This is a genomic window from Aeromonas sp. RU39B (genome assembly GCF_900156095.1).
GTDB lineage: Bacteria > Pseudomonadota > Gammaproteobacteria > Enterobacterales > Aeromonadaceae > Aeromonas.
The window spans coordinates 281,254-392,371 of the sequence record NZ_FTMJ01000003.1 but is presented as its reverse complement, the minus strand read 5'-3'; the positions used below and the strand labels follow the sequence as shown (position 1 = coordinate 392,371).

Annotated in this window: 114 protein-coding genes, 7 tRNA genes, 1 other RNA gene and 1 pseudogene (2 of these 123 running past the window's edge); 84 read left to right on the top strand and 39 right to left on the bottom strand. The window is 58.0% G+C overall.

The genetic code is table 11. The features are described 5' to 3' along the window. Nucleotides 1–428: the 5' portion of a GGDEF domain-containing protein gene (locus BW958_RS07230; RefSeq protein ID WP_076575048.1), read on the bottom strand. 595 nt of this gene lie to the left of the window's left edge; only the first 428 of its 1,023 coding nucleotides appear in the window; it begins with the start codon at nucleotides 426–428; the stop codon falls past the left edge of the window. A 126-nt stretch (nucleotides 429–554) separates the two neighbouring features. Between BW958_RS07230 and rnr the strand changes: the two genes are divergently transcribed. Next, nucleotides 555–2,945, top strand: a complete 2,391-nt coding sequence (gene rnr, locus BW958_RS07225; protein ID WP_076575047.1) for a ribonuclease R — start codon at nucleotides 555–557, stop codon at nucleotides 2,943–2,945. Between the two features lie 59 nt (nucleotides 2,946–3,004). Here the strand turns inward: rnr and BW958_RS07220 are convergent, their stop codons facing one another. Then, entirely contained in the window at nucleotides 3,005–5,221 is a 2,217-nt protein-coding gene (locus BW958_RS07220; RefSeq protein ID WP_076575046.1) for a FepA family TonB-dependent siderophore receptor, read from the bottom strand. Nucleotides 5,222–5,636: 415 nt separating this feature from the next. Between BW958_RS07220 and BW958_RS07215 the strand changes: the two genes are divergently transcribed. The 5 genes from BW958_RS07215 to BW958_RS07195 are packed head-to-tail and all read left to right on the top strand — an operon-like array spanning nucleotide 5,637 to nucleotide 10,173. Then, nucleotides 5,637–6,671, top strand: coding sequence for a siderophore ABC transporter substrate-binding protein (locus tag BW958_RS07215; RefSeq protein WP_076575045.1), 1,035 nt, complete (start codon nucleotides 5,637–5,639; stop codon nucleotides 6,669–6,671). After that, nucleotides 6,671–7,630, top strand: coding sequence for an ABC transporter permease (locus BW958_RS07210; protein ID WP_076575044.1), 960 nt, complete (start codon nucleotides 6,671–6,673; stop codon nucleotides 7,628–7,630). Before BW958_RS07215 ends, BW958_RS07210 begins: the two co-directional genes overlap by 1 nt. Before the next feature lie 9 nt (nucleotides 7,631–7,639). Continuing rightward, entirely contained in the window at nucleotides 7,640–8,608 is a 969-nt protein-coding gene (locus tag BW958_RS07205; RefSeq protein ID WP_076575043.1) for an iron chelate uptake ABC transporter family permease subunit, read from the top strand. Further along, nucleotides 8,605–9,360: an iron ABC transporter ATP-binding protein gene (locus tag BW958_RS07200; protein WP_076575042.1), complete on the top strand. Its 756-nt coding sequence runs from the start codon at nucleotides 8,605–8,607 to the stop codon at nucleotides 9,358–9,360. Before BW958_RS07205 ends, BW958_RS07200 begins: the two co-directional genes overlap by 4 nt. 6 nt (nucleotides 9,361–9,366) lie before the next feature. Next, on the top strand, nucleotides 9,367–10,173 hold the full coding sequence (locus BW958_RS07195; RefSeq protein WP_083687263.1) for a MerR family transcriptional regulator: 807 nt from the start codon (nucleotides 9,367–9,369) through the stop codon (nucleotides 10,171–10,173). 18 nt (nucleotides 10,174–10,191) lie between these two features. On the opposite strand, the gene BW958_RS07190 is transcribed toward BW958_RS07195, so the two are convergent. Beyond that, on the bottom strand, nucleotides 10,192–11,193 hold the full coding sequence (locus tag BW958_RS07190) for an alpha/beta hydrolase (protein ID WP_076575040.1): 1,002 nt from the start codon (nucleotides 11,191–11,193) through the stop codon (nucleotides 10,192–10,194). 350 nt (nucleotides 11,194–11,543) lie between these two features. Here BW958_RS07190 and rlmB point away from each other — a divergent pair, with 350 nt between their 5' ends. From rlmB to BW958_RS07155, 7 genes are all read left to right on the top strand, one after another. Beyond that, a complete protein-coding gene (gene rlmB / locus BW958_RS07185) occupies nucleotides 11,544–12,293 on the top strand; it encodes a 23S rRNA (guanosine(2251)-2'-O)-methyltransferase RlmB (RefSeq protein WP_076575039.1) in 750 nt (249 codons plus the stop codon). Beyond that, nucleotides 12,286–12,858, top strand: a complete 573-nt coding sequence (locus tag BW958_RS07180) for a Crp/Fnr family transcriptional regulator (RefSeq protein ID WP_256701891.1) — start codon at nucleotides 12,286–12,288, stop codon at nucleotides 12,856–12,858. The genes rlmB and BW958_RS07180 overlap by 8 nt, the downstream gene beginning before the upstream one ends. A gap of 57 nt (nucleotides 12,859–12,915) precedes the next feature. Beyond that, a complete protein-coding gene (locus tag BW958_RS07175; protein WP_076575038.1) occupies nucleotides 12,916–13,371 on the top strand; it encodes a GNAT family N-acetyltransferase in 456 nt (151 codons plus the stop codon). A 460-nt stretch (nucleotides 13,372–13,831) separates the two neighbouring features. After that, nucleotides 13,832–14,716: a carbohydrate ABC transporter permease gene (locus BW958_RS07170; protein ID WP_076575037.1), complete on the top strand. Its 885-nt coding sequence runs from the start codon at nucleotides 13,832–13,834 to the stop codon at nucleotides 14,714–14,716. Nucleotides 14,717–14,718: 2 nt separating this feature from the next. Next, on the top strand, nucleotides 14,719–15,636 hold the full coding sequence (locus BW958_RS07165) for a carbohydrate ABC transporter permease (RefSeq protein WP_076575036.1): 918 nt from the start codon (nucleotides 14,719–14,721) through the stop codon (nucleotides 15,634–15,636). Nucleotides 15,637–15,654: 18 nt separating this feature from the next. Next, a complete protein-coding gene (locus tag BW958_RS07160; protein ID WP_076575035.1) occupies nucleotides 15,655–16,785 on the top strand; it encodes an ABC transporter ATP-binding protein in 1,131 nt (376 codons plus the stop codon). 31 nt (nucleotides 16,786–16,816) lie between these two features. Beyond that, nucleotides 16,817–18,100: an ABC transporter substrate-binding protein gene (locus BW958_RS07155; RefSeq protein WP_076575034.1), complete on the top strand. Its 1,284-nt coding sequence runs from the start codon at nucleotides 16,817–16,819 to the stop codon at nucleotides 18,098–18,100. A 76-nt stretch (nucleotides 18,101–18,176) separates the two neighbouring features. Here BW958_RS07155 and BW958_RS07150 read toward each other — a convergent pair whose 3' ends face one another. Both BW958_RS07150 and BW958_RS07145 read right to left on the bottom strand, forming a co-directional pair. Next, a complete protein-coding gene (locus BW958_RS07150; RefSeq protein ID WP_076575033.1) occupies nucleotides 18,177–19,031 on the bottom strand; it encodes an alanyl-tRNA editing protein in 855 nt (284 codons plus the stop codon). Nucleotides 19,032–19,102: 71 nt separating this feature from the next. Further along, nucleotides 19,103–20,323 carry an Nramp family divalent metal transporter gene (locus BW958_RS07145; protein WP_076575032.1) on the bottom strand — a complete coding sequence of 407 codons (1,221 nt, stop codon included), beginning with the start codon at nucleotides 20,321–20,323 and terminating at the stop codon, nucleotides 19,103–19,105. A gap of 228 nt (nucleotides 20,324–20,551) precedes the next feature. On the opposite strand from BW958_RS07145, the gene rpsF reads away from it, so the two are divergent. The 4 genes from rpsF (at nucleotide 20,552) to BW958_RS07125 (ending at nucleotide 22,549) form a co-directional block, all read left to right on the top strand. Then, nucleotides 20,552–20,950, top strand: coding sequence for a 30S ribosomal protein S6 (gene rpsF, locus BW958_RS07140; protein ID WP_076575031.1), 399 nt, complete (start codon nucleotides 20,552–20,554; stop codon nucleotides 20,948–20,950). A gap of 30 nt (nucleotides 20,951–20,980) precedes the next feature. Then, on the top strand, nucleotides 20,981–21,211 hold the full coding sequence (rpsR, locus tag BW958_RS07135; protein ID WP_005308890.1) for a 30S ribosomal protein S18: 231 nt from the start codon (nucleotides 20,981–20,983) through the stop codon (nucleotides 21,209–21,211). 49 nt (nucleotides 21,212–21,260) lie between these two features. After that, complete coding sequence (gene rplI, locus BW958_RS07130; protein WP_076575030.1) at nucleotides 21,261–21,707, top strand: 50S ribosomal protein L9; 447 nt, start codon at nucleotides 21,261–21,263, stop codon at nucleotides 21,705–21,707. Nucleotides 21,708–21,805: 98 nt separating this feature from the next. Continuing rightward, nucleotides 21,806–22,549 carry a ferredoxin--NADP reductase gene (locus tag BW958_RS07125; RefSeq protein ID WP_076575029.1) on the top strand — a complete coding sequence of 248 codons (744 nt, stop codon included), beginning with the start codon at nucleotides 21,806–21,808 and terminating at the stop codon, nucleotides 22,547–22,549. Nucleotides 22,550–22,611: 62 nt separating this feature from the next. Here BW958_RS07125 and BW958_RS07120 read toward each other — a convergent pair whose 3' ends face one another. Next, nucleotides 22,612–23,172 carry a gamma carbonic anhydrase family protein gene (locus BW958_RS07120; protein ID WP_076575028.1) on the bottom strand — a complete coding sequence of 187 codons (561 nt, stop codon included), beginning with the start codon at nucleotides 23,170–23,172 and terminating at the stop codon, nucleotides 22,612–22,614. Nucleotides 23,173–23,290: 118 nt separating this feature from the next. Continuing rightward, the gene (locus BW958_RS07115) at nucleotides 23,291–24,595 is read right to left on the bottom strand and encodes an MFS transporter (RefSeq protein ID WP_076575027.1); all 1,305 of its coding nucleotides are present in this window, start codon (nucleotides 24,593–24,595) and stop codon (nucleotides 23,291–23,293) included. Nucleotides 24,596–24,846: 251 nt separating this feature from the next. Here BW958_RS07115 and aphA point away from each other — a divergent pair, with 251 nt between their 5' ends. Continuing rightward, the gene (gene aphA, locus BW958_RS07110; RefSeq protein WP_083687262.1) at nucleotides 24,847–25,548 is read left to right on the top strand and encodes an acid phosphatase AphA; all 702 of its coding nucleotides are present in this window, start codon (nucleotides 24,847–24,849) and stop codon (nucleotides 25,546–25,548) included. A gap of 57 nt (nucleotides 25,549–25,605) precedes the next feature. Here the strand turns inward: aphA and yjgA are convergent, their stop codons facing one another. Beyond that, nucleotides 25,606–26,136, bottom strand: a complete 531-nt coding sequence (gene yjgA, locus BW958_RS07105; protein WP_076575025.1) for a ribosome biogenesis factor YjgA — start codon at nucleotides 26,134–26,136, stop codon at nucleotides 25,606–25,608. Nucleotides 26,137–26,250: 114 nt separating this feature from the next. Here yjgA and pmbA point away from each other — a divergent pair, with 114 nt between their 5' ends. Further along, nucleotides 26,251–27,594, top strand: coding sequence for a metalloprotease PmbA (gene pmbA, locus BW958_RS07100; RefSeq protein WP_076575024.1), 1,344 nt, complete (start codon nucleotides 26,251–26,253; stop codon nucleotides 27,592–27,594). Nucleotides 27,595–27,649: 55 nt separating this feature from the next. On the opposite strand, the gene murA is transcribed toward pmbA, so the two are convergent. Genes murA through mlaF form a run of 7 tightly spaced genes read right to left on the bottom strand, consistent with a single transcriptional unit; the run spans nucleotide 27,650 to nucleotide 32,149 of the window. Next, nucleotides 27,650–28,906, bottom strand: a complete 1,257-nt coding sequence (murA, locus tag BW958_RS07095) for a UDP-N-acetylglucosamine 1-carboxyvinyltransferase (RefSeq protein ID WP_076575023.1) — start codon at nucleotides 28,904–28,906, stop codon at nucleotides 27,650–27,652. 15 nt (nucleotides 28,907–28,921) lie between these two features. Beyond that, entirely contained in the window at nucleotides 28,922–29,179 is a 258-nt protein-coding gene (gene ibaG / locus BW958_RS07090; protein WP_076575022.1) for a BolA family iron metabolism protein IbaG, read from the bottom strand. Nucleotides 29,180–29,187: 8 nt separating this feature from the next. Then, nucleotides 29,188–29,442: an STAS domain-containing protein gene (locus tag BW958_RS07085; RefSeq protein ID WP_076575021.1), complete on the bottom strand. Its 255-nt coding sequence runs from the start codon at nucleotides 29,440–29,442 to the stop codon at nucleotides 29,188–29,190. Beyond that, the gene (gene mlaC, locus BW958_RS07080; RefSeq protein WP_076575020.1) at nucleotides 29,439–30,071 is read right to left on the bottom strand and encodes a phospholipid-binding protein MlaC; all 633 of its coding nucleotides are present in this window, start codon (nucleotides 30,069–30,071) and stop codon (nucleotides 29,439–29,441) included. Before mlaC ends, BW958_RS07085 begins: the two co-directional genes overlap by 4 nt. Before the next feature lie 4 nt (nucleotides 30,072–30,075). Then, entirely contained in the window at nucleotides 30,076–30,558 is a 483-nt protein-coding gene (mlaD, locus tag BW958_RS07075) for an outer membrane lipid asymmetry maintenance protein MlaD (protein ID WP_076575019.1), read from the bottom strand. Nucleotides 30,559–30,566: 8 nt separating this feature from the next. Further along, a complete protein-coding gene (mlaE, locus tag BW958_RS07070) occupies nucleotides 30,567–31,346 on the bottom strand; it encodes a lipid asymmetry maintenance ABC transporter permease subunit MlaE (protein ID WP_076575018.1) in 780 nt (259 codons plus the stop codon). After that, nucleotides 31,346–32,149, bottom strand: coding sequence for a phospholipid ABC transporter ATP-binding protein MlaF (gene mlaF / locus BW958_RS07065; protein ID WP_143233038.1), 804 nt, complete (start codon nucleotides 32,147–32,149; stop codon nucleotides 31,346–31,348). The genes mlaE and mlaF overlap by 1 nt, the downstream gene beginning before the upstream one ends. Nucleotides 32,150–32,353: 204 nt before the next feature. Between mlaF and BW958_RS07060 the strand changes: the two genes are divergently transcribed. From BW958_RS07060 to npr, 10 genes are read left to right on the top strand one after another with little or no spacing between them, the layout of a single operon-like run. Next, complete coding sequence (locus BW958_RS07060) at nucleotides 32,354–33,349, top strand: KpsF/GutQ family sugar-phosphate isomerase (RefSeq protein ID WP_083687261.1); 996 nt, start codon at nucleotides 32,354–32,356, stop codon at nucleotides 33,347–33,349. Continuing rightward, nucleotides 33,349–33,903, top strand: coding sequence for a 3-deoxy-manno-octulosonate-8-phosphatase KdsC (gene kdsC / locus BW958_RS07055; protein WP_076575016.1), 555 nt, complete (start codon nucleotides 33,349–33,351; stop codon nucleotides 33,901–33,903). The genes BW958_RS07060 and kdsC overlap by 1 nt, the downstream gene beginning before the upstream one ends. Beyond that, on the top strand, nucleotides 33,900–34,460 hold the full coding sequence (gene lptC / locus BW958_RS07050; protein WP_076575015.1) for an LPS export ABC transporter periplasmic protein LptC: 561 nt from the start codon (nucleotides 33,900–33,902) through the stop codon (nucleotides 34,458–34,460). The genes kdsC and lptC overlap by 4 nt, the downstream gene beginning before the upstream one ends. Continuing rightward, nucleotides 34,432–34,983 (top strand): lipopolysaccharide transport periplasmic protein LptA, encoded by a 552-nt coding sequence (gene lptA, locus BW958_RS07045; RefSeq protein WP_179078826.1) that lies wholly within the window; start codon nucleotides 34,432–34,434, stop codon nucleotides 34,981–34,983. Before lptC ends, lptA begins: the two co-directional genes overlap by 29 nt. Before the next feature lie 4 nt (nucleotides 34,984–34,987). After that, the gene (gene lptB, locus BW958_RS07040) at nucleotides 34,988–35,710 is read left to right on the top strand and encodes an LPS export ABC transporter ATP-binding protein (RefSeq protein ID WP_076575014.1); all 723 of its coding nucleotides are present in this window, start codon (nucleotides 34,988–34,990) and stop codon (nucleotides 35,708–35,710) included. Between the two features lie 52 nt (nucleotides 35,711–35,762). Then, entirely contained in the window at nucleotides 35,763–37,202 is a 1,440-nt protein-coding gene (locus tag BW958_RS07035) for an RNA polymerase factor sigma-54 (RefSeq protein WP_076575013.1), read from the top strand. A gap of 21 nt (nucleotides 37,203–37,223) precedes the next feature. After that, nucleotides 37,224–37,511 (top strand): ribosome hibernation promoting factor, encoded by a 288-nt coding sequence (gene hpf / locus BW958_RS07030; RefSeq protein ID WP_076575012.1) that lies wholly within the window; start codon nucleotides 37,224–37,226, stop codon nucleotides 37,509–37,511. Between the two features lies 1 nt (nucleotide 37,512). After that, nucleotides 37,513–37,959 carry a PTS IIA-like nitrogen regulatory protein PtsN gene (ptsN, locus tag BW958_RS07025; RefSeq protein WP_076575011.1) on the top strand — a complete coding sequence of 149 codons (447 nt, stop codon included), beginning with the start codon at nucleotides 37,513–37,515 and terminating at the stop codon, nucleotides 37,957–37,959. Nucleotides 37,960–37,988: 29 nt separating this feature from the next. Then, a complete protein-coding gene (gene rapZ, locus BW958_RS07020; RefSeq protein WP_076575010.1) occupies nucleotides 37,989–38,849 on the top strand; it encodes an RNase adapter RapZ in 861 nt (286 codons plus the stop codon). Nucleotides 38,850–38,859: 10 nt separating this feature from the next. Next, nucleotides 38,860–39,132 carry a PTS phosphocarrier protein NPr gene (gene npr, locus BW958_RS07015; protein WP_076575009.1) on the top strand — a complete coding sequence of 91 codons (273 nt, stop codon included), beginning with the start codon at nucleotides 38,860–38,862 and terminating at the stop codon, nucleotides 39,130–39,132. 65 nt (nucleotides 39,133–39,197) lie between these two features. Here the strand turns inward: npr and degS are convergent, their stop codons facing one another. From degS to BW958_RS07000, 3 genes are all read right to left on the bottom strand, one after another. Continuing rightward, entirely contained in the window at nucleotides 39,198–40,286 is a 1,089-nt protein-coding gene (degS, locus tag BW958_RS07010) for an outer membrane-stress sensor serine endopeptidase DegS (RefSeq protein ID WP_076575008.1), read from the bottom strand. A 111-nt stretch (nucleotides 40,287–40,397) separates the two neighbouring features. Next, nucleotides 40,398–41,765: a Do family serine endopeptidase gene (locus BW958_RS07005; protein WP_076575007.1), complete on the bottom strand. Its 1,368-nt coding sequence runs from the start codon at nucleotides 41,763–41,765 to the stop codon at nucleotides 40,398–40,400. 74 nt (nucleotides 41,766–41,839) lie between these two features. Then, complete coding sequence (locus tag BW958_RS07000) at nucleotides 41,840–42,217, bottom strand: Z-ring associated ZapG family protein (RefSeq protein WP_076575006.1); 378 nt, start codon at nucleotides 42,215–42,217, stop codon at nucleotides 41,840–41,842. 128 nt (nucleotides 42,218–42,345) lie between these two features. On the opposite strand from BW958_RS07000, the gene zapE reads away from it, so the two are divergent. The 8 genes from zapE to BW958_RS06960 all read left to right on the top strand — a co-directional run bounded on the left by zapE (nucleotide 42,346) and on the right by BW958_RS06960 (nucleotide 48,503). Further along, entirely contained in the window at nucleotides 42,346–43,431 is a 1,086-nt protein-coding gene (gene zapE, locus BW958_RS06995) for a cell division protein ZapE (protein ID WP_076575005.1), read from the top strand. Between the two features lie 268 nt (nucleotides 43,432–43,699). Further along, on the top strand, nucleotides 43,700–44,128 hold the full coding sequence (gene rplM / locus BW958_RS06990; RefSeq protein ID WP_076575004.1) for a 50S ribosomal protein L13: 429 nt from the start codon (nucleotides 43,700–43,702) through the stop codon (nucleotides 44,126–44,128). Between the two features lie 15 nt (nucleotides 44,129–44,143). Then, nucleotides 44,144–44,536 (top strand): 30S ribosomal protein S9, encoded by a 393-nt coding sequence (rpsI, locus tag BW958_RS06985; protein ID WP_076575003.1) that lies wholly within the window; start codon nucleotides 44,144–44,146, stop codon nucleotides 44,534–44,536. Nucleotides 44,537–44,815: 279 nt separating this feature from the next. Next, the gene (petA, locus tag BW958_RS06980) at nucleotides 44,816–45,406 is read left to right on the top strand and encodes a ubiquinol-cytochrome c reductase iron-sulfur subunit (RefSeq protein WP_076575002.1); all 591 of its coding nucleotides are present in this window, start codon (nucleotides 44,816–44,818) and stop codon (nucleotides 45,404–45,406) included. Nucleotides 45,407–45,408: 2 nt separating this feature from the next. Next, nucleotides 45,409–46,626 carry a cytochrome b gene (locus tag BW958_RS06975; protein WP_076575001.1) on the top strand — a complete coding sequence of 406 codons (1,218 nt, stop codon included), beginning with the start codon at nucleotides 45,409–45,411 and terminating at the stop codon, nucleotides 46,624–46,626. Beyond that, nucleotides 46,623–47,357: a cytochrome c1 gene (locus BW958_RS06970; RefSeq protein WP_076575000.1), complete on the top strand. Its 735-nt coding sequence runs from the start codon at nucleotides 46,623–46,625 to the stop codon at nucleotides 47,355–47,357. Before BW958_RS06975 ends, BW958_RS06970 begins: the two co-directional genes overlap by 4 nt. Nucleotides 47,358–47,442: 85 nt before the next feature. Then, the gene (gene sspA, locus BW958_RS06965; RefSeq protein WP_076574999.1) at nucleotides 47,443–48,072 is read left to right on the top strand and encodes a stringent starvation protein SspA; all 630 of its coding nucleotides are present in this window, start codon (nucleotides 47,443–47,445) and stop codon (nucleotides 48,070–48,072) included. Between the two features lie 14 nt (nucleotides 48,073–48,086). Further along, complete coding sequence (locus tag BW958_RS06960; RefSeq protein ID WP_179078829.1) at nucleotides 48,087–48,503, top strand: ClpXP protease specificity-enhancing factor; 417 nt, start codon at nucleotides 48,087–48,089, stop codon at nucleotides 48,501–48,503. Between the two features lie 60 nt (nucleotides 48,504–48,563). Here the strand turns inward: BW958_RS06960 and dolP are convergent, their stop codons facing one another. Genes dolP through BW958_RS06940 form a run of 4 tightly spaced genes read right to left on the bottom strand, consistent with a single transcriptional unit; the run spans nucleotide 48,564 to nucleotide 52,005 of the window. Continuing rightward, the gene (gene dolP, locus BW958_RS06955; protein WP_076574997.1) at nucleotides 48,564–49,142 is read right to left on the bottom strand and encodes a division/outer membrane stress-associated lipid-binding lipoprotein; all 579 of its coding nucleotides are present in this window, start codon (nucleotides 49,140–49,142) and stop codon (nucleotides 48,564–48,566) included. A 3-nt stretch (nucleotides 49,143–49,145) separates the two neighbouring features. Continuing rightward, nucleotides 49,146–49,736 (bottom strand): D-sedoheptulose-7-phosphate isomerase, encoded by a 591-nt coding sequence (locus BW958_RS06950; RefSeq protein ID WP_076574996.1) that lies wholly within the window; start codon nucleotides 49,734–49,736, stop codon nucleotides 49,146–49,148. Between the two features lie 9 nt (nucleotides 49,737–49,745). After that, on the bottom strand, nucleotides 49,746–50,126 hold the full coding sequence (locus BW958_RS06945; protein ID WP_076574995.1) for a YraN family protein: 381 nt from the start codon (nucleotides 50,124–50,126) through the stop codon (nucleotides 49,746–49,748). Continuing rightward, nucleotides 50,059–52,005, bottom strand: coding sequence for a penicillin-binding protein activator (locus tag BW958_RS06940; protein ID WP_083687260.1), 1,947 nt, complete (start codon nucleotides 52,003–52,005; stop codon nucleotides 50,059–50,061). The genes BW958_RS06945 and BW958_RS06940 overlap by 68 nt, the downstream gene beginning before the upstream one ends. Before the next feature lie 81 nt (nucleotides 52,006–52,086). Between BW958_RS06940 and rsmI the strand changes: the two genes are divergently transcribed. Both rsmI and rnpB read left to right on the top strand, forming a co-directional pair. Continuing rightward, complete coding sequence (gene rsmI / locus BW958_RS06935) at nucleotides 52,087–52,920, top strand: 16S rRNA (cytidine(1402)-2'-O)-methyltransferase (protein WP_076574994.1); 834 nt, start codon at nucleotides 52,087–52,089, stop codon at nucleotides 52,918–52,920. 57 nt (nucleotides 52,921–52,977) lie between these two features. Continuing rightward, nucleotides 52,978–53,363, top strand: an RNA gene (gene rnpB / locus BW958_RS06930) — RNase P RNA component class A. Nucleotides 53,364–53,408: 45 nt separating this feature from the next. Here rnpB and BW958_RS06925 read toward each other — a convergent pair. Next, nucleotides 53,409–54,353 carry a D-2-hydroxyacid dehydrogenase gene (locus BW958_RS06925; RefSeq protein WP_076574993.1) on the bottom strand — a complete coding sequence of 315 codons (945 nt, stop codon included), beginning with the start codon at nucleotides 54,351–54,353 and terminating at the stop codon, nucleotides 53,409–53,411. Nucleotides 54,354–54,497: 144 nt separating this feature from the next. Between BW958_RS06925 and BW958_RS06920 the strand changes: the two genes are divergently transcribed. After that, nucleotides 54,498–55,079: a YjaG family protein gene (locus BW958_RS06920; protein ID WP_076574992.1), complete on the top strand. Its 582-nt coding sequence runs from the start codon at nucleotides 54,498–54,500 to the stop codon at nucleotides 55,077–55,079. Nucleotides 55,080–55,129: 50 nt separating this feature from the next. On the opposite strand, the gene BW958_RS06915 is transcribed toward BW958_RS06920, so the two are convergent. After that, a complete protein-coding gene (locus tag BW958_RS06915; RefSeq protein ID WP_076575096.1) occupies nucleotides 55,130–55,609 on the bottom strand; it encodes a MarR family winged helix-turn-helix transcriptional regulator in 480 nt (159 codons plus the stop codon). A gap of 158 nt (nucleotides 55,610–55,767) precedes the next feature. Here BW958_RS06915 and BW958_RS06910 point away from each other — a divergent pair, with 158 nt between their 5' ends. Next, nucleotides 55,768–56,292 carry a hypothetical protein gene (locus tag BW958_RS06910; RefSeq protein WP_076574991.1) on the top strand — a complete coding sequence of 175 codons (525 nt, stop codon included), beginning with the start codon at nucleotides 55,768–55,770 and terminating at the stop codon, nucleotides 56,290–56,292. Between the two features lie 9 nt (nucleotides 56,293–56,301). Next, nucleotides 56,302–57,900, top strand: a complete 1,599-nt coding sequence (locus BW958_RS06905) for a BCCT family transporter (RefSeq protein ID WP_076574990.1) — start codon at nucleotides 56,302–56,304, stop codon at nucleotides 57,898–57,900. A gap of 48 nt (nucleotides 57,901–57,948) precedes the next feature. Here the strand turns inward: BW958_RS06905 and mutS are convergent, their stop codons facing one another. Next, nucleotides 57,949–60,525, bottom strand: a complete 2,577-nt coding sequence (gene mutS, locus BW958_RS06900) for a DNA mismatch repair protein MutS (RefSeq protein ID WP_143233035.1) — start codon at nucleotides 60,523–60,525, stop codon at nucleotides 57,949–57,951. 124 nt (nucleotides 60,526–60,649) lie between these two features. On the opposite strand from mutS, the gene pncC reads away from it, so the two are divergent. The 13 genes and pseudogenes from pncC to BW958_RS06835 all read left to right on the top strand — a co-directional run bounded on the left by pncC (nucleotide 60,650) and on the right by BW958_RS06835 (nucleotide 68,159). Then, nucleotides 60,650–61,162, top strand: a complete 513-nt coding sequence (gene pncC, locus BW958_RS06895; protein ID WP_076574989.1) for a nicotinamide-nucleotide amidase — start codon at nucleotides 60,650–60,652, stop codon at nucleotides 61,160–61,162. A gap of 58 nt (nucleotides 61,163–61,220) precedes the next feature. Next, on the top strand, nucleotides 61,221–62,288 hold the full coding sequence (gene recA / locus BW958_RS06890; protein WP_076574988.1) for a recombinase RecA: 1,068 nt from the start codon (nucleotides 61,221–61,223) through the stop codon (nucleotides 62,286–62,288). A 37-nt stretch (nucleotides 62,289–62,325) separates the two neighbouring features. Then, nucleotides 62,326–62,805 carry a regulatory protein RecX gene (locus tag BW958_RS06885; protein WP_076574987.1) on the top strand — a complete coding sequence of 160 codons (480 nt, stop codon included), beginning with the start codon at nucleotides 62,326–62,328 and terminating at the stop codon, nucleotides 62,803–62,805. Between the two features lie 140 nt (nucleotides 62,806–62,945). Next, entirely contained in the window at nucleotides 62,946–65,570 is a 2,625-nt protein-coding gene (alaS, locus tag BW958_RS06880) for an alanine--tRNA ligase (protein ID WP_076574986.1), read from the top strand. A 13-nt stretch (nucleotides 65,571–65,583) separates the two neighbouring features. After that, nucleotides 65,584–66,826: pseudogene (locus BW958_RS06875) on the top strand (aspartate kinase); the annotation flags it as partial. 96 nt (nucleotides 66,827–66,922) lie between these two features. Next, nucleotides 66,923–67,111 (top strand): carbon storage regulator CsrA, encoded by a 189-nt coding sequence (csrA, locus tag BW958_RS06870; protein WP_076574984.1) that lies wholly within the window; start codon nucleotides 66,923–66,925, stop codon nucleotides 67,109–67,111. Between the two features lie 191 nt (nucleotides 67,112–67,302). Then, nucleotides 67,303–67,395: transfer RNA gene (locus tag BW958_RS06865), tRNA-Ser, on the top strand. A gap of 4 nt (nucleotides 67,396–67,399) precedes the next feature. Beyond that, nucleotides 67,400–67,476: transfer RNA gene (locus tag BW958_RS06860), tRNA-Arg, on the top strand. 86 nt (nucleotides 67,477–67,562) lie between these two features. Then, nucleotides 67,563–67,639, top strand: a tRNA-Arg gene (locus tag BW958_RS06855). Between the two features lie 40 nt (nucleotides 67,640–67,679). Continuing rightward, nucleotides 67,680–67,756, top strand: a tRNA-Arg gene (locus BW958_RS06850). Between the two features lie 57 nt (nucleotides 67,757–67,813). Next, a tRNA-Arg gene (locus BW958_RS06845) sits at nucleotides 67,814–67,890 on the top strand. A 57-nt stretch (nucleotides 67,891–67,947) separates the two neighbouring features. Beyond that, nucleotides 67,948–68,024, top strand: a tRNA-Arg gene (locus BW958_RS06840). Nucleotides 68,025–68,066: 42 nt separating this feature from the next. Further along, nucleotides 68,067–68,159, top strand: a tRNA-Ser gene (locus tag BW958_RS06835). A gap of 267 nt (nucleotides 68,160–68,426) precedes the next feature. Here BW958_RS06835 and BW958_RS06830 read toward each other — a convergent pair. Beyond that, nucleotides 68,427–69,368, bottom strand: a complete 942-nt coding sequence (locus tag BW958_RS06830) for a L,D-transpeptidase family protein (protein ID WP_076574983.1) — start codon at nucleotides 69,366–69,368, stop codon at nucleotides 68,427–68,429. Nucleotides 69,369–69,700: 332 nt separating this feature from the next. Between BW958_RS06830 and BW958_RS06820 the strand changes: the two genes are divergently transcribed. Continuing rightward, nucleotides 69,701–70,657, top strand: coding sequence for a L,D-transpeptidase family protein (locus BW958_RS06820; protein WP_076574981.1), 957 nt, complete (start codon nucleotides 69,701–69,703; stop codon nucleotides 70,655–70,657). A gap of 56 nt (nucleotides 70,658–70,713) precedes the next feature. Here the strand turns inward: BW958_RS06820 and BW958_RS06815 are convergent, their stop codons facing one another. The 3 genes from BW958_RS06815 to fldB all read right to left on the bottom strand — a co-directional run bounded on the left by BW958_RS06815 (nucleotide 70,714) and on the right by fldB (nucleotide 74,138). Then, nucleotides 70,714–72,048: a TldD/PmbA family protein gene (locus BW958_RS06815; protein WP_076574980.1), complete on the bottom strand. Its 1,335-nt coding sequence runs from the start codon at nucleotides 72,046–72,048 to the stop codon at nucleotides 70,714–70,716. Then, complete coding sequence (locus tag BW958_RS06810; protein WP_083687258.1) at nucleotides 72,048–73,448, bottom strand: TldD/PmbA family protein; 1,401 nt, start codon at nucleotides 73,446–73,448, stop codon at nucleotides 72,048–72,050. Before BW958_RS06810 ends, BW958_RS06815 begins: the two co-directional genes overlap by 1 nt. A 171-nt stretch (nucleotides 73,449–73,619) precedes the next feature. Next, nucleotides 73,620–74,138 (bottom strand): flavodoxin FldB, encoded by a 519-nt coding sequence (gene fldB / locus BW958_RS06805; RefSeq protein WP_076574979.1) that lies wholly within the window; start codon nucleotides 74,136–74,138, stop codon nucleotides 73,620–73,622. A gap of 94 nt (nucleotides 74,139–74,232) precedes the next feature. Here fldB and xerD point away from each other — a divergent pair, with 94 nt between their 5' ends. Further along, nucleotides 74,233–75,120, top strand: coding sequence for a site-specific tyrosine recombinase XerD (gene xerD / locus BW958_RS06800; protein ID WP_076574978.1), 888 nt, complete (start codon nucleotides 74,233–74,235; stop codon nucleotides 75,118–75,120). Between the two features lie 58 nt (nucleotides 75,121–75,178). On the opposite strand, the gene mscL is transcribed toward xerD, so the two are convergent. Then, nucleotides 75,179–75,589, bottom strand: a complete 411-nt coding sequence (gene mscL / locus BW958_RS06795) for a large-conductance mechanosensitive channel protein MscL (RefSeq protein WP_076574977.1) — start codon at nucleotides 75,587–75,589, stop codon at nucleotides 75,179–75,181. A gap of 210 nt (nucleotides 75,590–75,799) precedes the next feature. On the opposite strand from mscL, the gene recJ reads away from it, so the two are divergent. Further along, complete coding sequence (gene recJ, locus BW958_RS06790; RefSeq protein ID WP_076574976.1) at nucleotides 75,800–77,524, top strand: single-stranded-DNA-specific exonuclease RecJ; 1,725 nt, start codon at nucleotides 75,800–75,802, stop codon at nucleotides 77,522–77,524. A 63-nt stretch (nucleotides 77,525–77,587) separates the two neighbouring features. On the opposite strand, the gene BW958_RS06785 is transcribed toward recJ, so the two are convergent. Then, nucleotides 77,588–79,459: a methyl-accepting chemotaxis protein gene (locus tag BW958_RS06785; protein ID WP_076574975.1), complete on the bottom strand. Its 1,872-nt coding sequence runs from the start codon at nucleotides 79,457–79,459 to the stop codon at nucleotides 77,588–77,590. A gap of 263 nt (nucleotides 79,460–79,722) precedes the next feature. Between BW958_RS06785 and prfB the strand changes: the two genes are divergently transcribed. The 3 genes from prfB (at nucleotide 79,723) to BW958_RS06770 (ending at nucleotide 82,929) form a co-directional block, all read left to right on the top strand. Next, nucleotides 79,723–80,821 (top strand): peptide chain release factor 2 gene (prfB, locus tag BW958_RS06780; protein WP_143233034.1). Its coding sequence is split into 2 segments (ribosomal slippage): nucleotides 79,723–79,797 and nucleotides 79,799–80,821, totalling 1,098 coding nucleotides; the frame shifts between segments, so codons are not numbered across the junction. 22 nt (nucleotides 80,822–80,843) lie between these two features. Then, nucleotides 80,844–82,379, top strand: coding sequence for a lysine--tRNA ligase (gene lysS / locus BW958_RS06775; RefSeq protein ID WP_076574974.1), 1,536 nt, complete (start codon nucleotides 80,844–80,846; stop codon nucleotides 82,377–82,379). Nucleotides 82,380–82,512: 133 nt separating this feature from the next. Next, the gene (locus BW958_RS06770; protein ID WP_076574973.1) at nucleotides 82,513–82,929 is read left to right on the top strand and encodes a hypothetical protein; all 417 of its coding nucleotides are present in this window, start codon (nucleotides 82,513–82,515) and stop codon (nucleotides 82,927–82,929) included. Here BW958_RS06770 and BW958_RS06765 read toward each other — a convergent pair whose 3' ends face one another. From BW958_RS06765 to BW958_RS06745, 5 genes are read right to left on the bottom strand one after another with little or no spacing between them, the layout of a single operon-like run. Then, nucleotides 82,930–83,367 carry a DUF4426 domain-containing protein gene (locus tag BW958_RS06765; RefSeq protein WP_076574972.1) on the bottom strand — a complete coding sequence of 146 codons (438 nt, stop codon included), beginning with the start codon at nucleotides 83,365–83,367 and terminating at the stop codon, nucleotides 82,930–82,932. Further along, nucleotides 83,364–83,666: a DUF167 family protein YggU gene (gene yggU, locus BW958_RS06760; protein ID WP_076574971.1), complete on the bottom strand. Its 303-nt coding sequence runs from the start codon at nucleotides 83,664–83,666 to the stop codon at nucleotides 83,364–83,366. Before yggU ends, BW958_RS06765 begins: the two co-directional genes overlap by 4 nt. Beyond that, a complete protein-coding gene (locus tag BW958_RS06755; RefSeq protein ID WP_076574970.1) occupies nucleotides 83,666–84,217 on the bottom strand; it encodes a YggT family protein in 552 nt (183 codons plus the stop codon). The genes yggU and BW958_RS06755 overlap by 1 nt, the downstream gene beginning before the upstream one ends. 9 nt (nucleotides 84,218–84,226) lie before the next feature. Then, on the bottom strand, nucleotides 84,227–85,051 hold the full coding sequence (gene proC / locus BW958_RS06750) for a pyrroline-5-carboxylate reductase (protein WP_076574969.1): 825 nt from the start codon (nucleotides 85,049–85,051) through the stop codon (nucleotides 84,227–84,229). A gap of 11 nt (nucleotides 85,052–85,062) precedes the next feature. Next, entirely contained in the window at nucleotides 85,063–85,764 is a 702-nt protein-coding gene (locus BW958_RS06745) for a YggS family pyridoxal phosphate-dependent enzyme (RefSeq protein ID WP_076574968.1), read from the bottom strand. Between the two features lie 39 nt (nucleotides 85,765–85,803). Between BW958_RS06745 and tapT the strand changes: the two genes are divergently transcribed. The 3 genes from tapT to oxyR all read left to right on the top strand — a co-directional run bounded on the left by tapT (nucleotide 85,804) and on the right by oxyR (nucleotide 88,805). Further along, the gene (gene tapT, locus BW958_RS06740; protein WP_076574967.1) at nucleotides 85,804–86,838 is read left to right on the top strand and encodes a type IVa pilus ATPase TapT; all 1,035 of its coding nucleotides are present in this window, start codon (nucleotides 85,804–85,806) and stop codon (nucleotides 86,836–86,838) included. Between the two features lie 82 nt (nucleotides 86,839–86,920). Next, complete coding sequence (gene yaaA, locus BW958_RS06735; RefSeq protein WP_076574966.1) at nucleotides 86,921–87,697, top strand: peroxide stress protein YaaA; 777 nt, start codon at nucleotides 86,921–86,923, stop codon at nucleotides 87,695–87,697. 211 nt (nucleotides 87,698–87,908) lie between these two features. Then, nucleotides 87,909–88,805 (top strand): DNA-binding transcriptional regulator OxyR, encoded by an 897-nt coding sequence (oxyR, locus tag BW958_RS06730; RefSeq protein ID WP_076575093.1) that lies wholly within the window; start codon nucleotides 87,909–87,911, stop codon nucleotides 88,803–88,805. A gap of 28 nt (nucleotides 88,806–88,833) precedes the next feature. Here oxyR and BW958_RS06725 read toward each other — a convergent pair whose 3' ends face one another. Next, nucleotides 88,834–91,317, bottom strand: coding sequence for a penicillin-binding protein 1A (locus tag BW958_RS06725; protein WP_076574965.1), 2,484 nt, complete (start codon nucleotides 91,315–91,317; stop codon nucleotides 88,834–88,836). Between the two features lie 216 nt (nucleotides 91,318–91,533). On the opposite strand from BW958_RS06725, the gene pilM reads away from it, so the two are divergent. The 18 genes from pilM to BW958_RS06635 all read left to right on the top strand — a co-directional run bounded on the left by pilM (nucleotide 91,534) and on the right by BW958_RS06635 (nucleotide 108,849). After that, entirely contained in the window at nucleotides 91,534–92,595 is a 1,062-nt protein-coding gene (gene pilM, locus BW958_RS06720; protein WP_076574964.1) for a type IV pilus assembly protein PilM, read from the top strand. Next, nucleotides 92,583–93,164, top strand: coding sequence for a PilN domain-containing protein (locus BW958_RS06715; protein WP_076574963.1), 582 nt, complete (start codon nucleotides 92,583–92,585; stop codon nucleotides 93,162–93,164). The genes pilM and BW958_RS06715 overlap by 13 nt, the downstream gene beginning before the upstream one ends. Then, nucleotides 93,142–93,753 carry a type IV pilus inner membrane component PilO gene (locus BW958_RS06710; RefSeq protein ID WP_076574962.1) on the top strand — a complete coding sequence of 204 codons (612 nt, stop codon included), beginning with the start codon at nucleotides 93,142–93,144 and terminating at the stop codon, nucleotides 93,751–93,753. Before BW958_RS06715 ends, BW958_RS06710 begins: the two co-directional genes overlap by 23 nt. Continuing rightward, nucleotides 93,750–94,265: a pilus assembly protein PilP gene (locus BW958_RS06705; RefSeq protein WP_076574961.1), complete on the top strand. Its 516-nt coding sequence runs from the start codon at nucleotides 93,750–93,752 to the stop codon at nucleotides 94,263–94,265. Before BW958_RS06710 ends, BW958_RS06705 begins: the two co-directional genes overlap by 4 nt. Before the next feature lie 13 nt (nucleotides 94,266–94,278). Beyond that, nucleotides 94,279–96,300, top strand: coding sequence for a type IV pilus secretin PilQ (locus BW958_RS06700; protein WP_083687257.1), 2,022 nt, complete (start codon nucleotides 94,279–94,281; stop codon nucleotides 96,298–96,300). Nucleotides 96,301–96,474: 174 nt separating this feature from the next. After that, entirely contained in the window at nucleotides 96,475–96,990 is a 516-nt protein-coding gene (gene aroK / locus BW958_RS06695) for a shikimate kinase AroK (RefSeq protein ID WP_076574960.1), read from the top strand. A gap of 13 nt (nucleotides 96,991–97,003) precedes the next feature. Beyond that, nucleotides 97,004–98,083, top strand: a complete 1,080-nt coding sequence (aroB, locus tag BW958_RS06690) for a 3-dehydroquinate synthase (RefSeq protein ID WP_076574959.1) — start codon at nucleotides 97,004–97,006, stop codon at nucleotides 98,081–98,083. 1 nt (nucleotide 98,084) lies between these two features. Beyond that, entirely contained in the window at nucleotides 98,085–99,611 is a 1,527-nt protein-coding gene (locus tag BW958_RS06685; RefSeq protein WP_076574958.1) for an SPOR domain-containing protein, read from the top strand. A 58-nt stretch (nucleotides 99,612–99,669) separates the two neighbouring features. Then, nucleotides 99,670–100,548 (top strand): Dam family site-specific DNA-(adenine-N6)-methyltransferase, encoded by an 879-nt coding sequence (locus BW958_RS06680; protein WP_076574957.1) that lies wholly within the window; start codon nucleotides 99,670–99,672, stop codon nucleotides 100,546–100,548. Between the two features lie 75 nt (nucleotides 100,549–100,623). Beyond that, entirely contained in the window at nucleotides 100,624–101,298 is a 675-nt protein-coding gene (gene rpe / locus BW958_RS06675; RefSeq protein ID WP_076574956.1) for a ribulose-phosphate 3-epimerase, read from the top strand. Then, a complete protein-coding gene (locus tag BW958_RS06670; RefSeq protein WP_076574955.1) occupies nucleotides 101,285–101,953 on the top strand; it encodes a phosphoglycolate phosphatase in 669 nt (222 codons plus the stop codon). The genes rpe and BW958_RS06670 overlap by 14 nt, the downstream gene beginning before the upstream one ends. A 14-nt stretch (nucleotides 101,954–101,967) precedes the next feature. Continuing rightward, nucleotides 101,968–102,972 (top strand): tryptophan--tRNA ligase, encoded by a 1,005-nt coding sequence (gene trpS, locus BW958_RS06665; protein WP_076574954.1) that lies wholly within the window; start codon nucleotides 101,968–101,970, stop codon nucleotides 102,970–102,972. A 131-nt stretch (nucleotides 102,973–103,103) separates the two neighbouring features. After that, entirely contained in the window at nucleotides 103,104–103,319 is a 216-nt protein-coding gene (locus BW958_RS06660; protein WP_076574953.1) for a hypothetical protein, read from the top strand. After that, complete coding sequence (locus BW958_RS06655; RefSeq protein WP_076574952.1) at nucleotides 103,319–103,900, top strand: anthranilate synthase component II; 582 nt, start codon at nucleotides 103,319–103,321, stop codon at nucleotides 103,898–103,900. Before BW958_RS06660 ends, BW958_RS06655 begins: the two co-directional genes overlap by 1 nt. A gap of 278 nt (nucleotides 103,901–104,178) precedes the next feature. Next, on the top strand, nucleotides 104,179–105,390 hold the full coding sequence (locus BW958_RS06650) for an aspartate aminotransferase family protein (RefSeq protein ID WP_076574951.1): 1,212 nt from the start codon (nucleotides 104,179–104,181) through the stop codon (nucleotides 105,388–105,390). Between the two features lie 75 nt (nucleotides 105,391–105,465). Then, nucleotides 105,466–106,488 carry an arginine N-succinyltransferase gene (gene astA, locus BW958_RS06645; protein WP_076574950.1) on the top strand — a complete coding sequence of 341 codons (1,023 nt, stop codon included), beginning with the start codon at nucleotides 105,466–105,468 and terminating at the stop codon, nucleotides 106,486–106,488. A gap of 41 nt (nucleotides 106,489–106,529) precedes the next feature. Next, entirely contained in the window at nucleotides 106,530–107,993 is a 1,464-nt protein-coding gene (gene astD / locus BW958_RS06640) for a succinylglutamate-semialdehyde dehydrogenase (protein ID WP_076574949.1), read from the top strand. A gap of 55 nt (nucleotides 107,994–108,048) precedes the next feature. Next, nucleotides 108,049–108,849, top strand: a complete 801-nt coding sequence (locus tag BW958_RS06635) for a DUF1338 domain-containing protein (RefSeq protein ID WP_076574948.1) — start codon at nucleotides 108,049–108,051, stop codon at nucleotides 108,847–108,849. A gap of 66 nt (nucleotides 108,850–108,915) precedes the next feature. Here BW958_RS06635 and BW958_RS06630 read toward each other — a convergent pair whose 3' ends face one another. Next, entirely contained in the window at nucleotides 108,916–109,401 is a 486-nt protein-coding gene (locus tag BW958_RS06630; protein WP_179078824.1) for an acyloxyacyl hydrolase, read from the bottom strand. A gap of 400 nt (nucleotides 109,402–109,801) precedes the next feature. Here BW958_RS06630 and BW958_RS06625 point away from each other — a divergent pair, with 400 nt between their 5' ends. Beyond that, nucleotides 109,802–110,053 (top strand): hypothetical protein, encoded by a 252-nt coding sequence (locus BW958_RS06625; RefSeq protein ID WP_076574947.1) that lies wholly within the window; start codon nucleotides 109,802–109,804, stop codon nucleotides 110,051–110,053. Between the two features lie 119 nt (nucleotides 110,054–110,172). Here the strand turns inward: BW958_RS06625 and BW958_RS06620 are convergent, their stop codons facing one another. After that, complete coding sequence (locus BW958_RS06620) at nucleotides 110,173–110,754, bottom strand: HAD family hydrolase (RefSeq protein ID WP_076574946.1); 582 nt, start codon at nucleotides 110,752–110,754, stop codon at nucleotides 110,173–110,175. 194 nt (nucleotides 110,755–110,948) lie between these two features. Here BW958_RS06620 and BW958_RS06615 point away from each other — a divergent pair, with 194 nt between their 5' ends. After that, a protein-coding gene (locus BW958_RS06615) for an assimilatory sulfite reductase (NADPH) flavoprotein subunit (protein WP_076574945.1) crosses the window boundary here: on the top strand, nucleotides 110,949–111,118 show its 5' end (the start). The gene runs 1,612 nt beyond the window's last position; 170 of the gene's 1,782 nt are visible here — the first part of the coding sequence; the start codon lies at nucleotides 110,949–110,951; the stop codon falls past the right edge of the window.

Sequence of the window (111,118 nt, the reverse complement as noted above, 5' to 3'; positions counted from 1 at the left end):
TCGCGCACCAACTCGCGCAACACACCCATGGTGTCTTCGAGACTCAGCCCCTCTTCATCAATCTGGTTGAGCTTGCCGAAGCTTTTATCCAGCACATCCTGAAACAGGCCGGTGTCGGCCAGCGCATCCTGCATGGTCTGGGCAATCTGGGTGGTCATGGTGGCGAGGTTGAGCTTGACCGCTTCCAGCTCTTTCTCCTGCTGGCTGGCCAGATGCTGGTGATAGAGCCGTTCGCTGGTCACCTGGGAGCAGGTGCCCTGCTGGCGCAGCGCCGTATTGATGGCGCTGGTCAGCTCCGGAATGGCGGCTGCCACATAGTTGTACCAGACCGCGTAATGGGTCGGATTGGTGGGAATCTGATATTTGATCATCAGCGGCAGCGCTTGCTTAAAGTAGGCGGCCGACTGGGCGAACGAATCCTTGCTCATGGAGACCTGGGCTCATCATGCTCTCAACCTTTCTAGTATACAGAGCTCTGCGCGAAACAGCAGGCTGCCATTGTGTCCCGAGCTGTGGATATAATGGTTAGGAATTCTCCCTCTTAAGGCCCTGCCATGTCCCAACAAGATCCCTTCCTCCAACGCGAGGCCGAAAAATACGACAATCCGATTGCCAGCCGCGAACTGCTGCTGCAAATCATCGAGGCCCATGTCCGGCCCATCTCCCGTGACGAAATCGCGCGCGAGCTGAAGCTGACCGACGAAGATCATCTGGAGGCGCTGCGCCGCCGTCTGCGTGCCATGGAGCGCGATGGACAGCTGGTGTTTACCCGCAACCAGTGTTACGCGCTGCCGGAGCGGATCAACCTCATCAAGGGGTATGTGCTGGGCCACAAAGACGGCTTTGGTTTTGTCCGCCCTGATGGCGGCGGGCAGGATCTCTATTTGAACAACCGCGAAATGCAGCGGTTGATGCACGGCGACTATGTGTTGGTGCAACCGACCGAAGTGGATCGCAAAGGCCGACAGGAAGCCCGTCTGGTACGGGTACTCAAGGCGCGTGAGATGGATATCGTCGGCCGTTATTTCGTCGAAAACGGCGTCGGCTTTGTGGTGCCGGACGATACCCGTATTGGTCAGGACATCCTGATCCCGGCCGGCGAGAACAAGGGGGCGCGCCAGAGCCAGGTGGTGGTGGTGCGTCTGACCCAGCGTCCGACCGGTCGTCTCAATGCCGTCGGCAGTGTGCTTGAAGTGCTGGGTGAGAACATGGCGCCGGGCATGGAGATCGAGATTGCTCTGCGCAACCACGGTATTCCGCACACCTGGCCGGAGGCGGTGACCAAAGAGATCGCCAGCCTGACCGAAGAGGTGCCGGAGAAAGCCAAGGCGGGTCGTATCGACCTGCGCGCCCTGCCGCTTATCACCATCGATGGTGAAGATGCCCGCGATTTTGACGATGCGGTATTTTGCGAGAAGAAAAAGGGTGGTGGCTGGCGCCTGTGGGTGGCGATCGCCGATGTGTCGGCCTATGTCAAACCGGGAACGGCACTCGACACCGAAGCCTATCAGCGCGGTAATTCGGTCTACTTCCCCGAGTTCGTGGTGCCGATGCTGCCGGAGGTGCTCTCCAACGGACTCTGCTCGCTCAACCCGCAGGTTGATCGCCTCTGCATGGTGTGTGAGATGACCATCGCTGCCAGTGGCCGTATGTCCGGCTTTAGCTTCTATGAGGCGGTGATGAACTCCCACGCTCGGATGACCTACTCCAAGGTGGCGGCGATTCTGGAAGGGGACCCCAAGCTGCGCCAGCAATATGAACCGCTGGTGGGTCATATCGAAGAGCTCAACAATCTCTACAAGGCACTGAAAACGGCCCGTCACCAGCGTGGTGCGGTGGAGTTCGAAAGCGAAGAGACCCGCTTTATTTTCAACGCCGAGCGCAAAATTGACCGCATCGTGCCGCTGGTGCGTAACGATGCCCACAAGATCATCGAAGAGTGCATGATCCAGGCAAACGTGGCTGCCGCCCGTTTTGTGGAAAAGAACGAAGCCGCTGCCCTGTTCCGGGTACATGACCGTCCGGGCGAAGAGCGTCTGACCGGTTTCCGCCAGTTCCTCGGTGAACTGGGTCTGGAGCTCAAAGGTGGGCTGGAGCCGGAGCCGAAAGATTTTGCCGAGCTGGCCGCCCAGTTTGAGGGGCGTCCGGATGCTGAGCTACTGGCTACCATGCTGCTGCGCTCCATGCGTCAGGCCATCTATCAGGCCGACAACATCGGTCACTTCGGGCTGGCGCTCAAGTCGTATGCCCACTTCACCTCGCCGATCCGTCGTTATCCGGACTTGATTCTGCACCGGGCCATCAAGTATCAACTGGCCAAGGAGCAGGGTACCCCGCGCCACAAGTGGACGCCGAGCGGCGGTTATCACTACAGCCTGGAAGAAGTCGATCCGATGGGTGAGCACTGCTCCATGACCGAGCGCCGTGCCGATGACGCCACCCGTGACGTGGCCGACTGGCTCAAGTGCGAGTACATGCAAGATCACGTCGGCGACGAGTTTGACGGGGTGATTGCCAGTGTGACCGGCTTTGGCTTCTTCGTACGCCTTGATGAGCTGCATATCGACGGGCTGGTGCACGTGAGCACCCTCACCAACGACTACTACCAGTTCGACCCGATTCACCAGCAGTTGATTGGTGAGAACTTCCGCCGTCGTTATCGCCTCGGTGACAAGGTGCGGGTCAAGGTGATGGGAGTGAACCTGGATGATCGCAAGATTGACTTTGTGATGGTGGAAGAGCCGCTTAAGGTCACCGGCAAGGGTGCCAAACAGGCTGTCCGCAAGATGGCGGATATCAAAAAAGAGAAGGCCAAGAGCGAGCGGCGCCGTGAAAAGCGCAAAGCCGATGGCAAGGACAAGAAGGCGGCTGCGGCCAAGCCAGCCAACAAACGGCCAGGCAAGAAAGCCCGTGACAAGATCAAGTCACGCGCTGCCAAGGTTTGATAACGCCTTGATATGAAAAAGCCTTGCCCATCGGGCAAGGCTTTTTTGTCTGCACGTGATTAGAAATCGACGTGCAGGTTAGCGTTCCAGGCCACGCCCGGTTGGTTATAGGTGTTGGCCCCTTCGCTGGAGCGCAGGATCACCTTGTCAAACACGTTGCTGACACCGGTACCAACCCGGACCGTCTTGGTCAACTGGTACTGGGTGCCAAATCCGAGTAAGCCATAAGAGCCGATCTCGGAGGTATCCAGACCGGACGACTCCTTGCGGTTTTCGGCGCTGGTACGCGGCTTCTGGCGACCATAGAAGGTGTAGGTGGTGTTGAGTGACCACTTGTCAGTAACTTGCCAGTCGAGCATGGTGTTGATGGTGTATTTGGGAATGACCGAGAGCGGGTTGCCGGTTTCTTTGGACTTGTTCTCAATCATGTAGGTGCCGTTGGTGGTCCAGCTCAGGCTGGTCGCAAGCGGTACCGTCAGGTTGCCTTCAAAGCCACGGATGATCGCCGGACCACTGTTTTCCCAGCGATAGACGTTCCAGCCACTGTAAGTACCGAGCAGACTTTCACCTGCCACGATCTTGTTGTCGTAGTCGTTCTGGAAGTAGGTCACACCGCTGACCCAGCCGTTGTGCTTGAACTGCAGACCCAGCTCAGAGTTGATGCTGTGTTCCGCTTCCAGATCATCGTTACCCACCAGATAGCAGCCGACTGAGGTACCGATCGGGCAGCCATTACCGCTGGAGAGCAGCAGGTAGTTGGGGTTGACCTGATAGAGGTTAGGCGCCTTGAAGACGCGGGCTACCCCGGCCTTGGCGGTGAACATCTCACCCAGCTCCTGGGAGGCGTTGAGGCTCCAGGTCAGGTTGCTACCAAAGTCGCTGTTCTGATCGACCCGCACACCCGGAATCACCACCGTGGTACCGGTGGCCTGGATACTGTCTTGGACAAAGACGCCGACATCACCCTGGCTGCTCTGTGAAGCACGGTCGTCGCCCAGAGAGTAACTGGTACTGCCGCTGCCATAGGTCTTTGAGCTCAATACCTGGCTGGTGGAGAAGGGATCGTCGAGCTTGGAGTAGGTCCAGTCCATGCCAGTGGTCAGAGTTTGGTCTACCCCCAACATGACGGGAATATCCGCCTTGGTCGATGCGCGGTAGTCGTTGAGCGTGCTGGTGGTGTAACTCTCGGCACTGGTGATCTGACCGTTGATACCGCCGGTCAGCCCTTCATCCATCCGGTTGTTGCGGGTGTTGGTCCACGAAAGGGTGTTTTGGGTATCGCCCCAGGACCAGTTGCCGGTGTGGTTAAGGGAGGTATCAAAACGGTACATCCGGTTGGTTTCGGCACCGCTATTGGCCAGAGTTTGGGTCGTGGTCGAGGCGCTACTGAGCGAGGTGTCACCGGCATAGATGTTGCCTTGACGGCTAAAACCGGTCTTGAAGTCGAGCTTTTGGGCCGGATCGATCTTCCACGAGAGCAGCAAGTTGGCGTCTTTGTTACGCACCCCTTCCCGGCCAGCGGCTGTGGTGCCGCTGCTGACGGCAGAGTCATTGATATTCGGGCTGTCGGCTTCGGTTTTGTTGATGTTGCCATAGAGCCGCATGCTCAGGGTGTCATCAATCAGCGGCCCGCTGACGCTGAAGTTGGCGCGGCGTGTTGCGCCTTCCGCGCTGCGACCCGGTTGATTGGTATAAAGATCGGCGCTGCCTTTCCACTTGTCAGTGGGTTGCTTGGTGATGATGTTGACCACCCCGCCCTGGGCGCCAGAGCCATACATGGCGGCGGCCGGTCCACGCAGCACTTCGATGCTCTCGATCTCTTCAACCGGCACCCAGTTACTGTCGCCACGGGTATCACGTTCACCGGTCCGGTCATAGCGCACCGAATTGCGCGAGGTGGTGGGAATACCATCGATCAGGATCAGGGTGTTTTCCGGACCCATGCCGCGAATATCAATCTGGCGGTTGTTGCCGCGCGCCCCGGAGGCGCTGTTGCCGGTCAGGTTAACGCCGGGCATTTTGCGGATGATGTCAGAGGCATCGTTGACGGGGGGATCCTTGCTTAGATCCTTGGCGGTAATCACCGATACGCCGGGCTGCTGCTTGAGCAGCTCCTCGGCTTTGGCGGTCACCAGAACGGTGCTTTGTGAGGTCGCCTCTTCTTCTTGAGAGGTCTGGCTGCTAGTTGTGCTGTCGGCGGCGCCAGCCTGGAAGGCCAGCAAAGTGCCGATCAGCACAGTCAGAGGACGAAGTTGGAAAGGGCCACTGCTGTGCACGTCTCGCTCCTTGGTAGAGGATGACTATTTAATAATTAAGTTACAAATGATAACTGTTATCATTTTCGGCGTTAGAAATACCATATCCCCACGTCAGCAGCAACGTGACAGCTTGTGCTCAAATGTGACCATATTTGCCAGCTAATCACATGTAATTAGTAGGGGATTGGTAAAGCTAATGCGACGTGAACGCGGCTTATCAATATGATTTAGATATGTTTTTTAGGTTCTTTCTGAAACCTTGACGTGCTGCTGACATGTGCCAGACATGACGTATTGATGATTCAGTTGACACACTTTGTCACAAAATAAAGACATGTCTTTACTATGTCTTGTGATCTCGCCCCTTGTCGCTACAGGGCAAAACATGAAAGCATGGTAATGTTTCTCATTTACATAGGCGATGGATCTCTTCATGTCCCGTAACCGTTTTGTTCGCTGGCCACTGGCGCTGGCGACCCTGCTCTCCCTGACCTCACTTGCGCAGCCGGCACTGGCTGCCACTCGCACCATCAGTGATAACCAAGGGGAGAAGCAGATCCCGACCGAGGCGCAGCGGCTGGTCGTGTTCAACCCCACTATTCTCGATACCCTTGATGCCCTTGGCGTTTCGGTTGCGGCGGTTCCCAAAGTCGAAACGGCGCTGCCCGAGTTTCTCAAGAAGTATCAAACCAACAGTGCGCTCAACGCGGGCTCCATGTTCGAGCCTGACTTCGAGGCATTGAGCCAATATCAACCCGATCTGATTATTGCGGGCGGACGGACCACCAACGCCGGCACTGAACTGGCCAAGCTGGCGCCGACCCTGAATTTTGATCGCGATGATCGCCACTTCCCTGATTCCCTGCGCCAGCAGACCCTCAAACTGGGTGAGGTGTTTGGCAAGAGTGAGCAGGCCAAGGCGCTGGTGGCCAAGTTTGATGCCAAGCTCTCCAGCATGAAGCCCAAGGTTGAAAAAGCCGGGACGGCTGTGGTGGTGATGGTGACCGGCGGCAAGATGTCGGCCTTTGGTCCGGGCACCCGCATGGGCTTTGTCTATGATGCACTGGGCTTTAAACCGGCGCTGACGCCGGAGCAGTTCGCAGCGGCCGGTGGTGGTGCACGCAAGCCGGGTGAAGGCGGCAAGCGTCCGCCAGAAGGTCAAAAGCCGGATGGTCAGAAGGGCCCGCAAGCCGGCTCTGTCAAGTTCCAGCATGGCAAGGGACTGAGCGCCGAGCTGCTGCACAAGGCCAACCCGGACTGGATTTTTGTTATCGATCGTGATGCTGCGATTGGCCGTGCCGATGCCCAGCCGGCAGCCAAGGTGCTCGACAATGCACTGGTTAACCAAACCAGCGCCGCCAAGAATAAGCACATTGTCTATCTGAACTCCGCTGAGCTCTATGTTGCTGGCGGGATCACCACCTTCCTGCATGCTCTGGATGACGTGGATCAGGCGCTGACTCGCTGATGATTGGAAAAGTAACCTGGTCGGCAGCAGGCTTGGTCCTGCTGCTACCTTTAGTGGCTACCTTAAGTCTGCTAATCGGTCCGAGCATGTGGGATGACCATGTGCGCTGGCAGTTGCAGATCGACCCGCTGCTGATTTTCACCAGCCGCCTGCCACGCACAGTGGCGCTGTTTTTATGTGGCGGCAGCGTCAGTGTTGCCGGCCTTATCATGCAGATGATGACCCGCAACCGCTACGTTGAACCCGGCACCACCGGTTCGATGCAGGGCGCGGCGCTCGGCATTCTGCTGGCCGCTATTTTCTGGCCGGATACCTCCATCATGGTGCGCATTCTGCTCGCCAGCGGCGGCGCATTGATCACGACAATGCTGTTCCTGTTGCTGCTGCGCCCGGTGCAGCAAGAGAACTCGGCCCTGCTGGTGCCGGTTATCGGCCTGATGTACTGCGCGGTGCTGGCAGCGTTTACCACCTTTCTGGCGCTTCACTATGACCTGCTACAGTCGCTTATCAGCTGGCAGTCGGGGGATTTCTCCTCGGTTCTCGCCGGGCGTTATGAACTGATTTGGCTGGCGGTGCCGCTGATAGCCCTGCTCTGGTGGCTGGCGGACAGTTTCACCGTACTGGCTCTGGGTCAGGCGCAGGCGACCACGCTTGGGCTCGATTATCGTGCCTTGATGCTGCTGGGTGTGGTGGCGGTGGCGCTGCTCAGCGGTATGACGGCGGCGCTGATCGGGGCGCTACCTTTTATCGGTCTGGTCATTCCCAATCTGGTACGGGTGGTGGTGGGGGACAATACCCGCCGTGCCCTGCCTTGGACCTTCCTGGGCGGCAGCTTGCTCGCGCTGCTCTGCGATGTGCTTGGGCGCCTGCTGGTGTTTCCCTATGAGATCCCGGCCGGGGCGCTGCTTAGCGTCGTGGGGGCGTTGTTGTTTCTCTATCTGCTGTCGCGCCATCGCTAGGGGAGTGTGATGTTTCCATCTATCGTGTCCAGCCGCAGACGGCTATGGCTCCTGCTGCTGCTCGCATGTGCGGCGGCGGCTCTGTTGGTGGTGGGACCACAACCATCGCGGCTTAATGACTATATCCTGCGTCACCGTCTGGTGATGGTCTCCACCATGGCGGTGGTGGCGGTGGCGAGCGCGCTGGCAACCCTGGTGTTTCAGACGCTGACTAACAACCGTATCCTGTCGCCCTCCATGATGGGATTTGAATCGCTGTTCGTACTGATCCAGACCTCACTGATGTTCTTTTTGCCGTTGGTGCACGTGGCTGCGCTGCCGCCTCTCTTGCTGTTCTTTTTGCAAGTGGCGCTGATGATGACGCTGACCACGCTGCTCTATCGCAAGATCCTGTTTGGCCGAGCGGCGCAGGATCTCTATCTGTTGGTCTTGACCGGGATCGTCTGTGGTGCCCTGTTCGGTGGCGGCGCCATGCTGCTGCAACGACTGCTTTCACCGGAGGATTTTGCCATTTTGCAGGGACGGCTGTTTGCCCGCTTCTCGCTGGCCGATCCCGATTTGTTGATGGTGTCGGCCCTGATCACGCTGCTCACCAGCGTCTGGTTGTGGCGGCGTCGTCATCTGCTCGATGTGCTGGCGTTAGGCCGTGCCACCGCCCTGCTACTCGGGGTGGACTGGTCACGTGAGGTCTACCGGCTGCTGGCGGTGATATCGCTGCTGGTGGCGATGGCCACGGCGTTGATCGGCCCCTTGTCATTCTTCGGCTTTTTGGCCGTGACGCTTTGCTACCAGTGCCTGCCCAGCCGTTATCACCAGGTGATGATGCCGGCAGCGGTGTTAATCGGCTTTGCCATCCTCTGTAGCGGGCAGCTGATTTTGCAATACCTGCTGGGAATGAGCGGCTCGCTGTCGGTGGTGATGGAGCTGATTGGTGGCTCACTGTTTCTGTTTACCCTTCTGGCAAGGAAAACCTCATGATTCGTATCGAGGGCATCAGCAAACACTATCGGCAGGTGCCGGTGCTGGAAGATGTCAATCTCACCATTGCGCCCGGTGGCGTGATCTCCCTGATTGGACCGAACGGCGCCGGTAAATCGACCTTGCTCTCGGTGCTGGCCCGGTTGGTCAAGCCAGATCAAGGCGCTGTTCATATTGATGAGCTCAATCTGCATGAGTGCGACAGCAGCGTTCTGGCCCGCCGCATTGCGATGCAGCGTCAGGAGCATCACTTTGTCTCGCGCCTGACGGTGCGCGAGCTGGTCAGTTTTGGCCGTTTTCCCTACAGCCGCGGCCGTTTGAGCGCCGAGGATCAGGAGAAGATCGACCACGCGCTTGCGTTTCTCGACCTGCAGCCGTTTGCCAGCCGCTATCTGGACGAGCTTTCCGGTGGCCAGCGCCAGCGGGTCTGTATTGCCATGACGCTCTGCCAGGACACCCCGTATGTGCTGCTCGACGAGCCACTCAACAATCTCGACATGAAAAATGCCGTGCTCACCATGAAGCGGGTGCGTGGCATGGCCGATGAGTTGGGGAAAACGGTGGTGGTGGTATTGCACGACATCAATTTTGCCTCGGTTTACTCTGATCGGATCATCGCCATGAAGGATGGCCGGGTGGTGTTTGATGACACCCCGGCGCGCATCATGCAGGGCGACTGTTTGCAGGATATCTTCGATATTCCGGTGCAAGTGACGGCGGTCGGAGAGAAACGGATTGGGGTCTATTTCTAGGAGCGAATGGCGATGGGTGTGGAGTGTCTGAGTATCGGCGAGTTTTCCGAGCTGACCGGGATCAGCGCCCATTCGCTGCGCTTCTTTGACCGTATCGGTCTGCTTTCGCCGGTGCGTAGCGGCAATGGGTATCGCAGTTATAGCTCGGCTCAGGTGGCGCAGGCCCAGATGATCTTGCTACTGCAGCGGGCCAAGTTGCCCAACTCGCGGATTCGGGAGTTGCTGGCCGGACAACTGCGCGCCGATGGTGCCCGCCAACTGGCTCAGTGTCGTCAGGCGCTCTCGCAAGAGATCGCCGCGCTGGAGCAGGCTCATGCCATGATTGGCCACCAGTTAACCATGCTGGCGCAGTCAGAGCGGGGCATGCAGCAGCTGGATCGTCCATTTGTGGAACGAGTGGCTGCCAGCGAGGTGGGGATTTTGGCGCTCGATACGCCGCAGATCCTCGATTTTTTTGCAGAAATTACTCGTCTGGCCGCCGATCCAGCCTGGTATCTGCTGCACGATTACGGCTTCATTCTGGAGCGCGATGAGGTGAAGGCCGATGGCTATCCGCTGCGGCGCATGTTTACCCGGGTTCCGCGCCATGTGGCCCAATCTCCCCACCCACTGCCGGCTGGTGAGGTGATGGGTATGTATTGCCGTGGCAGCCTGGAGAACAACGCTGCGGTGCATCATCTGCTGGGAGAAGTGCGCGCCTGTGGTTATCGCCCTGCCGGCACGATTCGCATCAGCAATGTGAGCGGGCCGGTGATTGAGCGCCACAAGCGCGACTTCATTATCCGTATCGATATTCCGCTGGCCGGCAGTTAACCGCTGCCGACTAGCCACTTATTTCAGGTGACGGGCCAGAAACTCGTAGTTGCGCTCCAGGTTGTTACGGCTGTGGAAATAGCGATCCTCGGCGTGATGGGCCTGCATCAGCAAGTTGTACTCCACGTTATCACCACCGATAGCCTTGGCCAGCTTGGTGGCAAATTCCTGACTTTGCAGGCGCGGGATGGTGTCATCCAGATAGCCGTGCTGGATCAGGAAGGGGGGATCATCCGAGGTGATGTAGGTCTCGGGGTTGGTGGTGGCCATTCGCGCAGCCGGCACCTTGCCAATCTGTTCACGCATCAGGAATGACTCGAAAGAGTCGGCCGTCGTGTGCTTCTGGCCATCGATACCGATCTGTTGCCACTGCGCGTCCATGGTCAAGAAGTTGATGGGCGGATACCAAGCGATAACGGCTTGCACCCGGGTTGATACATCGGCGTTGCCCAGACGCGGATCTTCCAGCTCCTTCACATCAGCACTGACCCCGGCCAGCGCCACCAGATTCCCGCCCGCCGAGCCGCCCATCAGCACAATCCGATCCGGATCGAAGCTGTATTGCTTGGCATGCACCCGGACAAACTTGATGGCCGCTTTCAGGTCATTGATCTGGGCCGGCCAGGGGGCTTCCGGACTCAGGCGATAGTTGATGTTGGCGACCGCATACCCTTTTTGCAGGCCATAGAGCGCCGGCACCAGCTGGTTATCCATCTTGTCGCAGCCAAAGAAGGCGCCGCCATGCACGTTGATAATGACCGGATAGCTCGACTGCCACTGATCTGGCAGATAGATATCCATCTTCTGCGCCTTGGAGAGATTGGCATAAGGCAAATCCAGATATTTATGCTGGATGCGGGTCACGTCCGGTGCTTGTCCGCAGCCGTTGGCGCCGGGCGGCGGGCCCTCAATCTTGCGGCCATGCCAGTCGGCAGGCATGGGAACATCGGGGGCAGCGGCCAGCAGCAGCGGGCTGGCACAAAGGCCGGTCAACAGCACGGAAAGCAGCGTCAGTTTCATCAGACAAACCTCATGAAAGTAGGGATGGCTGCCCATGGTAGGGATTAGAGTATCTCTAAGGTCAAGGTTGGTAAGTTGGCTGGGGAGTAGGATTAAGTTGTTGAATTATATTGCTTATTCTTCATTTTAATCGGGTGGGTATGTTGCAGTGAAGTGAGCCTGCTCGCATTTTTTGTCTGCCTGTTGCTCGCGGGCAGAGGGGGCGGCGCAATCGCGCCGATCAAACCCAACCAAGTTCCGGTATAATGGGAGCATCCGGGCAAGCTTGCCCACCCAGTCAACAGGCAGCGCCGTCCCTCGACGGCGTCTGTTTTTTCCAGTGCCCCACGGGCAAACAGGATTTGCAAACGATGAGCAGTGAACTGATTTATGGTCTCCACGCCGTTGCCGGCTTGCTGGAGCAGGCTCCCGAGCGTTTTATCGAGGTGTGGGCGCTCAAGGGGCGGGAAGATGATCGCCTGCTGCCGCTGGTGCAGCAACTCGATGCGCTGGGGATCCGGGTGCAACAGGTGACGCGCAAAACCCTCGACGAGAAGAGCGAAGGGCACAATCACCAGGGTATCTTGGCGCGCATTAAAGAGGCGCCGCGTCTCTCCGAGCACGACCTTGACGCACTGCTCGATGGCCTCGATGACAAGCAGGTTGCCCCGTTCTTGCTGGTGCTCGATGGCGTAACCGATCCGCACAATCTGGGCGCCTGCCTGCGTAGCGGTGATGCCGCTGGGGTGCATGCGGTCATCGTACCGAAAGATAAGGCGACCGGCCTGACCCCAACCGTGCGCAAGGTGGCTTGCGGCGCCGCCGAAATAGTACCGCTTATTCAGGTGACCAACCTGGCGCGTACCTTGCGCGAGCTGCAAGAGCGCAATATCTGGATCGTCGGCACCGCCGGCGAAGCCGATCACGATCTCTATCAGGCTCGTTTGACCGGTCCGATGGCGCTGGTGATGGGTGCCGAAGGTAAGGGGATGCGCCGCCTGACTCGTGAACATTGTGACGAGCTGGTCAGCATTCCGATGGCTGGTGCGGTATCGAGTCTCAACGTCTCGGTCGCAACCGGTGTCTGTCTGTTTGAGGCCGTGCGCCAGCGCCGTGCCTGATCTTGCTGCCAGCCTGCGTCTATCGATTGAGGTGAACGAGGAGGAGGCCGAACGCCTTCTCTTGTGCTCCCGTCAGCAGACGCTGGCAGCCCGTCAGAGCTTGTGGCATGCCGGCGACCATCCCGCCTGGCTGGTGCAGGTCTGTTCGGGCCTGCTACGCGCTCGCATCAGCACCGATGAGGGACGTGAGTACATCAAGGAGTTCTACTGGGAGCGGGACGAGTTTCTCGACTTTCATCACCTGCTGACGGGGACCCCGGCCCGCTACGACGTTGAGGCCATTGAGCCCTGTCTGCTGCGCCTCTTTCCGCTCAGCCGTTTGTTGCAAGACCCGCTATGGCCGCGCTGGTATCAGGCCTTGCTCGAGCGGCAATTGCGCGTGAAGGAGGAGAAAGAGTGGCTCCTGCTGACCGCTGACCCGCAAACGCGCTATTGCCACTTTCTGGAGCACTACCCGCAGCTGGATATTCGTCTCAAGGATAATCAGATTGCCGCCTATCTCGGTATTACCCCCATCAGCTTGAGCCGTATTCGTCGTCGTTTGAAAACGCTTAACCAGAGTTAATGAAGCGCTTCTTTTGCCGGTATAGTCTGATTCTTCCTAGCCCATGAGGAGTTGTCGATGAACTGGAGTCTGAAAGCCTGGGGTGAGCTGACCCTGGACGAGTTGTACGAAGTACTGGCCTTGCGCTCCGAAGTCTTTGTGGTTGAGCAGACCTGCCCGTTTCAGGATATTGACGGGATTGATCGCGTCGATGGCACACTGCATCTGATGGGGTGGCAGGATGGCAAGCTGGCGGCCTATGCCCGGGTCATGGCGCCGGGGATCAGTGATGAGCAGGGTGTCGCTATTGGTCGGGTGGTCACATCGCCGAGTTGCCGGGGGGGTGGATTGGGCCATCAGTTGCTAAGCGAAGCGGTCAGTGCATGCGAGACCCATTGGCCGCAGCACTCCATTTGGCTTGGCGCTCAAGCACATCTGCAGGGGTTTTATGGTCGCCATGGTTTTGTGCCCGAAGGCGAGGGATATGTTGAAGATGAGATCCCCCATATCGGCATGAGACGCGCCGCCCGCTAAGGCTGGGCGCTGCCGCCCGTCTGGGCGGCCCGTCATTGAGTTTCTTCTCTGGTGTTTTTTTCCTTCATTTTTTGCCCCTGTTGTGGCCTTTTCTCGCGCGTTATCGGTGCGTGCATGGGCGATATTTCCGCTATTTATCCCTGCGTTTTTCCCGCTCTATCACTGACGGAAAGCTCTATTTCCCAAGTCCAGACGTCCGGATGTCAGTGAACAAACTGAAGTGTGATTCAGCTTCACAAATTGGTTGTTGTTAGTTCAAAACAGTCACCTTGATCACATTTGCGCTATCGTTTTCTTGAAAATAAAACGCTGTTGCCACTAAATGAAACCATCATGCTGTTTTATTTATTTAAGGGTGTTTCAGCTGAGGTAAATATCAGAGAGAACGTGAGTTAAATCTCATTTTCTGGACGGTTAACCAAAGCAGGAAGTCACCCTTTGGTCTACATGAGGTGGTCAAATGTATGAAAACAGGAAGTTAGGGTTGGCCTATCTTTCGCCCTATATCATAGGGTTGTTTGTGTTTACGGCCTTCCCGTTTATCTCGTCATTTTTGATGAGCTTTACCGAATATGATTTGATGAGTCCGCCCACCTATGTCGGGGTGGAAAACTATCGCTACATGCTCTTCGAAGACGACCTGTTCTGGAAGTCGATGGGCGTGACCATGGCCTATGTGTTTATCACCATTCCCATCAAACTCGGTTTTGCCCTGTTTATCGCATTTATCCTCAACTTCAAGCTCAAAGGTATCGGCTTTTTCCGGACTGCCTATTATATCCCGTCCATTCTCGGCAGCAGCATCGCGATTGCCGTTTTGTGGCGCGCGCTGTTTGCCATTGATGGCGTGCTGAACGGTCTGCTGGCACTGGTGGGCATGGACCCGATCAACTGGCTCGGTGAGCCCTCACTGGCGCTGCTTTCGGTGACGCTGCTGCGTGCCTGGCAGTTTGGCTCGGCCATGGTGATCTTCCTAGCAGCTCTGCAAAACGTGCCGCAGTCCCAATATGAAGCGGCCATGATTGACGGCGCCAGCAGGTGGCAGATGTTTACCAAGGTCACCGTGCCGCTGATTACTCCGGTTATCTTCTTTAACTTCATCATGCAAACCACGCAGGCCTTCCAGGAATTTACCGCTCCGTATGTGGTCACTGGCGGTGGCCCGATGAAATCGACATATCTTATTTCCCTGTATATCTACGAGACGGCATTCAAATTCTTCGACATGGGTTACGGCAGTGCGCTGGCTTGGTCCCTGTTCCTGGTAATTGCGCTGTTTACTGCGCTGACCTTCCGCTCTTCGAAATACTGGGTGTTTTACTCCGGTGATAAAGGTGGGAAATAATCATGAGTAAGGTACATTCTCTCGAGACCCCAGCTGGATTGAGTCAGGCTGGTGCATCTCACACAGAAAATAACAGAACCATCCGGCGCGAGAAGATTGCAGCATTCATTCGCTACTTCGTGTTGATTGTGGTGGGTGGCATGATGCTCTATCCGCTGCTGTGGATGTTTTCTGCTGCACTCAAGCCGAACCATGAAATATTCACGTCGATGAGCCTGATCCCGCATGAATTCAGTCTCGACGGTTTCATTAATGGCTGGAAAACCGGTACCGAATACACCTTTGGTCACTACATTATCAATACCTTTATGTATGTGCTGCCGAAAGTATTCTTCACTGTGGTGTCGTCCACCATCGTGGCCTACGGCTTTGCCCGTTTTGACATTCCATTCAAGAAGTTCTGGTTTGCGACCCTGATCGCCACCGTGCTGCTGCCGCAGTCGGTACTGCTGATCCCGCAATACCTGATGTTCCGCGAGATGGGGCTGCTCGATACCTACCTGCCGCTCTATCTGCCGCTGGCGTTTGCCACCCAGGGTTTCTTCGTCTTCATGCTGGTGCAGTTCCTGCGCGGTGTGCCGACCGATATGGAAGAGGCGGCCATGATCGATGGTTGCAACTCCTTCCAGGTGCTCTGGCATGTGGTCGTGCCGGTCATCAAGCCCGCCATCATCTCGGTGGCCCTGTTCCAGTTCATGTGGTCGGTTAACGACTTCCTCGGCCCGCTCATCTATGTCTCGAGCGTCGAGAAGTTCCCGATTGCCCTGGCTCTGAAAATGTCCATCGACGTCCAGGAAGGGGCGCGCTGGAACGAGATCCTGGCCATGGCGTCGATCGCCATCATTCCGTCCATCGTGGTGTTTTTCATGTCGCAGAAGTACTTCGTTGAAGGCGTCTCCAGCAGCGGCATCAAAGGTTAATTTCAGGAGTTATCTATCATGGCTGAAGTACGATTCAAGAAACTGGAAAAGGTGTACTCCAACGGCTTCAAGGCAGTGCACGGCATCGATCTCACTATCCGCGACGGCGAGTTCCTGGTGATTGTCGGCCCCTCTGGCTGCGCCAAGTCGACCACCCTGCGGATGCTGGCAGGGCTGGAAAACATCAGTGGCGGTGAAATCCAGATTGGCGACCGAGTCGTCAACAACCTGCCGCCGAAAGACCGTGGTATCGCCATGGTGTTCCAAAACTACGCGCTCTATCCGCACATGACCGTGCGCGAGAACCTGGCATTTGGCCTCAAGCTGCAGAAGTTGCCGAAAGAGGAGATCGAGCGCCGTGTGAACGACGCGGCGGCCATCCTCGAAATTGAAGAACTGCTCGAGCGCCTGCCGCGTCAGCTCTCTGGTGGCCAAGCTCAGCGTGTAGCGGTGGGCCGTGCCATCGTCAAGAAGCCGGACGTGTTCCTGTTTGACGAACCGCTCTCCAACCTGGATGCCAAGCTGCGTGCCTCGATGCGGGTGCGTATCTCCGATATCCATCGTCTGCTGAAAAAAGAGAAGCACCCGGCCACGGCTGTGTATGTGACCCACGATCAGACCGAAGCCATGACCATGGGCGATCGCATCTGCGTCATGAAGCTCGGCCACATCATGCAGGTTGATACCCCGGAAGAGCTCTACAACAACCCGAAGAATATGTTTGTTGCCGGCTTTATCGGCGCGCCGGAGATGAACCTGCGCCCGGCCAAGCTGGTGGCTGAACAGGACGCCCTGTTTGTGGATGTGGAAGGGCAACTGCTGCGCCTGCCGGAGCCAAAGGCGACCAACGTCAAGCGTCACAACCCTGCTGGCGTGGTGTTCGGTATCCGTCCCGATGACATCACTCTGGCCGACGGCGACGAGCAGGATCAGAACATTCTGTGTGGAGACGTCATCCGCATGGAGAACATGGGTCACGAGGTTTACGTCTATTTCCGTGTCGGCAGCCAGGACTTCACCGCCCGGGTTCCGGTGGATCAGGTGAAGATCCGTCTCAATCTCGAGCTCAGACAAAACGTGAAATTCGCAGTGCACATGGGCAAGTCACACGTCTTTGATGCCGCCAGCGAACAGAACATCTCCCTTTGATATAACAATCAACAATCAGTGAGGAAATCTGATGAAAAAGTATCTCCTGTCGACCGTTGCTGCCCTGACGCTGGCTGCCATGTCCAGCAGTGCCTTTGCCAGTGTTGAACTGCGTATGTCCTGGTGGGGCGGTAACGAGCGTCACCAGGCGACTCTGGGTGCCATCGAGAAGTTCCAGCAAAAGTACCCTGATATCAAGGTCAAGAGCGAGTACACCGGCTGGGACGGCCACCTGACCCGTCTGACCACCCAGATCGCCGGTAACACTGAGCCGGATGTGATGCAGACCAACTGGAACTGGATGCCGATCTTCTCCCGTGACGGCAAGGGGTTCTATGACATGAGCCAGCAGGCGCAAACCCTGCAACTCGGTGAGTTTGCCGAGAAGGCTCTGGGCATGGCTACCAATGCCGGCAAGCTGAACGGTATTCCGGTGAGCATGACCTCCAAGGTGTTCTATCTGAACAAACACACCTGGAGCCAGGCAGGTCTCTCTTATCCGAAGAGCTGGGACGAGCTGCTCAAGGCCGGTCCGGTATTCAAGGAAAAACTGGGCGCCTCCTATTTCCCGGTTGTGCTCGAGCCGCGTGATACCTTTGCGCTGGCCCGCTCTTACATGATCCAGAAGCACAACAAGGACGTCATCAGCCACGAAAGCCCGAAGATCGCCTTCAACGAAGTCGAAATGAAGGAGTTCTTCCAGCTGTATGTGGATCTGGTCAGCAACCACGTGATCCCGTCCCAGAAGGATTTTGCTTCGTACGGCGTGTCTAACCTGTTTGAAATGCGCCCGTGGATCAACGGTGAGTTCGGTGGCCTGTTCATGTGGGATACCGCGATCGACAAGTACGCTGAATACCTCAAGCCGCCCCTCGGTCTGGAGCTGGCGCCGTACCCCATGCTGGCGGGCGCGACCGACTCTGGCGTGCTGATCAAGCCGTCGATGATGTTCTCCATGGGTCGTAACACCAAAAATCCGGAAGCGGCTGCCAAGCTGATCAACTTCCTGCTCAACGATGCTGAAGGCGTCAAGGCACTGGGTCTGACCCGTGGCATTCCGCTTAGCAAGAAGGGGATGGAGGTGATCAAGGCCGATGGTTCCCTCAAGCAGGGTAACCTGGCATTCGACGGCTATGAGCAGGCACAAACCCTGCCGCAGACCATCGTGGCCACTGCTTACACCGACAACGCCCAGTTGATCGAGCTGTTCACCGAAGGCCTGCAACAGCTGGACTACGGCAAGACCACAGTGGATGACGTCGCCAAGGACTTCCTGCGCCGTGGTAACCGTCTGATGTCCCGTCTGGACAAGTAAGTTACGCAGAACCTATCTGTTTGTTCTGCTGTAAAAAAAGCCCGCCGTGATTGGCGGGCTTGCTGTTTTTGCTACGTTAAATGCCGCTGACCCGGGTGTGCAGGGTAAAGCCCTCATCACTCGGGGCAAGTGATACGCTCACGGCGCCAAGGTGTTGCACGCTCTCGACATGGGTGCCGCCGCAGGGGATGGTCACCGGCTTATCGTCCAGCGTGCAGTGCCACCAACGGGAATCGATGATTGCCTCACCGCTGCGGCTGCGGGTAATAGCGCTGCCTTGTGCCACCCACTGTGCCAGCTGCTGATTGATGGCGCCTTCAATCTCGGGCAGCGCGGCCAGCAACTCGGGGCCCATCACCCCTTTTTTGCGCAGGCTCTTGCCAATCCGATATTGCTCCTTTGAACCACGCGGTTCGACGCGCGATTGGGTGATAGCCAGCCGGTCAAAGTCGGGCTGACCCAGCGCATCGCGCTCGTCGACCTCTTTCTTCCAGTAAGGTTGCAGCACCCGGTTAAGCGCCAAGGCCGCCAGATGGCAACCACTGTGACCCAGCGAGAAGAGATGGCGACGCTCTTTATCTGCGATCAGCGTGATACTCATGCCATGAGGCAGGGCATGCTCGCCACCGAGCGGATGCACAACCACAAAATCCCACCCCTCTGTGCCGCGTTTAACTGGGATGGCGCTATCGACAAAGAGTTCACCTTGTGGGCTGATCGCCCCCATCTGGCACGGCGCGATGTTAGCCTCGCCACCTTCCCAGCGGGCGATGCCGATATCGCCGGGTTGATCAGGCCACAGATGGCTTTGCGGATGACAAGGGGAGAGGTCGGTGACCAGCAGGGTCTGGCCTGCCATTGGTTGGCAGAGCCGCACGCAGGTTGTCTCCTGCAGCTGACCCAACACAAAGCTGACTCGGGTATGGGACATGTAATCCTCCACGGTTGATGGCGGTGAGGATACCCAAAAAGTGACGGGCGACACAGGCCGCCCGTCAAAGCTTACAGCATGGCAACCAGCAGATAGGCGTTCAGACCCACCACCAGCGCCACAATCAGCCGTCCCAGCGCCTGGGTGAGCGGATGGTTGCGATGCTCACCCATCAACTGGCGATCACCGGTCAGCATCAACAGCGGGATCAGAGCCAGTGCAATACCAAAGCTCAGCACAACCTGACTCATCACCAGCACCTCGGTGGTGTTGCTCCCCATGGCGATGACCACAAAGGCGGGAGCCATGGTAATAAGGCGGCGCAACCAGAGCGGAATAGAGAAGCGCACGAAGCTTTGCATCACCACCTGACCGGCCAGCGTGCCAACCACGGTGGAGCTGATGCCCGATGCCACCAGAGAGAGGCCAAACAAGGTCGCCGCCGCTTGGCCGAGCAGAGGGGTGAGGGTGGCGTAGGCGCTCTCCAGTTCAGCCACTTGAGTGTGGCCATGGTAGTGAAACGCCGCCGCGGCCATGGCCATCATTGCCAGATTGACGAAGCCGGCGATGGTCATGGCAATCGCCACGTCCACCCGGGTGTTATGCAGCCGCTGATCGATGCTGGCGTCGCTGCGATCTTGAGTCAGCGCTGAATGCAGATAGATGACATGCGGCATCACGGTGGCACCCAGTACCCCGGCGACCAGATAGAGTGCATCGGAGTTGGGCAATCCCGGCACCAGGGCGCCTTGCAGCAGGCTTGGCAGATGGGGGCGCGAGAGCAGCAGCTCCATCACATAGGCCAGGGCTACAAACAGCAGCAACCCACCGATGACCCACTCCAGCGGCTTTTGGCCACGGTTTTGCAGCGCCAGAATCCCCCAGGTGACCACGGCGGTTAAGGTCGCCCCTTCGAGCAGGCTAATGCCAAGCAGTAGCTTAAAGCCGACGGCCGCGCCGATAAATTCAGCCAGATCGGTCGCCATGGCAATGATCTCGGCCTGGATCCAGTACAGCCATACTGCCGGTTTGGGCAGCCGGTCGCGAATATGCTCGGCCAGGTTGCGGCCAGTGACGATCCCGAGTTTGGCCGAGAGGGTTTGCACCAGCATGGCCATCAGATTGGCCCAGACCACGACCCACAGCAATTGATAGCCAAATGCAGAGCCTGCCTGAATATTGGTCGCGAAATTGCCTGGATCGATATAGCCGATTGCCGCGATAAAGGCCGGGCCAAGCAGGCTCAGCCGCAGTTTGCGTGATTGCGGCAACGCCAGAGAAGCTGGTTGCATGGTACACCTCCACGTTCTATGGAATCAGAATACATGCAACTGAGAATTATTATCAATTGTTTCTGTGGATAGGATTGATAGGGACTAAAGATTTACCGATTGCAGTCATGGCATGCATTTCGTACAATACGCCGCCCTAATAAAGCAGCGACTTTCACAAACACGTTCCTTGCCTCCGAGGTTTGGCTGCACCCGGGCGGAGGCTGATTAACCCGTAAGGAGCTGATAATGCGTCATTACGAAATCGTCTTCATGGTTCATCCGGACCAGAGCGAGCAAGTTCCTGGCATGATCGAGCGCTACACTGGCGCCATCACCACCTCTGGTGGCAAGATCCATCGCCTGGAAGACTGGGGCCGTCGTCAACTGGCCTACCCGATCGAGAAGCTGCACAAGGCTCACTACGTTCTGCTGAACGTTGAAGCCGAGCAGGCTGTCATCGACGAACTGGAAACTAACTTCCGCTTCAACGATGCCGTTATCCGTAACATGATCATGCGTACCAAGCACGCCGTGACTGAAGTTTCTCCGATGGCCAAGGCCAGAGAAGAGCGTTCTTCTTTCCGTCGTGACGACGTACGTGGCGAAGACGCTGCTGAAGCTGTTGAAGCTTCTGCAGAAGAGTAATTCCGGATCACTGACTAGAGGATAAAGGCAATGGCACGTTATTTCCGTCGTCGCAAGTTCTGCCGCTTCACCGCTGAGAACGTAACCGAGATCGACTACAAAGATATCGTTACCCTGAAGAACTACATCACTGAATCTGGCAAGATCGTACCGAGCCGTATCACCGGTACCCGTGCCAAGTATCAGCGTCAGCTGGCTCGCGCCATCAAGCGCGCCCGTTACCTGGCTCTGCTGCCGTACACTGATCTGCACAACAAGTAATCAGTCCGGCACTTAAGCCTAACTCAACGAAATTTATAGAGGAAAGGTAATGCAAGTTATCCTGCTCGATAAGATCGCCAAGCTGGGCGGTCTGGGTGACCAAGTTAATGTTAAGCCTGGTTTTGCCCGTAACTTCCTGATCCCGCAAGGCAAGGCTGTGATGGCTACCAAGGCCAACATCGCCTCTTTCGACGCACGTCGTGCTGAGCTGGAAGCCAAGCTGGCCTCCAACCTGTCTGCCGCTCAAGAGCGCGCTGCCAAGCTGGGCGAACTGGCTGCTGTTGTTATCGCCTCCAAGGCCGGTGACGAAGGCAAGCTGTTCGGCTCCATCGGTACCCGCGACGTGGCTGAGGCTATCACTGCTGCTGGCGTAGCCGTGTCCAAGAGCGAAGTTCGCATGGGCAACGTTCTGCGTTCCACCGGTGAGTACGAAGTTGTTGTTCAGCTGCACGCTGACGTCAAGGCAACCGTACAAATCCAGGTTGTTGCCGAGTAATCGACAACCTTCTGGTCGAAAAACCCGCGCTTGTCGCGGGTTTTTTATTCTCGCTTCACAGGCTAGAGTGGTGGAAGTTGGCCTGTGAGGAGCGTGTGATGAGCGACTGGATTGAAGGGACAGTGCATGAGCGAATCAACTGGACCCGGACCCACTTTTCCCTGCGCGTCAGCGCTGATTTGCCACCCTATCAGGCGGGGCAATTTACCAAGCTGGCACTGCAGGCCGGTGAGCAGCGCATTCAGCGCGCCTACTCCTTCGTCAATCCCCCCGGCGCCCCCTGGCACGAATTCTATATCGTCGAAATCCCTGAAGGCGCACTGACTCCGCGTCTGGGCGACCTTGAGGTGGGCGACAAACTGCTGATTGCGGCCAATCCTGCCGGTTTTCTCACCCTCGACGAAATACCGGCCGGACGTGATCTGTGGATGCTCTCGACCGGTACGGCCATCGGTCCTTTTCTCTCGATTCTGGCGCAAGGGGATGTGGCGACCCGCTTTGACAACCTGGTGCTGGTGCATGGGGTGCGTTTTGGGGCCGAGCTGACTTATCAGCCGCTGATTCGCTCTTTTGCCGAGCAGTGGGGGGATCGCTTTCACTATGTGCCCATGGTCACCCGCGAAACCTGGGGAATCGCACTGGGCGGCCGTATCCCCTCAGCCATTGAGAAGGGGGCGCTGGAGCAGAAGGTGGGGCTAAACATCTCGGCAGAGAACAGTCAGGTGATGATCTGCGGTAATCCCGAGATGGTGCGCGATACCCAGGCTATCTTGCTCGCGCGCGGGCTGGCCAAAAACCTGCGTCGCAAGCCGGGTCAAATCACCGCAGAGCACTATTGGTAAATGCCAGCGAAAGCTGGTGGTAACCGCTGCAAAGGCAGGGCAAAAAGCCCTGCCTGCTGGGTTTAGAACTCGTTGGAGAGCGCCTTGTAGCCTTTGACCAGATCGATATTGGTGTGGGCCACGTCTTCGGAAAACTCGGTCGCATCCACGGTGACCTTGGGAATGCTGGCCAGATCGCTGTGGTGATTGATGCGAGTGGTGGAAGGCACATAGAACTCTGGCGGCAAATCGCAGCCATCGACCACCGAGTTGTGGCGCACCACGCAACCATCACCAATCTGGCAGTTAAACAGTACACTGTTAAAGCCGATGAAGACCCGGTTACCCACTGCACAAGGTCCATGCACGATGGAGCGGTGGGCGATCGAGGTGTATTCACCGATGGTGACGGCGGCGCCTGACTTGGAGTGGATCACCACGCCATCCTGAATATTAGAGTTGGCGCCAATCACAATCGGCTCCATCTCCCCGTGTTCATCCACCTCGTCGGCGCGGATCACCGCATAGGGGCCAACGAAGACATTCTCCTTCACGATCACCTTGCCGCAGATAATCGCCGTTTTGTCGATATAGGCGGATTCATGAATGACCGGCAGGTGGCCGGAGGGGTTTTTGCGGATCATGCCGTTTCCCTTGGGTTTATGAGCGGATGTCGGCTAGTGAGCTTACGCCAGCTCCCTGCGTGGCGAAACACTTAACTGGTCTGTCCAAGAAAAGCGAAGGGCCCCGCAGGGCTCTCAGTTATGCCGGTGAGGCGGCGGTTTGGGCACTGCGGCGATTGAGCATCAGCAGAGCCAGACCAACCACGAAACCGACGGCGCACACGGCGGTGACATAGTGGGAGGGGGCCAATACGTCCTCCTTCATCCACAGAGTCACCAGCATGGGGGTGAGGCCACCGAAGATGGCGTAAGCCACGTTGTAGGAGAACGAGAGCCCGGTAAAGCGAACCGCTGCCGGAAATGCGTTGACCATCACGTAGGGAACGGCGCCAACGATGCCGACACAGAATCCGGCCAGCACATAGTTCAGCACCATGCTCTCGGTGCCTGATTGCAGACCGTGGTAGAACAGCGTCACGGTAATCGCCAGCGCTGCACTGCCGAGCAGGAAGGTGCGTGCACTACCAATGGCATCACACAAGCGGCCAAATACCACGCAGCCGATAGTCAGTGCAATGATGGCCAATGAGTTGGCTTGCAGCGAGTCAGCCGGCGTCACCGCATAGGCTTTCTGCAAATAGGTCGGGGTCATCAGGATCACTACCACGATGGCGGCCGACAGCAGCCAGGTCAGCAGCATGGAGATGAGTACGCTGCCCTTGTGTTCGCGCAGCACGGTGCGCAGCGGCAGCTCGGCGGCCAGCGCCTTGTTCGCCTGCAGCTCGGCAAAAACCGGGGTTTCGTGCAACCAGCGGCGCAGATACATGGCTACGATACCAAACACACCACCCAGTACAAACGCCAGTCGCCAGCCCCATTCGGTCACTTCTGCCGGGGTTAACCCCTTGTTGATGGCGGTCGCCACCAGCGAGCCGAGCAGGATGCCGGCGGTGAGGCCGCCAGTCAGTACGCCGCAAGCTACGCCAACCCGTTTGGCCGGTACGTGCTCAGCCACAAATACCCAGGCACCCGGAACTTCACCACCGATGGCGGCACCTTGCAGAATGCGCAGCGCCAGCAGCAGCACCGGCGCCAAGATGCCGAGCGTGTCATAGGTGGGCAGCAGACCAATCAGCAGCGTCGGCAGCGCCATCATGATGATGCTCAAGGTAAACATGCGCTTGCGGCCGACCAGATCGCCGAAGTGGGCCATGATGATGCCGCCGAGCGGGCGGGCCAGATAACCGGCGGCAAAGATGCCGAACGTCTGGAACTGGCGCAGCCATTCCGGGATGTCGGCTGGGAAAAACAGTCCGCCAATTACCACTGCAAAAAACACGAAGATGATGAAATCGTAAAATTCGAGGGCGCCGCCGAGAGCGGCCAAGCCGAGTGTTTTGTAATCCTGTCGGTTGAGTGGACGGGGTTGGGTCTGTGCTGTCATCGATATTCCCTTTTATCGTTCTAGTGCGTGCTCCCTTGCCAGGCAAGGAGTGCCTCCTCTGACCTTAATGTTTGGGTTACCAGCTTGTAAATCGCGCAATCTGCAACACAGTCTTGCGATTTTTTGAACTCTCCGTTGCCCCATCTGGTCGGTTGCAGCCAGGGGTCGCTTATGAAGCTGTGAATAAGGTCACATATTGGTGGGTGGTGATGCTGCACCATGCCTCCTTTTGCCATCATCAGGAGTCTCTTATGCGTCTTTCCCGTTCTGCCCTGTTGCTCTGCTCCCTGCTGGCCGGTGCTGCGCTGCAACCGGCGTTGGCCGATACCGCTGCCCAAGGCACCACGGTGGCCGTGCTGGCCCATCAAGCCCCCATCCATTGGGTGTCGGTCGAGCAGGTCGCAGCCAGCCTCGCGGCCACCAAGCCGACAGCGGTGGGGTTTGATATCGATGACACCTTGCTGTTCTCGAGCCCGGGTTTTTATCGGGGCAAACAGGAGTTCTCTCCCAAGGATGAAAGCTATCTGAAGAATCCGGCGTTCTGGGAGAAGATGAACAACGGTTGGGATGATTTCAGCATTCCCAAAGAGGCGGCCCGCGCCCTGATTGATCTGCACTTAAAACGTGGTGACAAGATCTATTTCATCACCGGCCGTAGCCAGACCAAAACCGAGACCGTGACGGCCACCTTGCAAAAGGACTTCGCTATTCCGAAGGCTGCACTCAATCCGGTTATCTTTGCCGGTGATAAACCGGGCCAGAATACCAAGGTGCAGTGGCTCAAAGACAAGGGCATCACCCTCTACTACGGTGACTCCGACGGCGATATCAAGGCCGCCCGTGAAGTGGGCGCTCGTGGTGTTCGTCTGCTGCGGGCCGCCAACTCCACCTACAAACCGCTGCCGCAGGCCGGTGCGCTTGGCGAAGAGGTGCTGGTCGACTCGCAATACTGATGCGCCGCAAATGAAAAGAGGGATGCCAATGGCATCCCTCTTTAGTGTGGTGGCTGCTTACAGCACGTCTTCCAGCTCGCTGCGCAGATACTGGAACAGCTCGCGATAGGCCGCGGGCGGCTTGTTCTGCTCACGCTCTTTTTGTACCGAGCGCAGCAGTTGGCGCAGTTTTTGTCTGTCGAGGTCGTGGAACTGACCGAGCAGCTCATTGAGCGCTTCATCGCCTTCGCTGATCAGACGCTCACGCCACTGCTCCAGCCGGTGCTGGCGGGCATTGGCGGTCGCGTGGCGGTTTTTGATGATGGAGAGTGCTTCGGCAATCGGCTCCACATCGCGGCTGCGCATCAAGCGGCCGATAAACTGCAGGTGGCGGCGATACGCTTCGTTCTTCTTTGGCTTGAGCTTGTGGGCCATGGCCACGGCGTCGGCCAGCTCTTCGTCGAGCGGCACCTTTTCGAGTTCGCTGGGCTTGAGGTCGACAATCTCTTCCCCCATCGCCTGCAACGCCTCGGCATCACGCTTGAGCTGGCTCTTGCTGGGGCCCCAGTCTTCCCACTCGTCATGCTGGTCGTCGTTAAAATGGCTCATTGATTCTTGGTCCTGTGATGTTCTTCGCACGGGTTGGCCGATATGTTACCAGCTTCTCCCGCCCTTTGCTGGGCTCTGTTATGCTAGTGACTTTTCACCTATCAGACTGGATGTATGGATCAGCAAGCGCAAATCCGCCAGGAACAGACCCAACTTGAGTCGGCAGTGGCCGACGCTCTTGAGATTGCCAAGTCGTTGGGCGCCTCTCTGGCCGAAGTCTCCATCAGCAAGCAGACCGGCCTCTCCGTCAACACCCGCGGGGGCGAGCTGGAGAGCATCGAGTTCAACAAGGACGGTGCGCTCGGGATTGCCGTCTATCGCGATGGTTGCAAGGGCTCGTCCTCTACCACGGATCTGGGTCGTGAGGCGATTCGCGCCTGCGTCGAGGCCGCCATCGAGATAGCCCGCCATACCTCACGTGATGAGGCCGCCGGACTGGCTGACCCCGAACTGCTGGCTTGGGATGCGCCGGATCTGGCGCTCTGTCATCCGGTTGATCTCGACCCGGCCGCGGGCACCGAACTGGCACTGGAGTGCGAGCGACTGGCCATGGGGCGTGATCCGCGCATCAAGCACTCCGATGGCGCAGGCTATACCAGCCATCTTGGGGTCAAGGTCTATGGCAACAGTCACGGCTTTGTGAAGGGGTATGCTGCGTCACGCCATTCACTGAGCTGCGTCTTGATTGGTGAGCAGGATGGCGAGATGCAGCGCGACTATGGCTGGAGCTGCAGCCGTCGCCGCGACGATCTCTGGAGTCCGCAGCGTATCGCTGACGAAGCGGTCGAGCGCACCCTCTCTCGTCTGGGTGGCCGCAAGATTGGCACCTGCCAGGTTCCGGTGCTGTTCCATCCCGATACCGCATCCGGTCTGTGGGGGCATTTGGTGATGGCCATCAGCGGCGGTAACCTCTATCGCAAGTCGAGCTTCCTGCTTGACCAGCTCGGCCAGATCATTTTGCCCGAATGGCTTACCATTACCGAGCATCCGCACCTCCAAGGCGGGCTGGCGAGCGCGCCGTTCGATGGAGAAGGGGTACGTACCCGCGAGCTTGACATCATCCGTGATGGCCGTCTGATGACCTGGCTGCTCACCTCTTACTCGGCGCGCAAGCTGGGGCTGACCACCACAGGTCACGCGGGCGGCATCCACAATTGGGAGGTTTCCCACAGTGGCCAGGACTTCCCGGCGCTGCTCAAGCAGATGGGCACCGGCCTGTTGGTGACCGAATTGATGGGGCAGGGGGTCAATATCGTCAATGGTGACTACTCGCGCGGCGCCTCGGGATTTTGGGTCGAAAATGGCGAGATTGCCTATCCGGTCGAAGAGATCACCATCGCCGGAAGCCTGCCCGAGATGTTCCGCCAGATCGTCGCTATCGGCAGCGATATCGACGATCGCTCCAGTCTGCGTACCGGCTCGGTGCTGATTGAAAATATGAAGCTGGCCGGCCACTGAGTCTGCGGGCAATAAAAACGGCGCCATAAGGCGCCGTTTTTTATGAGTACAAGGATTACTCCTTGATCCGCTCGATGCGGCCACCCAGGCCTTGCAGCTTCTGCTCGATGTTCTCGTAGCCACGGTCGATGTGGTAGATGCGATCGACGATGGTGATCCCCTCGGCCACAAAGCCGGCCAGTACCAGACTGGCGGAGGCGCGAAGATCAGTGGCCATTACCTGGGCACCTTTGAGCTGCTCGGCATCACGGCAGATGGCCACGTTGCCCTGCAGTTCGATGTCCGCACCCATGCGCACCAGCTCGGGAACGTGCATAAAGCGGTTTTCGAAGATGGTCTCGGTGATCATGCCGGTGCCCTTGGCCACCGCATTGAGCACGGTGAACTGGGCCTGCATGTCGGTGGGGAACGCCGGATATGGTGCAGTCTTGATGGTGACCGGCTTGAGAGTACGGCCGGTCATGTCCAGGCTGATCCAGTCCTGACCCTTCTCAATCAGGGCGCCGGCCTCTTCGAGTTTCACCAGCACCGCTTCCAGCAGCGTCGGATCGGTGTTGCGGCAGACAATCTTGCCGCCGGTCACTGCTGCGCCCACCAGGAACGTTCCGGTTTCGATACGGTCCGGTTGTACGGTGTAGCTACCGCCGTGCAGACGCTCGACCCCGTCGATGATCAGGGTGTCAGTGCCGATGCCCTGGATCTTGGCGCCGAGAGTGTTGAGGAAGTTGGCAAGATCGACCACTTCCGGCTCACGGGCGGCGTTTTCAATCACGGTGCGGCCATCAGCCAGCGTGGCGGCCATCATCAGGTTTTCGGTACCGGTCACGGAGACCATGTCCATCAGAATGTGGGCGCCCTTGAGGCGGCCATCCACGCGCGCCTTGATATAGCCCTCTTCGATGGTGATCTTGGCACCCATCAATTCGAGACCGTGCACGTGCAGGTTGACCGGACGGGCACCGATGGCGCAACCACCCGGCAGTGAGACGTCAGCCGCGCCAAAACGGGCAGCCAGCGGACCGAGCGCCAGAATGGAGGCGCGCATGGTCTTGACCAGCTCGTAAGGGGCGACGTGGTTGTTAACGGCACCGGTCAGTACGGTGACATTGCCATTGACCTTAGTGGACGCGCCGAGCAGTTCCAGCAGTTTGATGGTGGTCGCCACGTCTTTGAGACGCGGTACGTTGGAGAGGATCACCTCTTCATCACACAGCAGGGTCGCAAACAGGATCGGCAGGGCGGCGTTCTTGGCGCCGGAGATGGTCACCTCACCATTGAGGGAACAACGACCATCGATTTTAAATTTGTCCATTTCTCAGGTTACCAATCAGGAGGGCAGCAAAAATTTACGTTCACGCTTCCACTCGGCTTCGGTAAAAGCCTTGATGGAGAGGGCGTGGATTTCATTGGCGGCGATTTTATCCATCAGCGGGGCATAAATCGCCTGTTGTTTCTTGACTCGGCTCATACCATCGAACATGTCACTGACTGCAATCACCTGATAGTGGCTGCCATCACCTTTGACATGCACTTCGGTCAACGCCAGAGCGTCTCGCAGCAGAGCTTCGATTTCAGAGACGTGCATAGTCATCCTTACGATTCGATAGAAAAGAGGTCGGCCACGCCATAGAGGGTGGCCAACTGGGTAAAGTCGGCGGGAACTGACGTGAGGCGAGCGGGTGCTCCGCGCTCACCTGCTGCCAGTGCCCATTTGACCATTAGCGCGACGCCAGCCGAGTCGAGGCTGGTGACAGCAGCAAGATCCATACTGTCATCCTGCAACCAGCTATCACGCTGTTGCCACAGCTCGCGGACCTGTTGGCTCTGCAAGTCGCCGCTCAGTTTCATTTGTCCAGCACCAGCGGCTTGGCGTTGTGCTCTTGCAGCTGTTTGATGACTGCATCGATGCCATTTTGACGAATAAGGCCGCCCAGCTCGCTCTGCTTGGCAGAGAGCAGGCTGATGCGTTCGGCCACCATGTCGAAGGCTTTCCACTGGCCGGTCTTGCTATTTTTACGCAGTTTGAACTCCAGCATGATGTCCGGCTTGCCGGCTTCCTTGACAGTCAGATTGACCGAGGTGATATCACCGGAGATGGCGCGGGTCGGCTCGACCTGCACGGTCTGCTTGTCGTAATGAGCCAGTGCGTTGGCATAGGAGCTGATCATGTACTCGGTAAACGCCTGCACGAAGTCATCGCGCTGCTCCGCAGTGGTCTGCTTGATCTGGTTACCAATCACCTTGAAGGCCGCGAAGCGGGTGTCGATGTAGGGCAGCAGCTCTTCACGGATGATGGTACGCAGATGGTCCGGATTCTTCTTGATCTCACTCTGATCCGACTTGAGGCGGGCAAAGGTCTTGTTCGCCGCGGTTTGCACCAGCGAGAAGGGGTCCGCCGGATAATCGTCAGCCCGGGCCACCAGTGAGAAAATCAGGCCAGCGACAACGCCGAGGGCCAGCAGCATTTTTTTCAACATCTCTTTACTCCTTACTGCCTTCAGACTTGCTGTAGAGGAACTTGCCAATCAGGTCCTCCAGTACAATGGCCGACTTGGTATCACCCACGGTGTCGCCATTTTTGAGCTCTTTGGTCCCCATCTCTTCGTCGCTAAACCCCGGGGTCAGGCCAACATACTGCTCGCCGAGCAGGCCAGAGGTGAGGATCGAAAGGGTGCTGGTTTCAGAGAATTCTCCGGCCGACTTCTGCATCTCCATGGTCACCAGCGGTACCTGGCTCTTGGCATCCAGGCCAATCTGGGTGACTCGACCGACGACCACGCCACCTACTTTGACCGGTGAGCGCACTTTCAGGCCGCCGATATTATCGAAATGGGCGTAGATGGTATAGGTTTCCCCTTCGCTCTTGAAGTTGATTCCTGCCACCTGCAGAGCCAGCGCCAGGATGGCACCGATGCCGGCCAGCATAAAACTGCCTACCATAAACTCTGTTTTGCTGAACTTCATCGTTTACCTTATCCAAACATGAGTACGGTGAGTACGAAATCCAGGCCAAGCACGGCCAGGGATGAGTGGACCACGGTGCGAGTGGTCGCTTGGCTGATCCCGGCCGAGGTGGGGCGGGCATTATAGCCGTTAAAAAGCGCAATCCAGGTCACTACAATGGCAAAAATCAGGCTTTTGGTGGCGCCTTGCATGATGTCTTCCTGCCAGTCTACAGCCGCCTGCATGGCTGACCAGAAACCGCCTTCGTCAACGCCGAGCCAGTCAACGCCCACCAGCTTGCCGCCGATGATGCCGATCAGACTGAACATGCACGCCAGCAGCGGCATACTGATGACACCGGCCCAGAATCGAGGTGCAACGACCCGGCGCAGAGGATCGACTGCCATCATCTCCAGGCTGGACAGCTGCTCGGTGGCCTTCATCAGACCGATCTCGGCGGTCAGGGCCGAGCCAGCTCGGCCGGCAAACAGCAGCGCCGTGACCACTGGCCCCAATTCGCGCAGCAGCGACAAGGAGACCAGTGGTCCCAGACTCTGCACCGCGCCGAAATCTTTCAGTACATTAAAGCCCTGCAGTGAGAGCACCATGCCGATAAACAGACCGGAAACCAGCATGATGGCGACCGACTGCACACCGATGACATACAGCTGCTGCACCAGCAGTGGAAAGTGTTTGCGCGGCTCTGGCCGGCCACACAGGGCATGAAACAGCATGATGCCGGCTCGCCCGATGGCAGTGATAAAGCGCACCCCGCGCTGGCCCAGCAGGCCAATCAAATCAATCAACATCAGAGATCCTGTAACAGGGGGCCGGCCGGGAAATGGAAAGGCACCGGGCCGTCCGGCAGACCATTGAGAAACTGTGCCACCTCGGGATTCTCTTCGCGCCTAAGTTGATCAGGCGTGCCGTGGGCTACCACCTTGCGGTTGGCAATGATGTAGGCATAGTCGGCGATGGTCATTACTTCGGTCACATCGTGAGTCACGATGACCGAGGTGATGCCCAGCGCATCGTTCAGCTCCCTGATGAGCTTTACCAGTACTCCCATGGTGATGGGGTCCTGGCCGACAAACGGTTCGTCATACATGATGAGATCTGGGTCGAGGGCAATAGCGCGCGCCAGTGCTGCCCGGCGGGCCATCCCGCCCGAAAGCTGGGAGGGCATCAGGTTGGCAGCGCCGCGTAGCCCGACAGCTTCGAGTTTCATCATCACAATGGTGTGGATGAGCGCTTCCGGCAGGCCGGAGTGCTCGCGCAGCGGAAACGCCACGTTGTCAAATACGGTCATGCCGGTAAACAGCGCGCCGCTTTGAAACAGCATGCTCATGCGCTTGCGCACTTCATACAGCCGGCTGCGCGACAAGGTGGGAACATCTTCCCCATCAAACAGAACCTGGCCGGAAGTTGGCTTAAGCTGGCCACCGATAAGCCGCAGCAGCGTGGTCTTGCCGATGCCGCTCGGGCCCATGATAGCGGTCACCTTGCCACGAGGCAGGTTCATGCTGATGCCGTCATAGAGCAGGCGATCGCCATGACTGAAGGTCAGATCCTTGATGGTAATCAGGTCGGGACTCAATGCGCATCCATCCAATTGTGATGAGGGGCAAATTTTAGGGGCTAGTCTAGAGCGAAGCAACGACCAGGAACAACTGTCCGGCAGGAGAGCCGCTCATTATTACGACAATTTCCTGTCGTGAAAAGTGCTTTTCGACACCCTAACACCGTTGCAATTCGCCAACAGGGGCAGAGTTTTTTATAATCCCGCAGCTTAATCCTCTACGGAGCCCGATGAACCATGTCTGAAGTGAGCCACAAGGTGCCTGTGATGTCCCGTTTTTGTCAGAGTGCCCGTCAGGTGCTGGAAGTTGAACAGCAGGCGATTGCTGGCTTGTTCGCATACCTTGACGAGGCGTTTGACCGCGCCTGTGAAATGATTCTGCATTGCGGTGGCAAGATAGTGGTCACCGGCATGGGCAAGTCCGGTCATATCGGCAGCAAGATTGCCGCTACCCTGGCCAGCACCGGTACGCCGGCCTTTTTCCTGCATCCGGGCGAAGCCAGTCATGGCGACCTTGGCATGATCTCGGAAGGGGATCTCATCATCGCGATCTCCAACTCTGGCGAGAGTGACGAAATTCTGGCCCTGTTGCCGGTGCTCAAACGCCGTGGCATTCCGCTTATCTGCATGACCGGCAATCCGGCCTCGACCATGGCGCGGGAAGCCAACGTGCATCTGTGCATTCGTGTCGAACGTGAAGCCTGTCCGCTGGGCTTGGCGCCGACCTCCAGCACCACGGCAACGTTGGTGATGGGAGATGCTCTTGCCGTTGCGCTGCTTGAGGCGCGCGGCTTCACGGCTGATGATTTTGCGCTTTCCCATCCGGGTGGCTCCCTTGGTAAGCGCTTGCTGCTGCGGGTGAGCGATATTATGCACGCTGGTGAGCAGTTGCCCCTGGTGGCAATCGATGCCACCATCAGCGAAGCCTTGCTGGAGGTGAGCCGCAAGGGGCTTGGCATGACCGCCATCGTAACGGCTGATGGCGCGCTGGCCGGCTTGTTCACCGATGGCGACCTGCGCCGGATCCTGGATCAGCAGGTGGATATCCACCACACACCGATCAGTCAGGTCATGACGGCCAACTGTGTTACCGTAGGGCCGGAGATGATGGCAGCAGAAGCCGTCAAACTGATGGAAACCCGCAAGATTAACGGGTTACTGGTGGTGGATGCTGCACGTCGACCACTGGGTGCGTTCAATATGCATGATCTGCTCAGAGCGAGAGTGATTTGATGTCCTCTGTGATGACGCTGTATGGCGCCGTGCCGGCGACCGTACTGCAACGAGCTGCCGCCATTCGGCTGCTGATTTGCGACGTGGATGGCGTGCTCTCCAACGGCCTTATTTACCTTGGCAATAACGGTGAAGAGTTCAAGACCTTCTGTACTCGTGATGGCGCGGGCATGAAGGCGGTGATGAAGGCGGGTGTCGATATAGGGGTCATCACCGGCCGCAATTCCCGGATTGTCAGTGACCGGATGCAAAATCTGGGCGTGCGTCATCTGGTGCAAGGGGCCGATGACAAGCTGCCGCACTTTGAGCAGCTGCTGGCCAAACTGGGACTCAGCGCTGAGCAGGCGGCTTACATTGGTGATGACACCATCGATCTGCCCGTGATGCGGGCCTGTGGTCTGGGCATCGCGGTGGCGGATGCGCATCCGCTGGTGGTGCGTGAGGCGGATTATGTCACCCGCATTGGTGGCGGCTTTGGCGCGGTTCGCGAAGTGTGTGATCTGCTGCTGCAAGCGCGTGGATTACTGCCGTCAGAAGGGGAGGCATCGGTATGAACCGTCAGACCCTGATGTTTGGCCTGCTGTTTCTGGCTGCGCTGGCGTGCTGGCAAGTGCTTGACGAAAAGCCCCAAGCACCGGATAACGCCAAGAAAGAGCACTTTCAGCCCGATTTTGTGGCGCAAAATGTGGTGACCCGTGAGTTTGACAGCAATGGCCGTCTGACCCGTCACCTTGAGAGCCGTTTTACCGAGTATTTTCGTTCTATCGACATGGCCCAGTTACAGGAGCCCCGACTAACTCTTTACAACCAGCAAGGCATTCCCGAGTGGAAAATCAGTGCCAAAGAGGGGGTCTGGAACGTCGGTGACAACGCGGTACTGCGTAACGATATTCATGTGGATGGGTTGTTGCCTGATGCCATGGTGCGCACCATCGATACCAGTTATCTGGAGCTCGATCTCAACAGCAAGGATGTGCGCAGCAACAGCAAGGTCATCGCGAAAGGTGATCTGGTGCAGACCGAAGGGGTCGGGCTGAAGGGCAATCTCGACAAACGCTATTTTGAATTACTGGAACAGAGTCATGCGATCTATTTCAATCAAAAACGCTAATCTGGCCCTGTTGGGCATTCTTTTCTGCGCTACGGTGCAGGCCAAGCAGTCCGACTTCTCCGAGCCGGTCTACGTGGATGCCGTGACCCAGACTGCAGAGTTGCAGGATAACCGCCTGACCTTTAATAAAGATGTGACCATCAATCAGGGTACTATCCGCATCAAGGCAGAGAAGGTGGTGGTGATTCGTTCTGGTGAAAAGGGAAGCGACGTGATGACCGCTTATGGCAAGCCGGCCACCTTCTTCCAGATCCTCGACAATGGCAAGCCGGTGAATGCTCACGGTGATACCATCCGCTATGAGCTTAAGAAAAAGCTGGTCACCATTACCGGTAATGCCGAGCTCAAGCAGGATGATAGCCAGATCAATGGCGACGTGATCCGCTACGACATCGTCAAGCAGAAGATGGTTGCCGAGGGTAATCAGCAGAACTCCCGCGTTAAGAGTGTCTTCCTGCCCGATCAGGTGCAAAGCTTTGACAAGCCGGCCGGTGAGCAAGGCTCCACCGGCAAGAAGGAATAACCCCATGGCAGTATTGAAAGCGACCGGCTTGCAGAAAAGTTACAAGGCGCGCCAGGTAGTCAGTGATGTCAGCCTGGAAGTGGGCACCGGCCAGATCGTTGGCTTGCTCGGCCCCAACGGGGCGGGCAAGACCACCTCGTTTTACATGATTGTCGGTCTGGTGCAGCGTGATGCCGGGACCATCACCATCGATGAGCGTGACATCAGTGCCCTACCGATGCATGAGCGTGCCCGCAACGGCATCGGTTATCTGCCTCAGGAAGCATCTATTTTCCGCCGTCTGACCGTCTATGAAAATCTGATGGGGGTGATGGAGACGCGCAAACTCAGCCGCAGTGAACGTCATGAACAGGTCGAGCAACTGCTTGAGGAGTTCAATATTACCCATATTCGTGACAGTCTGGGGCAGAGCCTCTCCGGTGGTGAGCGGCGTCGGGTAGAGATTGCCCGCGCTTTGGCGGCCGATCCGCGCTTTATCCTGCTGGATGAGCCGTTTGCCGGGGTGGACCCCATCTCCGTGATTGACATCAAGAAGATAATCCAGCATCTCAAGGATCGTGGGCTGGGTGTCTTGATCACCGACCACAATGTCAGAGAGACTCTGGATGTGTGCGAAAAGGCCTATATCGTCAGCCACGGCAAGATGATCGCGGAGGGAACTCCGGAAGAAATTCTTGTCGATGAGCAGGTCAAGCGCGTCTATCTGGGCGATCAATTCAGTCTATAGTAAGGGTGAAGCCCTGGGCCTGAGTGCTGCATATAAGGACATTCCAACGTAGATGAAGCCGACTCTTCAGTTGCGTCTGGGTCAATCACTGACCATGACGCCACAACTACAACAAGCTATCCGTCTACTCCAGCTCTCTTCTCTGGAACTTCAGCAAGAAATCCAGCAGGTGCTCGAGAGCAACCCGCTGCTGGAGCAAGAGGAGAGCGAATCGGACGATGCGTCGCTCGACCAGATCCCGGATGTGAGCCAAATGGACAGCTCCGAGGCCATGTCGCAGGAGCAGATGCCGGATGATTTGCCGGTCGATACCACCTGGGACGAAGTTTACTCGGCCGGAACGGCCCAGTTGGCGGCGCCGAGTTTTGATGGTGAGGATGCGGTGTATCAGGGGGAAACCACCGAAACACTGCAAGACTATCTGCTGTGGCAGATGCGTCTGACCCCTTTTTCTGATCTCGATGCCGCCATTGCGCTTGCCATCATCGATGCGGTGGACGAGTCCGGCTATTTGACCGTTTCGCTCGAGGATATTCTGACTGCGGTCAACTCCGAAGAGTCACCGGTTGAGATGGATGAAGTCGAAGCCGTGCTCAAGCGCGTTCAGCATTTCGATCCCATCGGTGTCGCCGCTCGCTCGGTACAAGAGTGTTTGCTGATCCAGCTTGGACAGTTTGACCCCTCGGTGCCCTGGCTAAAAGAGGCGGTTGAAGTCGTGACCGAGCACATGGACTTGCTGGGGGCACGCGACTACCGCACCCTGGCGCGCAAGACCAAACTGCGCGAAAGTGACCTCAAAGAGGTGCTGGATCTGATCCAGCAACTCGAGCCACGCCCCGGGAACAGTGTCGTTCACTCCGAATCCCAATACGTGATCCCCGATGTGTCGGTGGTCAAAAAGGGTCATCGCTGGGTTGTCGAGCTCAATCCTGACTCAGCCCCCCGCATCCGTGTCAACGAGACCTACGCCGCCATGGCGCGCCAGGCTCGCAATAGCTCGGATACCCAGTTTATCCGGTCTCACCTGCAGGAGGCGCGCTGGTTCATCAAGAGCCTGGAGAGCCGCAATGATACCCTGCTCAAGGTGGCCAACTGCATCGTGGAACAGCAGCAAGCCTTCTTCGAATATGGTGAAGAGGCGATGAAGCCCATGGTGCTCAATGACATCGCCGAGGCGGTCGAGATGCACGAGTCGACCATCTCTCGGGTGACAACCCAGAAGTACATGCATACGCCGCGTGGGATCTTCGAGCTGAAATATTTCTTCTCGAGCCACGTCAATACAGAGGGAGGGGGAGAGTGCTCATCGACCGCCATCCGCGCCTTGATCAAGAAACTGGTGACGGCCGAAAACCCAGCCAAGCCGCTCAGTGACAGCAAGATCACTGACCTTTTGGCTGAACAGGGTATCATGGTGGCTCGCCGGACCATCGCCAAGTATCGCGAGTCCCTGTTGATCCCACCATCCAATCAGCGCAAACGCCTGGTTTAGGCAAAACATAAGGAAGACGTTATGCAAATCAATCTGACTGGACACCATGTAGAAATCACCGAAGCACTGCGTGATTACGTCACAAGCAAGTTTGCCAAGCTAGAGCGTCATTTCGACCATATTAATAACGTGCATGTGGTCCTGAACGTCGAGAAGCTCAACCAGATCGCCGAAGCCAAACTTCACATCAATGGTGGAGAAGTGTTTGCCAACTCCGAGCATGCTGACATGTATGCCGCCATCGATACCCTGATCGACAAGCTAGATCGTCAGATCATCAAGCACAAAGACAAGCTGCAGCAGAAATAACATGCAACTGGAACTCATTCTGAGCAGGGACTGCACGCGCAGTGCAGTCCCTTGTAGTAGCAAAAAACGGGCGCTGGAGCTGATTAGCGAGCTAGCCGCCGACCACCTTGGCACCTCACGCCAGACACTGTTTGAGTGTCTGCTGGCACGGGAAAAAATGGGCAGCACCGGTATCGGTGGTGGCATCGCCATTCCCCATGGCCGTATCAATGATCAGTTCCCTCCAACCGCCGTCCTGCTGACGTTTGCCGAGCCCATCTCCTTTGATGCGGTTGATAATCAACCTGTCGATCTGCTATTTGCCCTGTTGGTTCCGGAAAGTGAATGCAAACAGCACCTTAAAACCCTCTCGTTGATGGCGTCGCGGCTGGCTGATAAAGCGGTGTGCCGTCAGTTGCGTCAGGCAACCAGCGACGAAGAGCTCTACCAGATCATGACTTCTGCCTGACGTCGCTTGTGGTCACTTCGGGAGGCATCATGCAACTTATCATCGTCAGCGGACGCTCCGGCTCAGGTAAAACCGTGGCACTGCGGGTCCTTGAGGACCTTGGCTATTACTGCGTCGACAATCTGCCGGTCAATCTGCTGCCCCAGCTAATAGTGGCGGTGGAAGGGCAGTATGATCGGCTGGCGGTCAGCATTGATGTGCGCAACCTCCCTGACGATCCGGAGCGACTCGAAGCGCTGCTTCATCAAGTGCGTAACGAAGGGCGGGTACAGTTCACCAGCTTCTTTTTCGACGCCGACAACAGCACGCTGCTCAAGCGCTATGGTGAAAGCCGGCGCTTACATCCCCTGTCACGCAAACAGCTGACACTGGATGAGGCGATTCGTGAAGAGACTAATCTGCTGGCTCCACTCTCTTCAACCGCCGATCTGCATATCGATACCACCACGCTGAGCATTCATGATCTCAGTGAGCTCATCAAAACCCGTGTACTCGGTAAAAAAGAGAGCGAGTTGGTGGTGGTTATGGAATCGTTCGGGTTTAAATATGGCATCTCGAAGGATGCTGATTTCGTGTTTGACGCCCGTTTTTTGCCCAATCCGCACTGGATCGCCGAGCTAAAACCCCTGACCGGCCTCGATCAGCCAGTGATGGACTATCTGGCCAGCCAGCAGGACGTGATGCTGTTTATCCAGCAGATTGAGACCATGCTCACCACTTGGTTGCCTCATCTTGAGCGCAATAACCGCAGTTATCTGACGGTCGCCATTGGCTGTACCGGCGGACAGCACCGTTCTGTGTTTATTGCGGAGCGGCTCGCAGCAGCATTCCGTGCTTTAGGTAAAAATGTCCAGCTACGCCATCGCACGCTGGAAAAGAGCGCTCATTAAAGGAGTTGTCATGACGCTGCACGCATCGGTTGAGGTCAAAAACAAGTTGGGTATGCATGCTCGTCCCGCCATGATGCTCTATGAGCTGGTGCAAAAATTCGACGCCCAGGTGCTGCTGCGCAACGAAGCCGGTGATGAAGCTGAGGCCAACAGCATTATCGCTATGTTAATGCTCGAGTCGGCGCAAGGTGGCCACGTGGATGTCATCGTTGATGGGCCACAGGAAACCCAGGCACTGCAGGCAGTGGTTGAACTCTTTGCCAACGGTTTTGACGAAGAGTAACGATTTATGAAACGAAAAACGGCTGGCGTGTGCCAGCCGTTTTCGTTTAGTGCGTTTGCCCGGGATTAGCGCTGCGGATAGCGCATATCCTCTTCGATGGTCACCGGCAGATCTATGGTTTTACCGTCTCTGACCAGGGTAAATGTCAGCTTGCTTCCCGGCCGGGTTTCGACGATCTGATCCATGGCACTACGGATACTTTTGATGGCCGCGCCGTTGATTTTCAGCAGCACATCGCCGCGCTGCATGCCGGCTTTGCTGGCGGGCCCCGACGGGTCAAGGCTTTCCACCACCAGACCCTGCAAATCGCCCAGCTTCATCATGCGGGCAACCAGCGGATTGATCTCGATGCTGGAGATACCGAGATAGCCGCGAATCACCCGGCCGTTTCGGATCAGCTCGTCCATGATGCGCTTGGCCAGCTTGTAAGGGATGGCAAAGCTGATGCCGTAGCTCTCCTGATTGCCATCAATGTGATACGCCGCAGTATTGATGCCCACCAGATCGCCCCGGGTGTTGACCAAGGCGCCGCCCGAGTTGCCGGCATTGATAGCGGCATCGGTCTGCAGCAGGTCCTGGCGGCCATTACTTTCCGGCCCCATGCTAGAGAGCCCAATACGCCCGGTAGCGCTGATAATGCCTTGGGTGATGGTCTGGCCCACGTTGTAGGGGTTGCCGATAGCAAGCACCACATCACCGACTTCTGGCTGGTTATCGGTATTTTGTGGAATAACCGGCAGAGCATCGGCCTCAATGGAAAGCACTGCCAGATCGGTCAGCTTGTCAGTGCCCACCAGCTCGGCGGTAAAGATGCGCCCATCCTGTAGGGCCACGATGATCTGGTCCGCTTCGGCAATCACATGGTAGTTAGTCAGGATATGTCCGCGCTCGCTCATGATGACGCCAGAGCCCAGCCCTTGCGGCCGTAATTCGGTCTGGTTGTTATCAGAGCGGCTGAAACTGCGGGTATAGATATTCACGACCGCCGGTCCGGCCCGGTTGGCAGCGTAGGCAAAGCTCAGATCGCGCCCGGACGTATTGGTCAGCGGCGCGCCCCCCCTTAGACTGGGAAAAAGCAGCAGCAGAAACAGGGCAAGTGTCAGCCCAAAGCCGATGGCTTTACCCAAGTAGCTGAGAAAAGGCGATATTTTCATATTATGTCGGTCCGAATTTTGCGCAGCGAGAGCATAGCACTATCCCCTGATACTGCGCAAAAATAAGCCGCAGACAGGCTGCGGCTTATCGATGGGCTAAAACAGGACGGATTAGCGGATAACCAGATAGAGCGAGGCGTCGCCACGCTGGATATTGAGTGCCAGCACGTCTGACTTGGTCTTGAGCACCTTGGTCAGCTCTTCCAGATTATTCACCCGCACCCGGTTCACCCCGATAATAATGTCACCCTTCTGCAGGCCGGTTGCCGCAGCCGGGGAGTTATCCTTGATCTCACTGATTGCAACGCCGCTGACCGGGTCGGTGACAGTGCTGAGCTTGGCCCCTTCCAGCGCCGGATTGAGCACGCTGGCGCGCACATCGGTGTCGTCGGCACGTTTGAGTGTGACGGCAACATCCATTGGCTTGCTATCGCGGATCAGACCCAGCTTGACTTGCTTGCCGGCGCCCATGGTGGCGATCTTGGCTCGCAACTCACCAAAGGAGCGGATCTCCTTGCCGTCGATGCTAACGATAATGTCGCCAGCCTTGATGCCCGCCTTCTCGGCGGCCGACCCCGGCATAACCTGGTTGACGAACGCACCGTACTGCTTGTCATAGCCGAAGGTCTTGGCGATGTCGGAGGTAAGCTCAGTGCCCTGGATACCCAGTTGGCCACGACGTACTTCGCCAAATTTGACAATCTGGTCGGTCAGGTCGCGCACCATGTTGGAGGGAATCGCAAAACCGATACCGATATTGCCGCCGTTGGGGCCAAGAATCGCGGTGTTGATACCGATCAGCTCGCCCTTGAGGTTAATCAGCGCTCCGCCCGAGTTCCCCGAGTTGATGGCTGCATCAGTCTGGATGAAGTTTTCGAAATTCTCGATATTCAGGCCGCTGCGACCGAGCGCAGAGACGATACCCGAGGTGACAGTCTGACCCAAACCAAACGGGTTGCCGATAGCGACCGCGTAATCACCGACGCGCAGTTGGTCAGAGTCGGCAATAGCAATCTGCACCAGGTTGTCTGCCTTGATTTGCAGCAGCGCGATATCGGATTGTTTGTCCTCGCCAATCTTCTTGGCTTTGAATTCGCGGCCATCTTTCAGGCTTACTTTGATCTCATCCGCCTCATGCACCACGTGGGCATTGGTGATGACATAGCCTTTCTTGGCATCCACGATGACCCCGGAGCCCAGAGCCTGGAACGGTTGTTCCTGCACCTGCTCTTCTGGCATATCGGGGCCAAAGAAGTAACGGAACGGCTCGGGCAGACGCTGGCGAGTGATCTTCTTGCCAGAGACGGAAATGTTAACGACCGCCGGAGTGACCTGCTCAATCATCGGAGCAAGGCTCGGCATCTGACTGTTGTCACTGCTACCAAACAAGGAAGGCAACGAGGCGTAGGAGGGGGCAGCAAAAAGAGCCATTCCGACGCTTAAGGCAACTACGCTGAGCAAAGAGGACGATTTACGCATAATAAAGACTGCTCCCGAAGAAAAAACAACGCTGTACGCCATGGTGAGACCACGGCGACAGGCAAGAAGTTCAATCAGTCCTGGTTGGCTGTTTTGAGCAGACCGGAAGAGCCGGCATAGTCACGCGGCGGAAAATCGGGTTCTTTGACCGGGGCCGGAGCGTCGGCTTGGGGAATGCTCTTGAACAGTTCACTGTTTTTAGCCAGGAACTTGCTCTGATCTGCCATGTGGCGATAGAGCTCCTGATACTGCTCAGCCATTTGTTCCATCAGGGCTGCACTGTCTGCAAAGTGGCTGGAGATCTGATTCTGGTATTGAGCCAGCTCCTGATTGGCCTTCTTCAGATCCTGCTCCAGGCGACCGGCATCACGGCTCCTGACACTGAGACGACCGACGATAAAGCCCAGAATCAGGGCAATGATGGCCAGTCCAACTGCACTCATAAGACTCATAGAAGCTCCTTGTACAACCATTCAAGCAAGCAAAACCGGTCGTTCTGCTCTTAGTGAAACTATACCTTGCCCGTGGGGGGCGTGGTACCATTTTGTCCCATATTCAGGGACTTGGATGCACCATCAGGATGACACCTCAACAGCGCTATCAGCAGGAGCTGGCCCGAACCGGCTACACCAGTGATCCGGCGCAGGCTGCGGCCGTGACCGAGCTGGAACGACTCTATCAGGAATTGTTAAGTCGTCCGACTCCGACCAGACGACGCTGGTGGTCACTGGCGCCCAAAACGCCAAAGAGTGCTCCCGCCGGAATCTATATGTGGGGTGGGGTTGGCCGTGGCAAAACCTGGCTGATGGATCTTTTTTTCGAGTCGCTGCCTGGGTCACGCAAAGTGCGCATGCATTTTCACCGTTTCATGCTGCGGGTCCATGCAGAGCTCAAGGCGCTGGCAGGTACACCCGATCCACTCAACGTCCTGGCCAAGCAGTTGTCCGGTGAAACCGACATCATCTGTTTTGACGAATTTTTCGTTTCGGACATCACCGATGCCATGCTGCTCGGGACGCTCTTTCAGGCGCTGTTTGCTAATGGGGTGGTGCTGGTCGCCACCTCGAACGTGCCGCCCGCCGAGCTTTATCGAAACGGCTTGCAGCGCGCCCGTTTTCTGCCAGCCATCGAGCAGATTGAGCGTCACTGCCGGGTGATCAATGTCGACAGCGGTGTGGACTATCGTCTGCGCACCTTGCAGCAGGCTGAAATTTATCACTGCCCGCTGGATGAAAAGGCCGAGCAGAATCTGCGTCACTATTTTACCAGTTTGAGTGGCAGCCAGCCGCAAAGCAGCGAGCTAACGGTGCAAGGGCGGCAGATCGCCGTGCTGGGGCAGCAGGACGGAGTTCTGTATGCCGACTTTGCCGCGCTCTGCTGCACGCCACGCTCCCAGAGCGACTACGTCGAGTTATCTCACTGCTACCACACCGTGCTGCTTGCCAATGTTCAGCCTATGGGGGCGGGGAGCGATGACGCGGCCCGCCGCTTTATCGCCATGGTGGACGAGTTTTACGAGCGGCACGTCAAACTCATCATTTCTGCGGCGGTCCCGATGGGAGCCTTGTATAGCCAAGGGCTGCTCAATTTCGAGTTTGCACGCTGTCTGTCACGACTGCAGGAGATGCAATCGCACGAATACCTTGCCAGAGAGCACCTTCCTTAGTCACAATATCGCGCCTGCCAGTCGGATGGGCATCTGCGGCAGGTAGGGCCGGGCGAGATTCCAAGATTTCATGGGCAGTGAAATTGAGGGGTGATATTTGAGGCAACTTCACTTATAATCGCCCGGCCCACGTTACAAGCTGTCAATTAGGCAGCACTCTTTAAGGTCTTACTTGTATTCGAAGGGGTACAGGTAGGCTATCGTTTGTTGTTTGTGGGTGAGCCCCCACAAGCAATTGGGTCTGTAACAGGTAATTGGGTTTAACTTAATGAAAACTTTCGTTGCCAAGCCAGAAACCGTAAAGCGTGACTGGTATGTTGTTGACGCAGAAGGCAAGACTCTGGGTCGTATCGCCACTGAGATCGCTGCCCGTCTGCGCGGTAAGCACAAAGCCGAGTACACTCCGCACGTTGACACCGGTGATTACATCATCGTTATCAACGCTGAGAAGGTTCATGTAACCGGTAAGAAGACTACCGACAAGATGTACCATGCCCACTCCGGTTTCCCGGGCGGTATCAAGTCCATCAGCTTTGAAAAGCTGATTCAGCGTAAGCCGGAAATGGTTATCGAAGCTGCCGTCAAGGGCATGCTGCCGAAGGGTCCGCTGGGCCGTGCCATGTTCCGTAAGCTGAAAGTTTACGCTGGCGCCGAGCACAACCACGCTGCTCAGCAACCTCAAGTACTGGATATCTAATCGGGAACTGGCAACATGGCAGAAAATCAATACTACGGTACCGGCCGTCGCAAGAGCTCCACTGCACGCGTTTTCATCAAGGCAGGCAGCGGTAACATCGTCATCAACCAACGCTCTCTGGAGCAGTACTTCGGCCGTCCGACCGCTCGCATGGTCGTTCGTCAGCCGCTGGAACTGGTTGAAATGACCGATAAGCTGGATCTGTACATCACCGTTAACGGTGGTGGCATCTCCGGCCAAGCTGGTGCGATCCGTCACGGTATCACCCGTGCTCTGATGCAGTATGACGAGACTCTGCGCTCTGAACTGCGTAAAGCTGGCTTTGTTACTCGCGACGCCCGTAAGGTTGAGCGTAAGAAAGTCGGTCTGCACAAAGCTCGTAAGCGTCCGCAATACTCCAAGCGTTAATTCGCTTTGGTTGCGAACCCTTCGCGGGTTTCAAAAAGCCTGGCTTCGGCCGGGCTTTTTCATTTTTATCTCTCTGATCTACTTGAACTGTAAGGTTCAACGGTACGATTTCAGCTTTTTGGCGCAAGATCCCAAAAACACCTCCGCTTTTATCTTTTTCTTAATAATTCCGCGATTTTTGTGTGACAATTATACACCGTGAGACCGCCATGATTGCCACATGGATACGGTGGTATGGAAGCAGAATAATGCGCGGGATGAACATGGGAGAGCCTCTGGATGAGCAATGCGCCAGCTGATAGCAGTCGTCGCAGATTTCTGACTTGGTCAACGGTGGCCGTTGGCGGGATTGGAGCTGCATTTACCGCTGTACCCTTTATCAAATCATGGAATCCGAGTGCCAAGGCCAAGGCGGCTGGCGCTCCGGTCGAAGTGGATATCAGCAAACTCGAACCCGGACAGCTGATCCGGGTTGAGTGGCGTGGCAAGCCAGTGTGGGTGGTCAATCGCACCAAGGCCATGCTGGACGGACTGGCCACTCATGACACTGTTCTGCGCGATCCCCACTCGGAAGAGCCGCAGCAGCCGGACTATGCCCAGAATGTGCACCGCTCTATCAAGCCGGAAATCTTTGTGGCGGTTGGTATTTGCACTCATTTGGGCTGTTCGCCCACCTTCCTGCCGGACAACTTTGGCGAACAGGTGGAAGGAGTTACGTCCGGTTTCTTCTGCCCTTGCCACGGCTCCAAATTCGACATGGCCGGGCGGGTATTCCAAGGGGTGCCGGCACCGCTCAATCTGGTTATTCCCCCCTACCAGTTTATTAACGACACCACCCTATTGGTGGGTGACGACGGCAAGGAGGCCTGATCATGTTGACCAAACTGATGGGCTGGATTGATGACCGCTTTCCGCTCACCGCCATGTACAACGATCACATGGCCAAGTATCCGGCGCCGAAAAACCTTAACTTCTGGTATTTTTTTGGCTCACTGGCGATGTTGGTGCTGGTCAACCAGATCATTACCGGTATCTGGCTGACCATGAACTACAACCCCTCCGCCGAGGGCGCATTTGCTTCGGTGGAGTACATCATGCGAGACGTCGATTACGGCTGGTTGCTGCGCTATATGCACTCGACCGGCGCCTCGGCGTTCTTTATCGTGGTCTATCTGCATATGTTTCGCGGCATGATCTACGGTTCGTACCAAAAGCCGCGTGAGCTGTTGTGGATCTTCGGGATGCTGATCTTCCTGGTGCTGATGGCCGAAGCCTTTATGGGCTATCTGCTGCCGTGGGGCCAGATGTCGTTCTGGGGGGCGCAGGTCATCATCTCGCTGTTTGGTGCCATTCCGGTCATTGGTGACGACCTGACTCTGTGGATCCGCGGTGACTACGTCATCTCGGGGGCCACCCTTAACCGCTTCTTTGCCCTGCATGTGATAGCCCTGCCGCTGGTACTCGTGCTGCTGGTCGCGATGCACATTTTGGCGCTGCATGAGGTTGGCTCGAACAACCCGGACGGCATTGATATCAAGCAGCACAAGGATGAAAACGGCTGGCCGCTGGATGCGGTGGCATTCCATCCTTATTTCACCGTGAAGGACATGGTTGGGGTTGCCGGTTTCCTGTTCCTGTTCAGTCTGGTCATCTTCTTTAAACCCGACATGTTCGGTTACTTCCTCGAAAAACCGAACTTCGAAGTTGCCAATGGCCTGAAAACGCCACCACACATCGCGCCGGTGTGGTACTTCACCCCCTTCTACGCCATCTTGCGGGCAGTGCCGGACAAGTTACTGGGCGTCATCATGATGGGCTTGTCGATCGTGATCCTGTTCCTGCTGCCCTGGTTGGATCGCTGCAAAGTTCGCTCTGTTCGCTACCGCAGCTTGCTACATCGGCTCAACATTGCCCAATTCGTGGTCTGCTTTGTGGTGCTCGGGGTTTTGGGGGTACTGCCATCTACGCCGACCCTGACCATCATTGCCCAAATCTGTACCTTGGGTTACTTCGGTTTCTTCGTCCTGCTGTTTTTCTACAGCAAAAATGAGCGAACCAAGCCGCTGCCGGAGAGGGTGACATCAAAATGAAAAAAATGATCATTGCCATGCTCGCCCTGTTGCCCTCCCTGGTCATGGCGTCCGGTGACGCAGTTAAACTTGACAAGGCGGCCTACGATCTGACGGATAAAGCATCGCTGCAGCGCGGGCTGACCACCTTCATGAACTACTGTTTTGGCTGCCACAGCACCCAGTATCAACGCTATAACCGGGTGGCCGAGGATCTCGGCATTCCTGAGGATCTGATGAAGGAGAACATCATCTTCAATGGCGCCAAGATGGGCGACTTGATGAAAAATGCGGTCTCTGACAAGGAAGCTGCCAAGTGGTTTGGGGCTCCGCCACCGGATCTGACTCTGGTAGCGCGCGTACGCGGTGCCGACTGGCTTTATACCTATCTGCACTCGTTCTATGTGGACCCGTCGCGTCCGACCGGCGTCAACAACCTGCTATTTCCTTCCGTTGCCATGCCTCATGTGCTGGAGCCGCTGCAAGGGACTCCACGCCTGCATTACGCCACTGAAGTGGTCAATGGTGAGGAGGTAAAGGTGCCGCACAGCATAGTTTCTGACGGAAACGGTGAACTAAGTCCGGAAGAATATGACCAGACGGTGCTCGATCTGGTAAACTTCCTCGTCTATTCGGGTGAGCCCGTCCAGCTTGAGCGTGAACGCCTGGGCTTCTGGGTACTGGGGTTCATCGTGATCTTCTTCATCCTTACCGTACTGTTGAAGAAGGAATACTGGCGCGACGTTCACTAAGCGACCAGAAAAGGGTAAAATTGTGTACGGCAATGAAGCCCATCGCTTCATTGCCGTTTCTGCTTTTTAATGACTGGAGGGGTCAATGGCTGTAGCTGCCAATAAGCGTTCTGTGATGACGCTGTTTTCCGGTGCCAATGATATGTTCAGCCATCAGGTGCGCATCGTGCTGGCCGAAAAGGGCGTCAGTGTCGATATTTGCCAGGTTGATATGGATAATCTGCCGGAAGAGCTGGCCGAACTGAACCCGTACAACACTGTTCCGACCTTGGTGGATCGCGAGCTGGCGCTGTATACCTCGCGCATCATTATGGAATATCTGGACGAGCGCTTCCCCCATCCGCCGCTGATGCCGGTTTACCCGGTGGCGCGCGGTAACAGCCGTCTGATGATGCATCGCATCGAACTCGACTGGTACTCGCTGGCTGACAAGATCATGAGCGGTGTGGACGTTGAAGCTGCGCGTAACGAACTGCGTGATAACCTGCTGGCTATCGCGCCTATCTTCACCGAGATGCCCTATTTCATGAGCGAAGAGTTCGGTCTGGTGGATTGCTATATGGCACCGCTGCTGTGGCGTTTGCCGACCCTCGGTATCGACCTGACCGGTCGTGGTGCCAAGGAGCTCAAGGCTTACATGGTGCGCCTGTTCGAACGTGAATCCTTCCAGGCATCCCTCACTGAGGCCGAGCGCGAAATTCGTCTCGGTGCATAAGCATGGAAATGATGATGACGCCCAGCCGCCCTTATCTGCTGCGGGCGTTTTATGACTGGCTGCTGGACAATGACTTGACTCCTCATTTGGTGGTCAACGTCAATGTCCCGCATGTGATGGTCCCCATGCAGTATGTCCAGAACGGGCAGATTGTCCTCAATATCGCGCCACGCGCCGTGGGCGGTTATCAGATGGACAATGAAGCCATCAGCTTCAGCGCTCGTTTTGGCGGGGTGGCGCAGCAGGTGTATGTGCCGATGGCGGCCGTGGTTGCCATCCATGCCCGTGAAAATGGCGTGGGAACCGTGTTTCCTCCCGAGCCCGGCTATGAAGCCTGGCTTGAAAAGGATGATGATGAGGCTCCCGCCGAAGGTGACGGTCCACAGCCGCCGAGACCCGGTGGCCGTCCCAGCCTTAAGGTCATCAAGTAATTGACGCCAAAAGAAAACGCAGCCAATCGGCTGCGTTTTTTGTCTCTGTGACAGCTATTGTCAGTTCTGGGCAAATTCGAAGGCTTTAACTACCCGCTTCACACCGCTGACGCGGCGTGCGATTTCGACGGCCTTTTCACCTTCCTGACGAGTCACCAGACCAATCAGATAGACGACACCGTTCTCGGTGACCACCTTGACCTTACCGCTGTCGAAGTTCTTGGTCCCCAGCATGTCAGCCCGCACCTTGGAGGTGATCCAGGTGTCATTGCTGCGTACGCTGATATTGACCGGGCGACCGATCTGCAACTCGTTATAGACGTGGCGCACGCCCTGAATACGGCTGACGATGCGGCCTGCTTCCTGCTTGTAGGCGTCAGTCGGTGTCTGGCCAATCAGCAGCACGCGCCCATTATTGCTGTAGACGCTGATCTTGCTGGCATCGGCCATTTGCTTTTGGTCAGCGATCAGGTTCGCCGCTTTGAGCTCGATCGACTGATCGTCCCACTGGGCACCAAAGGTTCTGCGATCGCCAGCTACCTTGGCGGTGGTGGCAGCGCCGCCGGCAATCACTGCAGCACACCCCTGCAACAGCAGGGCGCTGGTCAAAAGAGCAATCAGAAGGCTAGTCTTCTTCATCGTTCAATCTTCCTGTTGCGGGAAAAGTGTCTGGTCGATGAGATCACAGAGACAGTGCAGGGTCAACAGGTGCACCTCAAGAATTCTCGGTGAACGAGCCGACGGCACGCGGATCTCCACATCATTCGGGCCGAGCAGACCGGCAATCTCGCCGCCGTCGCCGCCGCTGAGCACCACGATGGTCATGTCGCGCGACAGCGCCGCTTCAGCCGCTTTGATAAGGCTGCGGCTGTGACCGGAGGTGGTCACCGCCAGCAGAATATCCCCCGGTTGCCCGAGTGCGCGGATCTGCTTGGCATACACCTCTTCAAAGCCGGTATCGGTGGCAATGGCGCTGATGGTGGCCATGTCCGGGGTCAGTGCCAGCCCCGGCAGGGAAGGGCGCTCGGTCTCATAGCGGTTCATCAGTTCGGCAATGAACAGCTGGGCCAGCGCCGCAGAGGGTCCGTTGCCACAGGACAGCACCTTGTTACCGTTGAGCAGGCAGATGGTGATCATCTGAGCCGCAGTATGAATGGCGTCATGCAATCCTTCAGCGGCAGCGATCTTGGTCTGGATGCTTTCGGTGTAATTCTCTTTGATGCGGTCTGTCATCTTTTCCTCTTAAAACGCATTCTGGATCCACTCCGGCAGCTCCCCCTCAAACACCACAACATCGAAGCGACAGGCTTGCTGAGCCTCGTTCAATCCATGTTGTTGCAGGTAATGGCGGGCCGCCAGTTGCACTTTTTGTTGTTTGCTGCGGGTGATAGACGCAGCAGCGCCACCATGGCCGCGATCGGCTCGGTGGCGCACTTCAACAAATACCAAGGTCTGGTCGTGGCGCATGATAAGGTCAATTTCGCCGCCACGGCAGCGATAATTGCGCCAAAGAGGTTGCAGGCCTGCGGCCTGCAGCCTCTTTTCAGCGATCAGCTCAAAGTGCCTGCCCTTGCTGATCCGTGTTGTCCCCGCTTGCAGCAGGCTGCTCAGGCGTTGCTGCATCCGGTTGAGGAGTTGCTTCATTGCTGGTGCCGGTCTGGTTGCTGGTGTCGGTCGCCGGCGGCGGCAGAGAGCCGTCACGGACGATGCCGTTGTTATATACACCCCAGACAGGTTGCCGCAGGATGACACCGCTCGGGTCAACACTGATCTGACCAGTGAGACCGGACAGGGACAGGGAGGGCGATGCGCGCAACTGCTGCAGCTTGCTGGTCAGGGTAAAGGCATCATAGCCCATGGCGAACAGACGCAGGTTGTCACCTTGCAACTGCGGCCACAGCACCTGGACCTGCTGCAGAATATCGTCGTTGTGACCCAGTAGCAGCGGCATGTCAGAGATATGCAGCCCGTTGAGCTCCGGCAGCACTTCGCGGCTGGCACTGTCATAACCGCGCGCAGCGGTAAAGGTGGCAAGTCCCCCCTTGGCCTGACTGACGTTGAAGTCGATGTAGGGCTTGATGGAGCGGGTCTCGGTCGGGTTGCCGACGATGTAGGCGGCGTCGATACCGTTGAAGGTATTGTGCTGCTCAGCCTCATTGCTGGCCACCGGCTGGATCCGGCCTGCCGCAGCCTTGCCGCTCAGGGCGCTGCGCACCATGCCTTCAATCTCCTGACGACCGCCAAAGGTGGCGATGATGGCGCGGCCACCGCTCGCTTCCTGCCAGGCTTTGTCGAAGCTCTGCACGCTGGCATAGCCGATACGATCCTGCGCCGCCAGCACCAGTGGCTGACGATAGCCCTGCTCGTGCAGATAACGGGCGGCCTGAGCGGCATCGGACGCGGCAGAGAGCGAGAAGTAGTAGTACTTGTCGCCGGTGACCGGTTTGTCGATCTCGTTGAGGGCCAGTACCGGAATGGTCGGCTTGAGCGTCATCAGCTCTTGCACACGGTCTTTGAGCAGCGGGCCGATGATGATGTCGGCACCGTCTTTAAGCGCCTGGCTATACAGAGCGGGAATGGCATGCGCCTGGGTGTCGTAGAACTTCACCTTGAGCTGGCCGCCGCTCTGCTTGTAAGACATCAGGATCCCGTTTTGAATCGCCTGACCCTGCACGGCAAGGTTGCCCGACAGCGGCAGCATGACGGCGGCTTGCAGCGGAGTGGTCAACTCGACCTCCAGCAGCTTGTCTAGGCCCGCCGGCATGTCACCCAATGCCGGGTGTTTCGGGAAACTGCGTTTCCACAGATGCAGCTGACGCACCAGCTGATCGGGCTGGGCTCCGTATTGATTGACCAGCTCGGCCAGTTGCAACCAACCGGTGGTGACATCTGGCGGGGCTGCGTCCTGCAGTGACTGCAGGGTTGCCGGGGTCATGCCTTGCAACAGCACCCAGATCTGGCGGTGGTTCTCTTTGAGCGCCTCTTCTTGCAACAACGGATCGAGCGCAATCAGGCTCTTGGCTGCGCCAAAGCGATCCTTGTTGTCGAGCTGCAGGGCGGCGCGTTGCAGATACCAGTCTTTATCGGTATCGACATCCAGCTTGGTGGCCGGCTTTTTGCCAAGCAGCGCCAGTGCGCCCTTGGCATTACCCTTGGCGAGCACCACATGAGCTTCGAGCAACTGCAACTGGGCAAACTGTGCGGCGCTCTTGGCTTGCTTGCGCAGGGCCTTGAGCAGCTTGGCCGCTTCAGCCGGCTTGCCGGTAGCAAGATAGCTGCGCGCCGCCAGGATCTGCCAGGTAAAGGCGTCTTGCGGTTTCTGGTCGTCGACCTGATCCAGATACCAAGACGCCTCCTTGGTGACCCGGCTGAACGGCGACGGGACCCCTTTGGGCTCTTCACTGCCCGGGCCAGAGGCGCAGGCGGTGACCAGGATACCGGCAAGCAGGATGCCGGCGAGTCGTGTTACACTTAGCTGTTTTGTAAACCGGTTCAAGTTCATACCCCGACCCGTGTCTGAAAATTCCCCATAGTGTAAACGTGCCACTATGGCGACACAATTGTCGGGGCACGCGGAGACCCCATGAACGACATCCCCACTCTTTATATCGTTCCCACCCCGATCGGAAATCTGGCCGACATTACCCAGCGTGCCCTCGACACCCTGCGCCGGGTGGATCTGATTGCTGCCGAAGATACCCGCCATACCGGTATTTTGCTGGCGCATTACCAGATTTCAGTGCCGACCTTTGCCCTGCATGATCACAACGAGCAGCAGAAAGCCGAGGTGCTGATTGGCCGCATTCGGGAAGGAAAAAATATCGCATTAGTCTCCGACGCTGGTACGCCGCTCATCAGTGATCCCGGATATCACTTGGTCACCCGCTGTCGCGAAGCCGGGGTTAAAGTGGTGCCACTGCCTGGTCCGTGCGCCGCTATCACGGCGCTGTCAGCCGCCGGCCTGCCCACTGACCGCTTCGCCTTCGAGGGTTTTTTGCCCGCCAAAGCCAAGGGGCGGGATGACAAGCTGCAGGCGCTGGTCGACGAGCCGCGTACTCTGGTGTTCTATGAATCCCCACGCCGGGTGACCGACACCATTGAGGCGATCGCCCGGATTCTGGGCGAGCGTCAGGTGGTGCTGGCCCGAGAGCTGACCAAGACCTTTGAGAGCATCCATGGGTTGCCGGCTTCCGAGCTGCTGACCTGGCTCGCGGAAGATGACAATCGCGTCAAGGGCGAGATGGTGCTGGTGGTGGCGGGGGCGCGCAAAGAGAGTGACGATCTGCCTGCCGAGGCGATTCGTACCCTCGGTTTGCTGGTAGCCGAGTTGCCGCTGAAGAAGGCAGCTGCCCTGTGCGCCGAGATCCACGACGTGAAAAAGAACGCCCTTTACAAGTATGGGCTGGAACATTTCTAAGCCCTGCGGCCGATGTTGGTTTACCTGAGCGTAAAAGGAAGGCTATAATCCGCGCCCGGAGTTGGCCGGGCAATCGCTGCTTCGTCGTTGTGTCTTTCGGGACAGACGGGCGGAGGGGAGGAAAGTCCGGGCTTCATAGGGCAGGGTGCCAGGTAACGCCTGGGAGGCGCAAGCCTACGACCAGTGCAACAGAGAGCAGACCGCCGATGGCCCGCAAGGGATCAGGTAAGGGTGAAAGGGTGCGGTAAGAGCGCACCGCGCGACTGGCAACAGTTCGTGGCACGGTAAACTCCACCCGAAGCAAGACCAAATAGGCCCCCTTTGGCGCGGCCCGCGTTGGGGGCGGGTAGGTTGCTGGAGCCTGCGAGCGATTGCAGGCCTAGAGGAATGATTGCCACCGGGGCAACCCGGTACAGAACCCGGCTTACAGGCCGACTCCACCTATTATTGAGGCCCGACAGCGATGTCGGGCCTCAACTTTTTGTGTGTCAGTAACCCTTGTCGAAATCGATCTTGCCCTCCAGCGGCTGCCCCTCGATATAGCGGATGTAGTTACGCACGAAGATCTGTGCCACATCCTCGGGGAAGCTGTAAGCGCTGTTGTGTGGCGTGATTACGAGATTGGGCTGTGGCCACAGTGGACTCTCTGCCGCTAGCGGCTCCTGCTCGAATACATCGAGTACCGCATAGCCGAGCTTGCCGGTGCGCAGGGCCATCAGCAGCGCCTCGCTATCGACTGCCGAGCCGCGCCCGACGTTAAAGAAGATGGCGCTCGATTTCATCTGGCCAAAACGGGTGGCGTTGAACAAATGGCGGGTCTCCCGGGTGGAGGGGAGCACGCTTACAATCACGTCGGCCTGCGGCAGCAACCGATCCAGTGCCGGCAATTGATACACCTGCGAAAATCCCTCCCGCTCGCGGCCACTGCGGCTGACACCGAGCACCTTCATGCCAAAGTGCTGGCCGGTGCGGGCAATATGCTGACCGATGCTGCCGGTGCCGAGCACCAGCAAGGTCTTGCCGGCCAAACTCTCATAAGGACGGCTCTGCCACAGTTTCTGCCGCTGCTGCTCGCGGTAATTGGCAATCTGACGAGTCAGAGAGAGCAGATGGCCAAACACATATTCGCTCATCAAGGGGCCAAAGATGCCGCGCACATTGGTGAGTTGGTAATCGCGGCGCTGGCCGGGTTGCACCAGAATATCGACTCCGGCGTAGGTCGATTGCAGCCAGGTGAGCTTGCGGGCGTGTTCCAGCAGCGGTTGGGCTCGGGCCGGTTCAGCCAGCAGGATATGGGCCTCCCCAATCAGGCGGGCCGCCTCGTCCTGAGTGTCGGCGCGCAGAATACGAAGATGGGGCAGGTTGGCGGTTTTGATCAGCCGTTCATACTGGGCATTGTCCTGACTTAGCAGCAGCAGGGTGCGTTGGCTCATTATTGTTGGTCCTTGTTTGAGCGGTATCTCTTTTCATCTTACCGATTCCGAGAGGACAAGATAGCCGACCAGCCCTCCTTTTCATTTCGCCGATACCGGCTGCTTGCGATACAATTCGCGGCAATCGATTAAGAGGAGTCTCCCGTGTTCGGTGACAAGTTCTACAAGCGGCTCAACGAGCTGCAACCCTGGCAACAGACCGTCTTTGCCCTGGCCTTGGCCGAGCGCATGTATCCCAACTATGCCCTGTTCTCCCAAACATCCGGTTTTGGGAGTGCTCAGGCGTTTCGCCAGACCCTAGATCACATGTGGGAATACCTGACGGTCAAAGGCTCCCGCGTGAACTTGAGCTCTATCTTGGAAGCGTTTGAAGACGAGATTCCGGACCCGACCAAGTTTGAAAGCTACGGCGCTTATCCGGCACTGGATGCCTGTGTGGCGTTGGGCTGCGCCTACAACTCAGTGGTATGCCGGGTGGGCGAAGAGGCCGAAGAGTCGAGCTATGCCTCGGTGGGCTGCGTCGCTGGCTTTGTTGAGATGCTGGAAGACCGCGAGATGGATGACGAAGAGCTCTACGAACACGAGCTCTTTGAAGGAGAGCTGGAGTTTCAGGTTGAGTTACTGAAAAAGGTCGCCTTCGAGCGCGACAGTGACCGTATTCTGGCCATCAAACAGTTTGCTGCTCAAGGCGGGATCTCCAATATTGGTATCAGCCTTGAGGATTGATTGCCCTCTCTGCTTGCAAGGTTGACAGAAAGCTCCCGATGGGAGCTTTTTTATGACTGATCGTCGGTCAGCGGGTGCACACTGAGTACCGGCGCGGCGTCTATTGCATCAGCATTCATCATGGCCGAAATTCGCTGTAACGATGAGAGCAGTTGGGTTTGCTCCCACTGCGCTAGCCCTTTGAAGCGACGAATAAAGTGCTCCTGAAGTGGCGTCGGGGCGTCACGAAGCAGTGTCACTCCGGCTTCTGTCAGGCTCGCGAACACCTTGCGTTTGTCATCTTCGCTACGTATGCGACGCACTAATCCTTTGCTCTCCAAGCGGTCCATGATGGTTGTCGCTGTGGCCTGGCTCATATTGGTGTGATCCGCCAGTTGCCTCATCGACGTCTCTCCCAGTTCAGCCATTCCTTTGAGTAACAACAGTTGTGGCGCGGTCAGCCCGGCTTCTTTGATCAATCTTTTTGAATGCATATCGATGGCGCGGATTATTTGCCGTAACGCCACCAAAACCTCGTCATGTCTTTCCACAATGTTGTCTGACACCAAGCCGGAAGGGAGATAACTATTCTCCTGCTGGTGTGCTGTGGGGTCAATTCATAGAATTATAATGATTATTGCTCTAAGTACATTTGTGTTAAGGTGGTCCTCTTTTGCTGATTTTACAATCAGTTTTATAGGAGAAAACCATGCAAAACCAGGATATAAGAAGCCTTGTGGATGCGCTTAAAGTTGTCCGAATTCGTTATGAGCTTCCTGATACATCAGCGTTTATTCGTTATCAGCCGGTATATGAGGAAGACCCTAACAATCTGAAAGTACATCACTATGATGGCGAGCTACCTTTATCGTGCAGTCAAACAGGTGCTTTCAGCTTAAAGGAGTTGGTGAATGAACTTCGCTATGCGTATCTCCTCATTCACCTGTTTCCCAGTGACACGGCCATGCACTTCTACCTGTCGGGCCTCGATAATGGGCTGGCACAACTCGAGTTCATTGGTGGCAGTTACGACTTTAATCGCCTTTGGATCACCAGTGGAATTTCCAATGTTGGTGTTCCGATGGCGATCTTTCTGGGTAAACGGCCAGCTGTGAATGGACAACCTTCGGTCACGTTGGTCGACCACCGTGAGTTGGCTGCCGGTCAGCTTGTATATCGTGCTATTGGCGGGGCCGGTGACCATGTCGGCGAAGAGTTCTTTAATCAGCAGTAAGGAGGTCGGATGCGAGCAAAAACTGGTTTTTTTAAGGGGCTGAACCCGACCATGGCGTTGACGGCACTGACCATAATCACGCTCTTCCTGCTGCTGGGCATGTTTGACCCCGAGACCGCGGGCGTTTGGTTCACCGGGGCTAAGGACTCCATTATTGCAGGCTTCAAGTGGTACTACATTCTGGTGGTGGCGCTGTTTCTGTTTTTTGCTATCTATCTGATGTTCAGTCGCTTTGGCAGCATCAAGCTCGGAGATGACGATCAAGAGCCCGAGTTCGGCTATTTCTCATGGTTTGCCATGTTGTTCAGTGCCGGAATGGGCATTGGATTGGTGTTTTGGAGCATTGCTGAACCCATGTACCACTTACAATCCAACCCGTTTATCAAGGAAGGAATGACGCCAGAGGCCGCCCAAGTAGCAATGCGGCTTACCTTCTTTCACTGGGGGCTCCATCCTTGGGCTATCTATGTGATTGTCGGGTTATCCTTGGCGTTTTTTAGCTATCGACGCAAATTACCGTTAGCGATCCGCTCGGTGCTTTATCCCCTGCTTAAAGAGCGAATTTACGGCATCTGGGGCCATGCAGCAGATGTGCTGGCGGTGTTTGGAACCGTGTTCGGGGTTGCCACATCCCTGGGGCTTGGTGTGGCGCAGATGAATACTGGTTTAAACCAGATATTCGGGCTGGAAGTGTCTCAAGGTAACCAGCTGTGGTTAATCGGTATCATCAGTGTGATTGCCACGTTATCGGCTGTTTCGGGGGTGGGGCGCGGGGTCAAATTGCTCTCTGAGCTGAACGTCTGGCTGAGTGTTTTTATTTTGCTGCTGTTTTTGGCGCTGGGGCCGACCACCTATCTGCTCAATGGGTATGTGCAGAACATCGGTGATTATCTGCAAAACATTGTACGCCTGAGTTTTTGGACCAATACCGAAGCGAATGGAACCTCTCCCTGGCAATCGGCATGGACGGCATTTTACTGGGGGTGGTGGATTGCTTGGGCTCCATTTGTCGGCATGTTTATCGCACGCATCTCAAAGGGACGAACTATCCGCGAGTTTGTGCTCGGTGTTCTGTTAGTTCCCTCGTTGCTGGGGCTGTTGTGGCTCAATGTGTTTGGTGGAACAGCCATTCATTTTGAACTGTTTGGTCAAGGCGGAGTGGCTGCCGCGGTCAATGATGATGTCACGCTGGCGCTGTATAAAACCATTGAGATGATGGACTGGGGAGCCATTGGGCTGATCGCCAAGGGCGTGCTGACATTACTGATCTGCACCTATTTCATTACATCCAGTGATTCCGGGACGTTGGTTATTACGACACTGCTCTCGATCGGGGCTGAGGAGCCACCGGTATTGCACCGGGTTGTGTGGGGGCTAGGGCAGGGATTGGTTGCAGCCATCTTGTTAGTATCAGGTGGGTTGGCTGCTTTGCAGGCTGCCAGTATTATTGCCGCACTGCCATTCTCGGTGATTATGCTGGCGATGTGTTACTCCCTGATCTCAGGCCTGAAGCGAGAGAGTCAGCGACAGAGGGAATATCATCAGACTTTACGCCAACAGGGTGGCTTGCCGCATCTCAATCTGGTTGACCGTATTGGTCCGGCATAATGTTTGTGGGAAAAAAAGGGAACCATTCGGTTCCCTTTTTTTCTCTGATTACAACAACTGCTTGAGTCGGTAAAGAAGATCCAGCGCCTGACGCGGAGTCAGCTCGTCGGGCTTGATGGCCGATAGCTCTTCGACCACAGGGTGAGGCAGTGGCTCTGGCAGCGGACGCACTGTGCCCGCTTGTGGCGGCGTATGCGCGCCGCTTTCCAGCTCGGCCAGCTTGTGGCGCGCCTGATGGATGACCGGTTTTGGCACACCGGCCAGTGCGGCAACTTGCAGACCGTAAGAGCGGCTGGCGGCGCCTTCCTGTACGGCGTGCATAAACGCGATGGTATCGCCGTGTTCGACCGCATCGAGATGCACGTTGGCCAACCCTTGGAGCAGCTCCGGCAGGCGGGTCATCTCAAAGTAGTGGGTGGCAAACAGGGTATAGGCGCCAATTTTGCTCGCCAGCTGCTCGGCGCAGGCCCAGGCCAGCGACAGACCGTCGTAAGTGCTGGTGCCGCGGCCAATTTCATCCATCAGCACCAGACTCTGGGCCGTGGCGTTATTGAGGATGTTGGCGGTCTCGGTCATCTCCACCATAAAGGTCGAGCGGCCCGAGGCCAGATCGTCCGAGGCGCCAATCCGGGTGAAGATGCGATCGATGGGGCCAATCACCGCCTGTTCGGCCGGTACGAAAGCGCCGATATGGGCCAGCAGCACGATGAGGGCCGTCTGACGCATATAGGTCGATTTACCCCCCATGTTGGGGCCAGTGATGATTAGCATGCGCCGATTGCGATGCAGGGTGATGGGGTTGGCGATAAACGGGTCTGTCATCACCTGCTCTACCACCGGATGGCGACCGGCCTCAATCTCGATGTGATCGTCATTGACCAGCTCGGGGCAGCAGTAATTGAGGGTTTCGGCCCGCTCCGCCAGATTGGCCAGTACGTCGAGCTCTGACAGCGCGGCGGCGGACTCCTGCAACTCGGCCAGATGGGGCAGCAGCTGGTCGAGCAGCTCTTCATAGAGGCGCTTTTCCAGTGCCAGCGCCTGAGCCTGGGCCGTCAGCACCCGATCTTCGTACTTTTTCAGCTCGTCGATGATGTAGCGTTCGTTGTTTTTGAGCGTCTGACGGCGGATATAGTGGGCCGGTACCAGATGGCTGTTGGCGCGGCTCACCTCGATATAAAAACCGTGCACCTTGTTGTAACCCACCTTGAGGGTGCTGATACCGGTCAGTGCCTTTTCTCGCTCTTCAATACGAGCCAGACTGGCGGTCGCGCCGTTGGCGAGATCTCGCAGCTCGTCGAGCTCTTCGTGGTAGCCATCATTGATGACGCCGCCATCGCGGATCACCACCGGCGGGTTCTCCATCACGGCCCGCTTGAGCAGATCACGCAGCTCCGGGAAGGTGCTGGCCCGCTCGCTCAGTTGCTGCAGCGCTTCGTGCTGGTTGCCGGCTAAAAGCTGCTGAATATGCGGCAACTGGGTAAAGGCCTGACGCAGGCGGGTAAGATCGCGTGGGCGGGCCGAGCGCAGCGCCAGACGTGCCAGCACCCGCTCCACATCGCCGACCTGGCGCAGCAGTTCGGCCAGCTCGTCGTAGAGGTTTTGCTCGATCAGCTCGCGAATGGTGCTCTGGCGCCCTTTGAGGATCACCCGATCGCGGATCGGCTGATGCAACCAGCGCTTGAGCAGGCGGCTACCCATCGGCGTGGCAGTGCGATCCAGCACATCGGCCAGCGTGTTCTCGGTGCCGCCGGCCAGATTCTGGGTCAGCTCCAGATTGCGGCGGGTGGCGGCATCCATGATGACCGCATGATCTGGTTGCTCAAGGCGTACCCCACGGATGTGGGGCAGGGCGGTGCGCTGGGTATCCTTGACGTATTGCAGCAGGCAACCGGCTGCGCACAGTGCGGTGTCACTCTTGTCGACCCCAAAACCGACCAGATCCTGGGTGCCGAACTGTTGGCACAACAGCTTGCGGGCCGTGCCGAGCTCAAATTCCCACTCCGGGCGGCGGCGCAAGCCGCGGCGATTTTCAATATGCCGCAGGAATTCGAACGACTCCGGATAGAGCAGCTCCGCCGGATTGGTGCGCTGCAGCTCGGCCATCAGAGTCTCTTCCTTGGCGAACTGGTTGATAAAAAAGCGGCCGGAGCTGATATCGAGGGTGCCGTAACCAAACAGGCGGCCATCGTGATAGACGGCGGCAATCAGGTTGTCCTGGCGCTCGGTGAGCAATGCTTCATCCGAGACAGTACCTGGCGTGACGATGCGGATCACCTTGCGCTCAACCGGCCCCTTGCTGGTGGCCGGATCGCCGACCTGCTCGCAGATGGCAGCCGACTCGCCGAGCTGCACGAGCTTGGCCAGATAGCCCTCGATGGCGTGATAAGGCACACCCGCCATCGGAATGGGGCTACCGGCGGATTGGCCGCGTTTGGTCAGTGAGATATCCAGCAGCTGCGCCGCTTTGCGCGCATCGTCATAGAACAGCTCATAAAAATCGCCCATGCGATAAAACAGCAAGATATCGGGATTCTCCGCCTTGAGGCTGAGATATTGCTGCATCATGGGGGTGTGCTGGCTCAGTGCGACAGCCGGGGCACTGGGCATCAGTTCGAATTCGCTCATCGTCATGTCAAAACCAGAGGAGGCGTGGGCCAATGGCGGCTATTCTATGTTGCCTCGTCAGCGGTGGCGACCCTGATCCATAATGCGGGTGATAGCGAGCGTCTCTGGCCTGCAAGGAGAAGTGATGAACCTGGAAAACCGAATCTATGAATTGGCCAGTCAACTTGGCCGCGCCCTGGCTGATCGCGGCATGTGGATGGTGACCGCCGAATCTTGCACCGGTGGCGGCATTGCGTGTGCGGTCACCGAGATTGCCGGCAGTTCGGGCTGGTTTGATCGCAGCTTCGTGACTTATACCAACGAGGCCAAGCAAGAGATGCTGGGCGTCAGTAGCGCCAGTCTGACCAGCTATGGCGCGGTCAGTGAGGCGGTGGTGCTGGAGATGGCGCGCGGTGCCCTGGCGCGCTCCCATAGCGATATCGCCGTGGCGGTGAGCGGCATTGCCGGCCCGGGGGGCGGCAGTGAGTTCAAGCCGGTCGGCACCGTCTGGTTTGCCTGGGCCGAGAAAAGTGGCCGGGCCGAAGCGTTACTCGTGCGCTTTGATGGTGACCGCCATGCTGTGCGGCGTCAGGCTGTGGCACAAGCGCTGTCCGGTTTGCTGGCACTGGTCACGCAAAAGGGACTTGATACTGTATGAATAGACAGTATACTTACCACCACTTTCCCAATCATGACGATGTCCAGCGGAGATAGGCATGGATCAGAACAAGCAGAAGGCACTGGCGGCAGCGCTGGGCCAGATTGAAAAACAGTTTGGCAAGGGCTCCATCATGCGTCTGGGCGACTCCCAGACCATGGATATCGAAGCCGTCTCCACCGGTTCTCTTTCTCTGGATATCGCGCTCGGGATCGGTGGTCTGCCGTGTGGCCGGATCGTAGAGATTTACGGCCCGGAATCTTCCGGTAAAACCACCCTGACACTTCAGGTGATTGCCGAAGCGCAAAAGAAGGGCAAAACCTGCGCCTTCGTCGATGCCGAACACGCACTGGACCCGATCTATGCCGCCAAGCTGGGCGTCAACGTGGACGATCTGCTGGTCTCCCAGCCGGATACCGGTGAGCAGGCGCTCGAGATTTGCGACATGCTGGTGCGCTCCGGCGCGGTGGATGTCATCATCGTTGACTCGGTGGCCGCCCTGACGCCGAAGGCTGAAATTGAAGGCGAGATGGGTGACTCCCACGTGGGTCTGCAGGCTCGTCTGATGTCCCAGGCCCTGCGTAAGCTCACCGCCAACATCAAAAATGCCAACTGCCTGTGCATCTTCATCAACCAGATTCGTATGAAGATTGGCGTCATGTTCGGCAACCCCGAAACCACCACCGGTGGTAACGCGCTGAAGTTCTACGCCTCCGTGCGTCTGGATATTCGCCGTACCGGCGCCATCAAGGATGGTGAAGAGGTGGTAGGTAACGAAACTCGCGTCAAAGTGGTCAAGAACAAGGTAGCCCCGCCGTTCAAGCAGGCCGAGTTCCAGATCATGTACGGTGCCGGTATCTCCAAAGAGGGCGAACTGGTGGACTTGGGCGTTAAGCACAAGCTCATCGAAAAATCTGGTGCCTGGTATAGCTACAACGGCGAGAAGATCGGTCAGGGCAAGGCCAACGTCATGAAGCTGCTGGTCGAGAACAAGGCGATGGCCGAAGAGCTCGAAGCCAAGCTGCGTGAACTGCTGCTGAGCGATCAGCATAAGGCGACCGGCAGCGCGGCAACCAGCGCTGGTGACAGCGACGAAGAAGAAGCGTTCGACGAGCAGGAATTCTGATTAGAGCAGGCCGGGGAAACCCGGCCTGATTGTTTTTATGTCAGAAAACAGTGAAAAGACGCTCACCGATGCCCTTAACTTCGCCATGCGCAGTCTGGCCAGCAAAGAGAGCGGTGAGCGCGAGTTAGCGAGCAGACTTTCACGCAGCGGCTTTGACGAGGCTCTCTGTGCCGAGGTGGTGGCCCGCTGCAAGGCCAGCGGCTGGGTGGATGACACCCGTTATGCCGCCATGCTGGTGCGAAGCCTCTCGCGCCGCCATTACGGGCCACAGAAGGTTCGTTTTGAGCTGCGGCGCAAAGGGCTGTCCGATAGCGATATTACGGCGGCGCTGACCTGCGAGGAGCCTGACTGGTTTGAGCTGGCGGCCGACTGGCTGGCGCGCAAAAGTAAGTTATCCGAGCTCACTGATGCCAAAGGCCGCGCCAAGTTGCTGCGCAGCCTGCTAGGGCGGGGATTTACCCAGGAGCAGGCTCGTTATGCCTTGGCGCAGTGCCTGAGCCGCGACACCGACGCATAGCAAACTTCACAGCCCCTGACGCATCCTGCGGCCAGGGGCTGTTTTTTCACCGTCACAGGGCTGGTCAGTTTTACTTTACGAGGCAGAAAACTTACATTATTGCGGTCAAAAGTCCGTTTACGTATCTATCAGGATTTTCCATGTATATGTCCACGTCTGAGATTCGCAGCGCGTTTCTCGAGTATTTCCGCACCCAGGGACACCAGGTGGTGACATCCAGCTCCCTGGTTCCTCACAACGACCCGACCCTGCTGTTTACCAACGCGGGGATGAACCAGTTCAAGGATGTTTTCCTCGGTGGCGACAAGCGTGCCTACAGCCGCGCCACCACCTCGCAACGTTGTGTCCGTGCGGGTGGCAAGCATAATGACCTGGAAAACGTGGGCTACACCGCCCGCCACCACACCTTCTTTGAAATGCTCGGTAACTTCAGCTTCGGTGACTATTTCAAGCACGATGCTATCAAGTTCGCCTGGTGTTTCCTGACCGAGGTGCTGCAGCTGCCGAAAGAGCGTCTGCTGGTGACCGTTTACGCCACCGACGACGAGGCACATGACATTTGGGCCAAGGAAGTGGGTGTGCCGACCGATCGCATTGTGCGCATCGGTGACAACAAGGGTGCGCCGTATGCATCCGATAACTTCTGGGCCATGGGTGATACCGGCCCGTGCGGTCCCTGCACCGAGATTTTCTATGACCACGGCGACCACATCTGGGGAGGCCCCCCCGGCTCACCGGAAGAGGACGGTGACCGCTTTATCGAGATCTGGAACGTGGTCTTCATGCAGTTCAACCGTCAGGCTGATGGCACCATGCAACCGCTGCCGCGTCCGTCGGTAGATACCGGCATGGGTCTGGAGCGTATCTCTGCCATCATGCAGGGCGTCCACTCCAACTACGAAATCGACATCTTCCAGGCTCTCATTAAGAAGGCTGCCGACGTAGTTGGCACCACTGATCTGGGCAACCAGTCCCTGCGCGTGATCGCCGACCATATCCGTTCCTGCGCCTTCCTGATTGCTGATGGCGTGCTGCCGTCCAACGAAGGCCGTGGCTATGTGCTGCGCCGCATCATTCGTCGTGCCGTCCGTCATGGTCGCAAATTGGGCGCCACCGACGTCTTCTTCTTCAAGCTGGTGGGCGAACTGGCCACCCAGATGAAGGATGTGGCTGAAGAGTTGCAGGCTCAGCAAGAGATGGTCGAGCGCGTGCTGCGCGTCGAAGAAGAGCAGTTTGTGCGTACCCTCGACCGTGGTCTGCTGCTGCTCGAAGAGGCGCTGGCCGAGCTGGGTGATGCCAAAGAGATCCCCGGTGACGTGGTCTTCAAACTCTATGACACCTATGGTTTCCCGGCTGATCTGACCGCTGATGTGGTGCGCGAGCGCAACATCGGTATCGACGAAGCCGGTTTCCAGGCTGAAATGAATAAGCAGCGCGCCCGCGCCAAGGAAGCCTCCAGCTTCGGCGTGAACTACAACGACATGCTGAAACTCGATGTCGAAACCAGCTTCACTGGCTACAAGAGTCTGGTTGAGCAGAGCCGTATCGTGGGTATCTATCAAGGTACTGACGAAGTGGCGAGCCTGGCGACCGGCGATGAAGCGGTGCTGGTGCTGGAGCAGACGCCTTTCTACGCCGAATCAGGCGGTCAGGTGGGCGATACCGGTGTGATTCGCACCGATAGCGGCCTGTTTGCCGTGACCGACACCCGCAAGGCGGGCAAGGCGGTCATTCACAAGGGCTACATGGAGCAGGGTTCACTGCAATCCGGTGCTGCCGTGACCGCGGAAGTGGATGCGGCTCGTCGCCAATCCATCGCGCTGAACCACTCCGTCACCCACCTGCTGCATGCTGCACTGCGTCAAGCGCTGGGTGATCACGTGGCTCAGAAGGGCTCGTTGGTCGGCGCTGAGCGCATGCGCTTTGACTTCTCCCACTTCGAAGGCCTGACCATGGCCACCCTGCGTCGCATCGAAGAGCTGGTCAATGCCCAGATCCGCGCCAACCATGAAGTGGCGACCCGTCTGATGGATCTCGACTCGGCCAAGGCTTCCGGTGCCATGGCGCTGTTTGGCGAGAAGTACGATGACGAAGTGCGCGTGGTGACCATGGGTGACTACTCCACCGAGTTGTGTGGTGGTACTCACGCTGGCCGCACCGGCGACATCGGTGTGTTCAAGATTGTCTCCGAAGGTGGTATCGCGGCCGGTGTGCGCCGTATTGAAGCGGTGACCGGCAAGGGCGCTATCGACTTCATGCATCAGCTCGACGAGCAGATCGAAGAGACTGCCGCACTGGTCAAGGGTGATCACTTCTCCCTGGCCGAGAAGGTACGTCAGGTGATCGACAAGTCCAAGAGCCTGGAGCGCGAGCTGGAGCAGCTCAAGGCCAAGCTGGCGGCACAAGCCGGTACTGACCTGCTCGGCAAAGTTATCGACATCAATGGCCAGAAGGCGCTGATTGCCACGCTGGAAGGGGTTGAAGCCAAATCGCTGCGCACCACCATGGATGAGCTGAAGAACCAGCTGCACTCCGCCGTGATCCTGCTGGCTACTGTCGCTGACGGCAAGGTTAACCTGATCGCCGGTGTTACCCAGGACCTGACCGGTAAGGTCAAGGCGGGTGAGCTGGTTAATCTGGTTGCCCAGCAAGTCGGTGGCAAGGGCGGTGGCCGTCCTGATATGGCCCAGGCAGGTGGTACCGAACCGGCAGCCCTGCCGGCGGCCCTCACGGCTGCTCAGGCCTGGTTGAGCGAGCGTCTGTAAGCGCGGGTGAGCTGTGGCTGTTTATGTACAGAAATACGGTGGCACCTCGGTAGGCTCTCTGGAGCGTATCGAGGCTGTCGCTGAGCGGGTCCAACGGACCCGCGCACAAGGCCATGATGTGGTCGTGGTGGTCTCGGCCATGTCCGGCGAGACCAACCGTCTACTGGGGATGGCCAAGCAACTGGATCCGGATGCCGGCCACCGTGAGGTGGACGTGCTGATTTCGACCGGCGAGCAGGTGACCATTGCCCTGTTGGCGATTGCGCTAAACCGGCGCGGTTGCCCCGCTGTCTCGATGACCGGGGATCAGGTGCGTATTCATACCGATTCGGCCTATGGCAAGGCTCGCATCAGCCATATCGACACTGAGCCGGTACGCGCGCAGCTCGCTGCCGGTAAGGTGGTGGTGATTGCCGGCTTCCAGGGGCGTGATGAGCATAACGCCATCACGACGCTGGGACGCGGTGGCTCAGATACCACGGCGGTCGCTGTGGCGGCTGCGATCGGTGCCGATGAGTGCCAAATTTTCACCGATGTGGACGGTGTTTATACCACCGACCCACGGGTGGAGCCCAAGGCCCGTCGCCTCTCGACCATCACCTTCGAAGAGATGCTGGAGATGGCGAGCCTCGGCGCCAAGGTGCTGCAGATCCGTTCGGTGGAGTTTGCCGGTAAATATCGGGTACCGCTTCGCGTACTCTCGAGCTTTACTGAAGGGGAAGGAACCCTCATCACATATGGAGGTGAACGGATGGAAGCACCCTTGGTATCCGGGATAGCCTTCAACCGCAACGAGGCCAGCCTCACTATACTTGGTGTGCCGGATCGCCCCACCGTGGCAGCCCAGATCCTGAACCCCATCAGCGACGCCAATATCGACGTCGATATGATTGTTCAGAATTCATTGGGGGATGGTACGGCAGATTTTACCTTCACGGTAAATCGTGACGACTTCCGTCGGGCTCGGGTTCTGCTCGAGAACACGGCTTCCGAGCTGGGGGCGGCCTGTGTGCAGGGCAATGAAGCGATTGCCAAGGTCTCTATCGTCGGGGTCGGCATGTGGAATCATCCGGGCGTCGCGCGAACCATGTTCCGGGTGCTCGGTGAGCAGGGGATCAACATGCAGCAGATCTCTACCTCCGAGATCAAGATTTCGGTCGTGATTGACGAGCGTTGGCTTGAGCCGGCGGTGCGCTCGCTGCATGAGGCGTTTGCCCTTGACCAGCCGCCGCAGGAGCAGGCTTGGACGCAACCCCGCTTGGGTTAGTTTCAGCCACTTACTATTTACAGTGGTTTGTTGGATAATGGCTGTAACAACTGACTAAAAAATAACAGGATACAGGAGCAAGCGAATGCTGATTTTGACCCGTCGTGTAGGGGAAACCCTGATGATCGGTGATGAAGTGACTGTCACCGTTCTGGGTGTGAAAGGAAACCAGGTGCGCATTGGCGTCAACGCGCCGAAGGAAGTCTCCGTTCACCGCGAAGAGATCTACATGCGCATTCAAGCCGAAAAAGAGCCGGGTCAACCGGGCTACTAAGCGGCAATCAAAGGCGACCCACAGCGGTCGCCTTTTGTTTTCCAGCTTTGCGCTTATCCCGCGTAAATCAAGGGCTGGGACGAAAATAGCCTGAAATTTCCACGCTTTGGCCATTTGCTGACCGAACGCACTCTTTTCGGGAAAAAGTGTTTGACTAATCTGCCCCGTAAAGTAATATCTGGCCCCGCGACGGTGAGGTGGCCGAGAGGCTGAAGGCGCTCCCCTGCTAAGGGAGTATGCGGCTTATACCCGCATCGAGGGTTCGAATCCCTCCTTCACCGCCATTTAGCGCCCGTAGCTCAGCTGGATAGAGTACCTGGCTACGAACCAGGCGGTCAGAGGTTCGAATCCTCTCGGGCGCGCCATTTCAGTCCAAGGTGGACTTGCTGGGTAACCGGCATCGAAAGAAGGCTTACTGGTCAGTAAGCTTTTTTTTATCGCTTTAAACGACGCGCTCGTAGCTCAGCTGGATAGAGTACCTGGCTACGAACCAGGCGGTCAGAGGTTCGAATCCTCTCGAGCGCGCCATTCTAAGCGAACCTGGCTGAAAGATAACATTGACCATTGTGCGCCCGTAGCTCAGCTGGATAGAGTACCTGGCTACGAACCAGGCGGTCAGAGGTTCGAATCCTCTCGGGCGCGCCATTATTCTGAACGCTTGCCAGCCTTGGCTGATAAGCCGACAATGCAAAAAGTTTCTGCGCGCCCGTAGCTCAGCTGGATAGAGTACCTGGCTACGAACCAGGCGGTCAGAGGTTCGAATCCTCTCGGGCGCGCCATTATTCTGAACGCTTGCCAGCCTTGGCTGATAAGCTGACAATGTAAAAAGTTTCTGCGCGCCCGTAGCTCAGCTGGATAGAGTACCTGGCTACGAACCAGGCGGTCAGAGGTTCGAATCCTCTCGGGCGCGCCATTTTTCCAAGGCCCTGCAATTGCGGGGCCTTGTATTCTCAGCGGTGAGGTGGCCGAGAGGCTGAAGGCGCTCCCCTGCTAAGGGAGTATGCGGCTTATACCCGCATCGAGGGTTCGAATCCCTCCTTCACCGCCATTTCTAAAAGAGTCCACTCCGGTGGGCTCTTTTTGTTTATGGGCCCTCTTCATTCCCTCGCCACCATGTCTACCGCTCTGTACTCATCCTATGGAATGCGTTATCAAAGCTCGGTAACTACCGCCGCCCTATCCTGTATCTGATTGTTCAAAACGACGCTTGGGTATATCCATACCAATCCACGCTGGGCGATGCTTGCTGCGGCGTTCGGCTAAGTGGCAATAAAAAACGGCGCCGAAGCGCCGTTTTGTGCAATCACCAAGGTGATTAGATATCAGAAGCCTGGTTGCCCGGATTGGTCAGAACCGGCATGCCGGTGCGCTGTTCCAGCACTTGCTTGACGATGCGCGAATCGGTGTCCTTGTGGGCGATAAAGCGGGTCAGGGCCGGGGTCATCGGCAGCGGAGCAGAGGCGGTAGAGTTGAACTCATCTTCGGTGCGTGACAGCGGCTCGTGCACTTCCAGATAACGCTTGCCATCCGGCTCGACGGTGCTCTTGACCGGCTGGTTCACAAACTGAACGCGGGTACCGACCGGGACTTTCTTGAACAGGTATTCGATGTCGTCGTTACGCAGACGCACACAACCGTGGCTCACCCGCAGACCGATGCCGAAGTTGGCGTTGGTGCCGTGGATGGCATACAGGTTGCCGATATACATGGCAAACAGGCCCATCGGGTTGTCCTTACCGGCCGGGACGACGGCAGGCAGGTACTCACCACGCGCAGCATATTCAGCGTGCACCTTGGCGGTCGGGGTCCAGGTCGGGTTCGGACGCTTGCTCTGGATCTTGGTGACCCAGTTTTCCGGTGTGTCCTTGCCCAGCTGGCCGATACCGATCGGCAGTACTTCTACCACCTTCTGACCCTTGGGGTAGTAGTAGAGGCGCATTTCGGCCACGTTGATCACGATGCCTTCATGAGGTGCATCCGGCAGGATCAACTGATGAGGGATCACCAGCGTACTGCCGGGCTTGGGCAGATAGGGGTCAACGCCAGGGTTAGCCTCCATCACATTGGTCAAACCCAGTTGTACTTCAGCGGCAATCGCTTCCAGCGCCCGGCCATCATTGGGGACGACGTACTCCTGGTTTTCACCGATAAGACGGCTGCCGGCAGAAGGAAGGGAGTATTCAAGTGCCTGGGCAGAAAGGGTGGTGAGCGCAAAGCCCCCCAGCAGAGTCGCGGCAGCAAGGCGGACGATCTTCATACAGTAACCTGTTGGTTGTTGATACGGCGTGGATATCAGGCCAGCGCACGCTCCGTCACGGAGCAAAATGCATGGCCGAGGGCGGCATTTTTCCCTGTAGAGCGCAAAATTTCAACGGGTGGATCACAGAAATCCCCAAAAAACGTCGCGTCATATCCTGCCTTACTCAGCTGAGCCTCAAACAGACAATATTACGGGCATTCATCCTGCGTGCAGAAATCATTGCGGAAAATGTCTCTCTTGCTATCAGAGTGACGCTGTTGGACAAATACTGTTCATATTGGCGTGTTTAGAGGTCTGCCTGCGTGGCAGCGAGGAGTCAAGACACCGTGATGAAATCCTGGCAATCCCTGGCCCTGTTGACGGGGCTGCTTTGCAAGGTGCTGCCAGCGGCAGCAATCGAGTATGCACTGCCGACCGAGGGCAGCCGCCTGATCGGCAAAAACATTGAGTATGTGGTGCCCAATGATGGCCACTCGCTCGAGCAGATTGCAGCCCAGTTCCAGCTCGGGCTGACCAATCTGCTGGAGGCCAACCCCGGCGTTGATCCTTATCTGCCGAGGCCTGGCAGCAAATTGGTCATTCCACATCAGTTGCTGCTGCCTGACACTGTGCATGAGGGGATCATCATCAACCTAGCCGAGATGCGCCTCTACTACTACCCGAAAGGGGAGAAGAAGGTGCATGTGCTGCCCATCGGCATTGGTCAACTGGGGGCGGGTACCCCGGAGAACTGGGTGACCAAGGTAGAGCGCAAGCGTGCCAACCCGACCTGGACACCGACTGAAAACATCCGTCGTCGTTATGCGGCGCGCGGTGAAACCCTGCCTGCGGTGTGGCCGGCTGGTCCGGACAACCCGATGGGGCTGTTTGCGCTCTATATCGGTAACCTGTATGCGATTCATGGCACCAACGCCAACTTCGGCATTGGTCTGCGGGTGAGCAGCGGCTGCGTACGTCTGCGCAATGACGATATCGAATTCCTGTTTAAGAAAGTGCCGGTGGGTACTCGCGTTCAGTTTATCAACCAGCCGGTGAAGAAGAGTCTCGAGCCCGATGGCAGCCGCTATCTGGAAGTGCACCAGCCGCTGTCGCGCAGCGAAGAGGAGTATAAATCGAATGGTATCGTGCCGTTGCCGATGACCCCGGCGCTGACTCGTTTTATCGCCAGCAAAGAGACCAACTCCAAGGTGGTCAAACAAGCGCTGGAGCAGCGCACCGGTATCCCGATGCGCATCAACAACAAGGCGGCGACCGGTGAGCCGGTCAATCATGACGAACTGTTCTGATCTCACACTCAGAGACAAAAACGGCGCCTGACGGCGCCGTTTTTCATGCAGGCAGTTTATTTGCCGGCGACGTTGAGTCCGCCAAAGCGGATGGTCGGGGCATAGAAATCGCGGCCATCGTCGGCATAAACGTGCTGACCCATGGCTTCTATCTCATTGAGCAGACGGTAGAAGTTACCGGCTACGGTAATACCGCGTACCGGCTGGACTCGCTCACCGCGCTCACACAGAAAGCCTGATGCGCCAAACGAGAAGTCGCCGCTGACCGGATCGGCCCCGGAGTGAAGTCCGTCAAGCTTGATCAGCTCCAGGTAGCGACCCTCCTGCACCTCGGCATCGCTATGGGGTCCGGCCGCTAGCACCAGATGACGCGGCGCCACGTCCAGGCTCGAGCGCGGTCCGCGCGCCGCGCAGCCGTTGCTGGTGACGCCAAAGTGGCGAGCGGTCGCGCTGTTGTGCAGCAGGTTATCCAGCTGACCGGCGCCAATCAGGCGCAGGTCCGAGGTGGCCATCCCCTCGCCATCAAACGCCTTGATGCGCATACCGCCTGCCATGCTGGCGCGGCTCTCTAAGGTCAGCCAGGGGCTGGCAACGTGTTGCCCCAGCTTATCGCGCCAGGGGTTGATCCCCTGCATGGCCCATTTGCCGGAAAGAGCGGCAGAGAAGCAGCCTATCAGCTCGCTCAGGGCGTTGATGGCGAAGATGACGCTGTAGTGGCCGGTCGGCACTGCCTCGCCGGTCAAGAGTGCTGAGGCGGTCTGGTAGATGTCATCCATCAGCGGGCGGGGGCTGAGCTCTGCAAAGCTGCGGCCGCTTTGGCCGCGATAGAACATCGACTGGCGACCCTCCTGCTCAATAAGCGCCGTGGTGTAGGCGCCGACGCTGCCCTCCCGATGCTGGCAGAAGGTGCCGTGGCTGTTGGCCAGCCACAGCTCGCTGCGCCCTTCGTAATAGGCATTGTACGGGGCGCTCTTGACCCCGGGGCGTGCCAGCATCTCGCTCTCGAGCGCCAGTGACAGCGCGATCTTCTCCTCGATCGGCGTCTGGTCAGGCTGGTCAATCTCGGGATCGGCGGTGTGCAGTTGGCTGTTGCTGATAGCGATCTGCTGGTCTGGGTCGAGGCGCGCAAAGCGGCTGGCATCGAGCGCATCTTGCAGCATGGCATCGAGCGATGCGTCATCAAGCGCCTCGGAGTAGGCAATTCCCACCCGGCCATCCCGGATCAGGCGAATGCCAATCTGACGACTGCTGGTAACCTTGTACTCCGAGAGTTCGCCCTTGTCGGCCTTGAGAGAGAGCGCCTGATCGCTGCTGGCAATCAGATCGGCTTCGGCCCCGAGTGTGGCGACCTTGTCGAGCAGTCGCTCCATCATCTGTTTCATATCGCTCATCAGGCGTTTCCTCCCACCAGAATGCTGTCTACCTTGAGGGCCGGCTGACCGACCGTGGTGGGCACCGAGCCCGACACCGAGCCGCACATCCCGGCGGCCAGCGCCAGGTTGTTGCCGACCATGGAGATCTGCTGCAGCACCTGCGGACCGGTGCCGATCAGCGTGGCGGATTTGAGCGGCTTGGTGATCTTGCCCTTCTCGACCAGATAGGCTTCCTGCACGTTGAAGTTGAACTCACCGGTGCCCGGCTGCACCGAGCCGCCGCCCATCTTCTTGGCATAAATACCGTAATCCACGCTGGCAAGCATGTCGTCCAGGCTGTGCGGGCCGGCTTCGATATAGGTGTTGCGCATGCGCGAGGTGGGGGCGAATTTATAGGATTCGCGGCGCCCCGAGCCGGTGCGCGCATAACCGGTCTTGAGAGCGCCCATTCGGTCAACCAGAAATCCGGTCAGCACGCCATCCTTGATGAGCTGGGTGCGCTGGGTCGGCATCCCCTCATCGTCGATGTTGATTGAACCCCAGGCATTGACCGAGAGCCCTTCATCCACGGCGCTGACCGCCAGATTGGCAATCTGCTCGCCCATCTTGTCGTGAAAGACCGAGGCTTTCTTGGCCACCGAGGTGGTTTCCAGCAGATGGCCGCACGCTTCGTGGAAAATCACGCCGCCAAAGCCGTTATCCATGATGACGGGCAGTGTGCCGGAGGGGCAGGGGGCGGCGCCGAGTTTGATCAGCGCTTGCCGCGCGGCCGTTTGGGCCAGCGCAACCGGGTCAATCTGCTGGCTGTGTTCCCACCCCATCAGGGCGCCGGGCGCTTCATAGCCGACGCTCTGCTCGCCCTCTTTCATGGCGATGGCCTGGGCCATGATCCGGTTGTAATGGCGGCGGTCGCTGGCTTGCAACCCTTCCGAGTTAAAGATGCTGATCTCTTGCTCCCAGCCAAGCGCATTGCCGCTGAACTGGGTAATGAGCGGGCTTTCGGCGCGGGCGGTGTGATCCAGCGTCATCAGGTAGGCAATTTTGGCTTCGAGCAGGCGATCTTCATGCAGTGGTTGGCGCACTGGATGGTGATCAAGCGGCGTAGTGAAGTCGAATGCCTGGCGAGTGACCTGCGGATCGCGGCGATCTTTTCCCGCCAGCAAGGTGACGATGCGCAGCAGTTCGGCTGGCTCGCTGCTGTTGGTGTAACCGTAGAGCACCTTATGGCCATAGCAAAGACGGATGCCGATACCAAAATCGAGCCCACCGCTGATGCTCTCAACCTGGCTGGAGAGCAGGCTCACCTGGCTGCGTCGGCGCCGCTCGACAAACAGCTCGGCAAAATCGGCGCCCAGCGCCAGCGCGTGATCGAGCACATCCCCGGCAATCTTGCTATCGAGCAGATGAAATGAGGTCATGAAAAACTCCTTGTCTGATTGGCGCCGGCCAGCCAATGGCGGCGCCACCGTGCCCGTGAGAGGGGTTATCCGAAAGAGTGACAGAGGTGGCGTCCGCTGTCACGAAGGGGCCTTGGCCAATCGGGGCGATTGGGACTATCGATGCCCTCAATGGCGCCGAGCTGTGGGCGCTTACAGCAGACTCTGGATCTCGCTGAGGATCTGCTCGACCCAGCGGGCGATGCGGGTATCGGTTTGATCGTACTGATTGGCCTCATCCAGCGCCAGGCCGACAAAGTGGCGACCGTCGTCGATCAGCGCCTTGGATGCGTCAAATTCGTAGCCTTCGTTGGGCCAGTAGCCCACCAGTTTGACCGGTTTGGTTAGCAGCACGTCGTGCAGCAGGCCGAGGGCATCCTGGAACCACTCACCATAGCCGAGCTGATCGCCAAGGCCAAACAGTGCAATGATTTGGCCGTCGAGGTGGACGCCGTCGAGCTCATCCCAGTGGGACTCCCAGTCCTCCTGCAGTTCGCCGAAATCCCAGGTGGAAATGCCGAGGATCAGAATGTCGTACTCCCGCATCCGCTGCAGGGAGACATCCTTGATGTTGTGAATATCGACCAGTTCGGGGCCAATCAGATCGCGGATCTTCTCGGCCACCATTTCGGTGTAACAGGTGGTGGAGCCGTAAAACAGACCAATCTTCATCGTGGTGCCAGACTTGTGGACGGGGCCCCATATTAACAAAATGCACCGCGACCTGCAGGCTCGGTTACAATGGGGCAACTGCTGCGGAGGCGCCATGAATCACCCCCTGATCTCCTCATTTCTCGATGTGCTGTGGCTGGAGCGCGGACTGTCCGATAACACGTTGGTCTCATATCGTACCGATCTGGAAAAGTTCGCCACCTGGCTCGATACCGAGGGCAGCTCGCTGCTGCTGGCCGATCTCGACACCTTGCAGCACTATCTGGCCTGGCGTATCGACCAAGGCTTTGCTGCCACCTCCACCGCCCGTTTCTTAAGTGCCCTGCGCCGCTTTTATCAATATCTCAACCGGGAAAAGCTGCGCAGCGACGATCCCACCGTGCTGCTTGAGGGGCCAAAACTGCCCAAGCATCTGCCGGGCGATCTGTCGGAGACCGAGGTCGAAGCCCTGCTTGCGGCACCGCTGCTCGATGACCCGATTGAGCTGCGTGACAAGGCGATGCTTGAACTCTTGTACGCCACCGGGCTGCGGGTCTCCGAGCTGGTCGGTCTGTGCGCCGAGCATGTCAGCCTGCGCCAAGGGGTGGTGCGGGTGGTGGGCAAGGGGAGCAAGGAGCGGTTGGTGCCGATGGGCGAGGAGGCGATGTACTGGCTCGAGCGTTACTATCGTGAGGGGCGCGGCTTGCTGATTGCCGATGGCAGCAGCGACGTGGTGTTTCCCTCCCGTCTGGGGCGCATGATGACCCGGCAAACCTTCTGGCACCGCATCAAGCTCTATGCGATTCGCGCAGGGATTGCCGGTGAACTCTCGCCGCACACTCTGCGCCACGCCTTCGCCACCCATCTGCTCAATCACGGGGCAGACCTTCGCGTGGTGCAGATGTTGCTCGGCCACTCGGATCTCTCGACCACCCAGATTTATACCCACGTCGCCGGTGAGCGGCTCAAGCTATTGCACGGCGAACACCATCCCCGAGCCTGATGGCCAGGCCAGAATGAAAAAAACGCCAGCAGGCGTTTTTTTCATGGGCTCAGCGCGCTTATTTCGGCTGTTGGGATTTGAGCAGGTCGCGGATCTCGGTTAGCAGGCTCTGATCCAGCGTAGGGGCTGGCGGCTCGGCCGGCGCTTCGGCCTCGTTGCGCTTGAGGGTATTGATGGCCTTGAGTCCCATAAAGATGGCAAAAGAGATGATCAGAAAATCCACGATGGTCTGGATAAATTTGCCGTAGGCGATGACCACGGCGGGGGCACTGCCTTCTGCCGCCTTGAGCGTGATGGAGAGATCGCTGAAATCCACTCCGCCCAGCAGCAGGCCAATCGGCGGCATGATCACATCCCCGACGAACGAGGAGACAATCTTGCCAAATGCGGCGCCGATGATGATACCGACCGCCATGTCGATGACATTGCCGCGGGCAGCAAACGCCTTGAACTCTTGAAGCAGGCTCATGGTCCCTCCGAAAGATGTTGATAATGAGCGATCGCAGTCTCACACATGGCGGGCAGCTTGCCTAGGGAGTGAACCCATTTGGATAGCATTTCTACTGAGTGACCAGCCAATTGAATTTGCCAGAAACCGGTGGGAGTGCGATCCTGCGTTACATCGTGTTTGCCGGTGGCGTGCAGCCACTTCTTCGGCCCCTATAGAATCTGACCGTCCATGAGCCTGCTTATCCGTCGTCGTCCCCGGGTAGATGATTCCCACCTGCCTGAAACTCTCCATCCCTTGCTGCGCCAAATCCTTGCCAGTCGCGGTGTGGATGATCCCGCCCTGCTCGAGCGCTCTGCGGCGTCGCTGCTTCCTCCCCAGCAACTGTTGGGCATGGAGCAGGCCGTTGTGCTGCTCGAGACCGCCCTGCGCGCTGAGCAGCGTATCCTGATTGTCGGGGATTTCGATTGCGATGGGGCGACCAGCTCGGCGCTGTGCGTATTGGCGCTGCGCGCCATGGGGGCACGCCACGTCGATTTTCTGGTGCCCAACCGCTTTGAATATGGCTATGGCCTCACCCCCGAGATTGTCGAGTTGGCAGTGATGCGCGGCTGCGATCTGCTGATGACGGTGGATAACGGCATCTCCAGCATCGCCGGGGTCGCGGCGGCCAAGGCGGCCGGTATGCAGGTGCTGGTCACCGATCACCACTTGCCGGGCAATGAGCTGCCGCAGGCCGATGCCATCGTCAATCCCAACCAGCGTGGCTGCCCGTTTGCCTCCAAGTCGTTGGCCGGCGTCGGGGTGGCGTTTTATCTAATGGCTGCCCTCAATACCCGCCTCAAGCAGAGCGGTTGGTATCAAGAGCGCGGCGTGAAGACACCCAATGTCGCCGATTACCTCGATCTGGTGGCGCTCGGCACGGTGGCGGACGTGGTGGCGCTTGACGGTAACAACCGGATTCTGGTGCATCAGGGCTTGCAGCGTATTCGCGCCGGCCGCTGCCGACCGGGTATTCAGGCGCTGATTGACGTGTCACGCCGTGATGCGCGTCGCCTGACCGCCGCTGACCTCGGCTTTGCCCTCGGTCCACGTCTTAACGCGGTGGGACGGCTCGATGACATGTCGCTCGGCGTGGCGTGTCTGCTCAGCGATGACATGGCGCTGGCGCGCCAGCTGGCGGTCGAGATGGACAGCCTCAATCAGGAGCGCAAAGAGATCGAGCTGGGCATGCAGCAAGAGGCGCTGGCGACGCTCGAGCAGCTGCGGTTTCGTGAAGGGGAAGTGCCTTGTGGCATCGTGCTGCACCGGGCCGACTGGCACCAGGGCGTGGTCGGGCTGGTAGCCTCCAAAGTCAAGGAGAAGTACTACCGGCCGGTGATCGCCTTTGCCGAGAGCAGCGCAACAGAATTTAAAGGCTCGGGGCGCTCCATCCCCGGTGTGCACCTGCGTGATGCCCTTGAGCTGCTCGATACCCGTTATCCCGGCATCATCACCAAATTTGGCGGTCACGCCATGGCCGCCGGCTTGTCGCTGCCCAAGGATCGTATCGATGCGTTTCGCAGCGCGTTTGAAGCGGTGATCGCCGAGCTGGTGACCCCCGAGTTACTGACCGGAGAGCTGCTCACCGACGGCACGCTGATTGATGATGAGCTGAGCCTCGAGATGGCCGAACTGATCCGCGCCGCCGGCCCTTGGGGGCAAGCCTTCCCCGAGCCGCTGTTTGACGGTGAGTTCACGTTGGTGCAGCAGCGCCTGGTGGGTGAAAAGCACCTCAAGCTGGTGCTCAGCACCGATTCCGGTCTGGCGCTCGATGCCATCGCCTTTGGCGTGGATCTGCGCCGCTGGCCGGATGCCACGGTCAAGCGGGTGCGGCTGGTCTATCGCCTTGATATCAACGAATGGCGCGGCAATCGCTCGGTTCAGCTGCTGGTGGAGCACCTCGAAGCCTTGTAATACTCTGATAAACAAGCAATAAAAAGCCCGGCGAGTTGCCGGGCTGCTTATTTGAGGCATCCGTTACAGGATAAAGGTCGCCACTTCCTTGTTGAGCTCGTTAGCACGGCTCTTGAGGTTGCGGGCCTGATCCAGATCGCGCATTGCGGCGGCAGTGATCTCGTCGGTCACATCCTTGATGGCGGTGGTGTTTTGGGTGATCTCACCAGTCACCTGGGTCTGCTCTTCGGCGGCGGTAGCAATCTGGCCCGCCATGTCGGAGATAACTGCGATGGCCTGAGTGATCTCTTCCAGCGCCTTGGCAGCCGCATCGGCATCCTGCACGCTGTTACCTGCCAACTGCTGGCTGGTCTGCATCAGGCTGACTGCACGGTTGGTGGTCTGCTGCAGGGTCTCGATGGTGGAGTGGATCTCCTGAGTGGAGTCCTGGGTACGCTTGGAGAGCACCCGCACCTCATCAGCGACCACGGCAAAGCCACGACCCTGCTCACCAGCACGCGCCGCTTCAATGGCTGCGTTCAGTGCCAACAGGTTGGTCTGCTCGGCGATGCCCTGAATGGTCGAGAGAATGCCGGAGATGGACTGGGCATGACGGCTCAGTTCACCGATGACCGACGTGGCTTGCTCTACCTCTTCTGCCAGACCATTGATGGACTTGCGGGTCTGGTGTACCAGCTGCTTACCCTGTTCACTGCTCTGGGCCGATTGCTGGGCGGCAGCGGCAGTGCTCTCGGCGTTGTTGGCGATCTCCTGGGTGGCACTGGCCATTTCGGTGACGGCAGTGGCGACCATGGTCACCTCCTGCTGCTGACGCTGCAGTTCGCTGACCGCCTCCTGGTTGGTCACCAGGCTGCGCTCGGCATCATCATCGAGCTCGTGCGCCATACGTCGGATATGGGTGATGAGCTGATGCTGGCTGCCGACGAAACGGTTGAAACTGTCGGCCAGTTGACCCACTTCGTCACGGGTGTCGATCTTGATGCGTTGGGTCAGATCGCCGTTACCATCGGCAATCCTGGCCAATGCCCGGGATACCTTGGTGAGCGGACCAAGTAGCATGCCAACCAACGCAGAGATGGCGACGATGCTGACCACCAGTACCACCAGTGCGATGGAGAGCTGGGTCCACAGCAGGGAGGAGATGGGTGCCTCCAGCGTCTGTTTGTCCAGCACCAGTGCCAGCTGCCAGTCGGTGCCCGGCACATCGGAGGCCCACATCAGCTTGTCACGCCCTTCACCTTCAAAGAAGACCGGCATCAGGTTGTGGCTGAGCTTGGCTTGTCCAATCACGGCGTTGGTCAGATCGTTGTCGATCTCGGTGGCCGGTTTCATGGCCTTGGCGGCGTCCTTGTAGGCGATAACGGTGCCATCTTTGTGCATCAGCACGGCAAAGCCATCCGCCGGCAGGGCCATCTTGTTGACGTCTTCCACCAGAGAGGCGATCGACAGGTCACCACCCACTACACCGCCAGCCACCGGCTGGGCCACGGTCACCACCAAAATGTTGTAGGCGACGTCGAGGTAGGGTTGGGTGACGATCACTGCGCCCTTGTTTTTTGCTTCCTGATACCAGCCGCGAGAGCGGGGATCGTAACCGCTACGGTTGATGGTGGGATCGGAGTCGTGCATCTGGCCGGTGGCTTCACCGTAGTAGGTCAGCTGGAAACGGCCGGAGACTTGTGCTTGTTGCAGTGCATCCAGCGGGGTGGCAGAGGCTTTGGCAGCCAGCGCCTTGATCACGTCCTGACGGGCAGAGAGCCATTCGCTGATGCGACCAGCCTGCTGCGTTCCCAGGCGCTCTGCCTGCTCGTGAGCCCCTTGCAACAGGATCTCTTTCTGTCCTGTATAGCTTCTCCAGGATAATAGAGCAATGACCAGCGATAGAGCCAGGGCCACTGATAATAGAATTTTCTGCTTGAGTGACAGGTTATTCATATAGGGTTCTTCTTATGATCTTGTCATTAACAGGGTCTTTCGACCACAAAGTCAGCCTTGTGTCCTGCATATAGCGGACATTCAGAGAAAAACTGAATAGTACGCCCTATAAAGACGGCGACATTATCTACGGAGCCGCTCGACAATCACAGAAAAATTGTGTGGCCTTGACCTGTGTGCCTGCTGTCAGGCCTGTTTATTCCTTCCACAATTCGCTAGAATACTTCGCTTTCTGTGCACATCGATTCCGAGAGTTGCTAACGATGTTTGAAGTCAATCCCGTACTGAACAAGCTTAAGGAGCTGTCCGAGCGGACCGAGCTTCTTAGGGGGTATCTTTGACTACGACGCCAAAAAAGAGCGTCTGGAAGAAGTCAATGCCGAACTGGAACAGCCTGATGTCTGGAATGAGCCCGAGCGGGCCCAGGCACTGGGTAAAGAGCGTGTCAGCCTGGAAAACGTGGTAGGGACCATTGATACCCTGACCCGTGGCGCTGATGACGTGGCCATGCTGGTCGATCTCGCCGTCGAAGGCGAAGATGAAGAGACCTTCAACGAAGCTGTCGCCGAAGCCGACGAGCTCGAAGCCAAGCTGGCCGAACTGGAATTTCGCCGCATGTTCTCCGGCCCCAACGATGCGTCTGACTGCTATCTGGACATCCAGTCCGGCTCTGGTGGTACCGAAGCGCAAGACTGGGCCAACATGGTGCTGCGCATGTACCTGCGCTGGGGTGATGCCCACGGCTTTAAACCGGAGCTGATTGAATGCTCCGAAGGGGAAGTGGCCGGTATCAAGTCTGCCACCATCAAGTTCACCGGCGAATACGGCTACGGCTGGCTGCGTACCGAAACGGGTGTGCATCGTTTGGTGCGTAAGTCCCCGTTCGACTCCGGTGGCCGTCGCCACACCTCGTTCTGCTCGGTGTTCGTCTATCCGGAAGTGGATGACGATATCGATATCGAGATCAACCCGGCCGATCTGCGTATCGACGTGTACCGCGCCTCTGGTGCCGGTGGTCAGCACGTAAACCGTACCGAGTCTGCGGTTCGTATCACCCACTTGCCTACCAATATCGTGGTACAGTGCCAGAACGACCGCTCGCAGCACAAAAACAAAGATCAGTGCATGAAGCAGCTCAAGGCCAAGCTCTATGAGTACGAGCTGCAGAAGCAGAATGCCGAGAAGCAGGCGCTGGAAGACTCCAAGTCCGATATCGGCTGGGGTAGCCAGATCCGCTCCTACGTGCTGGATGATGCCCGTATCAAGGATCTGCGTACCGGCGTAGAAACCCGTAATACCCAGTCTGTGCTGGACGGGGATCTGGACAAGTTCATCGAAGCCAGCCTGAAATCAGGCCTGTAAAACGAAGCAATCAGGAATCACCATGTCTGAACAAACCATGACTCCGGAAGTCGAGCTCGGCCAGGAACTCAACAACGAGATGGCAGAGCGTCGCTCCAAGCTTGCTGCGCTGCGTGCGCAGGGCAACCCCTTCCCCAACGACTTCCGTCGTGACAGCCTTTCCGGCGAACTGCACGCCGAGCTCGGCGCTAAATCTGAGGAAGAACTGGCTGCTCTGGGTAAACGGGTGAAAATTGCCGGTCGGATCATGACGCGTCGTATCATGGGTAAAGCGGCATTTGCCACCCTGCAGGACATGGCTGGCAAGATCCAGGTCTACGTGACCCGTGATGACCTGCCGGAAGGCTTCTACAACGAACAGTTCAAGAAGTGGGACTTAGGTGACATCGTCGGTGTCGAAGGTACCGTGTTCAAGACCAAGACCGGTGAGCTCTCGGTACACGTCTCCACCATCCGCCTGCTGACCAAGGCGCTGCGTCCGCTGCCGGAAAAGCACAAGGGTCTGACCGATCAGGAAGCCCGCTGCCGTCAACGTTACCTTGACCTCATTGCCAACGAAGAGTCGCGCAAGACCTTCATGGTGCGTACCAAGGTGGTTCAAGGTATCCGTAACTTCCTGAACGCCAAGCAGTTCATGGAAGTGGAAACCCCGATGATGCAAGTCATCCCGGGTGGCGCGTCGGCTCGTCCGTTCGTGACTCACCACAATGCGCTGGACATCGACATGTACCTGCGTATCGCGCCTGAGCTCTACCTCAAGCGTCTGGTGGTGGGTGGCTTCGAGCGCGTGTATGAGATCAACCGTAACTTCCGTAACGAAGGTATTTCGGTTCGCCATAACCCCGAGTTCACCATGCTCGAGTTCTATATGGCCTACGCCGACTACATCGACCTGATGGATCTGACCGAAGAGATGCTGCGCACGCTGGCGCAAGACATCCTTGGCGACACCAAGATCCGTTACGCCAAAGAGGGTGAAGAGGGTCTGGAGATCGACTTCGGTCAGCCGTTCCAACGCCTCTCTATGGTTGATTCGATCCTGAAGTTCAACCCGGATGTGACCCGTGATGACCTCTCCACACTGGAGAAGGCCACCGCCGTTGCCAAGCGTCTGCACATCGAACTGATGAAGAGCTGGGAGCTGGGTCATGTGATCACCGCGATCTTCGAAGAGACCGTGGAGCACATGCTGCTGCAACCGACCTTTATCACCGAGTACCCGGCCGCTGTTTCTCCGCTCGCCCGTCGTAACGACGAGAACCCGGAAGTGACCGATCGCTTCGAGTTCTTCATCGGTGGCCGCGAACTGGCCAACGGCTTCTCCGAGCTGAACGATGCCGAAGACCAAGCCGAGCGTTTCCGTGCCCAGGTGGCCCAGAAGGAAGCCGGTGACGACGAAGCCATGTTCTATGACGCTGACTTCGTGACGGCACTGGAACACGGCCTGCCGCCGACTGCCGGTCAGGGTATCGGTATTGACCGTCTGGTGATGCTGTTCACCAACAGCCACACCATTCGCGACGTGATCCTGTTCCCGGCCCTGCGCCCGCAAAAGTAAGCCACTGTTTTCCTGCCCGGCAGGATGACAACATGAGCCCCGGCCTCTGGTCGGGGCTTTTTTTCATCCGGATGACTTGATTTGCCGACCCCGATGCTGGTTACACTCAAAAAAACGGTAGCGGGAGGTTTGTATGGAGTACCCACTGACCACTGGACAGGTCGCCGTCCCTTGGGCCCCAGCCCGCCAGCTGCGCGAGCTGGTCATCTCTTCACTGCATCATGACCTGTGGAGCAGCTCGCTCACGGTAACGCTGGGGCGCTCACGCAGCATCGATATGCCACCGCTGGAGCAAGGGCGGGTCTATTTTCACGGGGTTCTGCTGTGTCGGACGCTGGCCGAGCAAGACATTGGCGAGGTCCATGATGCGGCGCAAGAGCCGATTCAGATCATCACCCCCTCCCGTCTGCTCGCCTGGTGGCACCAGGAGTCGCGGGGTAAACACCTCGACGAAGCGATTCGCCATTACCGCATCATAGCGGGAGGACAGTGGGTGGATTTGCTGACGGCGCGCGAGCCCGAGCTGCATCTGCTGCCCGTGGCGGGCTAGTTAATCGACGTAGAAGGTGTGCATAAACTGCAGTTCGTGGGCGACGCCCTGATCGAGCAAGGCCACCTTGATGCGCCAGGTGTCCTCGTTGCGATAGGGGATCTCGGCTAGGTAATAGATGGCCGGCCCCTCTTTGATCTCCCGAAATGCGAGCTCGCGCCGGGTGCCGGTCAGGTTGGTCGCCTCGGCGTTCAGAGCCACGCTCTGGGCGACGCCCTTAGCATCGAGTACGGTAAGGGTGATGATGCCGTTGTAGCGGCTGCGCTCAATCTGATACTGACGGGTGATGGACGGTGACAGAAAGCTGGAGGGGATGGCGCTGTAGTGCACCTGCCAGCGTCCCACCTGCTGCGTCTGTGCCGAAGGCTCAGCGGCGATACTCTGCCATGCAGTCAGAGCCATCAGCAGTGATAACAACAGCTGCAGAGGGCGACTCATCCGTGCATATCCGCGAGTAGCGCCGTGATTTCATCGGGTAGCTGTTTAGGCGCCAGAACGCTGAGCGTTTTGTGACGGCCCAACTCGCCGCGGATCACCGTAACCTGCCCCTTCGCCACTTTGAACTGCTTGGCCAGATATTTGATGAGATGGGCATTAGCCTGCCCATCCACCGGCGGCGCCGTGATCGCGACTTTGAGCTCGTCACCGTGCAGGCCGACGATCTGGTCGCGGCTGGCTTTGGGTTGGATGAGCAGTTGCAGGATCAGCTCATCCCCCTGCCAGGTCACGGCTGGCATCAGATCAGAAACCAGAGCTGGCCAAACAGGTCGCCAAGCAGGTAGTTGAGCGCCTGCAGGGCGATAAAGGCAACCAGCACCGAGAGATCCAGACCACCCAGCGGCGGCAGAATGCGGCGGATCGGGTGCAGGAACGGCTCGGTCAGCTGATGCATGACGTATTCAATCGGGTTACGGCCCTGGCTGACCCAGCTCAGAATGGCGCGGATCAGCAGTACCCAGAACACCATGGCGCCAGCCTTTTTCAGCACGGTGAGCAGAGCAAACAGCGACATGGTCATCCAGTCGGTCTGCAGGATGTTCATGCTTTTGAGCAGTGCCAACTTGCCCAGTGCCACCAACAGGGCCAGCAGAATGCCGGCAAAGTCGATGCCGCCAAACCCCGGAATGATACGGCGCAGCGGCACCAGCACCGGGCTGGTGAGCTTGACCACCATCTGGCTCAGCGGATTGTAGAAATCGGCCCGGGCCCACTGCAGCCAGACACGCAGCAGCACGACCATCAGGTAGAGATCAAAAACAGTGTTGATGAGGAAATAGGCGGTATTCATCAAGGCTCCTTAAAAAAGTGATTCCATCTCGCCGGCACGGCGAACAGCAGCCTGCATGGCGTGGGCGGTCAGCTCCATCAGCCCCTGCTCCTGGAAGGTACGGATGGCTTCGGCGGTGGTACCGCCCTTGCTGGTCACCTGCTCACGCAGCTGGCTGAGGGCGAGATCGGGATTGCGCTCGACCATGGCGGCGGCGCCAAGCGCGGTCTGCTGTACCAGCTGACGTGCCTGCTCAGGGCTAAAGCCCATCCGCTCGGCCTCTTCACAGATGGCCTGCATAAACAGGAAGAAATAGGCCGGCGCACTGCCTGCGGCGGCAATCACACCGTTGATGCCGCTCTCATCTGCCACCCACAGGGTCTGGCCGACGGCTTGCAGCATCTTTTCAGTAAAGGTGCGATCGGCGGCATCGAGATGCGCCGGTGCATAGAGGCCGGTCATCCCCAGCCCCAGCAGAGCCGGCGTGTTGGGCATGCAGCGCACGATGCGCTGGTGGCCGCCCGCCATCTGCGCGAGACGCTCAACCTTAATGCCCGCTGCAATGGAGACCAGTAATTTGCCCTCGAGCGAACCCAGTTGTGCCAGCAGGTCGGTTAGCATCTGGGCCATCAGTTGCGGCTTGACGGCCAGCACAATCACCTCGGCCTGACGGGCTGCCTCGGCGTTGTCCTGTGTGATGCGGATACCACACTCTTGAGCCAGTGCATCCAGCTTGGGCCGGCTCGGGTTGGCGGCCGTGATGTGGGTTGCCGGATAACCGGAACGCACCAGCCCCATGATGATGCTGCGGCTCATGTTGCCGGCACCGATAAAGGCGATCTGTCTGTGTTGCATACGCATCCTGCTTATGAGTAATCACGGGCACCGAAAATGGCGGTACCGACCCGCACCATGGTACTGCCATGGTGGATGGCCGGTTCCAGATCCTCGGTCATGCCCATCGAAAGGGTGTCAATCTGGGGGTAGTCTGCCTTGAGGCGGGTGAACAGTTGCTGCATGCGCGCCATCTGCTCTCCGAGCCGCGTCAGGTCGTCGGTGTGCTCCGGAATCGCCATCAGGCCACGCAGACAGAGGCGATCACAGGCGGCCACCTCGGCGGCCAGTTCGAAAATCGCCGCTTCCGTCATTCCGGATTTACTGCTCTCTCCGCTAATATTGATTTGCAGACAGACATTTAGCGCTGGCATGTCGGCCGGGCGCTGCTGTTGCAGACGTTCAACCAGCTTGCTGCGATCGACGCTTTGTACCCAGTCAAAGCGCTCGGCAACCAGCCGGCTCTTGTTCGATTGCAGCGGACCGATAAAGTGCCACTCGATGGCATCGAAGCGGGAGTCTTGGCGCAGTGCATCGATCTTGGCGGCCGCTTCCTGAGCATAGGATTCACCAAAACGGCGCTGACCGTGCTCAAATGCTTCTACAATGGCGTCCAGTGGCTTGGTTTTACTAACCGCCAGCAGTGCAATCTCACCGCTGGGGCGACCTGCGTCGCTGGCTGCACGACTAATGCGCGCCTCGACTTGCTTAAGGTGCTCGGCAATCTGGCTCATGGTGTATTTCTTGACCGCTGATGGGGGAATGACAAATCTATGGATATCACAGAGTTATTGGCCTTTAGTGTAAAGCATAAAGCGTCGGATCTACACCTCTCTGCCGGGGTGCCCCCGATGATTCGGGTCGATGGCGAGATGCGCAAGATCAACCTGCCGGCGCTCGAGCATCGCGAGGTCCATGCCCTGGTCTATGACATCATGAATGACCAACAGCGCTCTGAGCTCGAAGAGAACTACGAGGTGGATTTCTCGTTCGAAATTCCCGGCATGGCCCGCTTTCGGGTCAACGCGTTTCAGCAGTCCCGGGGGGCCGGCGCCGTGTTTCGGACTATCCCCAGTACCGTGCTGAGCCTTGATGATATTCAGGCGCCGGAGATTTTCCGCAAGATTGCCGAATATCCGCGTGGTCTGGTGCTGGTGACCGGCCCGACCGGTTCGGGTAAATCAACCACGCTGGCGGCGATGATCGATTACATCAACGATCAGTTTCAGCACCACATCCTGACTATCGAAGACCCCATCGAATTTGTGCATCAAAACAAGCGCTGTCTGGTCAACCAGCGTGAAGTGCATCGCGATACCAAGAGCTTTAGTAACGCCTTGCGCTCGGCTCTGCGTGAAGACCCCGACATTATCCTGGTGGGGGAACTGCGCGACCTTGAGACCATTCGTCTGGCGCTGACCGCGGCTGAAACCGGCCATCTGGTGTTTGGCACCCTGCACACCTCGTCGGCGGCCAAGACGATAGACCGGATCATCGACGTGTTCCCGGGCGCCGAGAAGGACATGGTGCGCTCCATGTTGTCAGAGTCGCTGCGAGCGGTTATCTCGCAAACGCTGCTCAAGCGTATTGGGGGAGGGCGGGTGGCTGCTCACGAGATCATGATCGGTATTCCGGCGGTGCGAAATCTGATTCGTGAAGACAAGGTGGCCCAGCTCTATTCGGTGATCCAGACCGGGATGGTGCATGGCATGCAGACCATGGATCAGGCGCTCAAGCAGTTGGTCGGGCGCGGCGATGTCTCCCAGCAGGATGCCAGAGCCAAGGCGGTGGATCCGAACAGTGTCTGATCTGGGCGGCCGCTCAGTGTGGCTGCCAGCTGGCAGAGAACATGTTAACCTGCGGTAAACAGGCCGTTGTGTGAGGAGCCCTATGCTGATTGTTGTCTCTCCGGCAAAAACGCTGGATTACGAATCTCCCCTGCAGACCCGAACCTTTACTCAACCCGAGCTGCTGGATCACTCCCAAGTGCTGATTGAGCGGGCTCGTCAGCTGGCGCCGTCCGAGATCGGCTCCTTGATGAAGATCAGCGATAAGCTGGCGGGCCTTAATGCGGCTCGTTATGCCCAGTGGCAACCTGACTTCACGCTCGATAGCGCTCGTCAGGCGATGCTGGCCTTCAAGGGCGATGTTTACACCGGGTTGGCGGTCGAGAGCTTTAGCGAGGCCGACTTGGCTCACAGCCAGCAGCATCTGCGTATTCTCTCCGGGTTGTATGGGGTGCTGCGACCGCTCGATCTGATGATGCCCTATAGGCTGGAGATGGGGATCCGGCTTGATAATCCACGTGGCCGCGATCTCTACGCCTTCTGGGGCGATATCATCACCGATAAGCTCAATCAGGCACTGGCTGAACAGGGGGACGAGGTGCTGATCAACCTTGCCTCCGAGGAGTATTTCAAATCGGTGCGACCGGCCGGGCTCAAGGGGCGGGTGGTCACGCCGGTATTCAAGGATGGCAAGAACGGTCAGTACAAAATCATCAGTTTTTACGCCAAGAAGGCGCGCGGCATGATGGCGCGCTGGATCTTGCAAGAGCGACTGACCCGGGTCGAACAACTCGCTGAGTTCTCCAGCGAGGGGTACTACTTTGTTCCGCAAGAGTCCACGGCTGATAGCCTGATATTCAAGCGGGAAGAAAAAAATTGAATTAATGGGGAACTCATTCGCCGGATCCTTGGTCTGAGTATATGAATCCTCTGTTGTAAGCACTTTCTTGAGGGCCGATGTCAGGACGACGTCGGCTTTTTTTTGTCTTTTTTTCACCCTTTCTTCCTGCGTCCTAGCATGCTGCCGGTTGTTCCTCGTGCCATTATTGGGCATGCTGGGCGCCCCGATCACAGGCAGGATGGTGATGAGCATGAATCTGCGAGATCTTGAATATCTGGTCGCGCTGGAAGAGGAGAAACACTTTCGCAAAGCAGCCGAACGCTGTTTTGTCAGTCAGCCGACCCTGAGCGGTCAGATCCAGAAGCTGGAAAATGAGCTGGGGGTGATCCTGATTGAACGCACCTCACGCAAGGTGCTGTTTACGCCAGCTGGTGAGGCGATGGCGGCCCAGGCGCGGCGGGTGCTGCGTGAAGTACGCGAGCTCAAGGTGATAGCCCAGAACTTTGCCGAGCCCATGTCCGGCGAGATCCACATCGGTTTGATCCCAACCGTTGGTCCTTACCTGCTGCCTCATATCATTCAGGATCTGCGGCAACATTTCCCCCGCCTCGACTTCTTTCTTTATGAAGAGCAGACCCATCAGCTGCTCAAGCGGCTCGACGACGGCGAGCTCGATTGCCTGATCCTGGCCGAAACCGAAGGTATGGAAGGCTTTGGCGCTATCCCGCTCTACCAGGAGTCGATGTGGTTGGCCGTGCCGCAAAACAGTTCGCTGGCGACCCATGGGAAGGTGCCGTTTGATGCGCTCGAAGGGCAGCGTCTGTTGATGCTCTCGGACGGCCACTGCTTGCGCGATCAGGCGCTCGGTTTCTGCTTTGCGGCGGGTGTCGGTGAGGATGAACGCTTTAAGGGCACCAGTCTTGAGACGCTGCGCAACATGGTGGCAGCCGGTAACGGCATGACACTGATCCCGCAGCTGGCGGTGCCGGGGCGCGAAGAGGGGGGCGTCAGCTATCGTCCTGTCATCAATCCGGTACCGAGCCGGACCATCTCACTGCTCTATCGTCACTACTCGGTGCGACGCCCCTGTTTTAATGAGCTGGCGGCGCGCATTGCCATGCTGATCAAAACAAAAATGGCGGGATAATCCCGCCATTTTTTCCACATCGTCGTTATCAGAACAGATCGTCAGTCGAGATATTCTCGCCGCCGCCTGAGAAGGGGTCGCTGGGGGTTGCCGCCGGTTCGCCATAGCGGGTCGGCTCGGTGCCCTGCTTGAAGAACTCGCTATAACCACCACCACGACTGAGTAGCCCGGTCTCCTGATCCACCTGTACCGAGATGATGTCAGCCGGTTTGGCCATCTCCTGCTCGGGCACATCCTTGAGCGCCACTTTCATGAATTCGCTCCAGATCGGCAGGGCGGTGTTGCCACCAAAGGCACCGGCGCCCAGCGAGCGCTGGTGATTATCAAAGCCGATCCAGGCAGTGGCCACCAGATTGGGGGTAAAGCCCGAGAACCACAGGTCGCGCGCCTCGTTGGTGGTACCAGTCTTACCGGCGATATCGTGGCGGCGCAGATCGGTGCCTGCACGTCCAGCGGTTCCGTGCCAGCCGTTACCACCCCAGATGGCACTCTTAAGTGTATCGGCGATCAGGAAGGCACTCTCCGGCGAGACGGCGGCCGGTGCGCAGCTGGCGCCGTCGGCTGGCGGAGTGCAGGGACCTGTCGCCATGCTGTCGAGCGGTTGAGTGGCATCGGCGCCACTGACCTGTTGCGGGTTGCCACCCAGGGCCAGTAGAGCCGCGTCGCAGCTTGGGCAGGTGACGCTGGGTTTAGCTTCAAACAGCACAGTTCCGTTGTTGTCGGTGACCTTGTCGATGAAGTAGGGCGTCACTAAATGACCGCCGTTGGCAAAAGCGGCATAGCCACGCACCACTTCCATCGGGGTGAATTCGGCGGCGCCCAGAGCCAGCGGCTCGTAGGGGGCAATCTGATCACGCGGGAAACCAAAGCGTGACAGGCTATCGACAAAGGTGCTGATGCCGATGGCGCGCAGCAGGCGCACCGACATGACGTTCTTCGATTTGGCCAGCCCTTGGCGCAGCGGCAGCGGGCCTTCATAGATAGCCGGTGAGTTCTTCGGCTGCCAGGCCTTGCCGGACGAGGCATCCCACTGGTTGATCGGGGCATCGTTAATCAGCGAGGCCAGGGTGTAGCCATGCTCCAGGCCGGTGGCATAGAGGAACGGCTTGATATTGGAGCCGATCTGGCGGCGCGCCTGTTCAACCCGGTTGAACTTGGAGAGCTCGAAGCTAAAACCACCCACCAGTCCTTCAACCGCCCCGTTGTGCGGGTTGAGGGCAACCAGCGCGGCGTTGGCATCAGGGATCTGGCCAAGCACCAGACGTTCACCCTCTTCGCGAACCCAGATCTGGGCACCGACTTTGAGTGCCTCACGTGCACTGCGCAGGGCCGGCCCCATGCGGGAGTCACTGATAAAGGCGCGAGCCCACTTGATGGCGTTCCAGTCCAGTTCACCCTGGCGGCCATCTTTGAGCAGCACTTCGGCACTGCGATCGTCGAGCGCCGTGACGACGGCCGGGATCAGTGGGTTGTAGGAGGGCTGCTTGGCGAGATAGTTGAGCAACTGCTCTGTGCCCCAAGGCGCTTCCCCATGTTGCCACAGCTGTTTTTCCGGACCGCGATAGCCGTGACGCATATCGTAGTCGAGCAGCCCCTTGAGCAGCCCATCACGGGCGGCCTTCTGGTTCTTGGCGGTGACCGTGGTGGTGATATTAAGACCCATGGTGTAGGCCTCTTCACCAAACTGATCGACCATCTTCTGGCGCACCATCTCACCGAGATAGGGTGCGTAGAGGGTCATTTCGGCGCCGTGAAAGCGGGCAACCACCGGTTTTTTGGAGAATTCGTCGTACTGGGATTGGGTAATTTTGCCCGTGTCGAGCATCCGGCCAAGCACCACGTTACGGCGATCAAACGACCGCTCGGGGGAGCGGATCGGGTTAAGCAGGGACGGCGCCTTGGGCAGCCCGGCGATGATGGCAATTTCATCAAGGCTTAGCTGATCGACGGTCTTGCCGAAGTAAACCTGAGCCGCAGCCCCAACACCATAGGCGCGGTAGCCAAGCGGGATCTTGTTCAGATAGAGCTCGAGGATCTCATCTTTCGATAGATTCTGCTCGATACGCCAAGCCAAAAAGACCTCTTTGACCTTACGGATGATGGTCTTCTCGTTGGTCAGGAAGAAGTTACGCGCCACCTGTTGGGTGATGGTACTGGCACCCTGACTGGCATGACCTGAGGCGGCAACCGCAATGGCAGCTCGCAAAATACCGATGGGGTCGATCCCCGGGTGCTCATAGAAACGGGCATCTTCGGTGGAGAGCACCGCATCGATCATCGGCTGGGGAATCTCGCTGAGTTTTAGCGGGATGCGACGAACTTCGCCGTATTGGGCCATCAGTTCGCCATCGCGGCTATAAACCCGCATCGGGGTGGCGAGTTGCACATCCTTCAGGGAGCTGACATCAGGCAGCTGGGGTTTGATGTAGAAGTAGATACCGAGCAGCCCGGCAGCACCGAGTGCTACACAAAGCAACCCGGCGAACATCAGGCGCATAAGCCATTTCAGCATGGGGAGATTACCGGTCGTATTAAATTTGGCCAACGGGGGCAGAGTATAGCTTTTTTAAAGGGGGGAAATCGACGCTTTTCCCCTGCATGGTCCAGATGGTATCGGGATGCTTTTGTGATATCAGCCCCCTTTGTGATGGCTCATTACCCCGCTGCCTGTCTAATCCGCGATTCCTGTCTTAGACTGAAAAATCAATAGATAAGGATATCAACAGTCATGCTGGGACTCTTTCGTGAGAGGGCCTTGCTTGGACTGGTCGGGGTCGATTTCGGGACGCACACCCTCAAGGCAGTAACCCTGGCGGGGCGAGCAGGCAAATTTGCCATCGAGAGCGCGGTGGAAGTAGCAACCCCCAAAGGGGCGCTGGTCGAGCATCAGTTGCAAGACATCGAGCGGGTCGGTGGTGCACTCAAGTCGCTGCGCAGTTTGCTGCGCCACTCTGGTTCGCTGGCGGCCACCGCTGTCAGTGGCTCGCACGTTTTTAGCCGGGTTTTGCAGCTCGAGCGCGAGCTTGACGGGAGCGATCTGGGCACCCGGGTTCAGCTTGAGGCCGAGCAGCTTATCCCGTTTCCTCTCGATGAGGTGAGCATTGACTATGAGGTGCTGGGTCCGAGTCCCAACGATCCGGCGCGCCATGAAGTGCTGCTCAGCGCCGCACGCACCGAGAGTATCAATGGCCGGGTGATGGCATTGGCCGAAGCTGGTTGGCAAACCCGTGTCGTCGATGTGGCGACTCATGCACTGGGGCGCGCCGTGCTGGCCTGCTACCCGGAGTTGGCGGCAGAAGGCAAGGTGGTCGCACTGCTGGATGTGGGGGCGACCACGCTCAGCTTTGCCGCCATGGTGCGCGGCGAGGTGATCTACTCCCGCCTGCAAAACTTTGGTGGCGACAACTATACCCAGTCGATTGCAACTTTTTATAACTTGCCCCTCGACGAGGCCGAGCAGGCCAAGCTGCGCTACAACCTGCCGGATCACCACGAGCAGGATGTTACCGGCCCCCACGTCAACGCCTTGCTGCAACATATCCGCCGCAATAGTCAGCTGTTTTGCAGCGCCTCGAGTTTTCGCGAGTTGGGCACGCTGGTGCTCTGTGGTGGTGGCAGCCTGATGCCGGAACTACCCGCCATGCTCACGGCTGAACTGGGCATTGAGGTGCTGCATCCCGACCCGTTTGCCCTGTTTGCCGGTGAGTCGCTGCCATTGGCCGGTCAGGGGCCCCGATTCATGACCGCCTTCGGGTTGGCCCTACGGAGCTTTATCCCATGTCCGCGATAAACCTGCTGCCCTGGCGCCAGCAGGTGGCTGCCAGACAAAAACGGGAATTTGCTCTGCTAATGGCCGGTTGCCTGCTGCTGACATCAGGCGCCGTGCTGGCCGGCAACATGCTGGTGAATGAGTTAATTGCCCGTCAGCAAGTCCGTAACCAGCGCCTGCAGCAGGAGATCCAGACTCTGGATGGACAGCTTGCCGACATTGCCCGCATTCGCGAAGCCAAGACGGCGCTGCTGGCGCGGATGAACCTGATCGATGAGCTGCAGCGGCGGCGCAATCTGCCTGTGCGTATTTTCAGCGAGCTGCCACATCTGGTGCCGAACGGTGTCTATCTTGGCCAATTACAGCTACAAGGGGCGCGCACGGACATCACCGGCAAGACCGAGGCCTACGGCCGGGTGGCGGACATGCTGCGGCAAATCGATGGCACCGGCTGGCTCGGGCAATCGCGCATCAGCACCATCTTTGCCAGCGACCGGGCGCCGGTGGCGCTCAGCCAATTTTCCGTTCAATTCCAAGTTCTTGGGCAGCTAAAGAGCGGAGGTCATCATGAACCTGCAGCAGCTCAATGAACTCGATTTTAGCGAAGTGGGCAGCTGGCCAAGGTCAGCCAAGGTGCTGTTGCTCCTGGTGTTGTGTCTGCTGCTTGCAGGCGGTCTCTACTATCTGCTGGTGGCTGATTCACTGGGGCAATTGAGTAAAGCCGAGGCTCAGGAGCGTGAGCTGCGCGCCCAGCTTGAGGGGAAGGCGCGGCTGGCGGCAAGTCTCCCGGCTTATCGGGCGCAGATGAATGAGTTGGCTAGGCGAGTTGACACCCAGCTACGGCAACTGCCTAACACCAGCGAGGTGGCAGGGCTGCTCGATGACATCAGCTTTATCGCCGCCAACAGCGGGCTGGCGCTGCACCGCATCAACTGGGAGCCTGAGGTGGAGCATGAGTTTTCAACCGAACTGCCCATGCGTATCGAGGTTGCGGGCAGTTATCACCAACTGGGGCAGTTCACCGCGGCGCTGGCTGCCCTGCCGCGCATTGTCATTCTCGAGAATTTCACGCTGGCGGTGGGCAAAGAGAGTGAGCAGCTCACCATGAACATGCTGGCCAAGACCTATCGCTACAACGGTCAGGATGCCAAGAAAAAACGTCCGGAGAAGAAGCCATGAGACGCACATGGCTGCTCTGCCTGCTGCTGACCGGCTGTCAGCAGAGTGACGATCTTGACCGCTATCTGGCAGAGGTCAGGGCCAGACCTGCTGCCCCCATCGAACCCTTGCCGGTCGCCACCTCGTTCGAGCCGCTGCCCTATACCGCACAGCGCGAACGCAGCCCGTTTATTGAACCCAAACCGGAGCAGCGTAGCAGTGAGCAAGGCAAGCCGGAATGTCAGCAGCGCGCGGCGGATGGCCCCAGACAACCGCTGGAGCAGTACGCCCTGGAGAACTTGGTGATGACGGGATCGCTGGCCCGCAGCGGGGAGCTATGGGCTCTGATTGGTACGCCCGACGGCCGGGTGGTCAAGGTCGGGAAGGGGCAGAAACTGGGGCTGCATCATGGGGTGATCACGGCGATTACAGCAAATTCAGTGGCGCTGGAAGAGACGGTCCCTGATGGCAAGGGATGCTGGGTATCGCGACAGACACAGCTGGTCATGACGACCGGCGATAAACAATCTTGAGGCTGGGAGCATCATGAACACAGGGACGATCCGGTGCGTAAAGTGGGCGGTCATCTTGCTGCTGGTGTGCCAGAGCGCGTGGGCTGCCCCCCTGCTACAGGCGCTACGGGTGACGCCAGTGGGCGGCGATCATCTGGTTCTGGCGCTTGATTTCAATGAAGCCGTGAATGAGGTGCGTGACCTGCGCGAAGGCGGAGGTCGTCAGCTTAGAGTGCATCTGGCTGGCGCCGATGGTCGTTTGGAGCAAAATCCCTTGCCGGTGAATCGCGCGGGTGTCGAAAAGGTGCAGGTGGTCAAGGTCTCCGGCGGGCTGGATGTGCTGGTGGCGCTGGATGCGACGGTGACCCATCAGGTGATGAAGCAGGGGAAGACTATCGATATCGTGCTGGGCAGCGCGGCTCCGTCGCAGGCTGGCGCAGACAAGCCAGTGCTCAACAGCGTGCGCAGTCTCGATTTTCGCCGTGGCAAGGAGGGGCAGGGGGAGTTTCTGGTTCAGCTCAACAGCACCGCCGCCGCGCTCGATGTGAAAAGTAGCGGACAGACACTGCGGGTTCGTCTGCACCGCACCAGCCTGCCGCAGGAGTGGCTGAGCGTACTCAATGTGCGCGATTTTGCGACGCCGGTGACCCGTATCGAAGCGTCACGGCAGGGAGAGGATGCCCTGTTTGAACTCGCCATTGACGGTCGTTTTGATTATCGCTACGACCAGTCGGGAACGATGCTGGTGGTTCAGGTGGCGCGCAAGCAAGCCGATGCATCCAGCCCCCACTATGGCGGCAAGCCGATTTCCCTGAATTTTCAGAATGTGCCGGTGCGCACCGTGCTGCAGATTATCGCCGATTTTAACCACTTCAATCTGGTCACTACCGACTCGGTGACCGGCAATATCACGCTGCGTCTGGATGGGGTGCCGTGGGAGCAGGCGCTGGATGTGATCCTCAAGGTCAAGGGGCTCGATCGCCGGCTCGATGGCAACATCCTCTTGGTGGCGCCGGCCGAAGAGCTGGCCGCCCGTGAGAAGCAGCAACTGGAGAGTCGTCATCAGGTGGCCGAGCTGGCGCCCTTGGTGACTGAATACCTGCAGGTCAATTATGCCAAGGCAAGCGAAGTGGCGGCCCTGCTCGCTTCTGAAAAAACCTCGCTGCTCTCCAAGCGCGGGGCGGTCAGTCTGGATGAGCGTACCAACATTCTGGTTATCAAGGACACCAGCGAGGTGATCGATAACGTCAAACGGATGCTGAGCCTGCTCGATATTCCGGTGCGGCAGGTGGTGATCGAGGCGCGCATGGTCACTATCGATGACGGTTATGACGAGGCGCTGGGGGTGCGCTGGGGGGTGACCAAGAATGACGGCCACGGCAATAGCACCTCGGGCACCATTGAGGGCAATGATGCCAGTGGTAATAACGATGGTGCGACGACGGCGCGCGGTGATGTGTCCAATCGTCTTAACGTCAATCTGCCGGTGGCCAACGCGGCCGGCTCGTTGGCCTTTCAAGTGGCCAGACTGGCTGATGGTACTCTGCTTGACCTGGAGCTCTCCGCACTGGAAAAAGAGAGCAAGGCCGAGATTATCGCCAGCCCCAGAGTGACCACCGCCAACCAGAAGCCGGCCATGATTGAGCAGGGGACTGAAATCCCCTATGTGGAGTCATCATCCAGCGGCGCTACCTCGGTCACGTTTAAAAAAGCGGTGCTCAGTCTCAAAGTGACGCCACAAATTACGCCGGATAACCGGGTGATCCTGGATTTGACCGTGACCCAGGATACCAAGGGGGAAACCGTCCCGACCGGAACCGGGGATGCGGTCTCGATCAACGCCCAATCCATTACCACCCAGGTGCTGGTGGATAACGGCGAAACCTTGGTGCTGGGCGGTATTTACCAGCAGACGGTGAAGAGTGATGTGAGCAAAGTGCCGCTGCTCGGCGACATCCCCGGGCTCGGGATTTTGTTTCGTAAAACCGTCAGTGAAAACAAAAAACGTGAGCTGCTGATCTTCGTCACACCCCGCATTGTGACAGACGTTCTATGACCTACTAACAGGGAGGCCCGGCCGGTTATGCGGCAGGGCTTCTGTCTCTGCGGTTGCCAGCCCCTGTGTCAACTGAGATAATCCCCCGTCTGATCCATCGTAAGATGAGGTTCATTGGTGTCCCTGAGGCCTCCTGCCCAGGGTCTTACTGTATGTAATGACTAACGAAAGAACATGGCTGAAAAACGCAATATTTTCCTGGTAGGTCCCATGGGTGCGGGCAAGAGCACCATCGGCAGACATCTGGCTGAGCAGCTCCATATGGAGTTTTACGACTCCGATCAGGAAATCGAGCGCCGCAGCGGAGCCGACATCGGCTGGGTGTTTGATGTTGAAGGGGAAGAGGGATTCCGTATCCGCGAAGAGCGCATGATAGGAGAACTCTCTGAAATGCAGGGTATCGTGCTGGCAACTGGTGGTGGAGCCATCAAGAGCCGCGAAACCCGTAACCGTCTGTCGGCCCGTGGCATCGTGGTCTATCTCGAGACCACTATCGAAAAACAGCTGGCCCGTACTCAACGCGATAAGCGTCGTCCGCTGCTGCAGACCGATGATCCGCGCTCTGTGCTGGAGCGTCTGGCCGAAGAACGCAATCCGCTCTATCAAGAGGTGGCCGATTTTGTGGTCCACACCGATGAACAGAGCGCCAAACTGGTGGCGAACCAGATCGTCAAACTGATCGGTATGTAATCCGGGGAGTACCATGGAAAGGTTGGTCGTTGAATTGGGTGAGCGCTCCTATCCCATCGTGATCGGGGCAGGGCTGCTGCGTCAGCCTGAGCTGTATCGTGAGGTGATTCGGGGCAAGCGGGTGATGGTGGTGACCAACGAAACGGTGGCGCCGCTCTATCTCGAGACTGTGCTGGCCCAGCTTGGCGACTATCGGGTGGATACGCTGGTGCTGCCCGACGGCGAGGCGCACAAAAACCTGGAAACCTTTGAACGGGTGATGAGTGCACTACTCGACGGCAACCATGGTCGTGATACGACCCTGATTGCGCTCGGTGGTGGTGTGATCGGTGATCTGGTGGGATTCGCTGCGGCCTGTTATCAGCGCGGCGTGCCTTTTGTGCAGATCCCGACCACTCTGCTTTCCCAGGTTGACTCGTCGGTCGGCGGCAAAACGGCCGTTAACCATCCGCTTGGCAAGAACATGATCGGGGCCTTCTACCAGCCCAAGTCGGTCATTATCGATACCGATTGTCTTGCCACGCTGCCCGAGCGTGAATTTGCGGCCGGTATGGCCGAAGTGATCAAATACGGCATCATCTGGGATTACGCCTTCTTTACCTGGCTTGAAGACAATATGACAGCCCTGCAGCGACTCGATGGTGAGGCCCTGACCCACGCCATTATGCGCTGCTGTTCCATCAAGGCCGATGTGGTCGCCCAGGATGAGACCGAGAACGGGGTGCGAGCCCTGCTCAATCTCGGTCACACCTTTGGCCACGCCATTGAAGCTGAGATGGGCTATGGCAACTGGCTGCACGGTGAGGCGGTGGCCGCCGGCACCATGCAGGCAGCTGACACGGCGGTGCTGTGCGGCATGATGAGCGAGAGCGAGCGTGACCGTATTCGCCAGCTGCTGCTGGCGGCCCATCTGCCGGTGCATGCACCGCAGGAGATGGATTTTGACGCCTTTATCCGCCACATGCGGCGTGACAAAAAGGTGCTGGAAGGACGCCTGCGGCTGGTTCTGCCGCGTGGTATCGGGGCGGCCGAGGTGACCTCTGCGGTGACCGAGGCGCAGTTGTCCCAGATCATCGAGCGTGGTCGTGCCTGACATGAAACAGTTGCAGCTGCCGAGCCAGCGCCAGCTGGTGGAGCGGCTGCTCCACCTCATCGAATTCAATCACCCCTTTGCCCTGTTGGCCGGTTCAGCAGGCTCGGGGCGTTCTATGTTGCTGGAGCTGCTCAATGAGCGCATCCCCGAGCAACTACGCACGGTTTCACTGATTGCCAATGGGGCAATGAAGATGGAACAGGTGCGCGAATACCTGCTGCGCCAGATGGTGCCCCAACCCCTGTTCAACGCTGCCGATTCGCTCGCTGACAGCTTTCTGCGTATGGCCGAAGGCAAGCGGCTGCAACTGGCGATCCTCATCGATAACCTCGATGCACTGCCACGCGAGCTGTTAGGTGAGCTGTGGGAGCTGATGCTGGCCAATGATCGCCTGCCCCAGCCGCACAAGCTGTCCGTGGTGGTCACCTGCCAGGAGAGTTGGTGCCAGCAGCAGATGGGCGCACTCAAGGGGCGAGCGATGCCGCCCTTGATGGTGGAGATTGCCCCCCTGTCGCCGCCCGAACAGAAGATTTTTCTCTACGAGAAGGGCAATCAGCTCAAGGTGCCCTCCTTGCTGTTAACCAAGGAGAAGGTGGTCGAGATCCTGGCAAAAGCCAAAGGGCACCCGGCCACTATCATGATGTCTCTGGAGGATTTGATGACAGACCGACGCCCGCGTAAACGTCCCGAGGCTTTCCCGATCCGCAAAGCGGCCATTATTCTGGCTGCCGTGGCGCTGGGCCTGCTTGGCTTGACCTATTTGGTCCCCTCTTTCATGGGGGATAACAAACCGGCCGACGCCCAGGTTGAGCATCCAGGCGGCACCTTGCCTCCGCCTATCACCGATTCGACTCTGGCAACCGATAGCTCGGCAGTCTCGGGCGCTGCGTCCGGCAGTGCTGCTAGCCAGCCAGCCAACAGCAACGGGGTGGCGCAGGATTGGAAGAGCGATCAATCCACGCTGCCTAATCAGGTTTCCGATCAGACCGTCACTACCCAGAGCCAGAATTACGAAGGCCGCCGCGTGGTCATCGCCGACGAAGTGGTGGAAAAACTGATGACCAAGCCGCCGGTCAGTGGCGCCCTGCCCACTGACGTGGAAAAGGCGGTGGTCCCGGGCAAGGAAGTGGTTACTATCCCCGAACCTGCGGCGGCTGTGCCCAAGCCGGCGACAACGGCCCCGGCGCCGAGGACCAGCGTGGTTGCGGCTCCGGCCGCCTCCGGCGCCTTGACGCTGACCCCCAAGGCCACCCTCAATGCCAAGAGCAGCAGTCACTTCACCGTGCAACTGATGGGTGCCAGCAATCTGGCCGCTGTCGAGAGTTTTGTCTCTACCCACAATTTGGCTGGCAAGGTGTGGGTGTACCAGACCCAGTTCCGTGGCAATCCGTGGTACGTGGTGATCGATGGCGATCACGGCTCCCTGGCTAAGGCCCGCTCGGCGATTCAGGCTCTGCCGCCGGCGCTGCTCAAAGAGCAGCCCTGGCCCAAGTCATTTGCCCAGGTGAAGAAAGAACTGAAGAAATAGCCAAGCAAAGGGGGTAAACTCCGCCCCCTTTTCGAGCCTCATCGCACACTGGACTCTCATGAAAAAAACACGCGCCTTCCTGAAGTGGGCGGGGGGAAAGTTCTCCCTGATCGAAGAGATTTCCGAGCGCCTGCCACCGGGGCGCGTGTTGCTTGAGCCTTTTGTCGGAGCGGGATCGGTGTTTCTCAACACCGATTATGAGGAGTACGTGCTCAATGACATCAATCCGCATCTCATCGATTTCTACAACCACCTCAAGCAGAGTCCGGATCGGCTGATTGCCGAGGCGCGGCGCTGGTTTGAGAGCGAGCACAACAACAAGGCGGCCTACTACCGTCTGCGTACCCAGTTTAATGGCTGCACTGACAGTTTTGAGCGCTCCCAGCTGTTTCTCTATTTGAACCGGCACGGCTTCAATGGTCTGTGCCGCTACAACAAAAAGGGCGGCTTCAACGTCCCCTTTGGCTCGTACAAAAAGCCCTACTTCCCGGAAAAAGAGCTGTGGCAGTTTGCCGAGAAGGCGCAGCGAGCCACCTTCATCTGCGAAAACTACGCCGATGCCATGGCCCGCGCCGAGAGCGACTGGGTGGTCTATTGCGATCCTCCCTACGCCCCGCTCTCAACCACGGCCAGCTTCACCACCTATGCCGCTGGCGGCTTTACGCTGGACGATCAGGCGGTGCTGGCTCGTCTGGCGCGCCATACTGCCGCCGAGAAAGGGGTTCCGGTGCTGATCAGTAACCACGATATCGAGCTGACCCGCGAGCTCTATCGCGGTGCCCGCCTCGATGAGGTGCAGGTCAAACGCACCATCAGCCGTAACGGTGGTGGTCGCAACAAGGTGGCCGAGTTGCTGGCTCTCTATCCGCCCGGGATTTCCCCCGAGCAGGGCTGGTATCCGCAGGAGCCACAGGCGGATGTGATCACGCCGGTGTGATTCGGCCTCGTCTCGCTGTGGGGTTTGCGGTAAAATTGCGCCGTTTTTTCGCCTAGCAGCCAATGGATGATGCCGATGAACGACTTTCTGATCGCCCCCTCTATCCTCTCCGCCGATCTCGCCCGTCTGGGTGAGGATGTGGCCAAGGTGCTGGCCGCCGGGGCCGATGTGGTGCACTTCGATGTGATGGACAACCACTACGTCCCCAATCTGACCTTTGGTCCCATGGTTTGCCAGGCGCTGCGCGACTACGGCATCAAGGCCATGATTGATGTGCACCTGATGGTGAAGCCGGTGGATCGCATTATTCCCGATTTTGCCAAGGCCGGTGCCTCGCTCATCACCTTCCACCCAGAAGCCTCTGACCACGTAGACCGCTCCCTGGCCCTTATCAAGGAGCAGGGTTGCCAGGCTGGTCTGGTGCTCAATCCCGCCACCCCGCTGACCTGCCTTGAGTATGTGATGGACAAGCTGGACGTGATCCTGCTGATGTCGGTCAACCCGGGCTTTGGTGGTCAGAGCTTTATTCCGGGCACCCTTGCCAAGCTGCGTCAGGTGCGCGAATTGGTCGAGCGCAGTGGTCGCAACATCCGCATCGAGATCGATGGCGGTGTGAAGGTCGATAACATCCGTGAAATTGCCGAAGCCGGTGCCGACATGTTTGTGGCTGGCTCGGCTATTTTCGGCAAGCCCGATTACAAGGCGGTGATCGACCAGATGCGCGCGGAGCTGGCCCATGTCCGTCGCTGAACGTCCCTTTGATCTGGTGCTGTTCGATCTCGATGGCACCCTGATCGACAGTGCGCCACAACTGGCCTTGGCGGTGAATCGTATGCTGGCCGATTGCGGTTTTGCCACCGCCCCGGAAGCCACGGTGCGCACCTGGGTTGGCAATGGTGCCGACAAGCTGGTCAAGCGTGCACTGGCCCATGCCGGTGCCGACGAGGCGCTGTTTGCCACGGCGCGCCCCCTGTTTGGCGATCACTATCAGGCTTGTCTGCTCGACGGTCTTGAGATGTATGCCGGCGTGGCTGCCACCTTGCAGCGCCTGCACGTAGCCGGCTATCAGCTGGCTATCGTCACCAACAAGCCAAGCGATTATGTGGCGCCGATCCTCGACGCGCTGGGGATCAGCTCGCTCTTCTCGCTCTGGCTCGGTGGCAACAGCCTGCCACAGAAAAAGCCGGATCCGGCCCCCTTGCTGCACGCCTGCCACGAGCTAGCCATCCCGGTATCGCGCACCCTGATGGTGGGCGATTCGGAAAACGACGTGCTGGCTGCCCGCGCTGCCGCAATGCCGGTGGTGGCGCTGACTTACGGTTACAACTACGGGCGCGATATCGCCGATTCGCACCCTGACTGGTTATTTGATCACTTCTGCGGGCTGGATTCGATTCTGCCCTGATAAGGATTTTCGCAATGGCTAAACCAATTGTTTTGAGTGGCGCACAGCCCTCCGGCCAACTGACCATCGGCAACTACATGGGTGCCCTGCGTCAGTGGGTCAACATGCAGAACGATTACGACTGCCTCTACTGCATCGTCGACATGCATGCTATTACCGTGCGTCAGGATGCCCAGGCTCTGCGCAAGGCCTGTCTGGATGCGGCTGCGCTCTATATGGCCGTTGGCATCGACCCGTCCAAGAGTACCGTCTTTATCCAGTCGCACGTGCCGCAGCACGCCGAGCTTGGCTGGGTGCTCAACTGCTATACCCAGATGGGCGAGCTGTCGCGCATGACCCAGTTCAAGGACAAGTCGGCCCGCTACGAGAACAACGTCAACGTCGGTCTGTTTGGTTATCCGGTGCTGATGGCCGCTGACATCCTGCTGTATCAGGCTAACCAAGTGCCGGTCGGTAATGACCAGAAGCAGCACCTCGAGCTGACCCGTGACGTCGCCTACCGCTTCAACAGCCTGTATGGCGATGTGTTCACCATGCCGGAGCCTTTCATTCCGCCGGAAGGGGCGCGGGTGATGAGCCTGCAGGATCCGACCAAGAAGATGTCCAAGTCCGATGACAACGAGGCCAATTTTATCGGTCTGCTGGAAGATCCCAAGCAGGTTGCCAAGAAGATCAAGCGCGCGGTGACGGATTCTGACAATCCGCCGGTCGTGCGTTTTGATGTGGACAACAAGCCGGGTGTCTCTAACTTGCTCACCCTGATGTCGGGCGCGACCGATCGCTCCATCCCCGAACTGGTCGAACATTTTGATGGCAAAATGTACGGCCATCTCAAGGGCGAGTGCGCCGATGCCGTGGTGGCGCTGCTTGAGCCAATTCAGGCCCGCTTCCACGAACTGCGTCAGGATGAGCCGCTGCTGCAGTCAATTTTGGCTGACGGAGCACAAAAGGCGCGTGAAAGAGCTGAAAAAACCCTTGCCAGCGTATATGATGTGATCGGCTTCGTTCCTCGAGCCTGACATACTGGGAAGGTGTAGTAGAAGAGAGCCGGGTTCGTGACCTGGCTTTCTTTGTTTTAGCCACCCACAATTAATTCAGCCACAAGGTACCATCCCTTGTCGTCGTATGGTTCACAATCTGTCGAGATCGCATGACTGCCCAATCCGAAGTACCCATGACTGAGCTGGAAGACAAAGGTCACTGGCTGCGTAAATTTCGTAAAGCGAAAAACGCCAACACCCTGCAACTGATGGTCTCCAATGCCATCGATCGCCATCACCAAGAGACCTCCGTTGCCGCCGCCATCTATCTGGCCGAATGCCAACGCGAGCGCGAACTGGAACAAGGTCGCCTGCTCGATCGCTGATGCTGCTGCTGATCGATAACTACGACTCCTTCACCTGGAACCTGGTGCAATATTTTGGCGCGCTGGGCGAGCAGGTGGAGGTGCGACGTAATGATGCCATTAGCCTGACTGACATTGAGGCCATGGCGCCGGATCATCTGGTGATCTCTCCCGGCCCCTGTACACCTAATGAGGCTGGGATATCGCTCGCTGCCATCCGTCATTTTGCCGGGCGTCTGCCCATTCTCGGCGTTTGTCTTGGCCATCAGGCGCTGGCGCAGGTGTTTGGCGCGCGGGTAGTGCGGGCGCGCCAAGTGATGCACGGCAAAACCTCGCTGATTGGCCACGATGGCCGTGGCGTGTTTGGCGGCCTCTGTAATCCACTCACCGTCACCCGTTATCACTCCCTGATTGTCGAGCGTGACAGCTTGCCCGATTGCTTCGAGATCACCGCTTGGAGTCTGGATGAATCAGGGGCGCCAGACGAGATCATGGGGCTGCGCCACACGCATCTCGATATCGAAGGCGTTCAGTTCCATCCGGAGAGCATCATGAGCCAGCAGGGTCATGAACTGCTGGCCAATTTCCTGCAAAAACGCTGATTTTTGTGATTCCCCGCTCAATAAATCCCTCTTTTTTCGCCCTTTCTAACTGAAATTTTATTCATCTCTTCTCTGCGCCACATTTGGCGCTTGCCAAGATGGCATGCTCCGTTATGCAATGGGGCTGCCTAATTTCTCAGTGCTGGTCGAGTTTTGTTCGCCCTGAGTGGCTAGGTTGCAGACTTTTTTCTATTTATTTGTGATAATCCAGCCGTGTTTACACGGATTTAACTTTTCGGTGGTTGATTATCCTGATCGCCACCTGCAAGGAGTCAGCTATGTCAGAGCAAGTGACACGTGAACTGTTTGATGAAGTGATGGTCCCCAACTATGCGCCAGCCAAGGTGATTCCGGTGCGTGGTCAGGGCTCACGTGTCTGGGATCAGGAAGGCCGCGAGTTCGTCGATTTCGCCGGTGGGATTGCGGTCAGTGGCTTGGGTCACTGCCATCCGGCGCTGGTAGAGGCCCTCAAGACTCAGGGTGAAAAGCTCTGGCACCTCTCCAACGTCATGACCAACGAGCCGGCGCTGCGCCTGGCTAAAAAACTGGTCGATGCCACTTTCGCCGAGAAGGTGTTCTTCTGTAACTCCGGTGGTGAAGCTAACGAAGCGGCGTTCAAGCTGGCCCGCCGTTACGCCATCGACGAGTTCGGTGCGCACAAGACCCAGATCATCGCTTTTACCCAGGCGTTCCACGGTCGCACCTTCTTTACCGTGAGTGTCGGGGGACAGGCAAGTTACTCTGACGGTTTTGGTCCCAAGCCCGGTGACATCACCCACGTGCCTTACAACGATCTGGCTGCGCTCGAAGCCATTATCTCGGACAACACCTGCGCCGTGGTGATGGAGCCGCTGCAGGGCGAGGGCGGCATCATCAGCCCGACGCCTGAGTTTGCCCGTGGCGTGCGTGAGCTGTGCGACAAGCACAACGCCCTGTTGGTGTTTGATGAAGTGCAGTCCGGCATGGGGCGTACCGGCGAGCTGTATGCCTATATGGGACTTGGCGTGACGCCGGACATCCTGACCAGTGCCAAGGCGCTGGGCGGCGGCTTCCCCATCGGTGCCATGCTGACCACGACCAAAATTGCCGCCCATTTCAAGGTGGGCACGCACGGTTCGACCTATGGCGGCAACCCGCTGGCCTGCGCCGTGGCTGAAGCGGCACTCGACACCATCAATACCCCGGCGGTGCTTAATGGCGTCAAGCAACGGGAACAGTGGATGCGTGAAGGGCTCGAAGCTATTAACGCCAAATACCACTGCTTTAGCGAGATCCGTGGCAAGGGGATGCTGATTGGTGCCGTGCTCAACGAGCAGTATCAAGGCCGCTCCCGCGATTTTCTGACCGCCAGTGTCGATCAGGGTCTGCTGGCGCTGGTTGCCGGTGCCAGTGTGGTGCGTTTTGCCCCGTCACTGATTATTCCAGAGCAGGATATTCGCGAAGGGCTGGCCCGCTTTGAGAAGGCGGTTGCCCACGTCGTCGGAGCCTGATCCTGGTATGGGGCGGGGAGTCCATCCCGGCAGGAGCCGGGATCCCCGCCTGTCGTCCATAAAGGGAGTTATCTCATGTTGGTTATCCGCCCCATAGAACAGAAGGATTTTGCCGGACTGAAGACCTGTGCCATCGAATCCGGCACTGGCATGACCTCGCTGCCGGTCAATGATGAGCTGTTGCAGCGCAAGATTGACGCCTCCACGCAGACCTTCTCGGACAAGCCTGCCGGCAAGGGTGATTGCCTCTATTTCTTCGTGGCCGAAGATTTGGAAACCGGCCAGATGGTCGGGACCTGTGCCATCGATGCTGCTGTCGGACTCTCCCAGCCTTTCTACAACTACCACATCGGCAAGGTGGTGCACTCGTCGCCCAAGCTCGGCATCTATAACGTGGTCGAGACGCTGACGCTCTCCAATGATTACACCGGCAGCAGCGAGCTCTGTACCCTGTTTTTGCGCGAGTGTGCTCGTGAGGGGCAAAACGGTCGGCTGCTCTCCAAGCACCGCTTTCTGTTTATGGCCGAGCACCCCGAACTGTTTGATAACACCGTCTTTGCCGAGATGCGCGGTGTCTCGGACGAGCGTGGTCACAGCCCCTTTTACGAGTGGTTGCAGACTCACTTCTTCTCGCTCGATTTCCCGACCGTGGACTATCTGACCGGCATCGGCAAAAAACGCTTTATCGCCGAGCTGATGCCCAAATACCCCATCTATGTAAACTTGCTCTCCGATGCGGCGCGCGCTGTCATTGGCAAGACCCACGAAAAAACCCGCCCGGCGATCCGCATGCTGCAAAACGAAGGGTTCGTGAACCGCGGCTATGTGGACATCTTCGATGCTGGCCCGGCCGTGGAGTGCGAGTTGCACAACATACACAGCGTGCGCAACAGCCGCCGTTTGCGCGTGCAGGTAGGAGATCCTATCGGCGGACACCCCTTTCTTATCTGCAACACCCGTTTTGGTCAGTACCGAGCAGCCTATGGCACCATCGGCGTCAATGTGGATGCCCACGAAGCGATCCTGCCGGCCAAGCTGGCCGCCGCCCTCAAGGTGCAGGATGGCGATATGGTGCGGGTGGTCGAACTCGAACAATGATGTCGGGCAGGCGTTGCCTGCCCCAATCCGGAGACAATGGAATGCAAGTACAGCTGATGGATGGCCAGTGGCTGGCCGGTGAGGGTGCGGAGTTTGTCTCGGTCGATCCGGCCAAGGGACAGGTGATCTGGCGTGGACGCGCAGCCAGTGCCACTCAGGTTGATGCTGCTGTGCAGGCGGCGCGCCGGGCGTTTTATCTGTGGGCCGATCTGCCTCTGGCAGAGCGCATTGCCGTGGTGACCCGCTTCGCCGAGTTGCTCGGTGTGCACAAGGAGTCGCTGGCACTGACCATCGCCCGCGAAACCGGCAAGCCTCTGTGGGAGACCCGCACCGAAGTGGCGGCCATGCAGGGCAAGATTGCTATCTCGATCAAGGCACATAGCGAGCGCACCGGCACGGTGGAGAACCCGATGCCGGGGGCCAAGGCTTACGTGCGCCACAAGCCCCATGGCGTGGTGGCCGTGTTCGGCCCCTACAATTTCCCGGGCCACCTGCCTAACGGCCACATAGTCCCGGCCCTGATCGCTGGCAACACTGTGGTGTTCAAGCCTTCTGAGCTCACCCCCATGGTGGCCGAAGAGACGCTCAAGATCTGGCTGGAGGCAGGATTGCCAGCCGGCGTCATCAATCTGGTACAGGGTGAGGTTGAAACTGGAAAGGCGCTGGCAGGCCACCCGGGCATCGATGGACTGTTTTTCACCGGCTCGTCACGCACCGGTCACCTGCTGCATGAGCAGTTTGCCGGTCAGCCGGGTAAGATCCTGGCGCTCGAGATGGGTGGCAACAATCCGCTGATCGTCAAAGATGTGAGCGATATCGACGGCGCCGTGCACGCCATTATCCAGTCGGCCTTTGTGACCTCGGGCCAGCGCTGCACCTGCTCGCGTCGCCTGTTTATCGAACGCGGTAGCGTCGGGGATGCCCTGCTGGCGCGCCTGCGTGAGGTAGTGAGCCACATCAGTGTCGGCTTCTACGATGCGACCGTGCAGCCGTTTATGGGTGCCATGATCAGCGAAAAGGCAGCGCTCGGCATGGTAGAGGCGCAGGCGAAGCTCAAGGCGCTGGGTGGCGAAGTGCTGCTCGAACTCAAGCATCTGACGCCTGGCACCGGTTTTGTATCGCCCGGCATGATTGACGTCACTGCGGTGGCAGCCCTGCCGGACGAGGAGTATTTCGGCCCGCTGCTGCAGGTGATCCGCTTTGCTGATTTCGATGCGGCCATTGATCTTGCCAACGCCACTCGTTACGGCCTCTCGGCGGGGCTGCTCGGGGATAGTGAGGCGGACTGGCAGCACTTTTTCAAGCGCATTCGCGCCGGCATCGTCAACTGGAACAAGCCGCTGACTGGCGCTTCCAGCGCAGCTCCCTTTGGCGGGATCGGTGCTTCCGGGAATCACCGCGCCAGCGCCTATTACGCAGCCGATTATTGCGCCTACCCGGTTGCCTCGGTTGAGGAGAGCAAAGCCAGCATGCCAGAGCAGCTGTCGCCGGGATTGCGCTTCTGAACCTGCGAGCGGGGCTAGCCGCCCCGCCGTTACCCGACAAGCAAAGGAGTGAGCGATGAATAAGGATATCGAGACACTGTTTGGCCACCTATGGGATCAGTACATCCTGGTCACGCCAAGCGCGCCCAAGGTGCACGCACTGCTCGGTGGTGGCGAGCCCATCGTCAATGACCATGTGGCGTTTCGTACCTTTAACCTGCCGGGGCTGGGTCTGGACACGCTGGCGGCCCATTTTCTGGCACTGGGGTATGAGGAGAAAGGGCAGTATCAGTTCAAGGCTAAAAAACTCAACGCCAAGCACTTTGAGCATGCCGACCCCGATGCTCCCAAGGTGTTTATCAGCGAGCTGAACGTCGAGGAGCTCTCGGCGCCGGCGCAGGCCATCATTCACCAGCTGGTCGCTCAGGTGCCCGCCACTCTGGCTGACTCACCCGCCTTTCTCTATGGCGGTGCGCCCTGGCAGGTCGCTCATGGCGACTATCTGACTCTGCTGGCCGAGAGCGAATATGCAGCTTGGATGGCTGCGTGGGGTTATCGAGCCAACCATTTCACGGTCAGCATCAACCGGCTACGGGATTTTGCCACCATTGAGTCGGTCAATGCGGCGCTGAAGGCGGCCGGGTTTCGACTCAATGGGGTGGGCGGCGAGATCAAGGGCGATCCACAGGTGATGCTGGAGCAATCCTCCACCATGGCCGATCAGGCCGAGGTGATGTTCAGCGATGGCGTGCAGCGTATTCCCAGCTGTTTCTACGAGTTTGCTCTGCGCTATCCGCAACCAGACGGCACCCTGTATCCGGGCTTTGTCGAAGCCTCGGCTGACAAGATTTTCGAATCGACCAACGTCAAGGGATAAGGCTCTCGGCGGATGGTATGACATGAAGGGCGCCCCATACAGGGGCGCCTTGTTATGGTGGCAGCACTAGAAGAAGTAGCTCACCAGTAGCGTATGAAATTCGCCGCCCGGATTGGCGTCATACAGGTTGCTGTTGGACATGTGCTCGTACTGATAACCCACCAGCCAGCGGTCGGCAAAGCGATAGCCGACACCCAGACCGCTGGTAAACTGAATATGTCCACCATAATCGAGATGATCATGATTGTGGCTAAAGCGGTATTTGCTGAGCCAGATCGCATCGAGTGGAATCCATACCCGCCAGTTTTCCCACTGACAGTAAGCACTCCCGCCGCCACCGACCCGGATTGCGCGGTCGCTCTCCACCTCCATGGCGCCGGCGCGCAGCCCGAGCGCCAATCCGCAGGGGGAATCCCCCCATTGCCAGACTGACTGTTGCCACCTGATATCGACGGTCTGGCTATCAAAGCCGCTGTGTTTGAACTCTTGTCCAAGTCGCAGCGTCATCGCACTCTCTTGCGCCTGTACCTGGCTTCCTGCCATAAGCAGCATAAAGGCCGTAACAACTCCCTTGTTATGCATAAATCCCCCAATCCACGGTAAGCGTTTAATGTGATGCGTGGTGCGTACTTTATGCATAGTCAAACGACTCTTTGCTTGTCAAAGGAGGTCACTGGGAAAGTTACGATTTGAGAGCTGACTTGCAGAATAAAATCATACGGTTAAAGAGACGATAGGGTAGGACAGTCGTGGTCAGATGAGCCGATAGTGACGGGGCGGGAGGCGAGAGTGCCGAGTGCGACCCCAGCTGCTTGATTTGCATTGAGACAACATAATCTTTACCCAATCCTGACAATGGCGCTGAGCACCTTTGGGTAACATGCAGAGACTTGGCTTTATCAGGCCCGCGGATCTGTTTGCGCGTCGTCCCATCCGGCGCAAGGAGCATTTGATGAAATTCGTTTTTCCCATGTTGTTTGCGGTGATGGCCTTCACGGCTGGTGCTGCAGAAAGTGGTATGCCACCAGGGCCGCACGAGATGCCGGCTGCGATGAAAGCGGCCTTTGATATCTGCAAGAAGAGCGGTCGCCCCGGTGATAGCAAGTTTGAAGCCTGTATGGCCAGCAAGGGATTCAAACGCCCGGATGGTCCGCGCCCCCCGGCCGATGAAAACGGCCCGAGCGCAGGTATCTCCCCGGAATAATGACTCCACTTATCGCGGGACGGATTGGGACCTTTCCCCATTTGCACGGCAGCCGTTGGCTCTGGTGCAAACTCGGTCCGTATCCCGCACTCTCTTAATCTGGCATTCTCCCGGTGTGGCTAGCGGGCTTGCACTGTTCCCTGCACTGCCAGCAGTGCCTTGAGGCCCGCCGCTTCTGCGGCCTGCATACCAGCCTCGGTATCTTCAATCACCAGACAGCGCCCGGCGGGTAGAGCCAGCAGCTCTAGCACCCGCAGGAAGATATCCGGCGCTGGTTTGGGCCGGGCAACCTCATCACCACAAACCACCACATCGAAATAAGCCGCCAGTCCGTTGTGCTGCAAGATAGCCTCTACCTGCCGGCGCGGCGAGCCGGTGCCTATCGCCAGCTTGCGCTGACCGTGATGGGTCTTAAGCAGTGTCAGCATGGTCGCAAAAGGGTGAATTTCGGCGATTCGCTCTTCATAAATCGCCACTTTACGCCGGGTAAAGGCGGTTATGTCGAGTGTCAGCGACGCTTGCCCGGCCACCTGCTGCAAAAATTCCCGGGTCGGTATCTCGATATTGGCCAGCCACTGCGCTGGCGAAATGGGCAACTGCCACTCGGCAGAGGCCTGCAAGCGGGCGGCGTGGTGCAAGGGGAGGGAGTCGACCAGGGTTCCATCCAGATCGAAAATCAGGGCATCGTAATCTTCCAGCACGGCATCACCTCGGCGGTTGCGTCAGCTTGCTACCTTAACAGAAAGCCTGACGGTAACTGGCAGTTCGCCCACACTTTGAGCGGTTTTATGACCTTATTCCTTATGTCGGATATAAAGAATGCTTTTTTATTCTTTGTTGTTAGGCACGCTGGCAAGTAGTCTGCAAAAAAACCTGTCCAAGGAAGATGTGAGCTATGTCTTTGAAGGGTCTCTCCCCCCTGTCGGATGAGCAGCAGAATCAGCTCTCCCAGGTACTCTCCGGTCTCAATACCCAGCAACTGGCCTGGGTAAGTGGCTATCTTTACGGTCTTTCCCAAACTGGCAGCCCCTTGGTGACTGCCGGTGCAACGCCAACCACGGTGGC

Bases quoted from the DNA above. Each gene is read 5' to 3' on its own strand.
- rlmB (WP_076575039.1), top strand. From the start codon at position 11,544: ATGAGCAGTGAACTGATTTATGGTCTCCACGCCGTTGCCGGCTTGCTG.
- rpsR (WP_005308890.1), top strand. From the start codon at position 20,981: ATGGCACGTTATTTCCGTCGTCGCAAGTTCTGCCGCTTCACCGCTGAG.
- BW958_RS06905 (WP_076574990.1), top strand. From the start codon at position 56,302: ATGCGAGCAAAAACTGGTTTTTTTAAGGGGCTGAACCCGACCATGGCG.
- BW958_RS06710 (WP_076574962.1), top strand. From the start codon at position 93,142: ATGAACCTGCAGCAGCTCAATGAACTCGATTTTAGCGAAGTGGGCAGC.
- BW958_RS07205 (WP_076575043.1), top strand. From the start codon at position 7,640: ATGTTTCCATCTATCGTGTCCAGCCGCAGACGGCTATGGCTCCTGCTG.
- astA (WP_076574950.1), top strand. From the start codon at position 105,466: ATGTTGGTTATCCGCCCCATAGAACAGAAGGATTTTGCCGGACTGAAG.
- hpf (WP_076575012.1), top strand. From the start codon at position 37,224: ATGCAAATCAATCTGACTGGACACCATGTAGAAATCACCGAAGCACTG.
- BW958_RS07145 (WP_076575032.1), bottom strand. From the start codon at position 20,323: ATGCAACCAGCTTCTCTGGCGTTGCCGCAATCACGCAAACTGCGGCTG.
- rnr (WP_076575047.1), top strand. From the start codon at position 555: ATGTCCCAACAAGATCCCTTCCTCCAACGCGAGGCCGAAAAATACGAC.
- yaaA (WP_076574966.1), top strand. From the start codon at position 86,921: ATGCTGATTGTTGTCTCTCCGGCAAAAACGCTGGATTACGAATCTCCC.
- BW958_RS07000 (WP_076575006.1), bottom strand. From the start codon at position 42,217: ATGAGTCTTATGAGTGCAGTTGGACTGGCCATCATTGCCCTGATTCTG.
- BW958_RS06745 (WP_076574968.1), bottom strand. From the start codon at position 85,764: ATGAGCCAGATTGCCGAGCACCTTAAGCAAGTCGAGGCGCGCATTAGT.
- rsmI (WP_076574994.1), top strand. From the start codon at position 52,087: ATGAACGACATCCCCACTCTTTATATCGTTCCCACCCCGATCGGAAAT.
- BW958_RS07035 (WP_076575013.1), top strand. From the start codon at position 35,763: ATGAAGCCGACTCTTCAGTTGCGTCTGGGTCAATCACTGACCATGACG.
- astD (WP_076574949.1), top strand. From the start codon at position 106,530: ATGCAAGTACAGCTGATGGATGGCCAGTGGCTGGCCGGTGAGGGTGCG.
- lptA (WP_179078826.1), top strand. From the start codon at position 34,432: ATGCGATCTATTTCAATCAAAAACGCTAATCTGGCCCTGTTGGGCATT.
- kdsC (WP_076575016.1), top strand. From the start codon at position 33,349: ATGTCCTCTGTGATGACGCTGTATGGCGCCGTGCCGGCGACCGTACTG.
- BW958_RS06725 (WP_076574965.1), bottom strand. From the start codon at position 91,317: ATGCTGAAATGGCTTATGCGCCTGATGTTCGCCGGGTTGCTTTGTGTA.
- aroB (WP_076574959.1), top strand. From the start codon at position 97,004: ATGGAAAGGTTGGTCGTTGAATTGGGTGAGCGCTCCTATCCCATCGTG.
- BW958_RS06650 (WP_076574951.1), top strand. From the start codon at position 104,179: ATGTCAGAGCAAGTGACACGTGAACTGTTTGATGAAGTGATGGTCCCC.
- npr (WP_076575009.1), top strand. From the start codon at position 38,860: ATGACGCTGCACGCATCGGTTGAGGTCAAAAACAAGTTGGGTATGCAT.
- pncC (WP_076574989.1), top strand. From the start codon at position 60,650: ATGAACCTGGAAAACCGAATCTATGAATTGGCCAGTCAACTTGGCCGC.
- yggU (WP_076574971.1), bottom strand. From the start codon at position 83,666: ATGCCAGCCGTGACCTGGCAGGGGGATGAGCTGATCCTGCAACTGCTC.
- BW958_RS06925 (WP_076574993.1), bottom strand. From the start codon at position 54,353: ATGAGCCAACGCACCCTGCTGCTGCTAAGTCAGGACAATGCCCAGTAT.
- BW958_RS07060 (WP_083687261.1), top strand. From the start codon at position 32,354: ATGTCTGAAGTGAGCCACAAGGTGCCTGTGATGTCCCGTTTTTGTCAG.
- BW958_RS06715 (WP_076574963.1), top strand. From the start codon at position 92,583: ATGTCCGCGATAAACCTGCTGCCCTGGCGCCAGCAGGTGGCTGCCAGA.
- recA (WP_076574988.1), top strand. From the start codon at position 61,221: ATGGATCAGAACAAGCAGAAGGCACTGGCGGCAGCGCTGGGCCAGATT.
- BW958_RS06670 (WP_076574955.1), top strand. From the start codon at position 101,285: ATGTCCGTCGCTGAACGTCCCTTTGATCTGGTGCTGTTCGATCTCGAT.
- BW958_RS07120 (WP_076575028.1), bottom strand. From the start codon at position 23,172: ATGATCCGCAAAAACCCCTCCGGCCACCTGCCGGTCATTCATGAATCC.
- BW958_RS06770 (WP_076574973.1), top strand. From the start codon at position 82,513: ATGGAGTACCCACTGACCACTGGACAGGTCGCCGTCCCTTGGGCCCCA.
- BW958_RS06755 (WP_076574970.1), bottom strand. From the start codon at position 84,217: ATGAATACCGCCTATTTCCTCATCAACACTGTTTTTGATCTCTACCTG.
- rplI (WP_076575030.1), top strand. From the start codon at position 21,261: ATGCAAGTTATCCTGCTCGATAAGATCGCCAAGCTGGGCGGTCTGGGT.
- BW958_RS07190 (WP_076575040.1), bottom strand. From the start codon at position 11,193: ATGAAACTGACGCTGCTTTCCGTGCTGTTGACCGGCCTTTGTGCCAGC.
- rpsI (WP_076575003.1), top strand. From the start codon at position 44,144: ATGGCAGAAAATCAATACTACGGTACCGGCCGTCGCAAGAGCTCCACT.
- trpS (WP_076574954.1), top strand. From the start codon at position 101,968: ATGGCTAAACCAATTGTTTTGAGTGGCGCACAGCCCTCCGGCCAACTG.
- BW958_RS06660 (WP_076574953.1), top strand. From the start codon at position 103,104: ATGACTGCCCAATCCGAAGTACCCATGACTGAGCTGGAAGACAAAGGT.
- BW958_RS06680 (WP_076574957.1), top strand. From the start codon at position 99,670: ATGAAAAAAACACGCGCCTTCCTGAAGTGGGCGGGGGGAAAGTTCTCC.
- BW958_RS06635 (WP_076574948.1), top strand. From the start codon at position 108,049: ATGAATAAGGATATCGAGACACTGTTTGGCCACCTATGGGATCAGTAC.
- BW958_RS06945 (WP_076574995.1), bottom strand. From the start codon at position 50,126: ATGCAGCAACGCCTGAGCAGCCTGCTGCAAGCGGGGACAACACGGATC.
- petA (WP_076575002.1), top strand. From the start codon at position 44,816: ATGAGCAATGCGCCAGCTGATAGCAGTCGTCGCAGATTTCTGACTTGG.
- BW958_RS06810 (WP_083687258.1), bottom strand. From the start codon at position 73,448: ATGACCTCATTTCATCTGCTCGATAGCAAGATTGCCGGGGATGTGCTC.
- BW958_RS06830 (WP_076574983.1), bottom strand. From the start codon at position 69,368: ATGAAGATCGTCCGCCTTGCTGCCGCGACTCTGCTGGGGGGCTTTGCG.
- BW958_RS06820 (WP_076574981.1), top strand. From the start codon at position 69,701: ATGAAATCCTGGCAATCCCTGGCCCTGTTGACGGGGCTGCTTTGCAAG.
- dolP (WP_076574997.1), bottom strand. From the start codon at position 49,142: ATGAAGAAGACTAGCCTTCTGATTGCTCTTTTGACCAGCGCCCTGCTG.
- BW958_RS07195 (WP_083687263.1), top strand. From the start codon at position 9,367: ATGGCGATGGGTGTGGAGTGTCTGAGTATCGGCGAGTTTTCCGAGCTG.
- tapT (WP_076574967.1), top strand. From the start codon at position 85,804: ATGGATATCACAGAGTTATTGGCCTTTAGTGTAAAGCATAAAGCGTCG.
- BW958_RS06625 (WP_076574947.1), top strand. From the start codon at position 109,802: ATGAAATTCGTTTTTCCCATGTTGTTTGCGGTGATGGCCTTCACGGCT.
- BW958_RS06705 (WP_076574961.1), top strand. From the start codon at position 93,750: ATGAGACGCACATGGCTGCTCTGCCTGCTGCTGACCGGCTGTCAGCAG.
- xerD (WP_076574978.1), top strand. From the start codon at position 74,233: ATGAATCACCCCCTGATCTCCTCATTTCTCGATGTGCTGTGGCTGGAG.
- mlaC (WP_076575020.1), bottom strand. From the start codon at position 30,071: ATGTTGAAAAAAATGCTGCTGGCCCTCGGCGTTGTCGCTGGCCTGATT.
- oxyR (WP_076575093.1), top strand. From the start codon at position 87,909: ATGAATCTGCGAGATCTTGAATATCTGGTCGCGCTGGAAGAGGAGAAA.
- BW958_RS06785 (WP_076574975.1), bottom strand. From the start codon at position 79,459: ATGAATAACCTGTCACTCAAGCAGAAAATTCTATTATCAGTGGCCCTG.
- lysS (WP_076574974.1), top strand. From the start codon at position 80,844: ATGTCTGAACAAACCATGACTCCGGAAGTCGAGCTCGGCCAGGAACTC.
- BW958_RS06975 (WP_076575001.1), top strand. From the start codon at position 45,409: ATGTTGACCAAACTGATGGGCTGGATTGATGACCGCTTTCCGCTCACC.
- lptC (WP_076575015.1), top strand. From the start codon at position 33,900: ATGAACCGTCAGACCCTGATGTTTGGCCTGCTGTTTCTGGCTGCGCTG.
- ibaG (WP_076575022.1), bottom strand. From the start codon at position 29,179: ATGCACGTCTCTGAAATCGAAGCTCTGCTGCGAGACGCTCTGGCGTTG.
- rpsF (WP_076575031.1), top strand. From the start codon at position 20,552: ATGCGTCATTACGAAATCGTCTTCATGGTTCATCCGGACCAGAGCGAG.
- BW958_RS07005 (WP_076575007.1), bottom strand. From the start codon at position 41,765: ATGCGTAAATCGTCCTCTTTGCTCAGCGTAGTTGCCTTAAGCGTCGGA.
- proC (WP_076574969.1), bottom strand. From the start codon at position 85,051: ATGCAACACAGACAGATCGCCTTTATCGGTGCCGGCAACATGAGCCGC.
- rplM (WP_076575004.1), top strand. From the start codon at position 43,700: ATGAAAACTTTCGTTGCCAAGCCAGAAACCGTAAAGCGTGACTGGTAT.
- BW958_RS07150 (WP_076575033.1), bottom strand. From the start codon at position 19,031: ATGTCCCATACCCGAGTCAGCTTTGTGTTGGGTCAGCTGCAGGAGACA.
- BW958_RS07215 (WP_076575045.1), top strand. From the start codon at position 5,637: ATGTCCCGTAACCGTTTTGTTCGCTGGCCACTGGCGCTGGCGACCCTG.
- mlaD (WP_076575019.1), bottom strand. From the start codon at position 30,558: ATGAAGTTCAGCAAAACAGAGTTTATGGTAGGCAGTTTTATGCTGGCC.
- BW958_RS06655 (WP_076574952.1), top strand. From the start codon at position 103,319: ATGCTGCTGCTGATCGATAACTACGACTCCTTCACCTGGAACCTGGTG.
- recJ (WP_076574976.1), top strand. From the start codon at position 75,800: ATGAGCCTGCTTATCCGTCGTCGTCCCCGGGTAGATGATTCCCACCTG.
- BW958_RS07125 (WP_076575029.1), top strand. From the start codon at position 21,806: ATGAGCGACTGGATTGAAGGGACAGTGCATGAGCGAATCAACTGGACC.
- BW958_RS06885 (WP_076574987.1), top strand. From the start codon at position 62,326: ATGTCAGAAAACAGTGAAAAGACGCTCACCGATGCCCTTAACTTCGCC.
- rpe (WP_076574956.1), top strand. From the start codon at position 100,624: ATGAACGACTTTCTGATCGCCCCCTCTATCCTCTCCGCCGATCTCGCC.
- BW958_RS07210 (WP_076575044.1), top strand. From the start codon at position 6,671: ATGATTGGAAAAGTAACCTGGTCGGCAGCAGGCTTGGTCCTGCTGCTA.
- aroK (WP_076574960.1), top strand. From the start codon at position 96,475: ATGGCTGAAAAACGCAATATTTTCCTGGTAGGTCCCATGGGTGCGGGC.
- BW958_RS06950 (WP_076574996.1), bottom strand. From the start codon at position 49,736: ATGACAGACCGCATCAAAGAGAATTACACCGAAAGCATCCAGACCAAG.
- csrA (WP_076574984.1), top strand. From the start codon at position 66,923: ATGCTGATTTTGACCCGTCGTGTAGGGGAAACCCTGATGATCGGTGAT.
- BW958_RS06970 (WP_076575000.1), top strand. From the start codon at position 46,623: ATGAAAAAAATGATCATTGCCATGCTCGCCCTGTTGCCCTCCCTGGTC.
- lptB (WP_076575014.1), top strand. From the start codon at position 34,988: ATGGCAGTATTGAAAGCGACCGGCTTGCAGAAAAGTTACAAGGCGCGC.
- BW958_RS06685 (WP_076574958.1), top strand. From the start codon at position 98,085: ATGAAACAGTTGCAGCTGCCGAGCCAGCGCCAGCTGGTGGAGCGGCTG.
- BW958_RS06815 (WP_076574980.1), bottom strand. From the start codon at position 72,048: ATGAGCGATATGAAACAGATGATGGAGCGACTGCTCGACAAGGTCGCC.
- mscL (WP_076574977.1), bottom strand. From the start codon at position 75,589: ATGAGCCTGCTTCAAGAGTTCAAGGCGTTTGCTGCCCGCGGCAATGTC.
- BW958_RS07165 (WP_076575036.1), top strand. From the start codon at position 14,719: ATGAGTAAGGTACATTCTCTCGAGACCCCAGCTGGATTGAGTCAGGCT.
- degS (WP_076575008.1), bottom strand. From the start codon at position 40,286: ATGAAAATATCGCCTTTTCTCAGCTACTTGGGTAAAGCCATCGGCTTT.
- rapZ (WP_076575010.1), top strand. From the start codon at position 37,989: ATGCAACTTATCATCGTCAGCGGACGCTCCGGCTCAGGTAAAACCGTG.
- mutS (WP_143233035.1), bottom strand. From the start codon at position 60,525: ATGAGCGAATTCGAACTGATGCCCAGTGCCCCGGCTGTCGCACTGAGC.
- BW958_RS06960 (WP_179078829.1), top strand. From the start codon at position 48,087: ATGACGCCCAGCCGCCCTTATCTGCTGCGGGCGTTTTATGACTGGCTG.
- pilM (WP_076574964.1), top strand. From the start codon at position 91,534: ATGCTGGGACTCTTTCGTGAGAGGGCCTTGCTTGGACTGGTCGGGGTC.
- ptsN (WP_076575011.1), top strand. From the start codon at position 37,513: ATGCAACTGGAACTCATTCTGAGCAGGGACTGCACGCGCAGTGCAGTC.
- BW958_RS07085 (WP_076575021.1), bottom strand. From the start codon at position 29,442: ATGAAACTGAGCGGCGACTTGCAGAGCCAACAGGTCCGCGAGCTGTGG.
- BW958_RS07200 (WP_076575042.1), top strand. From the start codon at position 8,605: ATGATTCGTATCGAGGGCATCAGCAAACACTATCGGCAGGTGCCGGTG.
- BW958_RS06940 (WP_083687260.1), bottom strand. From the start codon at position 52,005: ATGAACTTGAACCGGTTTACAAAACAGCTAAGTGTAACACGACTCGCC.
- murA (WP_076575023.1), bottom strand. From the start codon at position 28,906: ATGGACAAATTTAAAATCGATGGTCGTTGTTCCCTCAATGGTGAGGTG.
- BW958_RS06910 (WP_076574991.1), top strand. From the start codon at position 55,768: ATGCAAAACCAGGATATAAGAAGCCTTGTGGATGCGCTTAAAGTTGTC.
- aphA (WP_083687262.1), top strand. From the start codon at position 24,847: ATGCGTCTTTCCCGTTCTGCCCTGTTGCTCTGCTCCCTGCTGGCCGGT.
- alaS (WP_076574986.1), top strand. From the start codon at position 62,946: ATGTATATGTCCACGTCTGAGATTCGCAGCGCGTTTCTCGAGTATTTC.
- yjgA (WP_076575025.1), bottom strand. From the start codon at position 26,136: ATGAGCCATTTTAACGACGACCAGCATGACGAGTGGGAAGACTGGGGC.
- BW958_RS06765 (WP_076574972.1), bottom strand. From the start codon at position 83,367: ATGAGTCGCCCTCTGCAGCTGTTGTTATCACTGCTGATGGCTCTGACT.
- BW958_RS07115 (WP_076575027.1), bottom strand. From the start codon at position 24,595: ATGACAGCACAGACCCAACCCCGTCCACTCAACCGACAGGATTACAAA.
- sspA (WP_076574999.1), top strand. From the start codon at position 47,443: ATGGCTGTAGCTGCCAATAAGCGTTCTGTGATGACGCTGTTTTCCGGT.
- pmbA (WP_076575024.1), top strand. From the start codon at position 26,251: ATGGATCAGCAAGCGCAAATCCGCCAGGAACAGACCCAACTTGAGTCG.
- fldB (WP_076574979.1), bottom strand. From the start codon at position 74,138: ATGAAGATTGGTCTGTTTTACGGCTCCACCACCTGTTACACCGAAATG.
- BW958_RS07155 (WP_076575034.1), top strand. From the start codon at position 16,817: ATGAAAAAGTATCTCCTGTCGACCGTTGCTGCCCTGACGCTGGCTGCC.
- zapE (WP_076575005.1), top strand. From the start codon at position 42,346: ATGACACCTCAACAGCGCTATCAGCAGGAGCTGGCCCGAACCGGCTAC.
- BW958_RS07175 (WP_076575038.1), top strand. From the start codon at position 12,916: ATGAACTGGAGTCTGAAAGCCTGGGGTGAGCTGACCCTGGACGAGTTG.
- BW958_RS07160 (WP_076575035.1), top strand. From the start codon at position 15,655: ATGGCTGAAGTACGATTCAAGAAACTGGAAAAGGTGTACTCCAACGGC.
- mlaE (WP_076575018.1), bottom strand. From the start codon at position 31,346: ATGTTGATTGATTTGATTGGCCTGCTGGGCCAGCGCGGGGTGCGCTTT.
- BW958_RS06700 (WP_083687257.1), top strand. From the start codon at position 94,279: ATGAACACAGGGACGATCCGGTGCGTAAAGTGGGCGGTCATCTTGCTG.
- BW958_RS07170 (WP_076575037.1), top strand. From the start codon at position 13,832: ATGTATGAAAACAGGAAGTTAGGGTTGGCCTATCTTTCGCCCTATATC.
- BW958_RS06630 (WP_179078824.1), bottom strand. From the start codon at position 109,401: ATGCTGCTTATGGCAGGAAGCCAGGTACAGGCGCAAGAGAGTGCGATG.